This window comes from Paenibacillus sp. TAB_01, assembly GCF_043945595.1.
GTDB lineage: Bacteria > Bacillota > Bacilli > Paenibacillales > NBRC-103111 > Paenibacillus_S.
The window spans coordinates 2,109,387-2,224,729 of the sequence record NZ_JBIFNP010000001.1; the positions used below are offsets into that span (position 1 = coordinate 2,109,387).

The 115,343-nt window shown below is 53.3% G+C and carries 103 protein-coding genes, 1 tRNA gene, 14 pseudogenes and 1 other annotated feature (2 of these 119 cut by a window edge); of the genes and pseudogenes, 91 read left to right on the forward strand and 27 right to left on the reverse strand.

From position 1 onward, the window contains the following. The 3 genes from ACHHV8_RS10115 to ACHHV8_RS10125 all read left to right on the forward strand — a co-directional run. Positions 1–133, forward strand: partial view of a hypothetical protein gene (locus tag ACHHV8_RS10115; RefSeq protein ID WP_395158161.1) — the 3' portion only. It extends 62 nt beyond the left edge of the window; the window shows 133 of its 195 coding nt (coding positions 63–195); the start codon falls outside the window, past its left edge; the stop codon is at positions 131–133. 35 nt (positions 134–168) lie between these two features. Continuing rightward, positions 169–558: a phage holin family protein gene (locus tag ACHHV8_RS10120; RefSeq protein WP_395158162.1), complete on the forward strand. Its 390-nt coding sequence runs from the start codon at positions 169–171 to the stop codon at positions 556–558. Positions 559–925: 367 nt separating this feature from the next. Beyond that, the gene (locus tag ACHHV8_RS10125) at positions 926–1,717 is read left to right on the forward strand and encodes a DUF1906 domain-containing protein (RefSeq protein ID WP_395158163.1); all 792 of its coding nucleotides are present in this window, start codon (positions 926–928) and stop codon (positions 1,715–1,717) included. 42 nt (positions 1,718–1,759) lie between these two features. Here ACHHV8_RS10125 and ACHHV8_RS10130 read toward each other — a convergent pair whose 3' ends face one another. Together ACHHV8_RS10130 and ACHHV8_RS10135 are read right to left on the reverse strand one after the other, a co-directional pair. Beyond that, a complete protein-coding gene (locus tag ACHHV8_RS10130; protein WP_395158164.1) occupies positions 1,760–2,122 on the reverse strand; it encodes a type II toxin-antitoxin system HicB family antitoxin in 363 nt (120 codons plus the stop codon). Between the two features lie 41 nt (positions 2,123–2,163). Continuing rightward, positions 2,164–2,388, reverse strand: coding sequence for a type II toxin-antitoxin system HicA family toxin (locus tag ACHHV8_RS10135; RefSeq protein WP_395158165.1), 225 nt, complete (start codon positions 2,386–2,388; stop codon positions 2,164–2,166). 149 nt (positions 2,389–2,537) lie between these two features. Here ACHHV8_RS10135 and ACHHV8_RS10140 point away from each other — a divergent pair, with 149 nt between their 5' ends. Both ACHHV8_RS10140 and ACHHV8_RS10145 read left to right on the forward strand, forming a co-directional pair. Beyond that, the gene (locus ACHHV8_RS10140) at positions 2,538–2,732 is read left to right on the forward strand and encodes a hypothetical protein (protein ID WP_395158166.1); all 195 of its coding nucleotides are present in this window, start codon (positions 2,538–2,540) and stop codon (positions 2,730–2,732) included. Further along, positions 2,729–3,085, forward strand: a complete 357-nt coding sequence (locus ACHHV8_RS10145; protein ID WP_395158167.1) for a YolD-like family protein — start codon at positions 2,729–2,731, stop codon at positions 3,083–3,085. Before ACHHV8_RS10140 ends, ACHHV8_RS10145 begins: the two co-directional genes overlap by 4 nt. A 72-nt stretch (positions 3,086–3,157) precedes the next feature. Here ACHHV8_RS10145 and ACHHV8_RS10150 read toward each other — a convergent pair whose 3' ends face one another. Further along, positions 3,158–3,328, reverse strand: a complete 171-nt coding sequence (locus tag ACHHV8_RS10150; protein WP_395158168.1) for a hypothetical protein — start codon at positions 3,326–3,328, stop codon at positions 3,158–3,160. A 283-nt stretch (positions 3,329–3,611) separates the two neighbouring features. After that, positions 3,612–3,683, reverse strand: a tRNA-Val gene (locus ACHHV8_RS10155). A gap of 198 nt (positions 3,684–3,881) precedes the next feature. Between ACHHV8_RS10155 and ACHHV8_RS10160 the strand changes: the two genes are divergently transcribed. From ACHHV8_RS10160 to ACHHV8_RS10175, 4 genes are all read left to right on the forward strand, one after another. Next, positions 3,882–4,718 carry a hypothetical protein gene (locus ACHHV8_RS10160; RefSeq protein ID WP_395158169.1) on the forward strand — a complete coding sequence of 279 codons (837 nt, stop codon included), beginning with the start codon at positions 3,882–3,884 and terminating at the stop codon, positions 4,716–4,718. Positions 4,719–4,848: 130 nt separating this feature from the next. Beyond that, positions 4,849–5,868, forward strand: coding sequence for a phosphotransferase (locus ACHHV8_RS10165; RefSeq protein WP_395158170.1), 1,020 nt, complete (start codon positions 4,849–4,851; stop codon positions 5,866–5,868). Next, a complete protein-coding gene (locus tag ACHHV8_RS10170; protein ID WP_395158171.1) occupies positions 5,865–6,158 on the forward strand; it encodes a DUF1811 family protein in 294 nt (97 codons plus the stop codon). The genes ACHHV8_RS10165 and ACHHV8_RS10170 overlap by 4 nt, the downstream gene beginning before the upstream one ends. Before the next feature lie 114 nt (positions 6,159–6,272). Beyond that, positions 6,273–6,734: a divergent PAP2 family protein gene (locus ACHHV8_RS10175; RefSeq protein ID WP_395158172.1), complete on the forward strand. Its 462-nt coding sequence runs from the start codon at positions 6,273–6,275 to the stop codon at positions 6,732–6,734. Positions 6,735–6,824: 90 nt separating this feature from the next. Here ACHHV8_RS10175 and ACHHV8_RS10180 read toward each other — a convergent pair whose 3' ends face one another. Beyond that, the gene (locus ACHHV8_RS10180) at positions 6,825–8,465 is read right to left on the reverse strand and encodes an ATP-binding protein (protein ID WP_395158173.1); all 1,641 of its coding nucleotides are present in this window, start codon (positions 8,463–8,465) and stop codon (positions 6,825–6,827) included. A gap of 204 nt (positions 8,466–8,669) precedes the next feature. On the opposite strand from ACHHV8_RS10180, the gene ACHHV8_RS10185 reads away from it, so the two are divergent. Next, positions 8,670–8,894: a DUF3892 domain-containing protein gene (locus ACHHV8_RS10185; protein WP_395158174.1), complete on the forward strand. Its 225-nt coding sequence runs from the start codon at positions 8,670–8,672 to the stop codon at positions 8,892–8,894. A gap of 65 nt (positions 8,895–8,959) precedes the next feature. On the opposite strand, the gene ACHHV8_RS10190 is transcribed toward ACHHV8_RS10185, so the two are convergent. Next, a complete protein-coding gene (locus ACHHV8_RS10190; RefSeq protein ID WP_395158175.1) occupies positions 8,960–9,703 on the reverse strand; it encodes an MBL fold metallo-hydrolase in 744 nt (247 codons plus the stop codon). A 381-nt stretch (positions 9,704–10,084) separates the two neighbouring features. Here ACHHV8_RS10190 and ACHHV8_RS10195 point away from each other — a divergent pair, with 381 nt between their 5' ends. Continuing rightward, entirely contained in the window at positions 10,085–10,708 is a 624-nt protein-coding gene (locus tag ACHHV8_RS10195; protein WP_395158176.1) for a stalk domain-containing protein, read from the forward strand. 104 nt (positions 10,709–10,812) lie between these two features. After that, positions 10,813–11,112 carry a DUF1292 domain-containing protein gene (locus ACHHV8_RS10200; protein ID WP_395158177.1) on the forward strand — a complete coding sequence of 100 codons (300 nt, stop codon included), beginning with the start codon at positions 10,813–10,815 and terminating at the stop codon, positions 11,110–11,112. 77 nt (positions 11,113–11,189) lie between these two features. Here ACHHV8_RS10200 and ACHHV8_RS10205 read toward each other — a convergent pair whose 3' ends face one another. After that, entirely contained in the window at positions 11,190–11,606 is a 417-nt protein-coding gene (locus tag ACHHV8_RS10205) for a DUF1885 family protein (protein ID WP_395158178.1), read from the reverse strand. A gap of 156 nt (positions 11,607–11,762) precedes the next feature. Between ACHHV8_RS10205 and ACHHV8_RS10210 the strand changes: the two genes are divergently transcribed. Further along, complete coding sequence (locus tag ACHHV8_RS10210; protein WP_395158179.1) at positions 11,763–12,590, forward strand: HAD family hydrolase; 828 nt, start codon at positions 11,763–11,765, stop codon at positions 12,588–12,590. 102 nt (positions 12,591–12,692) lie between these two features. Here ACHHV8_RS10210 and ACHHV8_RS10215 read toward each other — a convergent pair whose 3' ends face one another. Beyond that, positions 12,693–14,162: an aminotransferase class I/II-fold pyridoxal phosphate-dependent enzyme gene (locus tag ACHHV8_RS10215; protein ID WP_483874877.1), complete on the reverse strand. Its 1,470-nt coding sequence runs from the start codon at positions 14,160–14,162 to the stop codon at positions 12,693–12,695. A 267-nt stretch (positions 14,163–14,429) separates the two neighbouring features. Here ACHHV8_RS10215 and ACHHV8_RS10220 point away from each other — a divergent pair. Then, positions 14,430–15,633, forward strand: a pseudogene (locus tag ACHHV8_RS10220) (MFS transporter). Between the two features lie 54 nt (positions 15,634–15,687). Here ACHHV8_RS10220 and ACHHV8_RS10225 read toward each other — a convergent pair. The 5 genes from ACHHV8_RS10225 to ACHHV8_RS10245 form a co-directional block, all read right to left on the reverse strand. Next, a complete protein-coding gene (locus ACHHV8_RS10225) occupies positions 15,688–17,256 on the reverse strand; it encodes an IS1182 family transposase (protein ID WP_395163466.1) in 1,569 nt (522 codons plus the stop codon). A 155-nt stretch (positions 17,257–17,411) separates the two neighbouring features. Further along, positions 17,412–18,110, reverse strand: coding sequence for an S-layer homology domain-containing protein (locus tag ACHHV8_RS10230; protein WP_395158181.1), 699 nt, complete (start codon positions 18,108–18,110; stop codon positions 17,412–17,414). A 164-nt stretch (positions 18,111–18,274) separates the two neighbouring features. Next, the gene (locus ACHHV8_RS10235; protein ID WP_395158182.1) at positions 18,275–19,036 is read right to left on the reverse strand and encodes a hypothetical protein; all 762 of its coding nucleotides are present in this window, start codon (positions 19,034–19,036) and stop codon (positions 18,275–18,277) included. Positions 19,037–19,148: 112 nt separating this feature from the next. Continuing rightward, entirely contained in the window at positions 19,149–19,397 is a 249-nt protein-coding gene (locus ACHHV8_RS10240) for a DUF1054 family protein (RefSeq protein ID WP_395158183.1), read from the reverse strand. Then, positions 19,336–19,794, reverse strand: coding sequence for a DUF1054 family protein (locus ACHHV8_RS10245; RefSeq protein WP_395163467.1), 459 nt, complete (start codon positions 19,792–19,794; stop codon positions 19,336–19,338). Before ACHHV8_RS10245 ends, ACHHV8_RS10240 begins: the two co-directional genes overlap by 62 nt. Before the next feature lie 272 nt (positions 19,795–20,066). Here ACHHV8_RS10245 and ACHHV8_RS10250 point away from each other — a divergent pair, with 272 nt between their 5' ends. The 19 genes and pseudogenes from ACHHV8_RS10250 (at position 20,067) to gndA (ending at position 43,247) form a co-directional block, all read left to right on the forward strand. Then, positions 20,067–21,023: an ABC transporter permease gene (locus tag ACHHV8_RS10250; RefSeq protein ID WP_395158184.1), complete on the forward strand. Its 957-nt coding sequence runs from the start codon at positions 20,067–20,069 to the stop codon at positions 21,021–21,023. A gap of 21 nt (positions 21,024–21,044) precedes the next feature. Next, positions 21,045–21,923, forward strand: coding sequence for a carbohydrate ABC transporter permease (locus tag ACHHV8_RS10255; RefSeq protein ID WP_395158185.1), 879 nt, complete (start codon positions 21,045–21,047; stop codon positions 21,921–21,923). Between the two features lie 149 nt (positions 21,924–22,072). Next, on the forward strand, positions 22,073–23,092 hold the full coding sequence (locus ACHHV8_RS10260) for an extracellular solute-binding protein (RefSeq protein WP_395158186.1): 1,020 nt from the start codon (positions 22,073–22,075) through the stop codon (positions 23,090–23,092). A gap of 28 nt (positions 23,093–23,120) precedes the next feature. Further along, complete coding sequence (locus ACHHV8_RS10265) at positions 23,121–23,636, forward strand: type 2 periplasmic-binding domain-containing protein (RefSeq protein WP_395158187.1); 516 nt, start codon at positions 23,121–23,123, stop codon at positions 23,634–23,636. Between the two features lie 203 nt (positions 23,637–23,839). After that, on the forward strand, positions 23,840–24,877 hold the full coding sequence (locus ACHHV8_RS10270) for a response regulator transcription factor (RefSeq protein WP_395158188.1): 1,038 nt from the start codon (positions 23,840–23,842) through the stop codon (positions 24,875–24,877). Next, on the forward strand, positions 24,878–25,420 hold the full coding sequence (locus ACHHV8_RS10275; protein ID WP_395158189.1) for a hypothetical protein: 543 nt from the start codon (positions 24,878–24,880) through the stop codon (positions 25,418–25,420). Next, positions 25,410–26,729, forward strand: coding sequence for a cache domain-containing sensor histidine kinase (locus ACHHV8_RS10280; protein WP_395158190.1), 1,320 nt, complete (start codon positions 25,410–25,412; stop codon positions 26,727–26,729). The genes ACHHV8_RS10275 and ACHHV8_RS10280 overlap by 11 nt, the downstream gene beginning before the upstream one ends. Positions 26,730–26,748: 19 nt before the next feature. Beyond that, positions 26,749–27,516: an SDR family NAD(P)-dependent oxidoreductase gene (locus ACHHV8_RS10285; RefSeq protein WP_395158191.1), complete on the forward strand. Its 768-nt coding sequence runs from the start codon at positions 26,749–26,751 to the stop codon at positions 27,514–27,516. Then, positions 27,513–29,318 carry a heparinase II/III domain-containing protein gene (locus tag ACHHV8_RS10290; protein ID WP_395158192.1) on the forward strand — a complete coding sequence of 602 codons (1,806 nt, stop codon included), beginning with the start codon at positions 27,513–27,515 and terminating at the stop codon, positions 29,316–29,318. Before ACHHV8_RS10285 ends, ACHHV8_RS10290 begins: the two co-directional genes overlap by 4 nt. Beyond that, positions 29,284–29,670, forward strand: coding sequence for a hypothetical protein (locus ACHHV8_RS10295; RefSeq protein ID WP_395158193.1), 387 nt, complete (start codon positions 29,284–29,286; stop codon positions 29,668–29,670). Before ACHHV8_RS10290 ends, ACHHV8_RS10295 begins: the two co-directional genes overlap by 35 nt. After that, positions 29,667–32,000, forward strand: a complete 2,334-nt coding sequence (locus ACHHV8_RS10300; protein ID WP_395158194.1) for a DUF4962 domain-containing protein — start codon at positions 29,667–29,669, stop codon at positions 31,998–32,000. The genes ACHHV8_RS10295 and ACHHV8_RS10300 overlap by 4 nt, the downstream gene beginning before the upstream one ends. 412 nt (positions 32,001–32,412) lie before the next feature. Next, positions 32,413–34,783 (forward strand): annotated as a pseudogene (gene helD / locus ACHHV8_RS10305) (RNA polymerase recycling motor HelD). Between the two features lie 358 nt (positions 34,784–35,141). Then, positions 35,142–36,056 carry a stalk domain-containing protein gene (locus ACHHV8_RS10310; protein WP_395158195.1) on the forward strand — a complete coding sequence of 305 codons (915 nt, stop codon included), beginning with the start codon at positions 35,142–35,144 and terminating at the stop codon, positions 36,054–36,056. Between the two features lie 308 nt (positions 36,057–36,364). Next, complete coding sequence (locus ACHHV8_RS10315) at positions 36,365–36,961, forward strand: hypothetical protein (protein WP_395158196.1); 597 nt, start codon at positions 36,365–36,367, stop codon at positions 36,959–36,961. Between the two features lie 133 nt (positions 36,962–37,094). Then, complete coding sequence (locus ACHHV8_RS10320) at positions 37,095–38,132, forward strand: LacI family DNA-binding transcriptional regulator (protein ID WP_395158197.1); 1,038 nt, start codon at positions 37,095–37,097, stop codon at positions 38,130–38,132. Further along, positions 38,132–39,403, forward strand: coding sequence for a nickel pincer cofactor-dependent isomerase, group 22 (locus ACHHV8_RS10325; protein ID WP_395158198.1), 1,272 nt, complete (start codon positions 38,132–38,134; stop codon positions 39,401–39,403). The genes ACHHV8_RS10320 and ACHHV8_RS10325 overlap by 1 nt, the downstream gene beginning before the upstream one ends. After that, entirely contained in the window at positions 39,400–40,953 is a 1,554-nt protein-coding gene (gntK, locus tag ACHHV8_RS10330; RefSeq protein ID WP_395158199.1) for a gluconokinase, read from the forward strand. Before ACHHV8_RS10325 ends, gntK begins: the two co-directional genes overlap by 4 nt. 61 nt (positions 40,954–41,014) lie before the next feature. Beyond that, positions 41,015–41,785 (forward strand): SDR family oxidoreductase, encoded by a 771-nt coding sequence (locus ACHHV8_RS10335; RefSeq protein WP_395158200.1) that lies wholly within the window; start codon positions 41,015–41,017, stop codon positions 41,783–41,785. Positions 41,786–41,834: 49 nt separating this feature from the next. Beyond that, positions 41,835–43,247, forward strand: coding sequence for an NADP-dependent phosphogluconate dehydrogenase (gene gndA, locus ACHHV8_RS10340; protein ID WP_395158201.1), 1,413 nt, complete (start codon positions 41,835–41,837; stop codon positions 43,245–43,247). Here the strand turns inward: gndA and ACHHV8_RS10345 are convergent. Then, the gene (locus ACHHV8_RS10345) at positions 43,244–43,582 is read right to left on the reverse strand and encodes a hypothetical protein (RefSeq protein ID WP_395158202.1); all 339 of its coding nucleotides are present in this window, start codon (positions 43,580–43,582) and stop codon (positions 43,244–43,246) included. The genes gndA and ACHHV8_RS10345 overlap by 4 nt on opposite strands. Before the next feature lie 200 nt (positions 43,583–43,782). Here ACHHV8_RS10345 and ACHHV8_RS10350 point away from each other — a divergent pair, with 200 nt between their 5' ends. Then, positions 43,783–44,289, forward strand: coding sequence for a shikimate kinase (locus tag ACHHV8_RS10350; protein ID WP_395158203.1), 507 nt, complete (start codon positions 43,783–43,785; stop codon positions 44,287–44,289). A 4-nt stretch (positions 44,290–44,293) separates the two neighbouring features. On the opposite strand, the gene ACHHV8_RS10355 is transcribed toward ACHHV8_RS10350, so the two are convergent. Beyond that, positions 44,294–44,587 (reverse strand): rhodanese-like domain-containing protein, encoded by a 294-nt coding sequence (locus tag ACHHV8_RS10355; protein ID WP_395158204.1) that lies wholly within the window; start codon positions 44,585–44,587, stop codon positions 44,294–44,296. 276 nt (positions 44,588–44,863) lie between these two features. On the opposite strand from ACHHV8_RS10355, the gene aroA reads away from it, so the two are divergent. The 13 genes and pseudogenes from aroA to ACHHV8_RS10420 all read left to right on the forward strand — a co-directional run bounded on the left by aroA (position 44,864) and on the right by ACHHV8_RS10420 (position 57,676). Beyond that, on the forward strand, positions 44,864–46,159 hold the full coding sequence (aroA, locus tag ACHHV8_RS10360; protein ID WP_395158205.1) for a 3-phosphoshikimate 1-carboxyvinyltransferase: 1,296 nt from the start codon (positions 44,864–44,866) through the stop codon (positions 46,157–46,159). A gap of 38 nt (positions 46,160–46,197) precedes the next feature. Beyond that, complete coding sequence (locus tag ACHHV8_RS10365) at positions 46,198–47,064, forward strand: C39 family peptidase (RefSeq protein ID WP_395158206.1); 867 nt, start codon at positions 46,198–46,200, stop codon at positions 47,062–47,064. A gap of 21 nt (positions 47,065–47,085) precedes the next feature. Further along, the gene (locus ACHHV8_RS10370; RefSeq protein ID WP_395158207.1) at positions 47,086–47,511 is read left to right on the forward strand and encodes a CoA-binding protein; all 426 of its coding nucleotides are present in this window, start codon (positions 47,086–47,088) and stop codon (positions 47,509–47,511) included. A 2-nt stretch (positions 47,512–47,513) separates the two neighbouring features. Next, positions 47,514–48,161 carry a thiamine phosphate synthase gene (gene thiE, locus ACHHV8_RS10375; RefSeq protein WP_395158208.1) on the forward strand — a complete coding sequence of 216 codons (648 nt, stop codon included), beginning with the start codon at positions 47,514–47,516 and terminating at the stop codon, positions 48,159–48,161. 133 nt (positions 48,162–48,294) lie between these two features. Further along, the gene (locus ACHHV8_RS10380) at positions 48,295–48,996 is read left to right on the forward strand and encodes a hypothetical protein (protein ID WP_395158209.1); all 702 of its coding nucleotides are present in this window, start codon (positions 48,295–48,297) and stop codon (positions 48,994–48,996) included. Between the two features lie 179 nt (positions 48,997–49,175). Next, the gene (locus ACHHV8_RS10385) at positions 49,176–51,071 is read left to right on the forward strand and encodes a glucose PTS transporter subunit IIA (RefSeq protein ID WP_395158210.1); all 1,896 of its coding nucleotides are present in this window, start codon (positions 49,176–49,178) and stop codon (positions 51,069–51,071) included. Further along, positions 51,064–52,797: a phosphoenolpyruvate--protein phosphotransferase gene (gene ptsP, locus ACHHV8_RS10390; RefSeq protein ID WP_395158211.1), complete on the forward strand. Its 1,734-nt coding sequence runs from the start codon at positions 51,064–51,066 to the stop codon at positions 52,795–52,797. The genes ACHHV8_RS10385 and ptsP overlap by 8 nt, the downstream gene beginning before the upstream one ends. A gap of 38 nt (positions 52,798–52,835) precedes the next feature. After that, positions 52,836–53,370 (forward strand): annotated as a pseudogene (locus ACHHV8_RS10395) (type 1 glutamine amidotransferase domain-containing protein). Between the two features lie 29 nt (positions 53,371–53,399). Next, entirely contained in the window at positions 53,400–53,813 is a 414-nt protein-coding gene (locus ACHHV8_RS10400) for a VanZ family protein (protein WP_395158212.1), read from the forward strand. Positions 53,814–54,034: 221 nt separating this feature from the next. Then, positions 54,035–54,331 carry a hypothetical protein gene (locus ACHHV8_RS10405; protein ID WP_395158213.1) on the forward strand — a complete coding sequence of 99 codons (297 nt, stop codon included), beginning with the start codon at positions 54,035–54,037 and terminating at the stop codon, positions 54,329–54,331. A 171-nt stretch (positions 54,332–54,502) separates the two neighbouring features. Continuing rightward, positions 54,503–55,522: a catabolite control protein A gene (gene ccpA, locus ACHHV8_RS10410; protein ID WP_395158214.1), complete on the forward strand. Its 1,020-nt coding sequence runs from the start codon at positions 54,503–54,505 to the stop codon at positions 55,520–55,522. Between the two features lie 49 nt (positions 55,523–55,571). Then, complete coding sequence (locus tag ACHHV8_RS10415) at positions 55,572–56,270, forward strand: 5'-methylthioadenosine/adenosylhomocysteine nucleosidase (RefSeq protein WP_395158215.1); 699 nt, start codon at positions 55,572–55,574, stop codon at positions 56,268–56,270. A gap of 23 nt (positions 56,271–56,293) precedes the next feature. Further along, positions 56,294–57,676, forward strand: coding sequence for a glycine--tRNA ligase (locus tag ACHHV8_RS10420; protein WP_395158216.1), 1,383 nt, complete (start codon positions 56,294–56,296; stop codon positions 57,674–57,676). A 179-nt stretch (positions 57,677–57,855) separates the two neighbouring features. Here ACHHV8_RS10420 and ACHHV8_RS10425 read toward each other — a convergent pair whose 3' ends face one another. Beyond that, a complete protein-coding gene (locus ACHHV8_RS10425; protein ID WP_395158217.1) occupies positions 57,856–59,034 on the reverse strand; it encodes an acetoin utilization protein AcuC in 1,179 nt (392 codons plus the stop codon). 34 nt (positions 59,035–59,068) lie between these two features. Continuing rightward, positions 59,069–59,704, reverse strand: coding sequence for a GNAT family N-acetyltransferase (locus ACHHV8_RS10430; protein WP_395158218.1), 636 nt, complete (start codon positions 59,702–59,704; stop codon positions 59,069–59,071). Positions 59,705–59,949: 245 nt separating this feature from the next. On the opposite strand from ACHHV8_RS10430, the pseudogene acsA reads away from it, so the two are divergent. After that, positions 59,950–61,675, forward strand: a pseudogene (gene acsA / locus ACHHV8_RS10435) (acetate--CoA ligase). 186 nt (positions 61,676–61,861) lie between these two features. Here the strand turns inward: acsA and ACHHV8_RS10440 are convergent. After that, positions 61,862–64,672, reverse strand: coding sequence for a transglycosylase domain-containing protein (locus tag ACHHV8_RS10440; RefSeq protein WP_395158219.1), 2,811 nt, complete (start codon positions 64,670–64,672; stop codon positions 61,862–61,864). After that, positions 64,647–64,982, reverse strand: a complete 336-nt coding sequence (locus tag ACHHV8_RS10445) for a hypothetical protein (RefSeq protein WP_395158220.1) — start codon at positions 64,980–64,982, stop codon at positions 64,647–64,649. Before ACHHV8_RS10445 ends, ACHHV8_RS10440 begins: the two co-directional genes overlap by 26 nt. A gap of 184 nt (positions 64,983–65,166) precedes the next feature. Further along, positions 65,167–65,442 (forward strand) — a binding site (T-box leader). Positions 65,443–65,489: 47 nt separating this feature from the next. Here ACHHV8_RS10445 and tyrS point away from each other — a divergent pair. Beyond that, the gene (gene tyrS / locus ACHHV8_RS10450) at positions 65,490–66,743 is read left to right on the forward strand and encodes a tyrosine--tRNA ligase (RefSeq protein WP_395158221.1); all 1,254 of its coding nucleotides are present in this window, start codon (positions 65,490–65,492) and stop codon (positions 66,741–66,743) included. Positions 66,744–66,885: 142 nt separating this feature from the next. Here the strand turns inward: tyrS and rpsD are convergent, their stop codons facing one another. After that, positions 66,886–67,485 (reverse strand): 30S ribosomal protein S4, encoded by a 600-nt coding sequence (gene rpsD, locus ACHHV8_RS10455; RefSeq protein WP_395158222.1) that lies wholly within the window; start codon positions 67,483–67,485, stop codon positions 66,886–66,888. Between the two features lie 344 nt (positions 67,486–67,829). On the opposite strand from rpsD, the gene ACHHV8_RS10460 reads away from it, so the two are divergent. The 4 genes from ACHHV8_RS10460 (at position 67,830) to ACHHV8_RS10475 (ending at position 70,478) form a co-directional block, all read left to right on the forward strand. Beyond that, entirely contained in the window at positions 67,830–68,411 is a 582-nt protein-coding gene (locus tag ACHHV8_RS10460; RefSeq protein ID WP_395158223.1) for a TVP38/TMEM64 family protein, read from the forward strand. Between the two features lie 119 nt (positions 68,412–68,530). Beyond that, positions 68,531–69,646 carry an aminopeptidase gene (locus ACHHV8_RS10465; protein WP_395158224.1) on the forward strand — a complete coding sequence of 372 codons (1,116 nt, stop codon included), beginning with the start codon at positions 68,531–68,533 and terminating at the stop codon, positions 69,644–69,646. 90 nt (positions 69,647–69,736) lie between these two features. Continuing rightward, on the forward strand, positions 69,737–69,985 hold the full coding sequence (locus tag ACHHV8_RS10470) for an HPr family phosphocarrier protein (protein WP_395158225.1): 249 nt from the start codon (positions 69,737–69,739) through the stop codon (positions 69,983–69,985). 205 nt (positions 69,986–70,190) lie between these two features. Beyond that, entirely contained in the window at positions 70,191–70,478 is a 288-nt protein-coding gene (locus ACHHV8_RS10475) for an Fpa/YlaN family protein (protein WP_395158226.1), read from the forward strand. 54 nt (positions 70,479–70,532) lie between these two features. Here the strand turns inward: ACHHV8_RS10475 and cax are convergent. After that, positions 70,533–71,566, reverse strand: a pseudogene (cax, locus tag ACHHV8_RS10480) (calcium/proton exchanger). Positions 71,567–71,681: 115 nt separating this feature from the next. On the opposite strand from cax, the gene ACHHV8_RS10485 reads away from it, so the two are divergent. From ACHHV8_RS10485 to ACHHV8_RS10495, 3 genes are all read left to right on the forward strand, one after another. Further along, entirely contained in the window at positions 71,682–71,966 is a 285-nt protein-coding gene (locus ACHHV8_RS10485; RefSeq protein WP_395158227.1) for an SDR family NAD(P)-dependent oxidoreductase, read from the forward strand. Further along, the gene (locus ACHHV8_RS10490) at positions 71,941–72,468 is read left to right on the forward strand and encodes an SDR family oxidoreductase (protein ID WP_395158228.1); all 528 of its coding nucleotides are present in this window, start codon (positions 71,941–71,943) and stop codon (positions 72,466–72,468) included. The genes ACHHV8_RS10485 and ACHHV8_RS10490 overlap by 26 nt, the downstream gene beginning before the upstream one ends. 107 nt (positions 72,469–72,575) lie before the next feature. Then, positions 72,576–72,965: an Asp23/Gls24 family envelope stress response protein gene (locus ACHHV8_RS10495; protein ID WP_395158229.1), complete on the forward strand. Its 390-nt coding sequence runs from the start codon at positions 72,576–72,578 to the stop codon at positions 72,963–72,965. A 61-nt stretch (positions 72,966–73,026) separates the two neighbouring features. Here the strand turns inward: ACHHV8_RS10495 and ftsW are convergent, their stop codons facing one another. Both ftsW and ACHHV8_RS10505 read right to left on the reverse strand, forming a co-directional pair. Next, on the reverse strand, positions 73,027–74,196 hold the full coding sequence (gene ftsW, locus ACHHV8_RS10500) for a putative lipid II flippase FtsW (RefSeq protein ID WP_395158230.1): 1,170 nt from the start codon (positions 74,194–74,196) through the stop codon (positions 73,027–73,029). Between the two features lie 13 nt (positions 74,197–74,209). Continuing rightward, on the reverse strand, positions 74,210–74,557 hold the full coding sequence (locus tag ACHHV8_RS10505; protein WP_395158231.1) for a YugN family protein: 348 nt from the start codon (positions 74,555–74,557) through the stop codon (positions 74,210–74,212). A gap of 226 nt (positions 74,558–74,783) precedes the next feature. Between ACHHV8_RS10505 and ACHHV8_RS10510 the strand changes: the two are divergent. The 3 genes and pseudogenes from ACHHV8_RS10510 to ACHHV8_RS10520 all read left to right on the forward strand — a co-directional run bounded on the left by ACHHV8_RS10510 (position 74,784) and on the right by ACHHV8_RS10520 (position 77,874). Continuing rightward, positions 74,784–75,948 (forward strand): annotated as a pseudogene (locus ACHHV8_RS10510) (amidohydrolase). A 137-nt stretch (positions 75,949–76,085) separates the two neighbouring features. Further along, a complete protein-coding gene (locus tag ACHHV8_RS10515) occupies positions 76,086–76,520 on the forward strand; it encodes a CBS domain-containing protein (RefSeq protein WP_395158232.1) in 435 nt (144 codons plus the stop codon). A gap of 187 nt (positions 76,521–76,707) precedes the next feature. Continuing rightward, positions 76,708–77,874 carry a Gfo/Idh/MocA family protein gene (locus tag ACHHV8_RS10520; protein ID WP_395158233.1) on the forward strand — a complete coding sequence of 389 codons (1,167 nt, stop codon included), beginning with the start codon at positions 76,708–76,710 and terminating at the stop codon, positions 77,872–77,874. An 84-nt stretch (positions 77,875–77,958) separates the two neighbouring features. Here ACHHV8_RS10520 and ACHHV8_RS10525 read toward each other — a convergent pair whose 3' ends face one another. Continuing rightward, a complete protein-coding gene (locus ACHHV8_RS10525) occupies positions 77,959–78,486 on the reverse strand; it encodes a thermonuclease family protein (protein WP_395158234.1) in 528 nt (175 codons plus the stop codon). A gap of 159 nt (positions 78,487–78,645) precedes the next feature. On the opposite strand from ACHHV8_RS10525, the pseudogene ACHHV8_RS10530 reads away from it, so the two are divergent. From ACHHV8_RS10530 to ACHHV8_RS10540, 3 genes and pseudogenes are all read left to right on the forward strand, one after another. Beyond that, positions 78,646–80,408: pseudogene (locus ACHHV8_RS10530) on the forward strand (DNA repair helicase XPB). Next, entirely contained in the window at positions 80,405–82,411 is a 2,007-nt protein-coding gene (locus tag ACHHV8_RS10535) for a helicase-associated domain-containing protein (RefSeq protein WP_395158235.1), read from the forward strand. The pseudogene ACHHV8_RS10530 and the gene ACHHV8_RS10535 overlap by 4 nt, the downstream one beginning before the upstream one ends. Positions 82,412–82,596: 185 nt before the next feature. Continuing rightward, positions 82,597–83,058, forward strand: a complete 462-nt coding sequence (locus ACHHV8_RS10540) for a YlbF/YmcA family competence regulator (protein WP_395158236.1) — start codon at positions 82,597–82,599, stop codon at positions 83,056–83,058. A gap of 52 nt (positions 83,059–83,110) precedes the next feature. On the opposite strand, the gene ACHHV8_RS10545 is transcribed toward ACHHV8_RS10540, so the two are convergent. Continuing rightward, positions 83,111–84,139 carry an asparaginase gene (locus ACHHV8_RS10545; RefSeq protein WP_395158237.1) on the reverse strand — a complete coding sequence of 343 codons (1,029 nt, stop codon included), beginning with the start codon at positions 84,137–84,139 and terminating at the stop codon, positions 83,111–83,113. Between the two features lie 74 nt (positions 84,140–84,213). Between ACHHV8_RS10545 and ACHHV8_RS10550 the strand changes: the two genes are divergently transcribed. The 7 genes and pseudogenes from ACHHV8_RS10550 to ACHHV8_RS10580 all read left to right on the forward strand — a co-directional run bounded on the left by ACHHV8_RS10550 (position 84,214) and on the right by ACHHV8_RS10580 (position 88,189). Continuing rightward, a complete protein-coding gene (locus ACHHV8_RS10550) occupies positions 84,214–84,480 on the forward strand; it encodes a YlbG family protein (protein ID WP_395158238.1) in 267 nt (88 codons plus the stop codon). Between the two features lie 203 nt (positions 84,481–84,683). Beyond that, a complete protein-coding gene (locus ACHHV8_RS10555; RefSeq protein ID WP_395158239.1) occupies positions 84,684–85,154 on the forward strand; it encodes a hypothetical protein in 471 nt (156 codons plus the stop codon). Positions 85,155–85,429: 275 nt separating this feature from the next. Continuing rightward, the gene (locus ACHHV8_RS10560; protein WP_395158240.1) at positions 85,430–86,341 is read left to right on the forward strand and encodes a selenium metabolism-associated LysR family transcriptional regulator; all 912 of its coding nucleotides are present in this window, start codon (positions 85,430–85,432) and stop codon (positions 86,339–86,341) included. A 127-nt stretch (positions 86,342–86,468) separates the two neighbouring features. After that, positions 86,469–87,317, forward strand: a complete 849-nt coding sequence (locus ACHHV8_RS10565) for a PHP domain-containing protein (RefSeq protein ID WP_395158241.1) — start codon at positions 86,469–86,471, stop codon at positions 87,315–87,317. 68 nt (positions 87,318–87,385) lie between these two features. Beyond that, a pseudogene (locus ACHHV8_RS10570) lies at positions 87,386–87,508 on the forward strand (UTP--glucose-1-phosphate uridylyltransferase); the annotation flags it as partial. Positions 87,509–87,575: 67 nt separating this feature from the next. Continuing rightward, a complete protein-coding gene (locus tag ACHHV8_RS10575) occupies positions 87,576–87,920 on the forward strand; it encodes a sugar phosphate nucleotidyltransferase (protein WP_395158242.1) in 345 nt (114 codons plus the stop codon). After that, a complete protein-coding gene (locus tag ACHHV8_RS10580; RefSeq protein WP_395158243.1) occupies positions 87,917–88,189 on the forward strand; it encodes a hypothetical protein in 273 nt (90 codons plus the stop codon). Before ACHHV8_RS10575 ends, ACHHV8_RS10580 begins: the two co-directional genes overlap by 4 nt. A gap of 365 nt (positions 88,190–88,554) precedes the next feature. Here the strand turns inward: ACHHV8_RS10580 and ACHHV8_RS10585 are convergent. Beyond that, positions 88,555–90,358, reverse strand: a pseudogene (locus tag ACHHV8_RS10585) (Rqc2 family fibronectin-binding protein). 353 nt (positions 90,359–90,711) lie between these two features. Between ACHHV8_RS10585 and ACHHV8_RS10590 the strand changes: the two are divergent. From ACHHV8_RS10590 to spoVM, 19 genes and pseudogenes are all read left to right on the forward strand, one after another. After that, positions 90,712–93,492 (forward strand): calcium-translocating P-type ATPase, SERCA-type, encoded by a 2,781-nt coding sequence (locus ACHHV8_RS10590; RefSeq protein ID WP_395158244.1) that lies wholly within the window; start codon positions 90,712–90,714, stop codon positions 93,490–93,492. Between the two features lie 177 nt (positions 93,493–93,669). Then, the gene (dapF, locus tag ACHHV8_RS10595) at positions 93,670–94,509 is read left to right on the forward strand and encodes a diaminopimelate epimerase (protein WP_395158245.1); all 840 of its coding nucleotides are present in this window, start codon (positions 93,670–93,672) and stop codon (positions 94,507–94,509) included. A 60-nt stretch (positions 94,510–94,569) separates the two neighbouring features. Next, entirely contained in the window at positions 94,570–96,492 is a 1,923-nt protein-coding gene (locus ACHHV8_RS10600) for a bifunctional homocysteine S-methyltransferase/methylenetetrahydrofolate reductase (protein ID WP_395158246.1), read from the forward strand. Positions 96,493–96,530: 38 nt separating this feature from the next. Next, positions 96,531–97,412 (forward strand): YicC/YloC family endoribonuclease, encoded by an 882-nt coding sequence (locus ACHHV8_RS10605; protein WP_395158247.1) that lies wholly within the window; start codon positions 96,531–96,533, stop codon positions 97,410–97,412. A 173-nt stretch (positions 97,413–97,585) separates the two neighbouring features. Continuing rightward, complete coding sequence (remA, locus tag ACHHV8_RS10610; RefSeq protein ID WP_009672664.1) at positions 97,586–97,846, forward strand: extracellular matrix/biofilm regulator RemA; 261 nt, start codon at positions 97,586–97,588, stop codon at positions 97,844–97,846. Further along, positions 97,830–98,456, forward strand: coding sequence for a guanylate kinase (gene gmk / locus ACHHV8_RS10615; RefSeq protein ID WP_395158248.1), 627 nt, complete (start codon positions 97,830–97,832; stop codon positions 98,454–98,456). The genes remA and gmk overlap by 17 nt, the downstream gene beginning before the upstream one ends. A gap of 1 nt (position 98,457) precedes the next feature. Continuing rightward, positions 98,458–98,673 carry a DNA-directed RNA polymerase subunit omega gene (gene rpoZ / locus ACHHV8_RS10620; RefSeq protein ID WP_094015012.1) on the forward strand — a complete coding sequence of 72 codons (216 nt, stop codon included), beginning with the start codon at positions 98,458–98,460 and terminating at the stop codon, positions 98,671–98,673. Between the two features lie 60 nt (positions 98,674–98,733). Then, a pseudogene (gene coaBC / locus ACHHV8_RS10625) lies at positions 98,734–99,944 on the forward strand (bifunctional phosphopantothenoylcysteine decarboxylase/phosphopantothenate--cysteine ligase CoaBC). Further along, positions 99,944–102,558, forward strand: a pseudogene (gene priA / locus ACHHV8_RS10630) (primosomal protein N'). Before coaBC ends, priA begins: the two co-directional pseudogenes overlap by 1 nt. Before the next feature lie 121 nt (positions 102,559–102,679). Beyond that, positions 102,680–103,162 (forward strand): peptide deformylase, encoded by a 483-nt coding sequence (gene def / locus ACHHV8_RS10635; RefSeq protein WP_395158249.1) that lies wholly within the window; start codon positions 102,680–102,682, stop codon positions 103,160–103,162. Further along, the gene (gene fmt, locus ACHHV8_RS10640) at positions 103,159–104,094 is read left to right on the forward strand and encodes a methionyl-tRNA formyltransferase (protein ID WP_395158250.1); all 936 of its coding nucleotides are present in this window, start codon (positions 103,159–103,161) and stop codon (positions 104,092–104,094) included. The genes def and fmt overlap by 4 nt, the downstream gene beginning before the upstream one ends. A gap of 34 nt (positions 104,095–104,128) precedes the next feature. Beyond that, positions 104,129–105,560 (forward strand): annotated as a pseudogene (rsmB, locus tag ACHHV8_RS10645) (16S rRNA (cytosine(967)-C(5))-methyltransferase RsmB). 64 nt (positions 105,561–105,624) lie between these two features. Continuing rightward, on the forward strand, positions 105,625–106,707 hold the full coding sequence (rlmN, locus tag ACHHV8_RS10650) for a dual-specificity RNA methyltransferase RlmN (RefSeq protein WP_395158251.1): 1,083 nt from the start codon (positions 105,625–105,627) through the stop codon (positions 106,705–106,707). 8 nt (positions 106,708–106,715) lie between these two features. Further along, the gene (locus tag ACHHV8_RS10655) at positions 106,716–107,495 is read left to right on the forward strand and encodes a Stp1/IreP family PP2C-type Ser/Thr phosphatase (RefSeq protein WP_395158252.1); all 780 of its coding nucleotides are present in this window, start codon (positions 106,716–106,718) and stop codon (positions 107,493–107,495) included. A 6-nt stretch (positions 107,496–107,501) separates the two neighbouring features. Then, positions 107,502–109,730, forward strand: a complete 2,229-nt coding sequence (gene pknB, locus ACHHV8_RS10660; protein ID WP_395158253.1) for a Stk1 family PASTA domain-containing Ser/Thr kinase — start codon at positions 107,502–107,504, stop codon at positions 109,728–109,730. Between the two features lie 18 nt (positions 109,731–109,748). Next, positions 109,749–110,731 (forward strand): annotated as a pseudogene (gene rsgA / locus ACHHV8_RS10665) (ribosome small subunit-dependent GTPase A). Position 110,732: 1 nt separating this feature from the next. Continuing rightward, positions 110,733–111,389: a ribulose-phosphate 3-epimerase gene (rpe, locus tag ACHHV8_RS10670; protein WP_395158254.1), complete on the forward strand. Its 657-nt coding sequence runs from the start codon at positions 110,733–110,735 to the stop codon at positions 111,387–111,389. A 5-nt stretch (positions 111,390–111,394) separates the two neighbouring features. Then, complete coding sequence (locus tag ACHHV8_RS10675; protein WP_395158255.1) at positions 111,395–111,652, forward strand: hypothetical protein; 258 nt, start codon at positions 111,395–111,397, stop codon at positions 111,650–111,652. A 245-nt stretch (positions 111,653–111,897) separates the two neighbouring features. After that, positions 111,898–111,978: a stage V sporulation protein SpoVM gene (gene spoVM, locus ACHHV8_RS10680; protein WP_395163468.1), complete on the forward strand. Its 81-nt coding sequence runs from the start codon at positions 111,898–111,900 to the stop codon at positions 111,976–111,978. Positions 111,979–112,159: 181 nt separating this feature from the next. Here the strand turns inward: spoVM and rpmB are convergent, their stop codons facing one another. Beyond that, positions 112,160–112,348, reverse strand: a complete 189-nt coding sequence (gene rpmB, locus ACHHV8_RS10685) for a 50S ribosomal protein L28 (protein ID WP_094015000.1) — start codon at positions 112,346–112,348, stop codon at positions 112,160–112,162. 238 nt (positions 112,349–112,586) lie between these two features. On the opposite strand from rpmB, the gene ACHHV8_RS10690 reads away from it, so the two are divergent. From ACHHV8_RS10690 to ACHHV8_RS10700, 3 genes and pseudogenes are all read left to right on the forward strand, one after another. Continuing rightward, positions 112,587–112,949: an Asp23/Gls24 family envelope stress response protein gene (locus ACHHV8_RS10690; protein ID WP_395158256.1), complete on the forward strand. Its 363-nt coding sequence runs from the start codon at positions 112,587–112,589 to the stop codon at positions 112,947–112,949. Between the two features lie 45 nt (positions 112,950–112,994). After that, a complete protein-coding gene (locus ACHHV8_RS10695) occupies positions 112,995–114,752 on the forward strand; it encodes a DAK2 domain-containing protein (RefSeq protein WP_395158257.1) in 1,758 nt (585 codons plus the stop codon). A 47-nt stretch (positions 114,753–114,799) separates the two neighbouring features. Next, a pseudogene (locus tag ACHHV8_RS10700) lies at positions 114,800–115,343 on the forward strand (DegV family protein) (it continues 312 nt past the right edge of the window).

A 115,343-nucleotide genomic window follows, 5' to 3' on the forward strand; every position in this document is an offset into this window, starting at 1 on the left:
TGCGGGTGAGGCGCCGACACTTTCCGGGGTGATCGCGAATAATTACGCTGTGTTAAATAATCCCGAGCGCGAGGAGGATCTTAACGCTATCGTCGCATTTATCGTCAGCGAAAGGCCGGACATTCCGCTCTAAATGAGGATCATATTATCTATTAATAGGGGGTTATTATGGAAAAAAGTATTATTTCAACTGTGTGTGTAGCTATATCGGCTTATGCCTTCGGCGGGTGGAGCAGCTTGCTCGGGCTTTTAGCCTTAGCGTGTGCCATCGACTACGGAACCGGTATTCTCGCTTCTATTAAGGAAGGAAAGAAGATCAGCAGCAGCGTAGGGTATTGGGGCTTCATGAAAAAAGCCCTCATGTTTACAGCTATTATGTTAGCTCACCGGTTGGACGTGTCCCAGGGTACCACGGTCATAATGCAAGGGGCTGTATATTCCTTCTTGGCTAATGAATTAGTATCGATCAGCGAGAACTATGCCCGGTTAGGCTGGCCGCTGCCCAAGCCGCTACAAGACGGCATATCTTTCGTTAAAAGCAAGCTAACCGGCAAGTAGGCAGAAATCGACCGGGATTGTAAAATTCCATAATTGGAAATTAGTGGTCATGTTTTCAGCGGACAGCGGAGGACAGCAAAAATTCTGCTGTCTGGACAGCGGACAGCAAAAAAAATCCGCTGTCCAGGTTTGCTGTCCATGAAAAAAGCCTTATGTACCAAGGGTTTGAGGCACCTGTGGACAGCAAGACAGCAGATTTCACTATATTTAGAAATAATAATAGTTAGCCCTATATTGGCCTATCAAAATAGGGGCTAAATGAAAATATAGCAGGAGAAGGAAAACCCGCTGTCCTGCTGTCTGCTGTCTTGGCCTATTTTGAGCTGGAAACTGGAAATTAACAAACCTTAAAAAGTGGGTGGGTATCGTGGCAAAAGGATTTGATTGTGCTACGCCTTTAAGCGCTAGCCTGGCAGCAAAATTTGCTTCCCAAGGGTTTACCTTCGTATGTCGGTACCTAGCACCGGTAGGATCACGGAAACGGCTAACAGTCGGAGAGGCTGCGGATATCAGCGCTGCGGGGCTTTACGTTGTATCTGTATTCGAGAGAGGGGCGGCTAACGCTCTCCAGGGCGCGGAGCAAGGCCGGGAGGATGGCGCGCTGGCGCTCCAGTATGCGCGGGAGGTAGGACAGCCGGAAGGATCGGTTATTTACGCGGCAGTAGATACGGACGTTAACGCAGCCAGCTACGACGCTATAGAGGCATATATGCGCGCGTTTGACGAGCAGATCCCAGGCTATGAGCTAGGGGCCTACGGTGAATATGAAGTGTGCAAGATGCTCCAGGACCGCGGCGCTATAAGCAAGGTATGGCAGACCTACGCCTGGAGCAGAGGTGCTAAGCTGGACGCGCCTAATCTCTATCAGTTTGAAAATGACGTACAGGTTAACGGTATTGGTATAGATCGGGATGAATCAGACGGAGACGCGGGAGGGTGGAAAGTAGGCATGGCTATTAAACAAAATGTGCTTGATGCAGATTTAGCAAACGAGGCAATTGCATTCATCGAGAAAGATTATGAAGCAAACAAGGAGCTGTATCTTGAGCATCTCGACAGCGGTAATATGGACGGTGCGCAGGCGTGCAGCCGGCAAATGGCCTATGATAATACGGTTGCTAATCGGCTGCGTGATGCGGCTGGGTTGCCAAGAGAATAAATGAGGAAAGCCCTCTGTCCTAGCGGATGGAGGGCTTTTTTGTTACCGGCTTAACTTATAAAGCAGATACTGATTTAATGAGATACCTTCTTGGTCGGCCTTAAATGCCAATTGCTGATGCAGCGATTTAGGAAGCCTAAGAAGGATCTTTCCGCTAAACTCCTCCTGCGGCTCGGGGATCGGGTCGCCGTGTTCTAACTTGATTTCGATGTGATCCTTTAATACCTCTTGAAGCTCCGAATAGGCTTCCTCCCATGTCTCCCCGGACGTATGGCACCCGTCTAATTCTTTTATATTGGCCCAAAAGTACGGCTTACCTTGATCCTCGACGTGACGGATTTGGAAGGTATACGGCAGCGATAAATAATATGCAGCATCTTTTTGATTTTTCATAAGTTTAGGCATAAGATAAAGGGAGAGGATAGGGGGAGGGGATTGCTCCCCTCTTAGTGTCCTAACCTTTTGAGCGCGTCTTTCACAGCCTCCGGGTTTACCGGGCTTTCGCGCTTCACTGTTGTGAGAAGTCCTTGAGCATTTCGGAAGTGATGATGTGAGCCGCGAACTCTTATCTCACTATATCCGGCATGTTCGAGGACTTTTTTCACTTCGTGGAAGGTTATCCCCTGATAACTCCTTCTCATCTTTTCGATGAGCTTCTCTATCTTTGCCATGTCTCAGCTCCTTTCATATTTATATGATATCATATATAGTATCACTTTGCAAGAAAAAGTTACCAAAGCAAATATCACTTCATACTTGAATATAGAACCTGTGTTCGCATATAATAGGAACAAATGTTCTGTATTGGAGGCGAACAGGTATGGAAAAGTACATCGGGAAAACAATTGAAATCATTTATCTTGGAGGCGACGGACGGATCACGCAGCGGCAGATCGAGGTCAAATCCGTAGTAAATGGCACTGTTAAAGCACGGTGTCTCCAGCGAAATGCGCCGCGAGTGTTCCGAATAGAAAATATTCTCGCGGCGCAGCAGGTAAGGAAGGAGGCATCATGAAGCCGAATAAGTTGACGCCAGGAGCTAACGTTTTTTGGGAATCGAGCCGGATAATCCTACCGCAGCACAAAGGGGCCGCGATCAGGCAGGCGGAAGAAGCACGGAAGCAGAGTAAGCCGGAGCTGATGGAAGAAGAAGAACAGGAAATGTTCGGCCGGTTAAGTGCGTCAAAGGCGAACACTCTGGAGGTTACGATTACAGTTTATGGAGAATACGAAAACCGGCAGATACGGGGCATCGTAACGGGTCTGGAGGCGCGGCATCGGCTCATCAAGCTTCAAGCCGGGTATGATTGGGAGCTGATAGAATTTAAAGACGTGATTCACGTTGACTTGGACGGCTTTATCGATTGAAGACGCGCCGCGGGCCGTCCGGAAGAATAAACAGCAAAAAGCCTCCCTTCACCGGGAGGCCCTTTTTGCTGTTTAGCCTTTAGCTTTTAACTTGGCTTCTTTCCGGGCCTGAGTTTTTGCTAAAGCGTCACGGCCTTTTTTGTCTAATATCTCATCTGCTACCTTGCTGTATTTAGCCGTTTTAATTATGAAGATTCCGAACAGCAAAATTAAACCCAAAACAATAGACGCCCCTAAAATCATATGTCCCGATCCTCCTAGTAAAAAGTCGATTGCAGGCAGATAGAACGCGAGCTATTTCGTAGTATCACCAGTTTAGTATATATTTCCATCTAGCTTGCTGTCTATACAGGAGGAAAAGTTTTTGGGGTAGTTGAATAGCTTCTGTTTAGGTTTTAGTCTTGCATGTTTAATACCATTGTTTATCGTTAGTGCGTTGGCAAATGGTTGGCAGCGGCAATAATTTGGAGATATCCCAAGTGGCAATAAAAGCAAAAAACCCTTATATATCAAGGGTTTTTCTGTATGACCTGTGCTGGGTTCGAACCAGCGACCCCTACCCTGTCAAGATAGTGCTCTCCCGCTGAGCTAACAAGTCTTATTGTTTTCGCCGCTCGTTCCCGGCGACATGTATTAATATATCAGGACGCTGAGAGATTGTCAACAAAATCTTAAAAAAAGTTTTTGGGCCTTGATGACTAGGCGGAACAGTCTTTTTTTGTAAACTTTGGGAGGCGGGCAAACGGGCCCTATGTTATAATACATGCATATCATTTTCATAGAAAGAGGGTTCATGATGAAAGAGTTTCAACGTTCTTTTCAACCGGTGCCCATGCACATGCAGCAGGATGAGAGCGAGGCACTTAACGTGGATTGGGGATCGAACGAATGGGGAACCCACCGCTTCCATATCCGTCAGCTGCTGGAACACAGCTTGGACCTGCTGCCTGTGAAGGAGAAGGCGGTTGTATTAGGTGCCGGTAATCACGGCGATGTCGATCTGCCGGCTCTGGCAGAGCATTTTACCCAACTGACCGTACTGGACACCGAGGAGAATGCGATTGAGGAGGCGTTGGGGCATCAAGGAACGGCTTCCGGCACAATTCAATCGCTGACCCGGATGGATTACACGGGACTGGATCAGATTCAATTCTATGAAACATGGGAAGAAATGCTGTTGAATCAAGCCCCTGCCGCGGAGATGGCGGCCTACATCCGGGACAGCGCCTTCCAGGCCAGACGAAGAGAGGCGCTTTCCGGATTGCGCGGGAGCTTTTCCCTGGTCGTATCTAGCGCGGTGCATACCCAGCTGTTCTATGTGCCTGCACTGACTCAATTCGCCGGCTATGCTGCCCAGTACGAGCAGAGCGAGGTGCGCCAAATTGTAGATGCGCTGACCTATCTTCGCAACAGTCTTGTAGCGGATTATAACCGGTTGCTTATCTCCCTGCTTAAGCCGGGCGGCCGTATCGTTATGTGGTCCGACATGATCCGGCTGGATGAGGCTAATCAATCTCTGCTTGAGGGCTTATATGCGCTGAAAACGGAGGGAGAGCGGATCAGCTACCTGTTCAAGGCGTTCGGTCAATACGGGATGGAAGCGGCCGTTCTGGGCCTGAAAGGGCCTGCATGACCGGCTGCTTCCGCAAAACCAGATGTTCAAATGCTGGGTATGGCTGCAAAGTCCGGAAAAGCAGTATGTTACAGCCGGATTTTCCGCAGCTCTGCGCAGTTGAGGCAGTAACGGGAGGAAACTTTGCACTGTGACGACAGATGAAAAGCAGCAGCAGCTGCACGAAGTGCTGCAGTTCTATTTTGATAATCAGGCATGGCGTTTAGAGAAAAAGGAGAGCGGGGTCAATAACACGACCTTGTTTGTGTACTATCAAGAGGACGGCTATGTGCTGCGGATATACGACAACCACGAGGACGAGAATAAAGTCAAATTCGAGCTGGCCGTTCTCGAACAGCTGCAGCGTTGCCGCTTATCCTTTCAGACTCCGCGGCCCGTCAAAACCCGCGCAGGGGACAGCTATGTCCGTCTGCGCTCAGGGAAGCTGGCCGTTCTTTTCCGCTTTATCGAAGGGGAGAGGGCCGAGTTAGATAATGCGGCTCACGTCTTTGAAATAGGCCGGGCTATGGGGGAGCTAGTGACAGCTCTCGCCCAGGTACAGGTAGTCCAGGAGGCGGCCTATGAGCCGTACTATGACCTGGAGCAAGTCCATTCTTTAGTGACGCGAGCGAATCGGGAAAACTGGCTCAGCAGCCTTCAGGGCGGCCCGCTGGCCAAGGAAGCCTCGCTGTTTCAGGCAGAAGTTCAGCGGCTGGAGGACAAGCTGCCCGAGCTGAAGCAGCTGCCGGTGCAGCTGGTGCATTCCGACATCGTCGGCGGCAATATTATCGCCAGGGGCGGCGAAGTATCGGGGATTTTGGATTTCGAATTCGTTACGCCTGACCTGCGGGCGATGGAGGCCGCGGTCTTTCTGAATGAGCTTATCCGCTGCCACGGCGGACGCTGGGAGCTGGTGGAAGCCTTCGCCGCGGGCTACGGCTCGACCGGAAGCTTGGAGATGAAAGAGGTGGAGGCGCTGCCTCAGCTTATTTTGCTCCGCAGTCTGGTGCTGTGTCTGCATTTCTTGGGACGGCAATGGGCGATTGGCGATCAGAAGAACAACCCGGAGACGTTCCTTGCCAGCTTCGGACAAGTTCATGCTTGGCTGGAGCGCAACCGGAGCCGGCTCGCGGAGCTGCTGCGGACCCATATAGGAGGTGAGCGGATATGAAAAAGCTGTACAGCCAAATGTCTCCGGAAGAGCTGGAGGCGGAGATGAACGAAATTATCGAAGCGCTGGAGCACGCTGAATTTCCGAGCCATAAGGAACAGCTGGAGCGTAAATATTATACGGCGAAGGCTTATACGCTGAATCCGGCGGACTTTCCCCCGGGACGTTATGCTGTAGAGGGCCATGAGGAGCCTCTGGAGCTTCAATACGTAAACGGCATGATGGGTTGGGGCGTTCAAGGCAAAGACCCGGAAGCGAGCTTTCCTTTGTCTATGCTGTCCAAGCTGTAAATTTCTGTGCGGATGCGAAAACAGGACAGTTGCTGTGTCTTGAAGGATTTGGACTTACCGTTCAGCATGCATAGAAACAACTTGGTTTATGAATGATATAACTGAGGTGATTGGATGAACCGAGGTTTTATCACCGCGCTGACCACCATAGGTCTCGCACAAGCCTTGAAGGTGCCTGTACACTATAGTCAGACAGGGAAATGGGACTGGTGTGAAATGATAAAAGCCGGAGGGATGCCAAGCTCCCATTCCGCCGGAGTCACCGCACTTGCCACTTATGTAGGGTTTAAAAAAGGGGTCTCTTCCATTCATTTTGCCATTGCCAGTATTCTGAGCGTAATTGTTATGTATGATGCCATGGGGATTCGAAGGCAGGCCGGCATTATCGCGACGGAAGTGAACGAGCTGGAGGAAGCGGTAGGCTTTCTCGCCGAGCAGCATCCGGAGCTGGTTCATGAGAAGCGCGGGAAGCAGCTGGAGGAAAAGCTTGGCCATCTGCCGGAAGAAGTTCTTGCAGGTGCTATGCTGGGGATCTGTACAGGCGCATTAAGCTACGCGATGGAAGTTAAAGCCTGAAAGCTAAAACAAGCTCTTACAAGCTCGAGAATCCGAGCCCTAAGAAGCTTGTTTTTCTTTTAGATGCGATCTAGATACGGCAATTCGTCACTAAACGGATACATGATGACCGGCTTCTTTTTCCTTGAGAATAATCCGTGATGGCGTATCCTCTTCCACGGTAGGCACGGTAATAATAAACTTAGTGCCTTTACCCGGCTCGCTCTCGACTTCCATCGTGCCTTCATGGTCCTGAACGATTTTATGGCAGATGGATAAGCCTAGGCCCGTTCCGGAATCTTTCGTTGTGTAGAAGGGAAGGAAGATTTGATCCAGCTCCGATTCGGGGATGCCGTTGCCCGTATCTTCAATTTCAATGACGCCGTGATCCTCGGAGGTCGTCAGCTTGATGCGGACAAAGCCTTGATCCGGCATCGCTTCAAAAGCGTTCTTGATCAGATTGAGCAGAAGCTGAAGCATTTTATCCTGATCCATCAGCATATATACGGGCTCCGCCGGCGTATCGAAATCAATCTGATGTCCCAGACGGGTGGATTCCGAATCCAGCAGCGAAATGACTCTTTGAATGCATTCTTGAATGGAATGTACCTTGAACTGAGTTACATGCGGCTTAGAGAATTGTAAAAATTCAGCTGTCAGCATACTCATTCGCTTGATCTCATCCATGATTAAATCGTACCAGGGCCGGATGTTGTAGTTATCGGCTTTGGAGAGCTGCAAGAATCCTTTGATCGTGGTCAAGGGATTGCGGATCTCATGAGCCATGCCGGACGCCAGCTCGCCGACAACACGCAGCTTCTCGGAACGAAGCATATGCTCTTCCCGCTTGAGCCACGATTCTCTTTTCATATCGTACAGATTGCGCTCCGCATTAAAGATAAGATCGTCCTTCGTTAAGCCGTCTTCAGGATAAAAGGCCAGCCCGTAGTTGATTTCGATGCCGGTCAGCTTGGGGAATTCGGAAGCCAGCAGTAAGGAGATGCTGCTCTTGGACTGCTCAATATCCGTTGCCTCGAGCACGATCGCGAACTCGTCGCCGCCGTAGCGGCAGATGACCAGCGCCTCGGGAAACATAATTCGCAGCAGCTGGGCCGCCTGTTTCAGAATCCGGTTCACTCCGTGGAAGCCGTTCGTCGTATTCAGCGACTTCAAATCTTTGCAGTCCATCAGGACTAGCAGAACAGGGCGCTGCATATGAACCAAATGCTCAAGCTGGCGATGGCACTCCTCGTAATTGTACAAGCCGGTCAGGGCATCGTGGGTGCTGAGATGCTTTTTCTCGTTATCCAGCAGCTGGGCCTGGCTGACCATCAGGTGAATATAGCGGTAAAAAAGGATCGCCAGCACAAAGCAGCCGAACGAGCTGAAAATCAAAGAGAACACGGTGTAGGATTCCATTTGGATGTAGGTGCAGGAGACCACGGCGTAAAGCAGCGTATATAGAAAGCTGATCGTTGTGGCCATGGATATCGTACGGATTCGATAAAATTGCTTGCCCATTTGGGCCAAATACAGCGGAAGACACCAATCCATGACGCTGATCCGATGGAAAACGACGAGAAGCACGATCTGCAGTAAAGTAAAAACGACATTTTTCCTTTCAAGAAAATGAGAGAGTATGTATAGAAGTCCGGCCGTGACGAGAAGATAGGGGGCCGCGGTTTTTTCGAAATAAATGGACGAAGCGCATATGACGGAAGTGTAGACGATTAATACCCAATTATAGCTCATGCTTTCATACTCCTTATCACAAAGTCAAAGTTAGGAATGAAAGAATAATAAATGAAATTCTCTACGTTCATAGCAAATCCTGCAACTCGGCCCGGAATTTGTTGGAAGCATGTATAAAATATTCTTTAGGTTCTAAATATAAGTTCGTCGGCTCCGCTGCAATTCAGTCAGCCGATGTCCAAAATCGTAAGGAGGAATGTCCCGATGCGTGAAAATTTTATAGCTGTGCAAAAAAATGGCGACGGCGATATCACAGCCTTCAAAACGTCAAGCGGCCGTGTACTCCAGTATGATCAGGCGCTTCAGGAAGTCCGGAGCGGAAACATTGAAGGCGTAAACGTTTTCAAAGGAAGAGACGGTGACTTCTATATTCGCGGAGACGCCGATGGAGATCCGACGAACAATCTGGATCAGCTTCCCGGTTTTTAAAAAAGCAGATGATCTCCGTGAACAGATACAGCAAAAACCTGATCTCAAGCCGAGATCAGGTTTTTTTATGGAAACTCATACAGGCGGTGCTGTTCGATGAACGTCATATGGCCTGTTTTGCCTGCATAGCTGTCTTTGGCATCGTCGTAATGCATAAGCAGAACCTGCTTCTGCACAGGCTCAGGCAATGTCAACAGCTCGTCGAGGCTGGCATGCACATGGCCCGGCGAGGCAAATTGGCAGTCGTGAAGAATATATTCGCATTGCCCGGTTTCATACAAATGAACCAGCAGCGAGTAATCGAATTGCGTATCCGCGCTGTAAAACACCTTGTCATTCAGCAGCATGGAGAAGCTGGGCTTGCCGGGAATATGCTTGGTCGGGATCAGCCGGACGCTGAGGCCGGGGAAAAGCTCCACAGCCGTCTCAGGGGCTAACGCAACGACATCGAAATAATCGTTAAGGTTATCTAATCCTTCCGCGGTATTCTCGAGCCCGCCTCTTAAGCAATGGTTCCACAATAGACTGAGCACCGGAACGGGAACGAACAGCTTGATCCGCTTCTGGTACGTATATTTCAGCCGGAAGGCAAACTCTTCCAACCCGCCCACATGATCTGCATGAATATGAGAGATCAGAATGCCGTCGATCCGATCCAATGAAACGTCCAGGGCGTGCAGAGCCCTGGGCGCCGTTGCCCCGCAATCCAATAATAAGGTAAAGCCGTTACTGTATATCAATGCGTTGTTATTAAAATATTTTTTTGAAAAGGCACTTCCTGTGCCGATCATTTGGATTTGCAGACTCACGCGCAATCCTCCGCTCTTCGTTCCAACGACGCTATAAATCAATTTAAATCTATCATGCTTTAGACATTTTTTTCAAGAACTTTTAGCGGCGGAGCCTAAAATGCCGTCTGTGCCTAGCGGAGCGGAAAGCCGCGCGAGAGAAGGCATTCTGTATATTCAGAGCCGGTCTTGCGGCGCGGATAGCGGTCGTGAGAATAGTAGCGGGCCCGTTAACGTCCAGCATATTTTGTATGAATTTGTTGAAAGGACAGCTTTTTTTACTAGATCTAGTTGAATTTTTTATTTTTTTTCCGTTTTAAAAGAAATCTGCGCAACTCTTGCCAACCATTGGAGTATAAGATTAAAGAAGACTCAGAACAAGACATGATGGAGGTTACAGAAATGAAAGTACCACGGCTTCGGGTGCTAACGCTGGTGCTCTCGCTTTCGCTGTTCGGAACGGCGGGAACGCTTGCCAGCTCTATGTGGGGCGATTATGAAGGATTCAGCAAAATCAAAATGGTTGTCAACGATGTGGAGAAACAAGTCGCCGAGGGCGATACGCCTGCATTTTTGATTAAAGGCAATACGGTGTTTCCTGTAAGAATGTTGTCCGAGTCGCTTCAATCGCTGGTTCGGTGGGATAATAATACGAAGACAGTCTCCATTTACAAGCCTAACGTACATATGTTTGTCGCAGAGAAGGTGAATGACGACTATTCCATTAAATCGCCGTTTGGACGCGTACCGAAGGGCAAGAAGATCGATTTTGCGGTGTTCGCTCAAGTGGACAGCATGAAGACGCCTTTCTATTCTTTCAAGATTGCTATCGAGACGCCGAGCGGAGAACAAGCTGTAGCTCCTCATGAGAAAATCGTCAACGGGCAGAAGGAAAACTTCTGGTATCCATGGCCGTTCAGCGTGGATTTCAGCGAAGCGGGCGAGTATGTCATCACTTTCTCGATCAAGCTTGATGAAGGCGGAGACTACACCGTCGTTTCCAAAAAGGTGATTGTATCCGAATAATTCGGGGCCGTCATGTGCCTAAAGCCCTACTTACGTTGACCCGAAAGCATGAAACGTGTTACGATACAGGGGAAAAACATTACATAATGAAATGAGGTTTTCCCATGAGCGATCACGTTCACGGACCCGATTGTGATCATGACCACGACCATGACGATGATATTTTCATTGTAACTGATAAAGATGGCGTAGAACACGAGATGGTTATGGTGTATACTTTCGAGGCGAATGACCAGCCTTATGCAGTACTGCTGGATCGTAACGATCCTGAGGCAGACGGCGTTATTTTCCGGATCGAAGAAGAAGACGAGGAAGCTTTTCTTGCGAGCATCGAAGACGAAGAAGAGTGGGACCGCGTCGTTCAAATCTACAATCAGATTGTGGAAGAACAAGAAAAAGAATAGTCCTGTAAGGAAAAACCCTTCTGTTGAGAAGGGTTTTTCGCTTGTGAGCCGGACCTGTGCCTGCGAAGGGGCTGGGGTTATTTTCTCGGGTTGAAGTACATAACGCGGCCGTTAAACAAATGAAGCTCGGCCTTCCACAGCTTGGCTAAATATTTGCAGAATTCATTGCCTTTGGCCTTGTCGCCGTGCGTGCAGTCATCGGGGAGCACAACCTGAACGAAGCTTCTGGCAGCTCCGTCCGGCTCGGTGCCGGTTCCCATAATAATATATTTATACAGCGGATTCGTGCCTTTGAGGTAAAACCATTGGTTCTCCGCTCCCGGCTTGCTCTCAATCGAGTACGGAAAGCCGGCCTCGTCGTAATCCCACCCGAGCTGCTTGCCGGTTAGCGTCAGCTGCTCCTTGTAGTGCAGCAGCTGCTGTTTGAGTTCTTCTAACGAAAGAGTAGGTAGGGTAGAGCCGTCGACAAACTTGATATATGCGCTTTGCGCCATAAGAGACACCTGCCTATAAATGGACTGGAAAGGTTTTCATAGGAAGAGATTGGATTCCATGACCATCATAGCACTTTTGCCGACGAATTGACAATACGAAGCCTTGATTCATACACGCCTCATGGGCTGGAGGACGGAGAGGGGAAGAAATTGTTTATGACAGAGAAGAAACTGGCCGGCTATATGCTGGTGACGGATATGGACGGCACGCTGCTGGACAGCGGCAAACAAATCAGCGGGGAGAATCGTGCCGCGATTGAGCGGTTCGTTGCTCAGGGGGGATTATTCACCCTGGCGACCGGACGCATCGCCTCATCGGTACAGCGTTATGCGGACACACTGCCGCTGTGCGCCCCGGCCATCGTGTATAATGGCGCGATCATCTATGATTTCGCGCAGGGGAAGCCGATTTGGCAGCGTACGCTAGATAAGGAGCAGGCGATTCCGGCGCTCAAGCGGCTGATGGAGCGTTTTCCCGAGCTGGGCGTGGAGGTATACAGCGGGGAAGAGCCGTATTTCCTGAAGGAAAACGGCATGACGGACCATCACCGGAGAATGGAGCACTTCACGAGGCCGCTGACCCCGAACATAGAGGAGCTGACGGAGCCCTGGTTTAAAGTGCTGACCGCCTGGGAGCCTGCGCGGCTCGATGAAGTCCAGAATTACGTGATGGAGTATGAGTCGCATTTGACTTGGGTTAGGTCTGACGACAAGTATTTGGAGATCCTGCCGGATGGCGCCACCAAGGGCCATGCTTTGGAGCATTTGATGGAGCTTACCGGAATCGAGAGGGACAAATGCATCGCTATGGGAGACCATCTGAACGACCTGGAGATGATTAAGCGGGCGGGAATCGGCATTGCGGTAGCGAATGCCCATGAGCTGCTGCTGGAGGCGTCCAACCGTACGTGCTGTCATCATAACGAGCATGCGCTGGCGGATGTTATCGGCTGGCTGGAGCGCGAGGCAGATCAAGGGAAGTAACGAATGGCGGATTAAGGCGTAAAAGCAAAGCCTCTTTCTTCAAACGAACCGTTTGAGGAAAGAGGCTTTATTTTATTTATGCACACATTCGGATAGAAAGGTCTAGAAAATCGCTTGGGTTTCCACGATGACCTTTACATTTTCTATGCTCCGGTCTTCCGGGCCTTTTACCGGCAGGCCGACGTCCACATGCTCGGTAATGTAATCGATCAAATCCTGCGAGATGACTTCACCCGGCAGCAGGATCGGGATCCCTGGAGGGTAGACATAGATGAATTCGGCAATGATCCGGTCGGCCGATTCCTTGAACGGAATTACCTCGGTATCGCCATAGAACGCATCGCGCGGCGTCAACGTAAGCTGCGGAATTTTCGGCACCTTGATCACCAGCTCCGTAGCGGGACGCACATTGTAGTTTTGGCTGGACAGCTCGCGCAGCGCGTTAAGCAGCGTATCGATGTTCTCCTTGGTGTCGCCTGGCGTAACGAGGCACAAAATATTGTACATGTCGCTAAGCTCGACTTCAATGTTGTAATGGTCGCGCAGCCAGTTTTCCGCATCGTAGCCGGTAATGCCCAGATGTCTGACGTGAATGTTCAATTTGGTCGGATCATGGTCGTAGGTCGCTTCCGTTCCGAGAATATCTTTGCCGAAGCAGCTGAGCCCCGGAATTTCATTGATCGCTTCGCGCGCATGCTGGGCCAGCTGGATTGCCTGCTCGGCCAGACGGGCGCCGTTCAGGGCGAGATGACGGCGGGCCGTGTCGAGGGAAGCGAGCAAAATATAGGAAGTAGAGGTCGTCGTCAGCATACTGATGACGGTTTTTACCCGGCGCGCATTGATCCGGCCTTCTTTTACGTTCAGCACGGAGCTCTGCGTCATGGAGCCGCCGAGCTTGTGCACACTGGTTGCCGCCATATCCGCGCCGGCTGCCATGGCCGACATCGGCAGCTTGTCGCTGAAATGAATCAGTACGCCGTGCGCCTCGTCTACGAGCACCGGCATATTGTAGCTGTGCACGAGATCGACAATCTCTTTGAGATTGGCACAGACGCCGTAATACGTAGGATTAATGACCAAGACGGCTTTGGCGTCAGGGTGACGCTCCAGCGCTCTTTTGACGGAACGGGTCGTGATGCCGTGGTCGATTCCCAAATTTTCATCGCGTACCGGAGAAATAAAGACAGGCTTCGCACCGGCGAAAATAATGGCAGCCATAACGGATTTATGTACGTTGCGGGGGACGATAATTTTGTCGCCTTCCGAGCACACGGTTAAAATCATAGTCATGATGGCGCCGCTCGTGCCTTGAACCGAGAAGAAGGTATAATCGGCGCCGAACGCGTCGGCAGCAAGGAGCTGAGCTTCCTCGATGACGCCGGTCGGTTGGTGAAGGTCATCCAGCGGTGCTATATTAATAAGGTCGATGGACAGTGCGTTGTCCCCGATAAAGGCGCGGAACTCCGGGTTAATCCCGACTCCTTTTTTGTGGCCTGGAATATGAAACTGAATGGGGTTGCGCTCTGCGTGGTGTTTCAAAGCAGAGAACAAGGGAGTGCGATGATGATCCACTGTCATCCCTACCTTTCTGTAGACTGAAATTAGTTTTAACCAAACTCTTTCTACTCTACCCATATTTCGACAAGGATGCAAGCGGTTTTTATAAACCTTTTGTTAAATTTATATATGTTTCTGAAGGGGAAGTCCCGCTTGACGGGGCGAAAGGAGAGACAGGGATGGTTTTGTCGATTTTGTTAATCTTCAGCCGATTATTTCCATGAAGAAAAAAGTTATGTTAGTATATCAGTATCTATATTATTGGGAGGCTTTGAACGTATTATGAAAAAACAGCTGGCCATCATTGCGGTACTGCTGATGACGATATTTGTCGGATTCGGTATTATTATTCCTGTCCTTCCCGATGCGATTACCGGGTCAGGAGCCAGCAGCTTTCATCTTGGCATGCTGCTCTCCGTTTATTCGCTGGCATCCTTCTTAATGTCACCTGTGTGGGGAAGTCTCTCGGACCGCATCGGCCGCAGACCGCTGATTATGATCGGAGCGCTGGGCTTCAGCCTCAGCTTTTTCTTGTTTGGCATTGCCGGCGATAACCTTGTATTAATGTATGTGTCCCGCATCCTGGGCGGGTTGTTCTCCGGAGCGGCTACGGCTTGCGCGGTGGCGTATGTGGCGGATATTACGACCGAGGAAAACCGGACCAAGGGAATGGGGCTCGTCGGTATGTCCATCGGACTCGGATTTATATTCGGGCCGGCCTTCGGGGGCATTTTGAGCCAATGGGGGTACCGGGTCCCGTTCTTCACTTCTTCGATTATCGCTTTGGGCACGTTTGCGTTCGCTTTCTTGATGCTGCCTGAATCGTTAAGCGAAGAAAAGCGCCGCAAGCCGCAGGAGGCCAAGCCTTCGCGCTGGTCGGCCTTCGTCGGATCGGTAAAATATTTGTATGTGCTTTCGTTCTTCGTCTCCTTTACCCTGGCAGGGCTTGAAGCGACGCTGCTGCTGTTCGAGAAGGACAAGATCGGAGCGACCTCGCTGCAGCTCGGCATCATGTTCGCCGTAAGCGGAGTGGTGGGAGCCTTGATTCAAGGAGGCGTCGTCCGGCGCTTCATTAAAAGAGGCGATGAGACGAGGGTCATCGGTCTCGGACTGGTCTTGTCGGCCGTCGGCTTCGTGCTCATTCTCTTCTCGTCGAGCATGGTAACCGCCTCGATCTACTTATCGGTATTCGCTGCAGGCAATGCGCTGATCCGGCCTTGCGTCACCTCGCTGATTACGCAAAAAACGAAGGTCGGACAAGGCGTCGCCTCCGGGCTCAGCTCGTCCATGGACAGCCTGGGGAGAATTAGCCGGTCCATTGCTCGGAGCGGGCATTTATCAGTACAGCCAGCAACTGCCATTCTATATCGGCGCGGTGCTGTCATTGGCTGCGCTGTATCTGCTGAACCGGTTTATCGCTGCGGACAAGGAGACACGGTCACTTAGCCAGCTAATTGCATTAAAAAAGAGGGTGTCCCAAAAGTAAATTTGGAGACACCCTCTGGAACAAAATAAGATGACATTCGAAAAAACCAAGGAGCTATGCGATCTGTTCTCGCTTAGCTCCTTGGTTTTTGGTATCTATTGCAGCTTTCTTAAGTAGATTGTGGGCAAGGGAAAGCCACCCGACCTCCAGACTTACTTTTGGTAAGCCACGAAGCAGAAATCTTCTAAATCCTCTGTTGTGTTTCATATCACCAAACACAGGCTCCGGCTCGATCATGCGCCTCACTGCCAGGGCATAACCCTCTTCACTGCGGAGCTTTTGCCTTGCTTGGCCCTTTAGCCGCAAATACTTCATGCTGACTTTGATCTCACGGTTACCTTGGGCCTTCGTACACTGTGGTTTCAGCGGGCATTCCTCACAGCTGGTGCTTCGGTAATGCCTGTGTTCGATTTCATACCCACTTTCTTTTTTTTCCTTACTTACCCTACGAAAATGGAGCGGTTGTCCGGCTGCGCATGTCCACGTGTCTTGCTCGCTGTTGTAGGTCCAGTTGTCGATCTTACTGATGTCCTTTTGCCATGCCTTGCTTTTTTCGCGATGGTACGTGCTGTACTTTACAATGGCTTCGACTTTGTTCTGCTCCAAATAGTCATAATTCTCCTCACCGCCATAGCCCGCATCAGCGATGACGGTGTGTGGCAGCTTGCCGAACTGTGATTTTATTTTCTCCAGATGAGGGATGAGGCAGCGCGTATCGGTCGGCCGCTGGTGAACGCTGTAGCCGAGAATGAATTGATTTTCAGTGCCAATCTGTACGTTGTAACCCGGCTTGAGCTGGCCATTTCGCATGTGGTCTTCTTTCATTCGCATAAATGTGGCGTCATGGTTCGTTTTGCTGTAGCTGTTTCGATTTCCTAAGATGATCTCATGTGTCTCATACTTTTGGAGCCGCGGAAGCAAGTCCTTGCGGAGCGCACGCACCGCCTTCTTTAGCGGTTTATCTTTAGGCTTCTCCTGCAGGCGCTCTTCCAACTGCTTGACGGCATGTGCCAGCTTTTCACTTGTGATGGCAGATGACTCTCCCAGCTCGTGAAGATCCCTGCCCTCATGTGCTCCTTCTTCTTGCCTCTCAGCTTCTTCAATGGCGGCGAACAAGGTCTGGACTTTCTCCTGGAGCTTGGCCTTGTGCTTCACGACAGCCTTTCCCCAAACAAACGTATAGCGGTTGGCATTGGCTTCGATCTTCGTGCCGTCCACAAAGTAATGCTCCAACTGCACATAGTTCTCCTCTGCGAGGAATTGAAGAACGGCCGTAAACACAGTCTCCAGTACAGTTTTCATTCGTTCCGAACGAAAGCGGTTGATGGTACGAAAGTCCGGGCGCTGCCTGCCTGCGATCCACATAAACATGATGTTTTCACGGACAGCCTTGGCAATCTGGCGAGAGGAGTAGATGCGTTGTGTGTAGGCATAAATGATGACTTTGGTTAACATCTTGGGGTGATAGCTATCTCGTCCGCCTCCGGGGTAAGCGGCGTCGAAGATAGCGGCGTCGAGACGATTGACGGCAGTGTTTACAACGCGAACGAGGTGGTTTGCTGGAATGTCCTCTTCTAAATCCATTGGCAGGCAAAGTTGATCCATGGTATATTGAATGTACAAAAGAAACCTCTCCTTTATGTGAATGGTGGGTGGTACTTCCATTTTACCAAAGGTAGGTTTCTTTTTGTTGTACAAAATGAGAGGGCGTCCCTCAGTCATTTAATGACTTATGGGACACCCTCTTTTTTGTGGAGATGTCCGCTGGCACGGGGACGCTACGAAACGGAGGCGTCGATCAGCCGGTAAATGACGGCTGCGGCTTCGCCGCGCGTCATTTTCTGATCGGGGCGGAAGCTGCCGTCCTCATAGCCGTCAAACAGCCCGGCTTGCTGGACGGCGAAGATGGCATCGCTTGCCCAGTAATCCTCGGGGATATCGGCGAACGAAGCATCCTCTGCGGGGGGAAGCATTTCGCTGCGAGACAGGATAGCCGCGATCTCAGCCCGGGTAATGGTCGAATCGGTCCGGAAGGTGTGGTCCGGATACCCGTTGATCAAGCCATATTCGACCGCGGTAATGATGTAGCCTCGATCCTCTTGGCTGCTATCGCCGAGGTCGGTAAATTCCGACTCGGTATTATTGGATAGAGGTAGCCCCTTGGATTTGACGAAATAGCGCACAAATTCGGCGCGTGTAATATTTTGATTCGGTTTGAAGGACAACGAGCCGTCCTGTGTATTCTTGTAGCCGTCAAGAAATTGTTTGTCGGACAATGCCTTGATTTCTTTCTCCGCCCAGTGGCCTTGAATATCATTAAAGGCTGCGGCGGCTCCGCTGTCTGCCGCATAGACGGCTGCGGCGGCCTGCACCGTGCCGAAGCCTTTCCCGTTATCATAGAACAGCTCGCCTCCGGCTGCGATGGCAAGTCCCAGGAGCAGGAGAGAGATACGGCGTAGCTTCAATTGGAGCTGCATAGGGCACCAGCTTTCCTTGGGGAATTACTCCAATTATAAACGATAATCATGACAGAAGTGTGAAAAAACTAACAAATTTTTTACTTTGTTCGACAAATAACCCAAAGAAAAAACCGCTCCTTCGTGAAAGAAGGAACGGCTTCTCTGGTTACATAGGCGGCGTCTTACGATTTAGGTTTGCTCTTGTCGGGAACGGAATCGTCTCCGCGTTTGTGATCGACTATTTTTTCGATCCGCGGCGTCAGCTCTTCTTTAATTTTGGCAATCAGCTGATCCCGGCTTATGCCTTGGGCCTGAGCGATCTCTGCCAGCGATTTGCCCGCTTTCAGCTGGGTTTTCAGCTGCTCCTCGGTGATATTCAAGAGGGAGGCCAGCTTATCCGGTGCAGGCAGTACGGCCTTCTTCATGCCATGGCCTTTGCCGTGGAAAAAGCCGAGTCCTTTATGGTTCACCATAAATTTAAGGTGCTTGGCCATGCCTTTTTTCATTTTCTCCGCCTGCTCGGCAGTCAGCTTGCCGGATTTGACGGCTGCGTCGATTTTCGCGGCGCGTTCCGTCTGCAGCTTGGCGATCAGGTCCGCTTCGCCGATGCCTTTTTCCTTGGCGATCTCTGCCAGCGACTTATCCTTCATGGCCGCAGCCAAGGCATCCTTATCCATGCCGAGAATCGCGGCGGCCTCTTCGGTCAGCGCCATTTTCGGGCCGAACCGTCTTTCGCCCTCCTTGCCTTCGAAAGGCTTCATCTGCCCTTCGTGCTTCCACTGCTTAGCGCCGTTCTTTTGCCCGTCTGCTGCCTGCTCCTGAGCCCCTAAGCTCTCGGTTGTTTCGGCTTGAGCCTTTTGCTGAGCCGCATACAATGTACCTCCGCCAAGCAAGAGGGTGAGCGCAAGGCTGGTGGCAACCATCTTTTTACTATAAAGCTTCATCGTGTCAATCCACCTCTTTCTTTCAGGCTTGGTATGTGGGATATGTAACCAACTATAGGATAGACAGGAATGCTTAAGGATATCTAAATTCAACCTGAAGCTTACATTAAAATTATTCGCCGACTCCGGCTGCGTCCATGGCGATTTGATACAGCGGCATTAAGGTGCGGACGGTTTGCTCCGCCAGCTCGAGGAACGCTTCGCCGTCCGATACCACCGGCTGGTCCGAGCCTAACTGCAGGCCGATCAGCAGCTCGGCTTTCTTAACGTCGCGGAACCGGGTCAGGGCGGCTTCCAGCTCATCCTCCGTCATCCCGCGAAGCGTTTCGGCATCCTTCTTCATATGATCGAACGAAAGCATATATGGCTCCGGCAGCAGGCTTCTCCATTCCGGCAGGCGGTTCGAAGAAACGCTGGGCAATGAGCTGCTTGTTCGGGAGCTCGTAGATGAGCGCGAGCCAGATGAAGACCCGGTCCTCAAACAAGCCGACCTGAAAATGAGGATACTGCTTGTAACCGCGTTTGTTGTGGCACACCGCCATCCAGGTGTCTACGGGAGCGTTGACGGTGCGGCGGGCATGCTTGGCGATATGCAGAAACATTTCTGTTCCTGAGAGCAGTGCGGCTTCGTGAACGAGCCTTTCGCCGATTGCTTTAAATTTAGGCTGAATCCGCGACTGAATGCCCTCCATGCGGGCTTCAAGGCCGGGAACGGTAAATACATCGAAATCAGTCTGTGTAAATCCTTCAAAGGTCATTGTGGTCACAGCAGGTCCTCCTGACAAATCTTCTTATTATATATGTGTATACGGGGGCCGCGATCATGCGGAATATCCTTGCTTGGATAATGCTACTATAGCATACGATGAGGGGAGAGGTGAACAAGCAGGGGGATTTTGTCGATCTATGGGACCTTACCTAAAAAAAACACAAGCGGGATGAAAGGGATTCCATTGTTGCGGCGGCCGATTCCGATTAGGATATAAATAGTCAAGAGGTACATTGCAGACGATAAAAAGGAGGGACCGGTATGGCAAGCAAAATTCAAGCAAGCGACCAAGTGGGCTATCGTGCGGTCACGAAAAAAAGCTTGTTAAGCTTTATGTGGAAATATAAAGCGCTTTATTTGATTTCGTTGCCGGGCATTATTTATTTCATCATTTTCAAATACGTTCCGCTGCTCGGTTCGGTTATTGCCTTTCAGGATTACAACATGTTCCAAGGATTTACCGGAAGCAAATGGGTAGGACTGGAGCATTTCAAGCGGATGTTCGCGCATTACGACTTCCTCAATATTTTGAAAAATACGCTGCTGCTGGGGCTTTACGATTTGATTATCGCGTTTCCCGCCCCGATCGTCCTGGCGCTGCTGCTAAACGAGCTAAGGCTGGTGCTGTATAAGCGGATTCTGCAAACCGTCGTATATATGCCGCACTTCTTGTCCTGGGTTATCGTCGCCGGGATCGGCGTAGGCGTATTGTCCCCGTCGACAGGGATCGTGAACCATTTTATCCAATGGCTCGGACATGAACCGATTTACTTCCTGGGCGAAGAATCTTACATCCGTTCCGTGCTGATCGGATCGGGGATTTGGCGGGATTCCGGATACGGGACGATCATTTACCTAGCGGCGCTGGCCGGCATTAATCCCGATCTGTACGAAGCGGCCGAGGTGGACGGCGCGAACCGTTGGAGACAGACCATATCCATTACGCTGCCTTCTCTGCTGCCGACCATTATGATTTTGTTCCTGCTGCATATCGGGAAGTTCTTGGATCTGGGCTTCGAGCGCGTGTATGTATTCTTGAATCCGTTGAACCAGAACAGCGGCGAAATTTTGGATACGTACATTTATAAGGCGGGCTTGCAGGGACAGCAGTACAGCTATACGACTGCCATCGGATTGTTTAAATCGCTGGTCGGCCTCGTATTGATTGTCATCGGTAACATTTTCAGCAAAAAAACGACGGGCGAGAGCCTGTATTAAGCGGCAGGGAGGTGAACGGTTGTGAGGAGAGTAAGTACAGGACAACAAACATTTAACGTGGTAAACTTGGTGTTCTTGACGGTGTTGGCTTTAATCATGTTCCTGCCGTTTCTGAACGTGCTGGCCCAGTCGTTTAGTTCGTCGGAAGCGGTTATTAACGGAAAGGTTTTCTTCATTCCGGTTGAATTTACATGGATTAATTATCAATATGTGTTTAGCGACGCCTCGATTTGGAGATCGTTCGGAGTAACGGTATACATTACGGTGGCGGGGACGCTGATTAACCTGATCGCGACGGCCTCGCTGGCGTACCCGGTATCCAGACAGGAATATGTCGGACGCAAATATGTCGTGATGCTCGTGCTCATTACTATGGTGTTCAGCGCGCCGCTCATTCCGAACTTCATTCTGATGAAAAACTTGCATTTGACCAATTCCTTATGGGCATTGCTGCTGCCCGGCGCGATCAGCGCATTTAACTTCTTCGTTATGAGAGCTTTCTTCATGCAGATCCCGCCGGAAATTATCGACTCGGGACGCATCGACGGCTGTTCCGAAATGCGAATGATTGCGAGCATCGTGCTGCCGTTGTCCAAACCGGTGATGGCATCTCTAGGGATTTTCTACGCGGTAGGCCACTGGAATACGTATATGGCTGCGCTGTACTATTTGAACAAACCGGCTTTGTGGCCTCTGCAGGTAAAGCTGAACCAGCTGATCGCGGCTGACGACATCAATATCGACCCGTCCGCATCCCAATTCAGCACGCTGGCCCATTCGAATCCGGAGGGCATTAAGATGGCTACCATCATTATCGCAACGATTCCGATTGTCTTGATTTATCCGTTCCTGCAAAGACATTTCGTCAAAGGGATGATGATCGGTTCGGTGAAATCGTAATCGGCGAATTCTAAAAAAATGACAACCGGAGCCAAAGTCATTCCATTGTCGACAAGGTCCAGTCCTTTTACAATGAAGCTACTATGAAAGCGCTGTAAATCATTTTCTAGAGCTTTTATACAAACTTACACAGAAGAGGGGAATTAGCAATGAAAAAATGGATGAAGGTTGGTATGGCTTCCGTGCTTGCGGCAACTGCGCTTTCCGCATGTGCGAAATCGCCGGAAACGCCTGCAGCCGACGGCGGCAAAGGCAACGAAAAAGCTAAATTTTCGATATCGATGCGTACGCTTGCCTTTAACTACGTAGAAAAATCGCCAAATATCAACGAAGATAAATGGGTCAAAAGGCTCGAGGAAAAAACGAATACGGACCTGGATATCGTTCTGGTGCCGCATAAAGAGTTCGAGCAAAAAATGGCGCAAATGTTTGCGACCAACGATATCCCGGATGTCGTACAAGGCAGCGGCGGCATCGCCGGTAAGGAAATGGCGGGCTCCGTACAGGCAGGCGTGTTTATGCCTCTGGACGATCTGCTGCAAAAATACGGCCAAAACCTGCTGAAAAAAATTCCGAAGGAAGCTTGGGCTTCGCAAACGTATCAAGGTAAAATTTACGCGATTCCGGAATTCCTATCGAACCCGTCCCGCCGCGCTACGGTTATCCGTAAAGATTTGCTGGACAAAGCCGGACTGCCGGTGCCTAAGACGGTTGACGAGTACTTAAACGTGCTTCGCAAGTTTAAAGAGATGGGCGTGGAGAATCCTTACCAAGGCCGTGAAAACTTCAAATACGCGGATACGTTCTTCGGTCCTTACGATGTGTACCCGTACTTGTCCATGATGATGCAGCAGGGCGATCAAGTCGTTCCGAAGTTCTTCAACAGCGAGAACATGATGAAAGCGCTGCAGACCTATAAAACGATGTTTGACGAAGGCTTGATCAACAAGGAATTTGCGACGATCAACCCGACCACGTACAAAAACTCGATCCTGGCCGGCAAATCCGGGATCTGGTCGATGAACGCGAACGAAGTGCTGCAATGGGAGCAGCAGCTGAAAGCGACCGTGCCTACGGCTAAGCTGGAAGTGATCCCGTCTCCTGTAGGTCCAGGACGGCAAAGGCGGCTCTTACCTGTACAACTCGGTTACCCGTGCTTACTTCATTAACAAAAATGTGAAAAATCCGGAAGCGATCGTGAAATTCTTCGACTGGATGCTCTCCGATGAAGCCGAGCAGTTCTTCACCTTCGGCGTCGAAGGCGAGAACTATACGATGGACAACGGCAAAATCAACTACAAAGCGCCTACAGATCCGCAGGCGGTCGATGAAGAGCGTTACCGTCAAGCATTCTTGTGGATGGTTCAAGACACGACTTATAACAAAGGCACGCTGAGCTTGTCCGAAGATGGTAAGAAGCTGATGAATATTTATGATACAATATTGGCAAAAGAAGGACGTGACGGTATCCAATTCGCTCCGCGCTTGGACGCTTACGTGAAGAACCCGGACATTTCGCCGGAATCCGACTTCGCCGCACCGGTGATCCTGCAGCATATGGTCAAAATGGTGTACGGCAAAGAGCCGATTTCCGACTGGCCGAAAGTTCTTGAGGAATGGAAATCCAAAGGCGGAAATGACGTTATTAAAGAAGCGACAGAGAAATTCAATAAAAAAGATCCGAATGTGACGATCAGCATGCCGCGCCGCTAAGTTGAAATGAACTCAAGCGCAGGTTAGCAGCATTCGCCCAAAAGCTCCTCACGCTTAAGCGGCGTGGGGAGTGCGTTTTTAACCGCACAAGCGGGGAAGAACGCGCTTTATTAGCGAAGCACCGCTGCATCCGCTTGTGCGGCCGCTCATGTTCAACTGCCTCATTCAGAGGCGGATCTTAATTACATCCAGGGGGCGTTTCTATGTACAGAATTTTGATTGCAGACGATGAACCGATGATCCGCAAAGGCTTGGAAAAGCTGGTCGGGCAGTCCGGGCAGCCATTGGCGAGCCTGCGGCTGGCCGATAACGGATTGGAGGCGCTGCGGCAAATTCGTGAGGAGCGTCCCGATTTTTTGTTCACCGATATTCGCATGCCGAAGATGGACGGTCTGGAGCTGTGCCGTCAAGTATCCGAGATGGATCCGGATATCCAGATTGTCGTCGTGTCCGGCTATAACGATTTTGAATATGCGCAGAAATGTCTTTCCTACGGCGTTAAGGAGTACCTGCTCAAGCCGGTCAGCAAAAAAGCGGTGGAAGGCGCGCTGTCCAAGCTGGTGAGCCTTCACGCGAAGCAAAAGTCGCAAGCCTTCGTTTCCGTGAAAAAGCTGGAGCAGTGGGCGGTTCAGGCCGAGGAAGCGATCTGGTCGCTTCAGCAGGAGGCGCTGCAGGCTGTCATGGCTGAGGCGAAGCAGGAGCTGTCCTCGTACCGGCTGAAGCTGAGCCACCTGGTGGATGTGCTGGGCGAGTTCTCGGCGCTGTTAAATCAGAAGCTGAACGTTCGCGATGTATTCACCTTTACCGAGCGGCTGCAGCTGCATGACGTAGCCGGCGAAGAAGAAGCGTGGATCCGGTTTGAGGCGAGCCTCGAGCTGCTGCTGCAGGATTTGAAAATCAAGCGGAAGGGCAAGCTGAAGGACCCCGTGGAGGAAGCGAAGCAGTATATCGAGGATCATCTTGCGGAGGACGTATCGCTGGAGGAGGTTGCCGAACGCATCGGGCTGAACGCTTCCTATTTCAGCCAGCTGTTCAAGCAGTCCACGCAGGAGACGTTCGTACAGTACCGGACCCGCCGGCGGATTGAGCTCGCCAAGAAGCTGCTGGCTCAGCCGCATTACCGGATTACGGATATATCGGGCGAAGTCGGCTATGCGGATCATCCGCATTTCACGAAGACGTTTAAGAAATATACCGGTTTTTTACCGTCCGAATACCGCCACAAGCTGGGGATCGAATAAATGAGAAAACGTTCGCTCTCCGCACAAATTTTCAATTATTTTTTAATTGTGATCGTGCTCTCCGTCGCCTCGCTGGGCGTTGTTTCCTACCTTCAGTCTTCCCGTGCGCTGGACCGTCAGGTTGAGCAGTATATGGAGCAGATGATCGAGGGGGCCGCCTATCAGACGGACATTTATTTGCAGACCTACGAGCTGCTGAGCAACTCGTTCTCATCGAACTCCGATGTCAGAGCCTTCTTCGAAATCGGGGCGAACGATTCCTATGAATACTATTATTATTCGGAGCAAATCAAGAGGTTTGCGCTGAGCTCCGTCCAGTCGATCGTGACGCTGTATAAGCAGCTCAACGCGATTTATATTGTCGGCCAGCAGGGGCGTTCGGTAATCTACGACAATCAGAATTTCTTGATTCAGGATACGAGTATGGTCAGCGATAAGTACAACCAGCTCACAAGCGAGACGCCGAGCAACGGCAAAATTGTGCTGCTCGACATGAGCCTTCGTCCGGAGGACCAGCGGGACGGTCGTGACCATGGCCCGTAAGGTGCGGGGAGCGGCTTACGACGAGTTCAAAGGCATCGTGGCCATCGAGTTCAAGCTTCAGGAGCTGGCGAAAATTTGGGACCGCGTCAACATCGGGAAAGAAGGCTACTTCTTCATTCTGGATGAGAGCGGGCACGCCATTTATTTGCCGCCGAATGTTAATCCCGGAGAGGAAGCACTTAAGGAGCTGTCCGACCGGTTGAGTACTAGCGACAACAAGGTGTTCACCTCCAAGTTCAATGGCGAGAACCGGATGTTTGTCGCGCGCCAGTCCGATTATTCCAAGTGGCAGCTCGTCGTGTCCATGCCGGTGCAGGAGCTTCGCAAGCCGATCTCGACGATTCGCACGACAACTATTGCGGTAGGGGGGATCGTGCTGGTGCTGGCTCTGTATCTTGCTTACCGGTTCGGACGCTCCATTCTGGCTCCGATTCGGGAACTGAAGGACAGCATGCGGGAGACGGAGAAAGGCAACTGGCAGCACATTGAGGAAATCGGCCGTACCGATGAAATCGGAGGCCTGATTCACAGCTACAATCTGATGGTCACCCGGCTGTCGCAAATGATCGACAAGGTGTATGCAGCCGAGCTCCAGCAGCAGAAGGATGCGCTGCAGATTCAGGAGGCGGAGCTGGAGCGGCACCGCGCCGAATTCCAGACGCTGCAGATGCAGATCAATCCGCACTTCTTATATAACACGCTCGAGACGATCAACTGCTACGCGATCGTGCAGGATTCGCACGAGATCACCGAAATGGTTGAGGCGATGGCCTTTATGCTGCGGTATTCGATTCAGACGAATCTGGAAGAAATTACGGTGGCGAACGAATTAAACCATGTCCGAAACTATATGATCATACTGCAGCATCGCATCGACCGCGAGTTCGAGATCGAGGTCATCATACCGCCGAGCCTGCTGCTGGAGAAAATGGTCCGGCTGACACTCCAGCCGGTTGTGGAAAATATTTTCCAGCATGCCTTCCCGAACGGCATCGAGCCGCATCATTATATCCAGATCGACGCCCGCAAAGGGGACGGACTCTTCCAGGTTATCGTGGAGGATAACGGGGCCGGGATGGCGCCGGAGCGGCTGCAGCAGCTGCAGGAGCGGCTGAAGCTGAACCGCTTGTCCGACGAGGAGTTCGGCAAAGGGAGCGGGCGGCGCGGTGGAATTGGTCTCATGAACGTCCATCGGCGCATCCAGATGGTCTTTGGAGAACAGTATGGTCTGCAGGTGGAGAGCGTTTGGGGACAAGGAAGCCGTATGATTTTAAATATGCCTGAGCTGTCAAATCAAATGAAAATATAATCATGGGAGGAATTTTACAATGAATACGCAATTAACGGGGAAAATCGCTTTGGTCACAGGCTCGAACGCAGGAATCGGGCGGGGCATCGCGCTGCTGCTGGCGGCTAATGGTGCTAAAGTCGGCGTGACTTACTTGAATAATAAGGAGCAGGGGGAAGAAACCGTCTCCTTGATCCGTCAAGCCGGCGGGCAGGCGGAGCTGTTTCACGCGGATGTTACGGACGTAGAGCAGATTGACCGTCTCGTAAACGATGTGGAAAAAGCGTTCGACGGCACCGTCGATATTCTGGTGAACAATGCTGGGCACATGGTCAAACGCGTGCCTACCGCGGAAATGACGGAAGAAATGTACGATAAAGTGCTGAACGTCAACTTCAAGAGCACGGTATTCATGTGCAAGCGCGTGCTGCCCGGGATGAAGGCGAAGGGCGCGGGCCGGATCGTTAACATGTCTTCGGTAGCGGCCCACAACGGCGGCGGTCCGGGCTCCGGCATTTATGCGGCAAGTAAAGCGGCGGTTTCCGCTTATTCGAAGAACCTGGCTAAAGAAGTGGCGGGCAGCGGGATTACCGTAAATATGGTTTCCCCCGGATTCATCGGCCAGACCGCATTCCATGCTACCTTCACGACGGATGAAGGCCGCAAAGCGACGGTCAACGGCATTCCGCTGCAGCGTGAGGGAACGCCGGACGACGTAGCCGGCGCGGTATTGTACCTCGTTTCGGATCTGGCCGCTTATTTGACCGGCGAAACGATCGAAATTAACGGCGGGATGTTTATGCGATGAGAATAGCGGAGAAGCTGTCGACGACGTCATGGGCGCAAGGTCTGCTGCTTCAGCTGAAGGAGGAGCTCGACGAGCTCTCCTCCCGCGGCAGCATCAACATTCCGGAGGAGCCCGGCGGCTGGTGGCACCAATACGTGTGCCCGACGCATCATACGGAGCTCCTGTTTGATCCGGCCGAACGCGATGCACACGCGTTCATTTGCCCGCACGGCTGCCGCATCGAAGGAGACGCGTACCGCGGCGCATGGCTGGTGTTCAAGCACCAGGCCATTGCGCGGTACGCTCTCCAGGCGGCAGCGGTCTATGCGGGAACGAAGGAGCCGGCGTACGCCGATCTTGCGAAGCGGATCGTCGTCAGCTATGCGGCGCAGTTCCCGCTGTACCCGGTGCATCCCGATGCGCAGCCGTGGATGCTGAAGGGCAGAGCGTTTCACCAGGCGCTGACAGAAGCGATCTGGGCGACGACGCTGCTGCGGGCGTATGTACTGCTGCGGGATGAAGGCGTTGCCTTCGATACCGAAGAGCAGGAGCAGGTGGATCTGTTCTTGTCCATGCTGGAATCCAGCATGACGCAGTACCGCCATATCCTGATCCATGAAAAGAAAAATGCCGAGAACAACTACACGGCTTGGCTGAACGCAGCGTTATCCTGCGTCTATGCCGCCCGCGGCGAGGTTGAGCCGTTGAAAGCGCTTATTGAAGGCGAGGGCGGATGGAGACATCATTTGTCCATCGGCGTGAAGCCGGATCAATTCGAATTTGAAGGCAGCACTTATTATCATATTTTTGTTCTGAGAGCGTACTTGATTTCCGCCGAAATGGCGGAACGATTCAGCATTGATTTGTATCATGAAAAAGGCAGCGACGGCCAATGCATGCAGGGCATGTTCGAGGTGCTGATCGGCATGGCCGACAACCAGGGCGCCCTCCCGGCACTGCATGACGGTCCGCTGGCCCGGCTGCCTTTTGCAAGAGAAATAGCGGAAATTATGGAAATCGGACTGGCGCAATACGGAATCGGCGCCGGACGGTCATCCGTTCCGTCTACGGTCATCCGGCCGGAAGACCGCGGCGCGGCCTATGCCGCCATCCTCGGGGAAGTATACGCCCAAATGTCCGGCGAGCGCCGCCGCAGCACGCTGGAAGCGCTGGTTTACGGGGAAGGCGAGCTTGAGCTCGGACAGAGCATGCCGTCGAGAAGCCCGCAGTTTCTTGAGCAGTCCGGGTTTGTGACGGGAAGGCTCGAAGGCAGCGAGCTGTCGTTTCTCTCCGATTTCGGAGCGCATGGCGGCTCGCACGGCCACTATGACAAGCTTCACCTGACTTTGCAGCATGCCGGTGCCGCCATTTCGCCGGATTTGGGCATGGTCCCTTACGGCTCCGCATTGCGGAAATCCTGGTTTGCGGAGACGGCAAGCCATAATACGGTTTCCGTCGGCGGCTCTTCCCAGGCGCCTCATGAAGGCCTGTGCAAGCATTATGCGGCGGACGGGGATACGGTTTCTGTCTGGCTCCGGTCGGAGCACGCCTATGAAGGCTGCCTGCTGGACAGACATTTGCACTTATCCCGGAACGGACTCGTCGATTGGTTTGAAGTGAAACTGGAGCAAGCGAACACCATCGATTGGTGGATGCATGCGCTGATGGCGCCGGAAGCCGTGAACGGCTGCTGGGTTACTACTGCCGAAGCGGGTGCATCGCAATTGGCGGTAAGCGCGGAAGGGGAAACGGCTTCAGCAGCAGGCGGATACGATAAGGTCCGGCATCGTGGCTGGCTATGCGGACGGGCAGGAGGAAGCTGACGCACCGGCGGACAGCATTACGCTGCGATACGGTCTCGGTGCTCAAGACGGAGCGCCTTACCTGTATCAGACGATCGCTGCCGTACCGGCAACGGAGCTGTACCGGATTGAAACGCCGGGCACGTCGATCGATCCGAGCGAACCGCTGCAGGGCCTGCTTCACCGCCAGCAGGGACAGCAGGGACGATTCGTCCAGGTGTATACGATGGGCGAACCTGCCGCAGTGCGGTGGGATGACGCCGCAGAGCCTGGCGCTGCCCCTGAATTGATCGTAACCACCGCCGGATCGGAGGAACGATTCACCCTCGACTCGGCGCAAGGATTGACAGTGACACGGAGGAACGGACTATGAGCGCAAATCCTAGCATGAGCAAACCTTTATATCAGCCGCAAAGCGGCGTGCTGACGTCCGAATACGAACCGAACGAAAACAGCAGGCTGTTCGAGAATCCGCCGCGGTTTACCTGGATTCCGGCCCAGCTGGAGAAGGACAGCTACGTCCTTCAATATTCATCGTCGGCTCGGTTTGAGCCGGAAACTACGGTGACCGCACAACCGATTCCGTACAATTTATATACGCCGGATCATGCGCTGGCTCCCGGGATTTACTACTGGAGATATGCGCTGCTGCTCTCGGATGAAGAGTCGGCCGAGGCGGGCGGCGCCGAGCATACGGAATGGAGCGCCGTGCGCAGCTTCACCGTGCCGGAAGGCTTGCCGGAGACGCCGCTTCCGGGACGGGGCAGCCGCTACGCCGGCGTGACCGCAGCGCACCCTCGGCTGTGGCTGCAGCCGGAGGAGCTCGCGGCCTTCCGCGCAGCCGTAAGGCAGGGCCCTGCCGCTTACGGCTGGGAGGCGTTCTTCGAACGCTCGGTGAAGCCGTGGATGCAGCGGGAGCTGATTGCTGAGCCGCTGCCTTACCCGAATCATAAACGTGTGGCCAGCCTCTGGCGCCAGATGTATATCGACTGCCAGGAGGCGCTGTACGCGATTTGTCATCTGAGCGTGGCCGGGGTTGTGCTGGAGGACGAGGCGCTGATTGGGCTGGCTAAAACGTGGCTGCTGCACGTGACGGCTTGGAATCCGGATGGGCCTACCTCCAGGGATTACAACGACGAGGCGGCCTTCCGGGTTGCCGGAGCACTCGCATGGGGGTACGACTGGTTATACAATTATTTGAACGAAGAGGAGCGGGAGCGGGCCCGCAGCATGCTGCTGCAGCGTACCCGTCAGGTCGCTTTTCATGTAATCGACCGCTCCAAGATACATCAGGTGCCTTTTGACAGTCATGCGGTACGCTCGCTTTCCTCCGTTCTGGTGCCTTGCTGTCTCGCCATGCTGGATGAGGAAGCAAATGCCCGCGAATGGCTGGACTATACGGTCGAATATTACGCAGGGCTGTACTCCCCTTGGGGAGGCATGGACGGCGGCTGGGCGGAAGGCCCGATGTACTGGACGACCGGGATGGCCTTTGTTACGGAAGCGATGAACCTGCTGAAGAAAACGACCGGCATCGATTTTTACAAACGGCCGTTTTTTCAGAAGACAGGGGACTTCCCGCTATACTGCTTCAGTCCGGATACGCTGCGCGCAAGCTTCGGAGACCAGTCTACGCTGGGAGATCCGGTCAGCCTGAAGACGGGCTTCAACATCCGCCAATTCGCGGGGGTGACCGGGAATTCGTCATACCAATGGTATTTCGAGCAAACCCGTCAGGTCGACACCGATTCGGAAATGAAATTTTACAATTACGGCTGGTGGGATTTCCGCTTTGACGAAATGATGTATCTGCACGATTATCCGTCCGTGGAGGCGAAGGCGCCCGCAGACATCGAGCCGGTCAAATGGTTCCGCGATATCGGCTGGGTAGCTTTCCATGCTAACATGGATCGGCCGGACCGCCACATTATGCTGCTGACCAAAAGCAGTCCTTACGGCTCCATCAGTCACAGCCATGGGGATCAGAACGGCTTTCTGCTGCATGCTTACGGCGAGCCTCTTGCAATTGAAAGCGGGCATTATGTCGCTTTCGGCAGCACGATGCATATGAACTGGCGCAGACAGACCCGCTCGACCAACTCGATTCTGATCGATGGGCTGGGACAGTTCGCCGGGACGGATAAAGTGCGGAACATGGCGGCTTCGGGCAAGGTGGAGCGCGTGGAGAAGCATAAGAACTATACGTATTCCCGCAGCGACGCTACGGCGGCTTATGCGGAGCACGTGCCTTATCTGCAGCGCTACGTCCGGGAGCTTTATTTTGTGGGAGAATCCTATATCGTCGTTGTAGACCATGTGGATCTGACCCAGCCGGGACGGGTAGATTGGCTGTTCCATACGCTGTACGAGATGAAGCTGGACGGACAATCGTTCAAGGTCAGAGGGCGGCAAGCCGATATGGAGGGGCGTTTCGTATACAGTCTGAGCGGGGATTTGGAACTGTCCCAGACGAACGAGTATGCCGACGTAGATCCTAAGGAGATCGAAGGGCTGAGCAAGCAGTGGCACCTGACTGCAACGACGAAGGCGGCGAGCCGCCACCGGATCGTAACTCTGCTCGTGCCGACACCGAAGAATGAGCCGAAGTATGTTTCCTTCTTTATGGACGACCAAGGTCACGGCGTGCATTTGTATTTTACCGATAACGGTGTGACTCAGAAAATAGATGTGCCTAAATTATAGCTAACGGCTTTTCAAAGTGCAGCTTCATGTGCCTTGCTCCAGCTTTCTTCTTTGGGAGCAGGCGCGAGGCCTGCGTTAAGTTGATAAACAAGAATGCCTCGTTTCTCCGGCGGAGAGCGAGGCTTTTTTCACTAGCGGGCAGAGTATCTATACGGCTGCTTTTTATGCTTTGCGCGGAAAAACAGCCGATCCTTGCCGATTGGAACGTTACCGTAAATTTGGCTGCAAATAAAATAAGCCGCCCTATTGATTTAGGGCAGCTGTCAGTGATACAATGAATGACGGTATTCACTAAAGTGCTATGGTAACGTGCATTAAAATCCTAATATGAGTATAGCACATGTAAAGCTGAAAAGTCAAATGGAATTTGACGCGGTTAGTACTGCCTATACTCTGGTGAAGGGGCGATTCTGTGAGCTTGACGGAAAAGGATTGGTCTGAGGAACAACAACGCATTAAAGAGGTAATAGCTAATATTGAAAAAACAATCGTGTCGCTGGAAGCGGAGACCGGCGACGTCAAGTCAGAGGTCGTCGATATCCGCAAGCATTTTTGGGATGAGGTTACCGTCAATTTAAGCACGTCGGAAGATATGGTAGAGACGCATTTCAGTCTGCGTCAGCAGGCCGAGGTGCTTTCAGACCGGGAAAGAAGATACCGCCAGGCTTCCGAGACGCTGAAGCGGCTTAGACGGCTTGTCCGTTCTCCATATTTCGGACGGATTGATTTCCGCGAGACAGGCAAAGTAGGAGAAGCGCCGGAGCAAATCTATCTCGGGATTGCCTCCTTTCGGGACGAAGCCGCCGACCGGTTTCTGGTCTATGACTGGCGCGCACCCGTCTCCAGTCTCTACTATGATTATCCTCCGGGGCCGGCCGTTTACGAGACGCCGGGAGGGGAGATCAGCGGGGAGCTGCTACTAAAGCGTCAATTCGTAATCCGGGACGGAGCCATTCACTGGATGTTCGATACCGGCATTACGATCGGAGACGAGCTGCTGCAGCAGGTGTTAAGCCGCAATTCCGACGCTCAGATGAAGAGCATCGTGGCCACGATTCAGAAGGAGCAGAATCAAATTATCCGCAACGACCGCAGCCGGCTGCTGATTGTGCAGGGGGCTGCGGGAAGCGGCAAGACGTCCGCTGCGCTGCAGCGCGTCGCTTATTTGCTTTATAAATACCGCGGCCACCTGAAGGCCGATCAAATGGTGCTGTTCTCTCCGAATCCGATGTTTAACAGCTATGTATCTACCGTTTTGCCGGAGCTTGGCGAGGAGAACATGCAGCAAACGACGTTCCAAGAATATTTGGAGCGCCGTCTCGGCAAAGATTTCAAGGTGGAGGATCCGTTCGGACAGATCGAATATGTGCTGACAGCTGCAGGCAAGCCGGGCTACGACAGCCGGATGCAGGGCATTCAATATAAATCGTCGAACGATTTCTTTCATGTTCTGTCAGCCTATAAGTCTTTATTGGAGCAGGAAGGCATGCTGTTTAAGCCGGTCAAATTCCGCGGCAAAGACATCGTGTCCTCCGCGCAAATGAAAGACCGCTTTTATTCCTACGATCCGTCCATTCGTCTGGCCAACCGAATAGCTCTGCTGCGGGACTGGCTGCTGAAGGAAGTGTCGCACTTTGAGCTGACGCAGCGCAAGGAGGGCTGGGTCGAGGAAGAGATGGATCTGCTTGAGCCGGAGGATTACCAGCGCGCCTATGCGAAAGTAAGAAAGATGCAGAAGGATCAGGACGAGGCATTCGACGATTACAAGAAGGAAAAAGAACTTCTGGCGCGGGTAATTGTCTACGAACGGTTGAAGCCTGTGCGCAAACGGCTGAAGCAGCTGCGCTTCGTGCACGTGCGGGCGCTGTACCGCCAGCTGTTTGCGGACCGCGAGCTGTTCACGAAATTATCCGCACAATCGGGAGGTGCGGTGCCGGAGCACTGGCAGGAAATCTGCGAGGCTACGCTGGAACGCCTGGAAGCCTCGGAGCTTGGATTCGAAGACGCGACGCCGTACCTGTTTCTTGTGGAGCTTGTGCAGGGCTTCCAAACGAACAACACCGTCCGCCATGTTATCGTGGACGAGGTACAGGATTACTCGCCGTTTCAGCTTGAGTTTATAAAGCGGCTGTTTCCGCGCAGCCGGGTGACGGCGCTGGGCGACTTGAATCAGGCCATCTACGCTCACGGCTCCGCGTTAGGGGAGCTGGAGCCGCTGATGGAGCTGTACGGTCCCGAGCAGACCGAGATAATCCGGCTGACACGGAGCTACCGCTCGACGCGGCAGATCGTAGAGTTCACCCGCGGCATGGTGCCCGGGGGCGAAGAGATCATCCCGTTCAACCGGGATGGCGAGAAGCCGCTGGTCCGGTGTGACCGGTAGAGAAGCGGACCTTCAAGAGGCGCTGGCGGCAACGATCGAGGCGCTGCAGGCCGAAGGATGCCAGTCCGTGGCCGTCATCTGCAAGACGGCGGAAGAAAGCGCCGCGGCGTTTCAGGCGCTCCAGCAGCGGATTGCGGGGCTGCGCCTGGTCACGAAGGATACGCAGGGCTTTGAGCAGGGCGCGGTTGTCATTCCGGCCTACTTGGCGAAGGGCGTAGAGTTCGACGCGGTCCTGATTCGCGACGCTTCCAAGCGGAGCTACAGCAGGGAAGCCGAGCGCAAGCTCTTTTATACCGCCTGCACCCGGGCGATGCACTTCTTGTATCTTTTCAGCCCGGAGCCGCAGCTCAGCCCGTTCATTACGGAACAGCAGCCGGATACCTATATCCTTCAGGATTAGGCGCCACTTTTTAATAGACCGGATGGACCCCCCATGAAAAAATCCCTTGTTCCTCTAAGAACAGATCTCATGCGAGATCTCGTTCCGTGAGGACAGGGGGATTTTTTATTTTTATCCGCCGATCTGCTTTGATTGACTTCTGACCTCTGACCTCTGACTTCGTCCAGCAGCACAAGCTGAAAAATTTGCTCCAATGAAGTTTTGTTAGTGTATATGCAATTATGCCGACTTGTTTGGTTGGAAATGAATCTATTGTCATTATACTCGTTCATAGAGGAATTTGTCGGTTTGTGGCGAAAATGATAAATAGCAGGATTTGACAAAGCATGCATATGTTAAGAGAAAGGTTGGAAGAAGAATGAAGCGATGGAAGCGAGTGCTGATATTGGGATCCCTCCTGACCGGGACGTTTACTGCAGGGGTTTACGCGGAGGATATCTTGCAGCGGGTGGAGGCCTACCTGCGCCCGGATTTTAAGATTGTGCTGGACGGGAAGCAGGTTCAATTGGAAGGGCCGCCGCTTGTGTATCAGGATAAAAGCTATCTTCCCTTGAAGGAGCTCGGCAACCTGCTCGGAGCCAACGTGCTGTGGAAGAACGATACGAAAACGATCTATATCAACAGCCGGATCAACAGCGAACAGAAGGAGCCGGACCAAAACGGCGTATATGAAGAGATCAAGCTGCGCAATCCTTACGCGCAGACGGTCAACTATTTGGGAGCCGATTATCCGCTGCTCAGTACATACGGCGATGTGAACAGCTCGGAGATGTACTACAGATTATCTGACATTAGAAGGATGGGAATTAATACAGACGGCTTGACGCTGGCCAAGGAAGTGTTTACGAACGTGCTGTACGTCAGCGAATCGGAAGTGAAGAAACGGTGGGGCCAAGGGCCGAGACCGAGCGGCACAGCTTCCAGAGACAGCGTTATGATCACAGGCGAGCTGAATACCGACAAAACCAAGGTGCTGCAGGATTACGTAAAAAATACGCTTTCTTATAAAGTGAAGGATACCCAATATTATACGAAGCCGATCATTATGGACAAAATCGACGGGGAAGACCGTTATCAATATTTGTACTACCAAACGATTTATCTAAAGGACATTACGGTGAATCATTACTATTCGTCCATTATCCGATTGGGAAAAGACGGCTGGGGGGATACGCTGACTTACACGATCAATGCCGACGAGAGAACGGATTTGGAAAGCAAGTATCAGGAAAACATCAACAAGCAGGCCAACGAGGCGGCAGCGCAGCCTTAAGGCCGTTTATGGGAAGGACAAGCAAGGACCGCCTCTTCTGCAGAGGCGGTCTTTTCGCTTCTATGGCGCCGGGAGAGCAGGTATTCCGGTCATCCGCAAATAAAAAATGGGTAAAATATAAAGAAAATAGTCAATAATCCAAGTTGCTAAATCATATGATTCATAATAAGATAGAATTAAGTAACTGAATTATCAGAAAATTCTATCAAAACCCGGTTGAGTCAGAGAAAGCGTTGACAGCGTGCAGTCAATTAACACAGGGACACAATTGGGTCGGGGGTAATGTACCATATCGGGAGGGGATTGCCGTGAGTAAAAGTCATGAAGTGGAATATTGCAACCTTGAGTTACGATTTGACCGTCGGCTAATCCGCAACTTCATTAAAGCCTTGATTCAGGAAGGATATTCTCTGTACTGGAATGAGAGCGAGCAGCAATTTATCGTATCGATTCGAACCGGAAGAAAGCTTGTGAAGCTGAAATTTCAACGCATCGGCGAACGATATAAAATTGTCGGCAACTACTCATTTAAGGACGAGAAGCTGGCTGAATTAATGGAGAAAATGATTGGGGATACCCGGGGTCACGCAGTTGTCAAACGCTTTAAGGATCGGCAGATTTTGATTGAGAATATTATGTTTGGCGAAATCATCCGCATGGTGGAAATTTCGGGCGTGGAGCATAAAGTCATTTTCCAAAAGGAGCCTGTTGTGACGGTGGAGGAAATGATGCAGGCGTTTCGATCCAAGCGTCCGGACGACCGGATTCCGGTGCTGCGGCTGGAGCTTGATTACGAGCTGGCGACACTTCATGACGCATTGAAGAGCGGGGACGCGGAAGCGGTGAAAATATGCAAGGAACGTCTGGTCGAGCTAAGGCATGAAATGCTCCAATTGGAAATGTGAATACGAGAGATGAACCCGGTCTGTGCCGACTTGCGCAGGCCGGTTTTATTTTGGGCTCGCAAGACCGATCCAGAGCAAATCAGGCACATCGACCGCAAAAAAAGTTCGTTGTTAACGTGTGCAGCATTATGGTATGATACGTGGTGAGGTGGTAGGATTGAGCGTGACAATTAAAGATATCGCGAAGCTCGCCAATGTATCTCACACAACAGTCTCCAGGGCGCTGAACGACAGTCCGCTCATCAATCAGGAGACGAAGGAACGAATCCGGCAGCTCGCGGAGACTCTGAATTACACTCCGAACTATAATGCGAAAAGCTTAGTCCTTGACCGATCATACAACTTGGGCTTGTTTTTTTCAACCCTTCACACGGGTACTTCTGCAGGATTTCTGTATGAGGCCATTAAAGGCGTCAACGATGTGATTAAGGATCAGTACAATCTGATCGTTCGCGGGATTGACGACTACAAAAGCTTCGAGAAGATTAACCGCAAAAGCTATGACGGCATTCTGGTCATGAGCCAGAGTTCAACCGACCAGTCTTTTATCGAGTATGTGTCGGAGCGGGAAATTCCGCTAGTCGTGTTGAACCGGCCGATCGACAATGTCAAGGTGATGAATTTGATCCCGGATGACCAGAGCGGCGCGTTCCGTTTAGTGGAGTATTTACTTCAGCAGGGACACCGGAATATCGCCATCATCGAAGGGAAAGAAAACTTCAAATCAACCCAGGCTCGGCGCGACGGCTACATCGATGCGCTGGTGCGGCACCAGGTGCCTTTAAGGGATGAGTACAGAGTTCAAGGGAACTATGATTTGGAGAGCGGACATGCCGCCATGGCCCGCCTGCTGAAGGTGGAGCCGAGGCCTACGGCTGTTTTTTGCTGTAATGACGACATGGCGCTCGGCGCGATCAAGGCCATTACGGAAAGCCGGCTGACGGTGCCGGGCGATATTTCCGTTGTCGGGTTCGATGACCACATGTTTTCAGGGTTCGTAACGCCGGCTTTAACGACGGTGCGCAGACCCATTGAAGATATCAGCAGAGAAGGAGCTTTAAAGCTGCTTACTTTTATAGAAACCAAGCAAATTGAAAAAGAAACGATTTTTGTCCGCACGGAGCTCGTGATTCGGGATTCCGTCAAAACGATTACAGGAGGCCACAATTAATGAGTATTTTAAGAACCGTTCTAGAAGAAGTTCCGATTCCGCAAATGGTGCGTATTCGTCAGAAGTTCGATGCGGCGAAGATTGACAACCTGGAGGAAGTGCTGCAGCAGGAGCTGCAGAAGCCGGGAGCGATCGAGCGGATCAAGCCGGGCCAGCAGGTAGCCGTTGCGGTAGGCAGCCGCGGTGTGGCGAATATCGCCTTGTTTACCAAAATTACGATTGACGCGATCAAGCAGGCAGGCGGACATCCGTTCATCGTCCCTTGCATGGGCAGCCACGGCGGCGCGACGGCGGAAGGCCAGAAGGAAGTGCTTCATCACCTGGGAGTGACGGAAGAAGCGATGGGCGCTCCGATCCGTTCCTCGATGGAAGTCGTCAAGCTTGACGAGCTGCCGAACGGCCTGCCGGTTTACGTGGACAAAATCGCTTCGACGGCGGACGCCATTGTCGTCATTAACCGCGTGAAGCCTCATACCGCCTTCCGGGGCAGAATCGAGAGCGGCATTATGAAAATGATCGCAATCGGTCTCGGCAAGCAAAAAGGCGCGGAGGCCTGCCACCAGCTCGGGTTTAAATATATGGCGGAGAACGTGCCGGCCATGGCTTCGATTATGATTCAAAAGCTGCCGATCGTGTTCGGCGTAGCGCTGGTGGAGAATGCTTACGACCAAACGTGCCGTATCGAAGTGCTGCCGTCCGAGCAGATTGAAGCCCGCGAGCCCGCATTGCTGGAAGAAGCCAAGGCGCGTCTGCCCAAAATTTTGTTCGAGCAGATCGATGTGCTCGTCATTGATTATATCGGTAAAAACATTAGCGGCGACGGCATGGATCCGAACATTACCGGCCGTTATCCGACGCCATACGCGCACGGCGGCCCTGACGTGTCCAAGATGGTCGTGCTGGATTTGACGCCGGAAACCAAAGGCAACGCCAACGGCGTCGGCACGGCTGACTTTACGACACAGCGTTTGGTCGATAAAATGGATAGAGCGGCTACGTTCGTCAATGGCTTAACCTCGACGGTGTGTGCGCCTACCAAAATCTCCACTACGCTGGACAACGATTTCTATGCGATTAAAGCCGGTGTGAAAACGTGCAATATTTTGGATTATACGAAATGTAAGCTGGTACGCATTCAGGATACGCTTCACCTCGGGGAGATTGAAATTTCCGTCAACCTGCTTGACGAAGCGAGAAACCATCCGGACATCGAGGTATTGACCGAGCCGTACGATTTACAATTCGACAGTGAAGGGAATTTGACGAAATGAGTTTGTCTTTGCAGAAGCCGTATATTATCGCGGCGGATTTGGGCACGACCAGCACCAAGACGCTGGTGATCGACAGAAACGGCCGGGTCCTGGCTTCCCATTCTATTGAATATCCTTTATACACGCCGAGACCGGATATGGCGGAGCAGGATCCTGATGAAATTTTCCAGGCGGTGCTGAATGCGATTCAGGCCGTCGTAGCCAAGGCGAAAATATTGCCGAGCCAGGTGCTGTGCGTTTCTTTCAGCTCGGCGATGCACAGCCTGATTGCGGTGGACCGCGATCTGAACCTGCTGACGCAGTGCATTACGTTCGCGGACAACCGCAGCGTCAACTATGTCAAGGTGCTGAAGGAACAGCTGAACGGCCATCAAATTTATTTGAATACAGGGACGCCGCTGCATCCGATGTCTCCGCTGCTGAAGCTGATGTGGTTCCGCGACAACCGTCCGGATATTTTTGAGCATGCGCACAAATTTATCGGCATCAAGGAATATGTGTTTGCGAAGCTGTTCGGACAGTTCGTCATCGACTATTCGCTGGCCAGCGCTACAGGGCTGTTTAACCTGCGTCAGCTGCAATGGGACAAGCTCGCCCTGGAAGCCTGCGGCGTCAGGGAAGAGCAGCTGTCGGAGCCGGTTTCGACCGTGCACCGCATGCAGGGCATGAAGGCGGAATACGCTGCAGCGATGGGGCTTGACACCGACACGCCGTTTGTCGTCGGCGCTTCCGACGGCGTGCTGGCGAACCTCGGCGTCGGCGCGTTCGAGCAAGGCGTGTACGCCGTAACGATCGGTACGAGCGGCGCCGTCCGCGGTGTGGTTCGCGAGCCGATCACCGACCCGAAGGGACGCCTGTTCTGCTATGCGCTCAAGGAAGATTTCTGGGTTGTCGGCGGAGCGATTAACAACGGCGGCATCATGTTCCGCTGGGTGCGCGACCAGCTGGCGACGCTGGAGGCGGAGGAAGGCCGCAGGCGGGGCATGGATCCTTACGATTACCTGACCTCCCTGGCACAGGAAGTGCCGGCCGGATCGGACGGTCTGATCTTCCTGCCTCTGCTTGCCGGAGAGCGCGCGCCTTACTGGAACGCGAACGCCCGCGGCGTATTTTTCGGTTTATCGCTGTACCACGAGAAGAAGCATATGATCCGCTCCGTTCTCGAAGGCGTCGTGTACCGTATCTACTCCGTGCTTAACGCGCTGGAGGAGCTGTCGGGGCCGACGAAGGAAATCCGCGCATCCGGCGGCTTTGCCCGCTCCAGCTTCTGGCTGCAGGCGATGGCCGACGTTACGGGCAGCTCCGTAGCCGTTCCGAACTCGATCGAGAGCTCGGGTCTTGGAGCCGCACAGCTCGGATTGCTTGCGATGGGAGAGATCAGCGATTTCTCGATGGTGCATGAATGGATGCAAATTACGCACAGCCATCAGACGAATGCCGAGAATTACGAGACGTACCAGCAGTTGACAAAAATTTATAATCGTGTGTACCATCAGTTGAAGGATGAATTTGATGCCATTGCCGCTTTTCAGCATACGCATACCCAATAATTCATAGTCAAGTGATAAGAATGGTGCAGACTACAGAACCCAAATCCTAAGGAGGATCACCATGAATTTATTTGATTTGACAGGTAAAACGGCGGTAATTATCGGCGGAAACAGCACGCTGGGCGGCTCGATGGCCGTAGCTCTGGGCGGTCACGGCGCAGATGTTGCGATCGTGGGACGGAACCAGGAGAAGGCGGAAGCCGTAAGACAACAGGTGGAGGCAGCCGGCGGCGGCAAAGCCAAGTGCTTTGCTGCGGACACGACAAGCCCTGAGGACCTGAAGCGCGTGCTGGAGGAAGTACTGGCATGGACAGGCCGCTGCGACGTGCTGATGAACTGCCCTGGTATGAACAGCCCTACGCCGTTCTTCGAGCTCACAATGGAAGAATGGGATGCGATCATGGAAGTGAATCTGAAGGGCGTCGTGCTAGCCTGCCAAATTTTTGGGAAGCATATGGTTGACAAAGGGGAAGGCGGAAGCATCATCAACATTTCTTCGGTTTCTTCCGAGCCGCCGCTGTCCAAAGTATTCACGTATTCGGCTTCCAAAGCAGCCGTGAACAACGTAACGAAATTTTTGGCACGTGAATTCGCTCCTGCCCGGGTACGTGTCAACGCCATTATTCCCGGCTTCTTCCCGGCAGAACAAAACCGCAAAATCTTGTCTCCGGAACGGACGGCATCGATTTTGGGACATACGCCGATGAACCGTTTCGGCGATGCCGAGGAGCTTCAAGGCGCGGCGGTCTATCTGGCAAGCGACAAAGCTTCCAGCTTCGTAACGGGCTCGCTGCTGCGTGTCGACGGCGGCTTCGGCGCCATGACGATTTAAGAATCGTCCGTCCTAATATCATACAAAAACAGAGAGGAAGAGAAACCAAATGTCGAAACAACAAGTTGGCGTGATCGGATTGGCGGTCATGGGCAAAAACCTGGCATTGAATATCGAAAGCAGAGGCTTTACCGTTTCTGTGTATAACCGTTCCCGCGAGAAAACAGACGCTCTGATTGCAGAAGCGCAAGGCAAAAACCTGGTAGGTACATATTCCGTTGAAGAATTCGTCGCTTCCCTGGAGAAGCCTCGTAAAATTCTGATCATGGTTCAGGCGGGAGCAGGAACCGACGCAACGATCAATTCCCTGATTCCTCACCTGGAAGAAGGCGACATCATCATCGACGGCGGTAATGCCTACTTCCCTGACACCCAACGCAGAAACAAGGAGCTTTCGGCTCACGGTCTGCGCTTCATCGGTACGGGCGTTTCCGGCGGTGAAGAAGGCGCTTTGAAAGGTCCTGCCATTATGCCGGGCGGTCAAAAAGACGCTTACGAGCTGGTTGAGCCGATCCTGACGGCTATTTCCGCAAAGGTTGGCAATGACCCTTGCTGCACTTACATTGGACCGGACGGTGCCGGCCATTACGTAAAAATGGTGCACAACGGTATCGAGTACGGGGACATGCAGTTGATTTGCGAAGCATACCAGCTGCTGAAGGACGTACTGAACGTGAGCACCGAAGAGCTTCATGAAATTTTTGCCGAGTGGAATAAAGGCGAGCTGGACAGCTACCTGATCGAAATCACAACCGACATCTTCACGAAAAAAGATCCGGAAACCGGCAAACCGATGGTAGACGTGATCCTGGATTCCGCAGGCCAAAAAGGTACGGGTAAATGGACAAGCCAAAGCTCCTTGGATCTTGGCGTGCCATTGTCCATTATCACGGAATCCGTCTTCTCCCGTTTCTTGTCCGCTATGAAGCAAGAGCGCGTGGCGGCAAGCAAATTGCTGAACGGACCGAAAACAGAGGCGTTTGCCGGAGATCGCAAGGAGTTTATCGAAGCGGTTCGCAAAGCGCTGTATGCAAGCAAAATCTGCTCCTACGCTCAAGGCTTCGCTCAAATGAGAGCTGCTTCCGAAGAGTATAACTGGGGCTTGGATTACGGCAGCATCGCTATGATTTTCCGCGGCGGCTGCATCATTCGCGCACGCTTCCTGCAAAACATCAAGGATGCTTACGACCGTAACCCTGAATTGAAAAACCTGCTGCTTGACGAGTATTTCCAAGGCATCGTCGACAACTATCAGGACGCATGGAGAACGGTAGTCGCTGAAGCGGTAAAACGCGGTGTGCCTGCACCTGCTTTTGCCTCCGCATTGGCTTACTATGACAGCTACCGCACAGAGCGTCTGCCTGCAAACCTGCTGCAAGCTCAACGCGATTACTTCGGGGCGCACACGTTTCAGCGTTTGGATAAAGAGGGTTCCTTCCACTTCAACTGGATGGAAAACTAAGCTTTACGCTTCCCATTCGGCTTGTGAGGCTGCAGCCCGAAAGAGGCTTCATACATCCAGTCTCTTAACCGGTCGGCCTCAAATTCGAAGCCGCTGCGGCGATGGATAAGCATCAATGAAATTTCCGCAAAATATCGAAAGTTCTGCATTAAGCGTGGCTGGGAAAGATCCGAAAGTCTGGGGTCTTCTTCAGCCACCTTTTTTTTAATAAACTCCAGAATCCAGACGACGTCTTCTTTGCACAACGGGTGAGCGGGATTGAGCAGCTGCTCGAGCTTCTGCTCGGCAGGATTGGGATAGGGGTTCTTGGAATGGGATAGAGCTGAATGCGTCAACGGATAATCTCTCCTCGTTTGATAGCTTTGATTATTACCATCATGGCGGAAAAAGCTGGAATCTATTCACATTCCAGCATATGATTTTGTCGACAATTCTATTCATACTAGACAACGTATGATATGATAAAAAAGTTTATTTACGTACAATCGTAAACGTGAAAAGCGAAATGATCGTTATTTTCTGGAGTGTGAAAACGATGGGTAAATCGAATATTGTGTTAATAGGTTTTATGGGAACGGGTAAGTCTACTGTAGGCAGGATGCTGTCCGAGCGTTTGGGTTGGACGTTTACGGATACGGATATCCTTATTGAGAGACAGCAAGGAACTACGATTAGCGAAATTTTCCGCCTTCATGGGGAAGCGGCTTTCCGGAAAATTGAAAGCGAAACGATTGAAGCGGTGCTGCAGGGCGAACGCCAGGTGGTGTCCACCGGAGGCGGAGCGGTTTTGGCTGAGCAAAACCGCCGGAACATGCTGGAGGGCGGGCTGGTCGTGGCACTCAGCGCCACGGCTGAAACGATCATCGAGCGCGTAAGCCAGGACCAGACCCGTCCGCTTGTGCAAGGCGATGTCTCGGAGCGGGTTCATACCTTGCTGGAGACACGCAAGCATGCCTATGATTTCGCCGAGCTGCGCATTGATACGAGCGAGCTTTCGGTAGAGCAGATCGTGCAGAAAATAGTGGATGCTTTGCAGAGCTAAGCTTCTAGAGAGCTTCCCATTCGAGCATGCCGCCGCTCATATTGATCAGCCGGTTGTAGCCCTGCGCGGTCAGGAAGTCATAGGCCCGGCCGCTTCGGTTGCCGCTGCGGCAGACCAGGATGGCTTCTGCGTCCTGGGGAATTTCCGACATGCGGTCGGGAATTTGCATGAGCGGAATATGCTTCGCTCCAGCGATCATGCCCTGCGCGACCTCTTCGTCCTCGCGTACGTCGATGATAATTAAAGTCTCGCCTTGCTCGAGTCGTTCTTTTAACTGCCGGGGTGTGATGGTTTGCATGAAATAACCTCCTGCCAGGGGCATCGTAATAGGAGCTGACCCGTATCCGGGATGACAGCTTATTTCTTGTCGTTGACCTTGAATACCAGACGTCTTAATCCGAGAACGCATATCGGAAGCCGCTTATTCAGGTACCTGTGATCATGATATCGACAAATGCCCGCAAGTGTCAAACTTGGCGGTTTCCATCCCTTGCCTCGTATGGTAAACTGGCTTTAACCTTGCTTCATTGTATATATTTGCGCTTTTTTAGCGGAACAGGAGAGATACATATTCATGAAAGCCATTGTAAAACCGACAAATCAATTAGAAGGTACAATTAACGCTCTTTCATCTAAAAACTATACGACCCGGTATTTATTGATCGGAGCCTTGGCGGAAGGAACCAGCACGATCTATTATCCCGCCCACAGCGAGGACAGCGATGCGATGCGGCGCTGCATCCGCGATCTCGGAGCTGTTGTGGAGGAAGACGAAGAGAAGATGACGATTCAAGGCTTCGGCAGCCATCCGAAGCACGTCAAGGAGCTGAACGTCGGCAATGCAGGCGCCGTATTGCGGTTTTTGATGTCGATCGCGGCGTTCTGCCCGGAGCTGACTTTTGTCAATACATACCCTGATTCCCTCGGCAAACGTCCGCATGACGATCTGATTGCGGCATTGAAGCAGATGGGCATCGAGGTGGAGCACCGCGAAGGCAAGCTGCCGATCACCATTCGCGGAGGGAAGCCGCGCGGCGGCAATATTCAGGTGTCCGGCAATGTCAGCTCGCAGTTCCTGAGCTCCCTGCTGTTTATGACGCCGCTGCTGGAGGAAGACAGCGAAATCGAAGTGCTGCACGACCTGAAGTCCAAGGTTATCGTCGGACAAACGCTGGAGGTTATTGCGCAAGCCGGCATCCAAATTGAAGCTTCCGAAGATTTGATGCATTACAAGGTGCCTGGCCGCCAAAAATACGAGCCGCAAAAATATGTCGTGCAAGGCGATTATCCTGGATCTGCCGCGATTTTGGCCGCAGCCGCGGTAACGAATTCCAACGTTAAAGTTCTGCGTCTTGAAGAGAACAGCAGACAGGGAGAGAAAGCGGTCGTGGACGTGCTTCGCGCGATGGGAGTTAATTTGACGCACGAGAACGGAGTCGTGCATGTCCTGGGCAACCAGCAGCTGAAGGCCGGCGAATTCGACGGAGACCATTTCACGGACGCGGTACTGGCTATGGTAGCCGCAGCGGTATTTGCCGATGGGACATCGAGATTTTACAATGTGGAAAACCTGCGGTATAAGGAATGCGACCGGATTACCGATTTCCTTGCAGAGCTTCGCAAAGCCGGGGCGGACGTGGAAGAACGTCAAAGCGAAATTATTATTCACGGTCGTCCGCAGGGCGTAGAGGGCGGCGTTGAAATCAACGCGCATTATGACCACCGGGTGATTATGGCATTGACGGTAGTCGGCTTGCGTTCGGCCCAAGGGCTCGTCATTAACGACGCCCACCATGTTGCGAAGTCGTACCCGCATTATTTTGAGCACCTGCTTTCGCTTGGCGCTCAGATTGAGCTGGTGGAAGAATAATATAGACATAAGGCCGCCGGTCGGCAGCCGGCCGCTTCATGTTTAAGCACATAACAACAACAAGCGAGTTGAGTCTGATGAAGGTATTGTGGAAAGGGATTCAGGTTACTTTCGGATTTTTTCTGATAGGCGGGCTTCTATTTGCCAGCGCGGTATTTTCCATTCTGTTATATGCCAAAATAACGGGACAAGCCTGGTTCGAGCCGTCTGCCTCTATCGTCTATGCCGAGACGCTGTCCGGCAAGGAACACCCGCCAGCGGTTCCGGCCGCCGGTCAAGCGCCAGCGGCTCCCTCGCCCTTGGCGAGCTCGGCAAGAATTGAAGCGCCGATCGTCAAGCAGAAGCCGGAGCTGCCGTCAGGCTGCGAGGTTACGGCGCTGACGATGCTGCTTCAATTCTACGGCCTGCCCAAGGATAAAATGGAGCTGGCAGCGGAGATGAAGCACGATACGACGCCGCTTAAGCGGAACGCTGACGGCTCGATTGCTTATTGGGGAAATCCGAACCTGGGCTTTGTCGGAGATGCAACGGGAGCGTCCAAGGGCTTCGGCATTTACCATTCCGCCTTATTCGATTTGCTTCACCGTTATGTCCCGACTGCGGTCGATTTAACGGCACAGTCCTGGGATAAGGTGGAGCAGCAGCTGCGCGAGGGTATACCTGCCGTCGTTTGGACGACGATCGATTATCAGGTCCCCGATCGATGGGTTGTATGGGATACCCCGATCGGACCGATCCAGACAACATTTATGGAGCATGCCGTGCTGCTGGTCGGCTTTGATGAGCAGCACGTTTATATCAACGATCCGCTGAGCGGAAAAGGCCAGGTGGAGCTGGATAAAGCGCAGTTTATTTCCACCTGGGAGGCTATGGGAAAGCAAGCCTTGTCTTACACCAAACCATAATGGAGAAGGAGCTGGTCATGAATGGCATTTGAAAACCCGTCCCGCGAACAAATCAAAGCACTGCTGCAAGCGTCCCAAACCGTTGCGGTTGTAGGCTTGTCCGATAAGCCGGACCGCGTGTCTTATATGGTTTCTGAGGCGATGCAGAAGAAAGGCTATCGCATTATCCCGGTCAATCCGAATGCGACCGAAATCCTGGGAGAAACCTGCTATCCTTCCCTCTCGGACATTCCGGAGCCTGTCGATATCGTCAATGTGTTCCGTAAAAGCGAGCTTGTGGTTCCCGTTGCCGAAGAGGCTGTGAAAATTAAAGCCAAAGCCTTCTGGCTGCAGCAGGGCATCTTCAATGAGGAAGCCGCGGACATTGCGAAAGCCGGCGGATTGGAAGTCATTATGGACCGTTGTATCAAAGTAGAAGATTCGATTCTTCTTCCGGGAGGCAAGTAAAGTTGTATCGTGAACAGATGGCCCGGCATTTGCCGGTATACTTAGTTTTGGGACTGGACGGAAACGGCGGAAGGACCGCTTTGGAAGTTGCGGCGGAAGCGATCGCAGGCGGGGTTACGCTTATTCAGCTTAGGGAGAAGAAAGCCCAGCTGAGACGCGTTTTGGAAGAGGGCGCTCGGCTAAGAGAGCTTTGCCGCAGCCACGGCGTTCCGTTCGTTGTGAACGATCGGATCGATCTCGCTATACTGCTCGATGCGGACGGCGTTCATGTCGGTCAGGATGACGTTCCCGGCCTTCAGGCGCGGCAGCTGCTTGGCGAAGATAAGATTGTGGGTATCTCGGCAGGAAATTGGGAGGAAGCCGAATGGGCTATGTCCCAGCGGCCGGATTATCTCGGTATCGGTCCTATTTATGCGACTGCTACCAAGCAGGATGCGGGAGAAGCCATCGGCACTTCCCTGATTGAAAAGGTGAAGGAGCGCTGGAGCATTCCTGTCGTTGGAATTGGCGGCATACAGTCCTCCAACGCAGCGGCTGTCATTCGCGCAGGGGCGGAAGGCGTCGCTGTAGTATCGGCGATTACAACTCACACAGATCCTCGAGCATCTGCCTCCAGACTCCTGGAGGTTGTGACTTCGAAAGGGATTTAAAAAGTCTTCTTAACCAGCAGCTTCCATAAATAAAATAAATCCTCCTTAGAGACAATAATAAAGGCTTCCGTAACAGAGCAGAATTAGCCAGCTCCGGAAGACTTTAACTTAACTCCTAAGGAGGACTTTTTACATGTATCAAGGCTACCAGCAAAACAATTTTCAAAATCAAATGGGTGCTAACGTGAACTCTCAATACCGCGGTCTGGATACTAAGTACCAACCGATCGGCTACGTTCAATCCCAATATAATCAATCGCTGAACCCAAGCTTCAGCAACCAGTTCCAAAACAGCAGCAACCAATACTCCAGCTTTCAGGCTCAAGCTCCGCAGTCCTATCACACGGCGAATTACCGCGGCGACCAGCCGGGCCATGACGCCTACTTGAGAAGCGATTCGACGCAACCGGCTCAAAGCCAGTATGCCACAGGCTTCAGCAGCCAAACGCCTGCTTACGGCAGCTACGCTTCTTCCTTCAGCAATCAGCAGCAATTTATTCAACAAAGCCCGCAGTCCTATCACACGGCTAACTACCGTGGAAATCAGCCGGGGCATGATGCTTACTTGAGAAGCGACTCTTCCCAGCCGGCTCAAAGCCAATTCGGCATGGGCGCGGCAGCTAACTATAACACATTCAGCACAGGGATGGGCATCGGCAGCTCCTATGGGGCTTCCCAGTCCCAACAATTTCAGCAAAACCCGCAAGCTTACCACACAGCAAGCTACCGGGGGAACCAACCGGGCCATGACGCCTACTTGAGAAGCGATTCTTCTCAGCCTGCCCAAAGCCAATTCGGCACTCAAAACATCGGCATGAACCGTTACCAGTTCTAACTTATAGCTTTACCGATGGCGAGCCTAACGGCTCGCTATCCTTCTTTTTAGCGGTAAAAATGGAATACACGAATGTATCTTCTATAAACCGGCTCTACTCAGTAATTTTTCTTATGGGCTTGTTTGACAAATTTCTATATTGGCTATACCATCGAATATGAAAGGAGGGAGCGGGTGGTTTGAACTGGATGGGGAATTTGCAGCAGTTAGGCCGGTCGTTAATGCTTCCGACCATTACGATCCCTGTTGCGGCTATACTGCTCAGACTGGCAGCACTGCCGTGGCAAGATCTACATATGTCCCATTTTGGGGAAATTCTGCTGTTTTGCGGTAACACGATCTTTACCTACCTGCCGATGATTTTTGCCGTTGGTGTGGCGCTTGGCTTGACTGAGAGCTCCAGCATTGCAGGGATGTCCGCTTTAATCGGGCATTTGATGTTTACTCAGGCAACCAAGCATTATTTAGGCAATGAATTTCATCTGGGGGTACCGGGTGGAATTCTGATTGGACTGATTGCCGCGATTCTGTATCACCGGGTCAAGCATGTCCAGCTGCCTGAATATATCCAATTTTTCGGTGGCCCACGGATGGTTCCGCTGCTCATGGGACTGTCCATTTTTATTCTCAGTGTGATTATCATTGAGATCGGACCGTATTTGGAAAAGTTCATGGAAACGCTCTCGATGGCAATCATCAGTCTGGGAGGATTCGGAACGTTCCTGTATGGAGTCATTCACCGGCTATTGGTTCCTTCCGGGCTTCACCATGTCTTCAACAATTTCTTCTGGTTCCAGCTCGGGGCCTATCAGAGGCCGAGCGGGGAAGTCGTATTCGGCGATCTGCCGCGTTTCTTCGCGGGGGACCCGACGGCAGGGGCGTATATGGCGGGATTGTACCCGATCATGATGTTTGCTCTGCCTGCCATCGCGTTGGCTATTATTCAGGAAGCGCGCGAAGACTTGAAGCCCAAAATCCGGGCGACCTTCCTGACGGCGGCGCTCGCGTCTTTTTTGACAGGGGTAACGGAACCGATCGAGTTCGCTTTCCTGTTTGTGGCACCTTATTTGTTTATCGTGCACGCGATTCTGTCCGGTCTTTCCATGTGGCTTGCTTATGTCCTGGACATTCATCACGGGTTTTCGTACTCGGCGGGAGCCATCGATTACATTATCAATTATCATTTGTCCCATAACGGGTGGATGCTGATTCCGATTGGACTGGCGTACGGCTTCGTGTATTACTTTCTGTTCAGCTGGGCGATCCGGCGATTCCGTATTCCGACACCGGGACGGGAGGAAGGCTCGCAGCTCGAGGAATGGGCGGGCGATATCCCCCACCGTTCTCCGCTTATTTTGCAGGCGCTTGGCGGTAAAGAAAACATCAAGAGCTTGGAGGCGTGTATTACCCGCCTTCGCTTAACCCTGCAGAATGACAAATTGATGGATGTATCGTCCCTTAAGCATTTGGGGGCGGCCGGCGTCATCAGTCTTGGCGGAGGGAACGTACAAGTGGTATTCGGTACGTATTCCGAGCTGATTCGCGAGGAAATCAAGAAAGTGATCATGAGGGACGTGCAGCAGGTATCGTTTCATTCCCCTATGCAGGGCCGGATGATTCCTCTGGAGGAAGTACCGGACAAAATTTTTGCCGGGAAACTCGTTGGCAACGGCGTTGCGTTCATGCCGGATAAAGGGGAACTGGTCGCGCCGGTCGCCGGAAAAATCATGATTCTGTATCCGACGCTGCATGCGGTAGGTATACAGACGGACGAGGGCCTGGAGGTGCTCCTGCACATCGGCATCGATACCGCCCAGCTGCAAGGAAAGTGGTTTACCGCGGCTGTCAAGGAGGGCGACTACGTCGAGGTGGGCCAACTGCTGGTTCGCTTTAATCTGCACAAAGTGAAGAGCAACTGCAAATCGCTGGCTACACCGATGATCATCACAAATGTAGATAAAGTGAAGTCGTGGAGCTTCGCGCCGTTCAAATCGGTGAAAAAAGGACAGGCATCCGTCATGTCCGTGGTCATGAAGAACGAGGCGGCCACAGGGGGAGGGAACGGTTTTGGTTGAAGGAATCGGAGCTTCATCAGGCATTGCCATGGGCAAGGCCTTCGTCATACCTACCTGGGAATGGGATTTTCCGGAGAAGCTGATCGACGTTACGGATTTGGCCTTTGAATTCGAAAGGCTGTATGACGGAATTCGCTCCTCCAAAAGCGAGATTGAGACGATCAAGCAGGAATTCGTCACGGTGCTGGGGGAAGAGCAGACGTCTATTTTTGACGCGCATCTGGCGATTTTGGAAGATCCGATCTTTATGAATGAAGTTCAGGGGATCATGCAGCGGCAGTACAAAGCGGCGGAGGTCGCCGTAAAGGAAGCCATAGAAAAATTCGTGAACATGTTCGACCTGCTGGACGACCAGTATATGAAAGAGCGGGCGCTGGACATCAAAGACGTCGGAAATCGGCTGCTAAAGCATCTGCTCGGAGCGCTGGAGGAAACGCTCCCTCCGAAGGATCAGCCGTACATTCTCGTAGCCAAGGAGCTGTCTCCTTCCCAAATGGTGCATCTGGACATTAACCAGGCACTGGGAATGATTACCATGCTCGGGGGCAAAACATCTCACGTGGCCATTATGGCCCGGGCGATGGGGGTCCCTTATGTGCTGGGATTGGAAGGAAAGCTGAACACGCCTATTCAGAACGGCGATTTCCTGATTATCGACGGCGATGAAGGACGCGTCTTCATTAACCCGCCGGACGATATTGTCGAGCAGTACAAGCTGCGCAAGGCCATCTGGCAAAAAATGCGCGACAAGCTGCAGACGCTGGCGCCTGTGCCGACGCAAACCCAGGATGGGGTTGTGTTTCAGCTGGCAGCCAATATCAGCTCTGTCAAAGAGCTGGACCAGGTCATCAAGAACGGGGCTTCGGGCGTAGGGCTTTTCCGTACCGAATTCATCTATATGGACCGCGACAGCCTGCCGCCGGAAGACGAGCAGTTTCATGTGTACCGGCAGGTTGCGGAGAAGCTCGGGGGCAAGCGGGTCGTGATCCGCACATTGGATATCGGGGGCGACAAAGCGCTCGATTACATCGCCTTGCCTGAGGAGGACAATCCATCGCTTGGCTATAGAGCCATCCGGATTTCGCTGGGCCGGACCGATTTATTCAAGACCCAGCTTCGCGCTATTCTGAGAGCGAGTCATTACGGCAATATTCAAATATTATATCCGATGATTTCCACCCTCGAAGAGCTGCAGAAGGCGAACGAAGTGCTGGAAGCGGCGAAGCAGGAGCTGCGGGCGGAGAAAATTCCGTTCAAGCCCAATATTGAAGTTGGCATTATGATCGAAGTGCCTGCAGCAGTTATGATCGCCGATCTTCTGGCCGCCAAAGTGGACTTTTTCAGCATTGGGACGAACGATCTGGTACAATACATTTTGGCGGTGGACCGGATGAATGAGACGGTGGCTCATCTGTACGATCCGTTCCATCCGGCGGTGCTGCGCATGCTGAAAACGACGGTGGAAGCAGCCAAAGCGAACAAGATTCACGTCAGCGTGTGCGGAGAACTGGCGGGAGATATCCGGGCGCTTCCCATCTGGCTGGGGCTTGGCATTACCGAGCTGAGTATGTCCGTTCAGTCGATTCTGCGTGTGAAGAACAGCCTGCTTCAGAGCCAATACAACACGAGCGGAGCCGTATGGGAAGAGCTGCTGCGATGTACGAGCGGCAAAGCCGTGCTGGACGTGCTGAACCACCATTTGCGCCAGGATGTGCTCACGAAATAACCAAATGACGAGATATAAGTAAGGATGGAGGGGTTTCCATGGAATTGAAAGGCTATAAAGTGCTGGCATTTGTCGATGAAGAGTTTGAGGATTTGGAAATGTGGTATCCCGTGCTGCGCTTGCGCGAGTCGGGAGCGGAGGTTCATTTGGCGGGTCCATAAGGCGAATACGGTATACTATGGTAAATACGGCGTGCCGCTGACGACGGATTACAGCATTGCGGAAGTCAAATCGGAGGATTACGTCGGCTTGTACGTTCCCGGCGGCTGGGCGCCTGACAAGCTGCGCCGCTATGCGGATGTCCTTCGTCTTACGAAAGAATTCCACGAGGCTCAGAAGCCTATTGCACATATATGTCATGCGGGATGGGTACTGGCCAGCGCCAAAATTTGCGCGGGCTATACAATGACATCCACACCGGGAATCAAGGATGACCTGGAAAATGCCGGAGCCATTTGGGTTGACGAAGAGGTTGTGGTTGACCGCAACATCGTTTCCGGGCGCAGACCTCCCGATCTGCCTGCCTTCACGAAAGAATTTGTTCGGGTACTGGCTGAATTTGCAGCCAAATAAACGGCCCTGCACAAGGGTAGGAGCGGTAAATGAGATTTCTTTATCATTGGCTGCCCGTCGCGATCTGGATGGGGGTTATCTACAAGCTGTCCTCGCGCACGGGTGAGGATATGGACGGCTGGTTAGCCATCATTCACCGCTGGATTCCGTCCATGCAGGGGTTTGATTGGGGACATTTTGTCGCTTATTATATTCTCGGGCTTGCCTTTGCCTGGGCGATTGCCGAAAGCAGGCTGACTTGGTCCCGAATGCTTATTGTCGTGCTGCTCTGCATCCTTTACGGGGTGACGGATGAGTATCACCAATCCTTCGTCCCCGGCCGTACGCCCGACCTGGCCGATATCCGCAACGACGGAATCGGCGCGGCTCTGGCGATGCTCACGCTTCGCGTTCCTGTTGTCCGCAGAACGATAGAACGGCTGCACGGTGTTAAATATTACTAGCCTCAGATCAGCAGGAGAATACGATCGAAAGTAGAATATTTGTACACTGTGGAGTTATGAGTAAGTGTGGGTTGTATGGAAAGAAGGAGTGGTTTCGGTTGCAGAAACATTGCAAGTGTGGCAGCTCGATGAGCATCAGACTGCGGACTGTCATTTATCAAAACAAAGTAGAGATAGAAAACGTGCCCGTGTTCTCTTGTGATTCTTGTCAGAGGAGCGAAGTGCTTGCAGAGGTAAAGCCGGAGCTTACGGGAATTATCGGAAAGCTCGGCCATTTGCCGGAGAAACAGCAGCTTGCCTTTAATGACATCAGTGAAATCGCTCACCTGATGAAAAGAGTGACAGAGAAGCATTACGCGGCCGCCCCCGTAGAAAAAATTGTCGAAGATCGGATTAACGAGCTGCTGGATCTGCTGCTTCTAGCCCAGTCTTTGCAGGACGAGCCGTGGATTGCGGATGTCCGCAAGCGTCTGGAGCAGGTAGCCAAGCATTCCGTATCTACGAACGATCTGGCCTGAACCGGCCTTATCTTTTGAAAGCCATCTGCCGTGCAGTTGGCTTTTTTTGCATTTTTTGATACTATACATGTAGGAACATGCCGAATTCATTGCGTAAAACCGCATTTTGTCGTATGATAATGCTTAATAGCTAATGATCGCAGCATTATACATTTTAATATATTGGAGAGAATGACCGTGACTGTAACCATTTATGATGTAGCCAGAGAAGCAGGCGTTTCCATGGCAACCGTTTCACGCGTTGTCAACAATAACCCGAATGTGAAACCCCAAACGCGCAAAAAAGTATTCGAAGCCATAGAACGTCTTGGTTACCGCCCTAATGCTGTTGCCAGAGGATTGGCCAGCAAAAAGACGACGACGGTAGGCGTGGTTATTCCGGATATATCCAACTCCATTTTCTCAGAAGTGGCACGCGGTATTGAAGACATCGCCAACATGTATCATTACAACATTATATTGTGTAACGCGGATAAGAAAAAAGAGAAAGAAATTCGCGTTATCAACACATTGCTTGAGAAACAGGTGGACGGGCTTTTATTTATGGGCGGAGCCGTGACCGAAGAGCATTTGCAAGCGTTCAAAACCTCTTCCGTGCCTATCGTGCTCTGTGCGACGACGGATGAGAACAACACCGTCGCTTCGGTCGATATCGATCATGAGAAAGCGGCTTTTGACGCCGTATCGTACTTGATTCAGAACGGACACCGCAATATTGCGATGATCTCCGGAACGCTGCAGGATCCGGCGAACGGATTTGCACGGTACCAGGGCTATAAGAAAGCAATGGAAGCGGCGGGGCTCCCGATAAACGAGGAGTACGTTCGAATCGGCAACTACAGATACGAGTCCGGCCTTGAAGTGACGAAGCATTTCCTGGAGCTGAGCGAACGCCCTACGGCTATTTTCGCCGCAACCGACGAAATGGCTATCGGAGCGATACATACGCTTCAAGATAACGGCTTGAAGGTGCCTGAGGATATTTCCGTCATCAGCGTGGACAATATTCGAATGGCTTCTATGGTAAGGCCTCAGCTGACGACCGTAGCTATGCCGATGTATGATATCGGAGCGGTGTCGATGAGACTTTTGACCAAGCTGATGAACAAGGAGACCAAGGACGCGTCGGAGCTGATGCAGGTCGTTTTACCGCATGAGGTCATTCATAGACAATCGGTGGCTCATCGTTAATGAGCCTCTTTCTTTTGTTAGTGGCAGTTTAAGCTTAGGGGGTATTCAGTTGTCCGGAAAAATCGGCGTCATTGGCGCGATGAGAGAAGAGATTGAACAATTTCTGCAGCATATGCAGGACGTACGGGTTACGGAAAAAGCGAAGATTCAGTTTACGGAAGGGCAGCTTCACGGCAAGTCGATCGTGCTCTGCAAATCGGGCGTCGGCAAAGTGAATGCGGCGGTGACTACGCAAATATTGATCGATACCTTCGGCGTGGAGGCGGTCATCTTTACAGGCGTGGCAGGCGCGGTGGATCCTGAATTAAATGTAGGAGACATCGTCGTGTCTTCCGAAAGCTTGCAGCACGATATGGACGTGACGGCGCTGGGCTTCCCTAGAGGCACGATTCCTTACGAGGAAACGTCGCTGTTCGTCTCGGACGAGAAGCTGCGCCTGCTGGCGGCGGACGCCAGCCGTGAACTGTTCGACGGGCGTGTGAAGATCGGCCGCGTGTTATCCGGCGATCAGTTCATCGCGAACCGCGATACCGTTGCAGTGCTGTATCAGGAGCTGCAGGGGGCCTGCACCGAAATGGAAGGGGCGGCCGTTGCGCAGGTCAGCGTCATGAACGGCGTTCCGCATGTGATCATTCGCTCCATGTCCGATAAGGCGGACGGGTCGGCGCATGTGAACTTTGCAGAATTTACGGTTCAAGCCGCAGAGAATTCATATCGTATCGTCGATCATATGCTGAAGCATTTGTAGAACGTAGAAGGAGAGAAAGTATAATGACAGTAACGATGGATCAGGTTGTAGCGTTAGCGAAGCACCGCGGCTTTATTTTCCCGGGCTCTGAAATTTACGGCGGTTTGGCCAATACATGGGACTACGGCCCATTGGGCGTCGAATTGAAGAACAATATCAAGCGCGCTTGGTGGAAAAAATTCATTCAACAATCCCCCTACAATGTAGGCTTGGATGCGGCGATTTTGATGAACCCTCAAGCTTGGGTGGCTTCCGGCCACGTAGGTAACTTTAACGACCCGATGGTCGACTGTAAGCAGTGCAAAGCGCGTCACCGCGCAGACAAAATTATTGAGAACGCGCTTGGCGAAAAAGGCATCGAGATCGTCGTGGACGGTATGACGTTCGATCAAATGATGGACCTGATGAAGGAGCATCACATCGTTTGCCCGGATTGCGGAGCGTTCGATTACACGGACATCCGTCAGTTCAACCTGATGTTCAAAACGTTCCAGGGGGTAACCGAATCCAGCGCGAACGTGGTGTACATGCGTCCGGAAACGGCGCAGGGGATCTTCGTCAACTTCAAAAATGTGCAGCGCACGATGAGAAAGAAGCTGCCTTTCGGGATCGGCCAAATCGGCAAAAGCTTCCGGAACGAAATTACGCCGGGGAACTTTACGTTCCGTACGCGCGAGTTCGAGCAAATGGAGCTTGAATTTTTCTGCAAGCCGGGTGAGGATCTGCAGTGGTTTGAATACTGGAGAAACTTCTGCTACCAATGGCTGCTGACACTCGGATTGAAGGACGAAAATATCCGCCTTCGCGACCATTCCGACGATGAGCTGTCTCACTACAGCAATGCGACGACGGACATTGAGTTCAAATTCCCGTTTGGCTGGGGCGAGCTGTGGGGCATTGCCGACCGTACGGATTATGACCTGAAGCAGCATATGGAGCATTCCGGCGAAGACTTCAATTACATCGAACAGGAAACGAATGAGCGCTACATCCCATACTGCATTGAGCCTTCCCTTGGGGCGAACCGCGTTACTCTGGCCTTCCTGATCGACGCTTACGAAGAGCAGCAGCTTGAAGGCGATGACAGCCGCACCGTGCTTCGTTTCCATCCGGCGCTGGCTCCGATCAAAGCGGCAATCTTCCCGCTGTCGAAGAAGCTGGCCGAAGGCGCACAAAGCATTTTCCAGGATTTGTCCCAATATTTCATGGTGGACTACGATGATGCCGGTTCGATCGGTAAAAGATATCGCCGCCACGATGAAATCGGTACGCCGTTCTGCATCACGTACGACTTTGAGTCCGAGCAGGATGGTCAGGTGACGGTGCGTCACCGCGATACGATGGAACAAACCCGCATGCCGATCAGTGAGCTGAAAGCTTATATTGAGCAGCATATTCAATTTTAAAGTATAGATGAAAAGCCTGAGTATTCGCGGTCTTGAAACGCGGTACTCAGGCTTTTTTCAACATGATAGAATTTATCACTTTTCGGGGTCCCCGCAAAGTACCAGAGTCCGCCTCGAAGCATAAGCCCCACTTTGTGGGGTTATTTTATATGCTAACTGTTATTAAATGGGATCGAATTTTACTTTACGTACAGTAGCGCTATGTCTTTGGTCTGCCGGTTTTTGAGGGTAATTTCTTCGCGCCGCGGCATCGGCGCCCATTCGCTCTTGCGGTCGAGCCAGGTGGCGGGCAGCTCGACTGGGCTCAGCGGCTGCCATTGCTCCAGCCACGCTGCTGGCAGCTCCAGTCCCGGCTCCCGCTCAAGACAGGCGATCAGCGGATGATCGCTCATCTCGAGCCAGAGCAGGCTCCAGGCGCGAGGCACGACGCGCCAGATGTCGTATCCGCCGCCGCCCAGCGCCGCCCAGCGCCCGCCGCAATGCTGGTGGGCGAGACGGTGGATCAAGCGCGGCATAGCCTTGTAGATGTCCATGCTGCAATGGACATGGGAGAGCGGGTCGTAGGCATGGGCATCGCACCCATGCTGCGACACGATCAGGTCCGGCCGGAACTCGGCCGCGACCCGGGTCAGCACCGCCTCGAGGCACTCCAGCCAAGAGTCGTCCTCGGTGTACGGCTCAACCGGCATATTAATCGTGGTGCCGAACGCGGTTCCCTCGCCGCGTTCGTTCACCGCGCCCGTTCCGGGAAATAAATATTTCCCGGTCTCGTGAATGGACAGCGTGCACACGTCGGGCTCGCTGTAGAAGCTCCATTGCACACCGTCTCCATGGTGGACATCGGTGTCGATATAGAGGACACGCGCCCCGTAGCGGTGTTTGGCATGCTGGATGGCTACGGAGGCGTCGTTGTAGATGCAGAAGCCGGAGCCTTTGTTGGCCATTGCATGGTGCAGCCCGCCTCCCAGGTGCAGTGCGTGGTCCGTACGGCCGCTCATGATCTCATCGACGGCCCGGATGGAGCCGCCGACTAGGAGGGAGGTGATCTCGTGCATCTGCGGAAAATATGGCGTATCTTCTGTATCCAGGCCGTAAGCGGCCGCTTTCGCGGCTGCGGTTTCCTCGGGCAGCCGCTCGCTCAGCGCCTTGACGGCGTTTACATATTCTGAGCTGTGCACGGTCAGCAGCTGCTCCTCGGCCGCCGGTTCCGGCGCGGCGATGCTGCCGTCGTCCAGCGCTCCCAGCTTGCGGAGCAGGTCTACCGTAAGCGTCAGCCGCTTTTGGTCAAAGGGATGCTCTTCATTGAACCGGTAATTCGTCTCCTGTTCATCGAATATAAAAACAGGTGGTTTCGTCATTCGTTCCGCCCCCAAAGCTCATTGCTTGACATGCTTAATACATAAACCGTTGCTGAAAGCGGATGCGGTCAAACTGCTCCACAGACGCAAGAGGAACGTTTTTGCCGATCCGAACCATCAAGCAGTTCGCCGGATGCGAGCAAATTTCCGGATCGTCGGTCGCAAACCAGACCATATCCACGCTTTTCATCAATTTTTCCATCATTTTCCGGTAGTCCCATACGGACAGCTTGCTTTTCTCCAAATCCCAATGCCAGTAATACTCGGTTGTAAACGTAATCACATTCTCCAGCTGTCCGTCCTCGAAGGCCAGCCGGATCATATGCTTGCCAAGGCCGAACGAACGGTAATCATCGGCGACTTCAATGGCGCCGAGCTCGATCAAATCCTCCATATGGCCCTGAGACCATCGTTCCATTTCGTCGGGATAATGAAAGGTGACGTAGCCGACAATCTCATCTTCATGCCGGGAGATGATAATACGCCCCTCGGGCAGCTCCGCTATTTCAATCAAGGCTTCGAACTGTTCCTTGGGCCGACGAAATGCATCCAGGTCAGGATGCATTCGCAGCTGCTTGAGCTGCTCGGGAGGGACGGGGCCTTCTACGACAAGGGCTGTCGAATTGCGGTAAGGTACAAGTCGGGAATGATATCGTTTCATATGCTCCATGGGCCTGGTGTCTCCCTTCCGCCGAATCAAGCGGATTCAGGACCGGTAGGCGGAACAATTCCCGACCTTGCCGGCTGAATCCGTACTTGTCTGATACTATAACAAAAAAAGGCGTGCAAGAAAAGAAATAGAGGATTAAAATAGTCTGTGGTATAATACTCGTTGTAGAAAGGCCATCTTTTTAAAGCATCGGTTGTAAGCGTTTCAAAAAAAGATGGAAATTGTTGAACATTGGAGGTAGCAGAATGGATCACGCAAATATTGAAAGTATTGAAGCCGTTTCCACGACATCGAACATGAAAAATTATGAAGAAGAGCGTGCTCAGTTCAGCTGGGAGGCTATCGAAAAGCAATTTACCTGGTCTACTACCGGTAAAGTAAATATGGCCTATGAGGCCATAGACCGGCATGCGGAATCCACTAAAGGCGATAAGGTCGCACTTTATTACAGCGATGATAAACGAGACGAACAGTATACTTATCAAGACTTGAAGCTGCAGTCCAACCGCTTCGGCAATGTGCTGCGCAAGCTCGGAATCGGCAAAGGGAACCGGGTATTTATTTTCATGCCGAGAACGCCGGAATTATATTTCTCTCTCCTCGGCACGATAAAAATCGGTGCGATCGTCGGTCCCTTGTTCGAAGCTTTCATGGAAACCGCGGTTCGCGACCGTCTGGAAGACAGCGGTGCCGTGGCGATTATTACAACGCCGTCGCAAGTATCCCGCGTACCGGTCGACCAGCTGCCTGCGCTGAAGCATGTGATTCTGGTCCGTGAAGATATTGAACTGCAGGAGGGGCAAGTCGATTTCCATAAAGAAATGAAAGCGGCTTCCGAAGAGCTGGATATCGAGTGGGTGGACCGCGAGGACGGCCTGCTCATTCACTACACCTCCGGATCCACAGGGAAGCCGAAGGGCGTATTCCATGTTCACAATGCTATGCTGCAGCATTACTATACAGGACGCGTCGTTCTTGATTTGCAGGACGAGGACGTATACTGGTGTACGGCCGACCCGGGCTGGGTGACAGGGACGTCATACGGCATTTTCGCGCCTTGGCTGAACGGGGCGACCAACGTGATCCGCGGCGGCCGCTTTAGCCCGCAGGACTGGTACGGCACGCTGGAACGATACGGCGTTACGGTCTGGTACAGCGCACCGACCGCATTCCGTATGCTGATGGGCGCAGGCGACGATGCGGTGAAAGCTTACGATCTGTCGAAGCTGCGTCATGTGCTGAGCGTAGGGGAGCCGTTGAACCCGGAGGTTGTGCGGTGGGGCTTGAAGGTCTACAACCAGCGTATTCACGATACCTGGTGGATGACGGAAACCGGCGGTCAGCTCATCTGTAACTATCCGTGTATGGATATTCGTCCGGGCTCGATGGGTAAGCCTCTGCCGGGCGTTGAAGCGGCGATCATCGATGATGCGGGCAATATTTTGCCGCCTTACCGCATGGGCAACCTGGCTATCAAAACCCCATGGCCTTCCATGATGCGTAAGGTTTGGAACAACCCGGCCAAGTACGAGGAGTACTTCCGCATTCCGGGCTGGTACATTTCGGGCGACTCCGCTTATTGTGACGAGGACGGTTATTTCTGGTTCCAGGGCCGCATCGACGATGTGATTAATACGGCCGGGGAACGCGTGGGTTCCGTTTGAGGTAGAGAGTAAGCTGGTTGAGCATCCGGCTGTTGCGGAAGCGGGCGTTATCGGCAAGCCGGATCCGATGCGCGGTGAGATCATTAAGGCGTTTATTGCGCTTCGCGAGGGCTATTCGCCGTCTGAAGAGCTGAAAGCCGATATTTCCAAATTCGTTAAGGTCGGTTTATCTGCGCATGCTGCGCCTAGAGAAATCGAGTTTAAGGATAAGCTGCCCAAAACCCGGAGCGGTAAAATTATGCGCCGCGTACTGAAAGCTTGGGAGTTGAATCTCCCTACAGGCGATTTGTCTACGATTGAGGATTAGAGTGAACCGAGGAGTTTCACCGGGAATCTAATTTATTTGAAAATAGAATTGCATACAAAAACACGCTGCAGCGGCTGCAGCGTGTTTTTGTATGCTTCTTTTACATATCAGAATCGGGGTCCCCGCAAAGTACCTGAATCCGCTTCGAAGCGTAAGCCCCACTTTGTGGGGGTATTTAGCTTCAAGCTACTTTTTAAACTTGATCGTGGCAGAGGACTTGGATTCACCCGCATCATTAACGGCTACGATGCGGTAGTAGCCTTCATAGTCCGATGCGTAATAACGGAACTCGGTTCCCTTTGTTACGCTGCCCAGTTTTTTGAAATCGCCTTTTTCTTTCTCGCTAAAGTAAATCACATATTGCTTCACTTTATCCTTGCTGTCGTTGGCTTTCCAGTTCACAACTACACCCGCTCCGCTGGCTTTGACCGTTACGCCGGAAGGAGCCGCAGGGGCCTCTTTGGCCGGCGAGCTGTCTTTATCCTTGGAACCGCCCTCGCTGCCGTCGTCTTTGCCTCCGGGGATAACGGCCGTCGTTCCGTTCTCATCCGGGGTCAAGAACAGCAGATCCACGCTGGTGCCGTCGGTATAGCCGGCCTTGCTCGGAACGGATTCCTTGCCGGCTACATCCACTGCGGTGATATAATAGCCGAGCGTGCCGCCGCCGCTGACCGCATCGCTGAATTTCGATTCCTGGCCTGCATAGACAACCTTGCCGTTCACTCTTTGGAATGAGCCCTTGTTGGTGGAACGGTACAGCCTGTAACCGACAATGTCCGCATTATCGCTCGGCTGGAAGGTAATGGTGCTTGTGCCGCTTGCATGCGTCGCTACGACCGTTGTAGGCGGTGTAGGAGCCTTTCCGTCATCTGCGCGCGGGTCCGTCTCGGAAGGGGCGTCCTGATCATAATCCCTTGGCAAATATTCGCTCAGAGGCATCCGCTTATCCGCCGGAACCTTCTGAAGCACATCCTGAATTTCTTTCATGATTTGCGCAATCGATTTTTCACGCTTAATGACGGTTTTCTCTGTCACGAAATCCGCCGGCGTCGTCGATTGGGCAATATAATTGATCCCGTTGTACGGCACGATAGGAAGCTTGGTCAGCACATCGTCTTCCTCGGTCGGAATATATTTTTTATTGAACAGATCCGTCACGAGCTTGCCTTCTTTGGTGATGGCTTCGCTCGGGAGCTTGCCTGAAAGACCGGAAACCGTCATTTTAACAATATTGTCCGGCCGAGTAAATTCTTTGGTCGGAAAATAATCCGGCTTCTTGTCAATGGCGGCGTCCATGGCCAGCGCCCAAATGTTTTTGGCGCGGCTCGTTCCGCCGGATGTTTTGCTGAGCTTATACACAGGCGAGTCATAGCCGGCCCATACCCCAAGGGTAATGTCGGGAGTATATCCCATATACCAGGCATCCGCGTCATCTTGCGTCGAGCCTGTTTTGCCCACGATCGGAATTTGGCCGTAATGCTTGAACTTGCTCATCAAGTCGCTCGCCGTACCGGCTGTCACGACGGTACGCATCATATCCGTCATCAGATAAGCCGTTTCTTCCGAGAACAGCGTCGTCGGCTTCAATTCGTGCTCATAAACGACTTTATCATTGGAATCCGTAATTTTACGGATCATGAACACATCGTTATGTACGCCTTTATTTCCGATGGTAGAGTAGGCTCCGGTAAGCTCTTTGACCGATACGCCGTTGCGCAGTCCGCCTATAACGCCGGTTTGAGCGGTATAATCTTCCTGGGCGATACTTGTAATGCCCATCTTCTTGGCGAGATCCCATGCCTCGCTGATGCCCACATCGTTCAGGAACAGCTTGATAGCCGGAATATTGTACGAATTGTTCAGCGCCTGCCGGGCCGTCATTAATCCGTGATACCGGTTGTCCCAGTTTTGCGGGATATGGTAGCCTTTGGAGCCGTCCTTCAAAATGATCGGAACGTCGTCAATGATGGAAGCGGGCTGAATGGCGCCCTTTTCCAAGGCTGGAACAAACGCCGCAATCGGCTTCATCGTTGAGCCGGGCTGGCGGTAAGCCTGGGTCGCGTGATTCAACTGCTCCGTGAAGAAGTCGCGTCCCTCAATCATGCCGAGCAGCGCTCCTGTCTTGCTCTCGATCATAGCGGCGCCGATCTGCTCTACACCCTTGGTTTTGTCGTCGGGGGTAAAGTTTTTCGGATCCTCTGCAATTTTGTGCATGGCATCGTAAATGTCTTTATCGATCGTCGTATAAATATGATAGCCGCTGCGGCTCATTTGCGCCTGCACATTTTTCAAAGCTTCATTGTAAGCGTCCGGATCGGCCTGCGGATCCAGCTCAGGCTGCTGAACGGAGAGCAGCGCTTTAGCCGCTTCCTTTTCCACCTCGATCATCAAATAAGGGTAGGTGGAATAAGCTTTCTTCGCCGGCTGGGCGAGCGAGCCTCTCAGATCGAAGCTTAGGGCGTCCTGATACTGCTGCTGATCGATTTTGTTCTCTTCGAGCATCCGCCGCAGGACAAGCTGCTGGCGGGTGACGGCACGCTTGAAGGCTGCTCCGTCGAACTGCCCTTTACTGGTAAAAGTAGAATAATTGCTCGGCTGCTGCGGAAGGCCTGCGAGATAAGCCGCCTGTGCGATATTCAGCTGACTCAGGTCGCTGATGTCGAAAATGCCTTTAGCCGCCGCCTTGATTCCGTACAGATTATAGCCGGTCGATCCGTTTCCGTAAGGAATTTTGTTCAAATAAGCTAGCAAAATTTCGTCCTTGGACATCAACCGCTCCATACGCAGCGCTAGAAAGATTTCTTTCGCCTTCCGGCTGTCCTCACGGTCGAGGGTTAGGAACACGCGGCGGGCGAGCTGCTGCGTAATCGTGCTGCCTCCGGTTTGCACGTCCTGCTTCAACAGCTTCTGGACTACGGCCCGGGCCAAGCCCTTGAAATCGATTCCGTTGTGCTCGTAGAAGTCGGTGTCCTCAATGGAAAATACCGCATCGAGCACCTGCTGGGGAATATCCTTCAGCTCGACCAGCCTTCGGTTCGTCCTCGGAGCGGAGCTGGCCGATCACGGTATCGTCGTTGAAATAAACAAAACCGGTAAGCGCATTCTCTTGAATCTGAGTGGTCATCGTTTCTTTGCTCCGGACAGGATCGTCCTTTACCAAGGCGGAGACATAGCCGTAAGCCGCTCCAGCCCCTATACAGCCGGCAATGATACCGACGATGAGCATCCATTTCAGAGTGATCAGCGTATATTTACCTATGCTCCACAACACTTTTTTTACATCGCGTTTCTTTGTCTCCATCTCCATACCGATAAAAATTCCTCCCGATTTTGGAAAACATACGTGAACATTATAGCATAAAGCCATTAGGGGTGGACACTTTCGTTCCTTAAGAATCCATGACATTTGGGTTTGACAATGAGAACGAAGTTGTGTTATATATTTTGTAATCGCATATGACAAATGCATTGAAGGACTGTCCCGGGAGGCTCACTCAGCATTCCAGGACGCAGTAGAATAGGGAACCAAGCTTGCAGAGAGCCGGTGGCAGGTGAGAACCGGTACTTGACCTTTTATTCGAATTACCGTCCTGAGCAGGGGAAGGGAACGCGCACGCGCGCCAGTAGCTTCCAGCCGGGTTTGTCCCGTTATCGGTTTCAAGTGAAAGCTCCTATCCCGAATCCTAAAGGTTCCCTTTAAGGATACGATTCGGTTAAGGCGCTTTAATTAGGGTGGTACCGCGAGCAACAGCCTTCTCGTCCCTTTGTGGATGAGAAGGCTTTTTTGTATTTTTACAGAGAGGAAGTAGAAGAAATGAACATTTTAGAGGAACTGCAGTACAGAGGATTAATTCAGCAATTGACGGACGAAGAAGGCCTTGCCAAAAAATTGAGCGAGGAGCCTGTCGTATTGTATGCAGGCTTCGATCCGACCGCGGACAGCCTTCATATCGGGCACCTGCTGCCCGTTCTGTGCCTCAAACGATTCCAAATGGCGGGTCATCTGCCAATTGCTCTGGTAGGCGGGGGCACGGGGCTGATCGGGGATCCGAGCGGGCGCTCCACCGAGCGTTCCTTGAACACACAGGATGTCGTGGAGGAATGGACGGAGAAGCTGAAAGGCCAGCTGTCCCGCTTTCTTGATTTCGAGTCCGGCGTCAATCCGGCGCGTATGGCCAACAACTACAACTGGCTGGGTGATTTGAACGTGATTACCTTCCTCCGGGATATCGGTAAAAATTTCTCGGTAAATTACATGCTCGCCAAGGACAGCGTTGATTCGCGTCTGAGCAACGGCATCTCGTTCACCGAGTTCAGCTACATGATTTTGCAGGCGTATGATTTTTACCGGATGAACACGGATATTAATTGCAGCCTTCAAGTGGGCGGAAGCGACCAATGGGGGAACATTACCGCCGGACTCGAGCTGATCGGCAAATCGACCGGCAACAAGGCGTTCGGGTTAACGATGCCGCTTGTGACCAAGAGCGACGGCTCCAAATTCGGCAAAACCGCCGGTGGCGCGGTATGGCTCGATCCGGACAAGACGTCTCCGTACCAGTTCTACCAGTTCTGGATCAATACCCACGACAACGATGTGGTGAAATTCCTGAAATATTTCACCTTCTTGTCCCGTGATGAAATTTCGCGCCTGGAAGCCCAAGTTAACGAGAGTCCGGAGAAGCGCGAAGCTCAGCGTGTTCTGGCGAAAGAAGTGACCGAGCTCGTACATGGCCAGGAAGCGGCCGAGAGTGCGATCAAAATTTCTGAGGTGTTGTTCAGCGGCAACGTCAGTATCTTAACCGGCAAAGAAATCGAGGATGCGTTCCAGGACGTGCCGTCCACAGAAGTGTCCGGCGAAATCAGCCTGATCGATCTGCTGCTGGCCGTGAAGGCGGCTCCGTCGAAGCGTCAGGCCAAGCAGGATATCGAGAGCGGCGCGGTGTCGCTGAACGGCACGAAGGTGACCGAGCTCGATAAATCGCTTCAGCAGAGCGACCTGCTGGAAGGCAAGTACATCGTTATCCGCCGCGGCAAGCGGAATTACTACCTGGCTAAGTTCGTTTAGCCTCTGCGGCGGCGCCGTTTCGAGAAAGAACAAGCAGTCCCTGAACGCTCCGGCAAGGAGCAGGCAGGGGCTGCTGTTTTTTTAGCGCAACAAAAAAGCCGCCTTCCCGTAAAGGAAGGACAGCTTTGTGGGAGACTACAGATTAACGGCTGTAGAACTCGACGATTTGTTTCTCGTCGATTTCTTGAGGCAGCTCAGAGCGCTCAGGAAGACGAGTGTATTTACCTTCGACGGAAGCGTCGTTGAATTCCAGGTAAGCCGGCAGGTAGTTACGGTTAGCCAAAGCTTCTTTAATGGAAGACAAACCGCGGCTTCTTTCACGAAGACCGATCACATCGCCAGTGCTTACTTGGTAAGAAGCGATGTTTACTTTTTTACCGTTAACGGTTACGTGTCCGTGGGAAACCAATTGACGTGCGCCTGCACGGGAGTTGGCAAGACCAAGACGGTAAACCAGGTTGTCCAAACGGCTTTCAAGCAGAATCATGAAGTTTTCACCCGCGATACCTTGCAGCTTGGAAGCTTTATCGAACAGGTTGCGGAATTGTTTTTCGTTAACTCCGTACATGTGACGAAGCTTTTGTTTTTCTTGCAGCTGAATGCCGTAGCCGCTCATTTTTCTGCGTTGTCCCGGACCGTGTTGTCCTGGAGGGAATGGACGCTTCAATTCTTTGCCAGTGCCGCTCAGGGAGATGCCCAGACGACGGCTGAGTTTAAATTTAGGACCTGTGTAACGTGACATGTAATGTTGTGCTCCTTTGAAATATAATGGTGGATGTGTTTGATTCCTCGGGTGAAGCGTGTGCTCGATTTTGTTTCAAAGTCATGGGTTGTCCCTTCGACATCTGCCAGGAAAGTTCAGCCGCTGTCCTGTCAGCAACAAAATCTATGAGGGTGACACAGGCTTCCACCATAAGCACAAATTCAAGAAGAATTGAGCTTATTCTCGACTTCTAATTCTATAAGACTCGACCTGCCTATGTCAAGTGCAGGGGGCGATTTTATGCTATCTTTTTGCCGGGAAACACGTTTTGTGAAAGAGGCGGTGAAAATGGTACAATAAAGGGTGTAGAGGAGGAGAGTTTTGTGGGTAAATGGAATGTCCACCACTTATCCGATATTTTGGATTCGTGGGGGTGGATGGGCCACCTGGCCGGAGCGCTTCTGGCTTACGTCCAGACGGTCTTTCCGTTCGTGCCGTTCGTCGTCGTTGCAGGCGCGAATGTGCTGCTGTTCGGTTTATGGCTTGGGTTTATCGTCAATTATGTGATGTCCGTTCTGGGGGCGTCGACCGCCTTCTGGTTCGCACGCAATTACGGAAGAAACTGGGTCGAGAAGAGGCTGGAGAAATATCCGCAGCTCAGCGCGTTTAACGAGAGGCTCCAGCGCAACGGCTTTTTGTACATAGCCATCGCCAGGGTCATTCCGGTGCTGCCTTCTTTTGCGATCAATTTGGGTGCTGCCGTGACGAAGGTGAGGGGAAGAGATTTTATTCTTGGAACTGTGGTGGGGAAGCTCCCGATGATTTTTTTGGAATCGCTGATCGGGCATGACCTGCTTTATTTCCATCATAATAAAGGAAGACTGCTGCTGCTTTTGGTGATATTCATCGCCCTGGTGCTCATCGGCAACCGCTACAAGCGCAAATGGTTCGGAAGCGGGAGCTGACGGATCGGCGGCGGGTAATAGAGGTAAGGGCGGCATCCGGTGGCGCTGGAAGTCAAGAAAAGCGGCGGTACGCAAAATGTATGAAACATAATTTTAGCTGAAAAGGAGCTGTTCATTCGATGAGAGACCCGCGTATACAGACATTGGCACATACCATTGTAACTTATTCTTTAGATGTGCAGCCCGGGGAAAAGGTGCTGGTCGAAATGATCGGCTCGGAACGGGAGCTGCTTAAAGCGATTGTGGAGGAGGTACACGCCCGCGGGGGCCATCCGTATGTAGAATTGACCGATCCCGGAGTGCAAAGCGCGATGCTTCAGTCGATAACGAAGGAGCAGGTGGAGCATTGGGCCGAAATGGACTTGAAGCGGATGAAGGACATGAACTGTTACGTCGGCATCCGGGCCGGCGAGAACGTCAGCGAAATGTCCGATGTGCCGGAGGAGCAGATGAAGCTGTATCAAACGTACTACAGCAAGCCGGTTCACCTGGAGCAGAGGGTGAAGAAGACGCGCTGGGTCGTTATGCGTTATCCGAACGCTTCGATGGCGCAGCTGGCTAATATGAGCACGGGGAAATTCGAGGACTTTTACTTTAACGTATGCAATCTGGATTACGCCAAAATGTCCGATGCCATGGACCCGCTGCAAGCGCTGATGGACCGGACGGACAAGGTCCGCATCGTGTCGCCGGGCACGGATATGTCGTTCTCCATTAAGAATATCGGCTCGGTCAAGTGCTGCGGCCGCCGCAACATTCCGGACGGGGAAGTCTATACGGCTCCGGTTCGCGACACGGTGAACGGCGTCATCAGCTACAACACGCCATCGGTCAAATCCGGCATTACTTTTGAAAATATCGTTTTCCGCTTTGAAAACGGCAAAATTGTCGAGGCGACGAGCAACGACACGAAGCGGCTGAACGACATTCTCGACGCGGATGAAGGCGCGCGCTATATCGGCGAGTTCAGTCTCGGCTTCAATCCGCATATTCTCACACCGATGAAGGATACGCTGTTCGATGAGAAAATCGACGGAAGCCTGCACTTCACGCCGGGCCAAGCGTATGAGCAGGCGGACAACGGCAACCGCTCTTCCGTGCACTGGGATCTGGTGCTGATTCAGCGTCCGGAATACGGCGGCGGAGAAATTTATTTTGACGATGTCCTGATCCGCAAAGACGGCCGCTTTGTTATTTCGGAACTCGAAGGATTGAACCCCGAGCATTTGAAATAGTTGTTGCGTGTTATAGATTTCCAATGTAAAATCTAAAAAGAAAGCGATTTACATATTCCAAAGTTACTGATCCGCATGGAGGGATTCCAAATGTCAAGTGCCAATAATGCAGCTATCGTAGAAATTTCCCAAACCGCAAACAAATTCAGATCTTCGATTGTTTTGCAGTATGATAACAAGTATATCGATGTAAAAAGCATTTTGGGTCTGTTCACTACGTTGCTGACAAGCAGTAACTATGATCTGCACGTCCATGGACCGGACGCTGAAGATGCGAAAAAAGCGATGGCTGAAGTGTTTGCCAAGCACAATTTGAAAATCAACAGCATTCAAGATTAAGGTTAAGACAGCGGCGCTTTTCACCGAAAGGGGAGGCGCCGTTTTCCATTTTTCGGGTGAATGACGGTTAAAACGTTGCAAAACAAGGGTGGAAAATAAGAGATTCGTCGGTTTCATAGAAGAAGGACATCGGGCTCTCTTGTGTATTGTGCCGTTTTCGTCTAATATTAAGCTATGAACTCGTACGTACAGGGGGGAAGGCTTGATGTCATCATCCGATTTGTTACTAAGCTTATCGCAGAAAGCACTCCATCTTATTCAAGAGGATGCGGATAAAATTGAAAAGCTCATCGAAGTACAGATGGAAAACTTGGCTACACGTAAATGTCCTCTGTATGAAGAGGTGTTAGATACACAAATGTACGGGTTGTCCAGAGAGATTGATTTCGCCATTCGCGCAGAGCTGATTACAGAGACGGCTGGCAAGCATATTATGGTGAAGCTGGAGCGGAATCTAGCTCAGCTTTATGAGGCGCTAAACAAAAAAGAGTAACCTTCTATTCAGAAGGTTACTCTTTTTTTTGAAAAGTATGTAGGGAACAAGGGGTTACACGAGATAGAAGGCAATTCCAAGGATGCAGTATACGATGAGCAGCAGCACGCCCTCGTACCAGTTGGTTCTGCCGTCCTGGGAGATGGATTTGGCGATGATGACGGATACGCCGATAGCCACAAGCTCAAACGTACTGAACACGATGTTCATTGTTTTGCCGAACAGAGCGGAGACTAATACGAGCACCGGTGCGACGAACAGAGCGATCTGCAGGGAGCTGCCGACGGCAATCTCGACGGCCGCTCCGATTTTATTTTTGCGCGCCAGCATAATGGCTGCACTGTGCTCGGCCGCATTGCCGATGATGGCAATCAGGAACGCGCCGACGAACAGCTCCGACAGCCCGAATTGATGGGTGATCGTCTCCAGCGTGCCGACAAGCCATTCGCTGACGAAAGCGACCATGGCGGTGGCGACGACCAGAAAGAGAACGGAGGTGCCTTTGGACCAGGCGCTTCCCCATGTTCCACGACCTCGTCGGCGAGCTCATTCTTGTGCGTCACCATGGAGAAATAAAGCCACAGCAGGTAGGCGATAATCAGGATGACGGCTACCAGGATGCTCAGGTTCATCGTCTCGCTGGTCGTCAGACTCTTCGTGAAGGCTGCCGGGATAAACAGGGCAATGACGGCAAGCAGCATCAAGGAGCCGTTATGGCTCGCCAGGTTGACGTTGAACTTTTGCTCCTTGAACTTTAAGCCCCCCAGCAGCAGGCTGGCCCCGAGAACGAGCAGCAGGTTTCCGATGATCGAACCGGTGATACTGGCTTTGACGATATCGAACAAGCCGTCCTTTACCAGGAAAATGGCAATGATCAGCTCAGCCGCGTTCCCGAAGGTGGCATTGAGGAACCCGCCCAACCGTTCCCCTGCGTAATGCGCGACGCTTTCGGTCGCTTTGCCCAGAAAGCCGGCCACGAACACGATGGCGATACAGGAAATAATAAATTGCACCGTAGCGGAAAATAAACCGGAGTAATGAGCGAAGGCGCTCAATACGAAGCTTGCGATAAGCCCGATGCTGAACATGCGTTTCAAAACGATCACCTCTTATGGTAAAGTATACCTTATCTCTATAAAACCTATTCTACTATACCCATATTTTGGGTTGGTGTAAACTCTAATCAGCAGGAGCGTGATCCCTATGGATTTATATTTAACCGGAAAAACCATCGTCGTAACGGCGTCCAGCAAAGGGCTCGGCAGAGCGGTCGCAGAACAGCTGGCCGCCGAGGGCGCACACCTGCTCTTATGCAGCCGGAATGAAGATTCAGTCAAGGAAACGGCAGAGGACATCCGCCGAAAGTTCAAGGTGAAGGTCGAGGCGATGGCGGTCGATTTGAGCGAGCCTGCCGACATCGATAGGCTGGTCACTTATGCAGACGACCATTTCGGGCGTGTAGATGCGTTGGTATGCAATTCGGGATGAGCCGCCGAGCGGCAGTTTTCTCTCCTTCGACGATGCGGCTTGGGAGAAAGCTTTTACAGGCAACCTGATGAGCGTGGTACGGCTGATTCGCGGCTTCCATCCGAAGCTGAAGGAGCATGGCGGGCGTATCGTAACGATCGCATCCACCTCGGTGAAGACGCCGATTCCCGGACTCGTGCTGTCCAACACGTTCCGCACCGGTGTCCTTGGACTGATGAAGACTTTGTCCCAAGAGCTTGCAGCCGACCAAATTCTGCTCAATACCGTATGCCCCGGCCGCATTATGACGGATCGAATCGTCGAACTGGATTCGGCGAAGGCGGAGAGGGAGCAAATCACCATGGAGGAAGTGCAGGAAACTATGGTGCGGGATATTCCGCTGGGACGCTATGGGGAGCCGCATGAGCTCGCTTCGATTGCCGCTTATTTGCTCTCGCCGAGAAACAGCTATATGACCGGTTCCGTCTTTTATGTGGATGGCGGCGCAGTGAAGTCGTTGTAATTTCGACATCAATTGTCGAACGTATGAAGCATATGACGGCGGGTCAAGTTGCTTTCCTATAGGGAAGTCATTACAATGTAGGTATAACCCTCTAAGGAGTGATCCGTATGTCCGAAGAAATTCAATCCGGTCTTATTCGCATTTCAGATGATGTCGTTTCGACAATCGCAGGCTTGGCTGCGTTGGAAACTCCTGGGATTGCCGCCATGTCGGGAGGGATTTCCGAAGGTTTAGCCAAACGGCTGAGCGGTAAAAATGTACAAAGAGGCGTCTCGGTCGAGGTCGGACAAGTAGAAGCCGCTATCGATTTACGTGTCATTGTCAACTATGGCTCTAGCATTCCCGAGGTCTGCCGCGATTTGCAGCAAAACGTACAAGAAGCGGTAGAGAACATGACCGGCTTGACCGTAGTTGAGGTGAACGTCAAGGTTGAGGGAGTCGCTTTCCGCGAGGAAGAACCAACGACTGCTGTGGATGATCCGCAACGGGTGAGATAACGCATGCGCGGTCCGCATTGTACATACGCATACACATGAAAAAAGAGAGCTGACACATTGTTCAGGCTCTCTTTTTTATTTCTTTTTCCTTCTCGGGCTTGTTGTACGTTCTTGAAATACCGAGCAGGATGCCGATGCTTGTAAGCGTGACCAGCATAGAAGATCCCCCGTAGCTGATCAGAGGCAGGGTAACCCCGGTCAACGGAATGCTGCCGGTGACGCCGCCCAAATTAATCAGCGCTTGAATCGCAATCATTCCGACAATGCCAACGCTCATTAAAGTACCGAACGAATCTTTGCAGCGGATGGCGACGTACAAGCCACGCCATAGAAAGGCCAGGTAGACGAGAATAAAAAAAGTGCTTCCTATAAAACCGAGCTCTTCGCCGATAATGGAAAAAATAAAGTCATTGTGCGCTTCCGGAAGATAGTGCAGCTTCTGAATGCCTTGTCCGAACCCTGCGCCTGTAAAGCCGCCGTGGCCGAACGCATACAGCGATTGAATGATCTGATAGCCGCTTCCTAACGGATCTGCCCATGGATTCAAAAAGGTCGTGAACCTTTCGATACGGTAGCTGTTTCCATTGGTCTTAATCAAATAAGCCGTGACCAGAAGAGACAGCATGCCTGCGCCGGCGGCTCCCAAATAAAAAATATGCTTCAGGTTGGCCCCGCCGGCCACAATCACAATGGCTGTAATCATCGTAAGAATCATTAACGAGCCGGTATCCCCCTGCAGGAGAATGAGGAAGAACATCACGCCGTAGATAGCTATAGCAGGCAGCAGACCCGTCTTGAAGTCGCGAAACTTCTCCTCTTTCTTGCTGATCAAGGCGGCCAAATAAATAATGATGGCCAGCTTGGCGAATTCGGACGGTTGAATGCCGAAGCCCCCGATATAAAACCAGCTCCGTGCGCCGTTCACCTCTTTACCGACCATGGACACCATCAGCAGCAAAATGACGACAATGACAAAGCCGGGGCGGATCCATTTGCGCAAAATCCGGTAATCGATATTCATAAAAAAAAACATGGCTACCGTACCCAAAGCAATAAAGACACCCTGACGCGTTACGAGATACCACGGATCGTTCACCATGGTTTTGGTGAGGGGGTCCAGGCGTGTATACGCCATGCTTGCGCTGAATACCATAGCCAAACCGAAACATACCAATGCAAAAGTTAAAAAAAGCAGCAGGAAATCCGGCGTGCCTCGTCGTGGGGAAGTCATGATGACCTCCTTTCTAGTGGGACAATTCGGTTTTCAGCTGAGACAGCTTGGACGTAGCAATTTTCATAACTTGATCCGGAATCGGCGACTGATAGTCCAGGCCGTGAGGGAAAGTAGCTTTGCCGATATAAACGTCTTCTATGTAAAGAATTGCGTATGGCGATTCCAGCTTGCCGGTTTCTACCCTTGTATTGATGCGAAGGAAGTAGTCGCCTCCCGTAGCCTTGTCTTCGATTTTCAAATCGTATGTAGCGCGGTAATATTCCCATTGCCAGCGAACAAAGCCAAGCTTAGCGCTAACTTCATCCAGATGGGCCAAATCGCTTTTGAGCCCTTTGACGCCGTTGTTTTCAATAATCACTTTGAAGCCCTCCTAATAAAAGTCAAGTCCATTAAAAAAGCTTCCTACTTATAGAAGCTTTTCTTTTTCATGATAGTATGTTTCCCAAAGTTGTGCAACCCTATTGCAAAATGTACAGGGGGAAGATGAAGCAAAGTATGAAATTCCTGTGACACCGCGGTGACAGATAGATGAAAGTCGGAGGCAGATTTGATAAAATGAAAATAAAGAAGCGGAGGGAAGAGCCATGGAACAATTATTAGCAGCGGTGGACCGGCTGTATCCGGACATGGTGGGATGGCGCCGGCATTTGCATCAGCACCCGGAGCTGTCCTATTACGAAGAGGAAACGGCGTCCTTCGTGGCTCACAAGCTTCGCGAGTGGGGACTTGAGGTACGGAACCGGCGTCGGCGGACACGGGGTAGTGGCCCGGTTAAAAGGCAGCGGCAGCGGACCTGCGGTCGCGCTGCGTGCGGATATGGATGCACTGCCGATCCAGGACGAGAAGAGCACGGAGTATGCGTCCAGAACGAAAGGCGTCATGCATGCCTGCGGGCACGATGCTCATACCTCGACATTGCTCGGCGTGGCCAAGGCGATGTCGGAGCATAAGGAGCTGCTGCGGGGGGACGTTGTTTTCCTGTTCCAGCACGCCGAGGAATTAAGTCCGGGGGGCGCTCACAGCATGATTGAAGCGGGAGCGCTTGAGGGCGTCGATTACGTGTACGGAATTCATTTGTGGACGCCGTTTCCCGTCGGCACGGCCTGCAGCAGAGCCGGAGCCTTAATGGCCGCCGCGGACGAATTTGAAATCACGGTCAAGGGCAAGGGCGGCCACGGAGGATTGCCCCATGAAACGGTCGACAGCATCGTTGCCGCATCGCAGCTGGTCGTCAACCTGCAGACGATCGTCAGCCGCAACGTCAATCCGACGGAGCCTTGCGTCGTATCGGTCGGCTCCTTTCACAGCGGCACGAGCTTTAACGTCATCGCCGAGACGGCTAAGCTGTCGGGCACCGTTCGAACCTTTGATCCCAGGCTGCGTATGGAAGTCAAGCAGCGGGTGGAGGACATTGTCGAGCTTACGGCGCGGCTTGCCGGGGCGGAGGCGGTCGTCGATTATAAATTGGGCTATCCGCCGGTCATTAACGATCAGGGCGAGGCGGAGCGCTTTTTCCGGGCGGGAGCCAGGGTGATGCCCTGTGAACCGTCGCCGCTCATTATGGCGGGGGAAGATTTTGCCTACTATCTGCACCATCGTAAGGGCTGTTTTATGTTTGTCGGCGCAGGGAACCGGGAGAAAGGAATAATCCATCCGCACCATCACCCGCGCTTTGACATCGACGAGGAAGCGATGCGCCATGCGGCGAGATTGTTTATCAGCATGGTGACGGACTGCCAGCAGCCTTAGCTGCCGATATGTGTTAATACGCTCCGGCGCATGAGCGAATCCCTTTCGGGAGAATCTATGTCTGCGACGAAAGAAAAGCGGGTTTTCGTAAATCCGTTGTTTCAATCGCCAGCCAATTCTTCTGGGAGGGATTTTCTTTGAGCCGAACATTAAAGGAAATCATGACGACGGATTGCTCTACAGTGACATTGCTGGATAACGTGTACGAGGTTGCTGTCAAAATGAAGCAGGAGGATACGGGCTTTATTCCTGTTGTTGACGGGAAAAAGCTGATCGGCGTCATCACGGACCGCGACTTGGTTATCCGCGGCTTCGCGGCCAAGAAGGAAGGCTCGACCGCGGTGAAAGAAGTGATGAGCAGCAATCAGATCACGACGGCTACGCCGGAAACGACGGTCGATGAAGCAGCCAAATTAATGGCTAAGCAGCAAATCCGCCGTCTGCCGGTCGTTGAGAACGGCAACCTGGTCGGCATCGTATCGATCGGTGACCTTGCGGTCCGCGATAAGTTCGAGGATGAAGCCGGCGAGGCGCTCAGTCAAATTTCGGAAAAAGATAAAGTCACGGTCTAATCTGTCTTTTCCCATGCTTCGATTTGCTGTTTTGGAAGGAGCTCGTTCCCCTGTCCGTCATGGAGGGGGAACGATTTTTTTTAGATTGCTTATTGCTATGTTCACGTGTGCATTATATAATGGGATTGAGCTTGAAATTGCTTACATAGCTCTGATTAATGAAACGAGAGGCAGGGGAACCGAGGAAATGGATAAAGTGCGCATTGGTATAATCGGGATGGGCAACATGGGTAAAGGCCATACCGAATATTTTTCGAAAAATGCTGTACAGGGCGCTGAATTGACGGCAGTTGTGGACATTGATCCAACCCGGCTGGAATGGGTAAAAAACAACCATGGAAATATGAACATTCAATTATTCGATAATTTGGATGCGTTCTTCGCTTCCAAGGCGTTTGACGCCGTATTGGTAGCTACGCCGCATTACGATCATCCGACTTCGGCCATTCAGGCGTTCAATCATGGTTATCATGTGCTGGTCGAGAAGCCTGCAGGAGTATATACGAAGCAAGTACGCGAAATGAACGAGGCGGCAGCCAAATCGGGCAAAGTGTTCGGTATTATGTACAACCAGCGAACCAACCCGTTGTATCAGAAGCTCCGCGATCTGATTACTTCCGGCGAGCTTGGCGAAGTGCGCCGTACGAACTGGATCATTACGAACTGGTACCGTTCCCAGAGCTATTATGACAGCGGCGGCTGGCGCGCTACCTGGGCCGGAGAAGGCGGCGGCGTTCTGATCAACCAAGATCCGCATCAGCTGGATTTGTGGCAGTGGACCGTGGATATGATGCCGAAGCGGGTACGCGCTTTTTGCGGCTTTGGCAAATACCGCAACATTGAAGTGGAAGACGACGTTACAGCTTATGTTGAATATGAGAACGGCGCGACAGGCCTGTTCGTAACGACAACCGGCGAAGCGCCGGGAACGAACCGCTTCGAGGTTTCGGGCGACCGCGGTAAAATCGTCATTGAGGACGACAAGCTGACCTTCTGGCGTCTGCGCGTGTCCGAAACCGAGTTCAACCGTACTTATACAGGCGGATTCGGTTCGCCGGAATGCTGGAAATGCGACGTGCCGGTCATTGGTGCTCCAGGACCTCAGCATAAAGGCATTATGCAAAACTTCGTCGACCACATCCTGAAAGGGACGCCGCTGCTGGCGCCGGGCGAAGAAGGAATCAAAGGCTTGACACTGTCCAATGCAATGCACTTGTCTTCCTGGACGGACAATTGGGTTGATCTGCCGATCAACGAGGATCTGTACTACGAGAAGCTGCAGGAGCGCATCAATAACTCCACCTATCAAAAGGAAACCCGCGAGCTTCAAATGGACGTTAAAGGAACTCATTAATATAAACAAAAAGACGACGAAGGAGCGGTGCTCCCCCGTCGTCTTTTTTTGTTGGCTGACGTTACTGTTGTAAAAAGAATGCAGTTATTTTTTCTTCTCGAACGCTTTATCGTAGTTGGTCCACAAGCCTTTCTTGGCGCTGCGGGCCTGTTCCTGGTCTTTCTTGAACTGGTCGACATATTTCACATTAGGAGGAAACGTAGCGATACGGGCATAGCCTTCGCGGACCAGCGTGCGATTCAGCATTTCGTCTCCGATCCAGACATAGGCCAGGAAGCGTCCGTATTGATCCTTCCGCTCCACGTCCCATTCCAGCTCAACCGTATTGCCTTCCAGCCGCTTTGCCGTATAGTCGGAGGCTTCTTTGCCGTAAAACATAACGGGCGTCTCCGGCTTCTTCGTCTCCGGCGTATCGATTCCGATCATCCGTACCTTTTCTTTCTTGCCGTCCTTCTTGATCTCAAACGTATCTCCGTCGACAACCCGCTCCACCTTGACCGGTTCCCGACCCGGCTGTACGGCGGCGGGACGATCGTTGCAGCCGCTGAACACTGCAGCGAGACCGGCCAGAAACAGCATTGTCATGACGCATAATAACAAGCGCTTTCTCAACTTTTCACCGACACCTCTTCCGTTCCATGCTTCGTTAGGTAGATTACCCCAAATGCACCGGGTTGTAAAGGGAGGACATGTTTAAATCCCGGCCATTCCCCTCATACTAGAAAGGATGGAAATGAAAAGGAGCATCAGGATCAACCGAAAAAACCGCTTATCGTGCAAAACGATTTCACCATTTTACTGGAAGCCCGCCACCCTGACTTCGACACGGTTCGCCATGGATTGGCGCGCTTCGCAGAGCTTGTCAAAACGCCTGAGCATATGCACACTTACCGCATGTCGGCTTTATCGTTATGGAATGCGGCGGCGGCCGGGATGAAGACCGACGAGATTACATCATTTCTGGAGAACCATGCCAAGTTCGGTGTTCCGCTCGCGGTAAAGCAGGATATTCGCAGATTTGTCGAGCGTTACGGGAGAATCAGGATGGAAAGCCTTGGCGAGGATTTGCTGCTTATTTCCGACGATATTGAGGCGATCAAGGAAATGGTCTCTTACAAATCCCTGCGTTCCTATGGGCTTTGTCAAGTGAATGCCAACACGCTCCGGTTCTCCTCTTCGTTCCGCGGGGCATTGAAGCAGGAGCTGCTGAAGCTCGGCTACCCTGTCGAGGATTTGGCCGGGTATACCCGCGGCGAGGAGCTGCCGATCCGGCTGAAGCAGCAGAGCGGCAGCGCCAAGGGCTTCCGGCTGCGCGATTACCAGACCTCGGCCGTCGACTCCTTTTACCGGAACGGCAGTCTGCAGGGCGGCAGCGGGGTGCTGGTTCTGCCCTGCGGCGCAGGAAAAACGGTCATAGGCATAGCGGCTATGGGCAAGCTGAATTGCGCTACGCTCATTTTGACGACCAACAGCACGTCCGTCCGCCAATGGAAGCGTGAAATTTTGGAGAAAACGGATGTCACCGAAGATATGGTGGGAGAGTACACAGGTACGAAAAAGGACGTCCGTCCCATCACGATCGCCACGTATCAAATTTTGACCTATCGCAAGTCGAAGGACGACTTGTTCGTACATATGGATCTGTTTAACAAAAGGGACTGGGGGCTCATCGTATACGATGAGGTTGCCATTTACTGCCGGCTCCGGTATTCCGGGTCACAGCGGATATCCAGGCGACGCGCAGGCTCGGGCTGACCGCTACCCTGGTGCGCGAGGACGGGCGGGAGGAGGACGTATTCTCGCTGGTCGGGCCCAAGCGCTTCGAAATGCCGTGGAAGGAGCTGGAAAGCAAGGGCTGGATTGCTTCCGTAACCTGCACCGAAATCCGGATTCCGCTCCCTGACACCCAGCTGGAGCAGTACCGCGGCGCTGAAGCGAGGCATCAGATGCGGATTGCAAGCGAAAATCCGGAGAAGCTTGAGGTGGTGCGGGAGCTGCTGGAGAAGCATGCCGGCGAGCAGATTATTGTGATCGGGCAGTATCTGGATCAGCTGAAGCAAGTGGCCCGGGCGATCGATGCGCCCCTGATTACAGGAGAGATGCCGCACGAGCAGCGGGAGCAGCTGTACGGGCAGTTCCGGCGGGGCGAGCTGCACACCATCGTCGTATCCAAGGTAGCGAATTTCGCCGTGGATTTGCCCGATGCGTCGGTAGCGATTCAAATTTCCGGCAGCTATGGCTCCAGACAGGAGGAGGCGCAGCGGCTCGGTCGAATTCTTCGTCCCAAAGCGGAGGCGAATGAGGCGAGCTTCTATTCCGTCATTACTGCGGATTCGAAGGAGCAGGATTTTGCCTTGAACCGCCAGCTGTTCCTGGTGGAGCAGGGCTACCGCTACCTGATCGACCAGCGGGGAGACAGGCAGCGGGAATCCACGTATGCAGCGGAGCAGGGACATATGGGGGGCGCGAATCCGAATCTGAACCTGAACCGGGTCAGTGAATGGATCGAGCCGGAGGAGGTGAACGCGCCGTGAATCATACGTATTATTTAGCCAAAATGCCTGCGGAGCTTCGCGCCCGCATCGAGTCCGAAACGGTGTACTACCCTTGGCTGAAACAGGGAGAAACGCTGGAGGGCATCTGGCGTCAGCCCGCTATCATGGAAACGATCTATAATCAGCTGTCCGCAAGAGAGCGGACGCTGCTGGGCTGGATCGTTCAGGCGATCGGCTGCGAGCCGTTTGACGGCGGGAGGCTGGAGAAGCTGGCCTCCGCCGGCATGTCGGGAGCTGACGCGAGGGTCGGACTGCTGCAGCTGCTCAAGAAGGGATTGGTGTATCCGTTCCGCAAAAGCTGGGGGGAGCAGGTCTATGTGATGGCCCAGGACGCGCTGGAGGTGTGGCAGCAGGTGCTATTCCCTCTCGCCGGAGGCGGTGCGGAACGATTCGCAGATATGGATGAAGCATCCCACGGGATTGGCCTGTCCGATACGAACGGTCCTGGGCTTGCCTATGACCTGTTTCATATGCTGGTTTATATAGCGGGTCAGGAGGTCAAGCTGACCAAAAACGGAACCCTGCACAAAAAACAGCTGCAGAAGCTTGGCGTGCTGCTGACGCTGCCGGATGCTTGGCTCAAGGGAGTTGGGATCAAGTATGCATACGCCGATGTGTACCCGCCCAAAATAGCGGTCATGCTTGAGTTTCTGACCCGGCTTCAGCTCATCGAACCGCAGGATGATATGCTTCTGCTGCAAAAGCAGCCGGCCCGGCAATGGCTGGCCTTATCCGAGCCGAGCCAAAACAGAGTGCTGTACACGCTGTGGAAGCAAGCGGCGTTTCCCGGCGCGGTATGGCTGCAGCATGCCGCCGTGCTGCTGGAGAGGCAGGAGGAGGGACGCTGGCTCCACGGTCCCGGCCTGCTGCGCTGGCTGCTTGGCCGCGGTTTGCTGCCATGGGGCAGCGGCAGAGAAGCGGGGGTTGCTGCGCCGTCCGCCGAGCTGGAGGCGGAAGCGCTGCGCCAGCTGGAGCAGCAGTGGCTTCTGCCGTTAATCGCCTTCGGCTGGATGGAAAAAGGCAGCGACCGCGAGGGGCAGCCGGTTTACCGCTGGCTGAAGCATCCGCTCGGCCGGGGGCAGGGCTCCGATGCTCAGCCGGATATCGGATCGCAGGAGGCCGAGGCGGATCAGGAGGAGAGTCAACGCTTTTATGTGCAGCCGGATTTTGAGCTGCTGGTTCCGCCCGGCGTCGGCTTCGCGGTTCGCTGGGAGCTGTCCGTCATAGCGGATCTGCATAAATCGGATCAGCTGTCTGTCTACCGTCTCACGAAGGAGAGCCTGCAGCGGGCGATGGAAAACGGGCGCAAACCGGAGGAAATCGTCCGTTTTTTGGAACGGTTTTCGATCTATGGAGTCCCGGATAACGTAAAGCTAACCTTGGAGCAGTGGGCCAAGCCGTTCGGTAAAGTAGGACTCGCGCAGGTTATGCTGCTGCGCTGCGAGGATGAGACCGTTGCCGAGGCGATCCGCAGGCTTCCCGGAAACGGCGAATGGCTGGGCGAGCCTCTCGGGGACAGGGCATGGATCATTAGCCCCGATCAGGTGAAGCGAGTGACGGAGGTGCTGACCAAGGCGGGGTGGATGCCCGGTAAGGTAGCCCGGCTGGATGGGACGGCCGGCAGGCCTGCCGAAGGCAGCGGCGCCGAAGAAAGGTGGCTGAAGCCGGACCTGAACTCGCCGGCTCTGCCGTCGGTTGAACCGGGAAGCCCATGGCCCGTGAGCGGGCAGGGCTTTATTTATGCCCGTCACGGCATCGGGTATTTCGATATGGAGCAGCGGCTGCCGGACATTCGGGACTTTTATCCCGATTTAAACGGCATCCCTGCCAGCTGGACGAAGGATTACAGGGCATATCATGTCTCCACGCGGCGCGAAATGGTGGAGAAGGCATTGGAATGGCGCGCCGCTCTTCAAGTGCGCTGCAATGGCCGGGATCATTATATCGCCCCGCGGAAGCTTCAGGAAACCCGGGGCACCTGACCCTGATCGGCCTCGAATCCGCGCAGCAGCAGGAGATTTGCTTGTTCCCGGAGGAATGGCAGGAGATGAAGATGATTTTACCTGGCATTAATGATAAATATTGATGCAACAAAACGGCCTCAGGTGTGGTATGATAGATTTGTCTAAAGTAGATGATAAAACTATCTGTAAGGCAGGTGCTGGTCATGGCAGTAATTGAGGCCCAATCGTTAGATATGTCTGCCATACTGATGCAGGCATATGATTTAGGCGATATGATTAACGTTTCCGCGGAGACGGCGGATTACTTATATTGGAAGCGTCGGAAAGACGAAGATCCCGAGGTTCACGAGCTGGTCAAACAGTTTAACAAAAAGAAAGAGCTGTTCGAGGAATGCCAGCGCTTCGGTCACTTCCATCCCGATTACCATGCTGCTTTGGAGCAGGTTCAGGCGATTCAGAGCCGCCTGGACGGCCTGGAATCGGCCCGCGGCTTTAAAGCGGCGGAGCAGCGGCTCGACGAGCTGCTGTATGTGATATCCGAAACGATCGCCCGAAGCGTATCCGATACTATCAAGGTTCCGAGCAACGACCCGCTTGCCAAGGGAGGCGGCTGTTCTTCCGGCGGCTGTTCCAGCGGCGGGAGCTGCTCCGGCAGCTGCGGTTAAACACTTCAAAGCCTTCCTTACATGTAAGGAAGGCTTTGGTGGAATCAGCAGGCTACTCCGTACGACGAAGCCGAAGCACCGGCAGCAGCTGTCCGACGACCGCTTGCTGGCAGTTGACGATGAAAGGCTTGTGGAACTCGCTCAACGCTTCGGCCTCCGAAGCGTTGAGAAGCCCAAGCTGGGCGAGCGTTTCCGTCACAGCCGGATATAAGGCTCTCATCGCGCCGTCTTCGATTTTGACGGCTATCCCCAGTCCTTGAGCGGGAATCGTCAAGGCGAACACGCCTTCCGCTCCCATTTTACCGAGAATGCGTCCTTGCGTCACCTCGATCAAACGCGTGTCGAAGCGGCCGGTTCCGGCTACATAGAAAGGCTCTTTGCGAATGCTCTCCACAATCTGCCTGCAGGCCTCGGCTCGAGGCTGAGGAAGATCTTCAGGGTTGCCCAGCCGGGCGTAAGCGTAAGCCAGCGCACGGAGCGGGAGGGCGAACACAGGAACCCCGCAGCCGTCGGTTCCCAGTGTAATTTCACCCGCGGAAAGACCCGCGAGCTCGGAGATGACCTGCAGCATACGCTGCTGAACCGGGTGTGACGGTTCCGCGTATCGGCCGGCAGGCACATCTAACAGCCGGGCAAGGGCCAGCATGCCCGAATGCTTTCCCGAGCAGTTGTTGCGAAGCGGTGTCGGGGACGATCCTTGAGCCCTGAGCCGGTCTGCGGTCGGCTGATGGTACGGATCGTGCACCCCGCAGGTAAGAGCGGTTTCATCGAGCCCAAGTGCTTGCAGGATCGCACCGGCCTCGGCCGCGTGTTCATCTTCGCCGTTATGGGAGGAACAGAGCAGAGCAATCTGCTTGTCGGTCAGATGGTACCGGCTGACACCGCCCGACTCGACCAGCGGAATCGCTTGCAGCGGCTTGGCTGCGGAGCGGGCAAAGGTAACATAATCCGGATTCCCGGCGGAAGCCACGGTTTCGCGGCGGAGATTGACCGCTGCGATGTGCCCCCGGTGCACGCTTTCGGTTAAGGGGCCGCGCTGGGCGGTAACAACGATTGGAGATTCCTGGACATGGGGAAGCATAGGATATACCACCTTTTGGGATCAGCGTTTCATTATTCATGCTTATATTTTATCATAGAGAGAAGGGTTGACTTATGTTTACCGATCGCAGCGGAATCATTGTCTGGGTAAGCGACAGTAAAGCGGCGGCAAAGCACCTGGAGCGCTATGGCAGCGTTCATTTTATATCCAAGAGAATGCATTACGCAGCGATGTATGTTCACTCCAGCAAGCTGGAGGAAACGATGAAGCAGCTGCAGAAGCTCCCTTTCGTCAAAAAAGTGGAGCGGTCATACCGCAACGAAATTAAGACGGAATACAGTAGTAATATGCCGGATAAAACAAGATTTTACACATTATAAGCCGGGCGGCGCCAGTCAGCCTGCTGTCTATATATTATGCACGAAGCAAGCTTCCGGTTTACCGGAGGCTTTTTTTATTCGGCTGGATGAAATCTAAAGATTTTTTTATTTGGAATCTATTAGCAAATCAAGTAAAATATATATGACTACTATCTTGTACATAGGTTTAAAGGACTATTTTACTAGGCTGGGGGTTGTGGTTAATGAGGGATAAAACGGTACAGCGTTCCATCAACTGCGAGCCGTCTTCTGTTGCTTTAGGAGACAAGAATATAGCGGATATCGTCATTACGAATCATGCCAAAATCCGGTGGGCGGACCGGGTTGAAAGCCAGAAAACCGGGTTTGTGGACATATGCGATTTTTTATGGAACCGGCTGCGTGAAGGACAAGTCAAATCCTATTACAAGAACGGCGAAGACGTTTACGTGGTAGAAGATGACCTGGTTTTTGTAGCGGAGTTTGCCGATTATCACCCGTCGCCCGAATTTGAAATGACTGCGCTTCACCATAGTGCCCCCTCTGCGAGCCAACCGCTGCATCGAATGATTATCGTTACGTTTCTCGGCCGGATGTCCGAAACGATAGAGCTTCGAGACTTGAAATCGTATTATTCCTGGCTGCGTCACTCCCGGCGGATGACCTTGATCAAAAACAGCAGGAAACGCAGGTAGAGGCCGCCAACAACGGCTCAAGCCAAGACGCAGGCGAGCCGTCCCAACAGCTTCATAAGCCAAACCCAGAGCATTCCGTGCTTGCGCGAATTGCTCTTTTTTATTATGTTTGAATCGGTAAGAAAGCCAGTATTTCTGCTTCGCTTCGGAAATGATGACGTCAGGGCGGCTGGAGCGGCAGCTTTCGCGGGTTGCGGGCGGACGGACTTACTTTCGGGGGAAATGGTCTTTTGCTATAATAGGTCTACCAAGGCAAGTTGGAGGTAAGAAAGGCTATGGCACTTAATTTTCATCAGCTTCATATTTTTCATACCGTTGCGGAGAAAGGAAGCTTCTCTAACGCTGCGCAGGCGCTTCATATGACGCAGCCCGCAGTCACGATGCAGGTTCAATCCCTGGAGGACTATTTCGGTACGAAGCTGTTTAACCGTTCCACCAAAAGGATCGAGCTGTCTGAGGCTGGCAGAACGCTGCTTCCCTATGCCAAGCGGAGCATAGAGCTGATGAAGGAAACGGATATCAGCATGTCGAGGTTTACGCATATGCTGGAGGGAAGGCTGCATTTGGGCGCAAGCATGACGGTAGGGGAGTATATTTTACCTCGTCTGCTGGGACCTTTCGGCAAAGAATATCCCAATATTTCAATCAGCTTAAAGGTGATTAATACACGGCAAATTATGGACGAAATTTTGAATCATCAGCTCAATTTCGGTATCGTGGAGGCGGAAGTGCACCATCCCGATGTATATACGGAGGCGGTGCTGAATGACGAGCTGGTGCTGATTGTGCCGCACGATCATCCGCTGGCCCAGGCCGATAAGGTGACGATGGAGGAAGTGCTCAGATACCCGTTCGTACTGCGCGAGCAGGGCTCCGGTACCCGGAGGGTGATGGAGGAACAGCTGGAGCAGGCGGGATACGATCCTTCGGCGATGAAGATAGTAATGGAGCTGGGCAGCACAGGAGCTGTAAAATCCGCGGTCGAGGCGGGTCTCGGCATCTCGATACTGTCGCAATCATCCGTAAAGCATGAGGCCGCATTGGGTGTCCTTCAAGTCAAAATGATTGAAGGCGTCCGTTTCTCGCGCAGCTTTTACGCGATTTATTTGAACTCTACGATCTTGCCTATCTCGGCGGTGACCTTCGTTTCTTTCTTGCGGGAACGGGATTTGAGTCAATGGCTGTAGGCTTTTCAAGACGTTTGGTGGTTGATCTTCATTTGAACTTATCCATCCGAACTTAAATATCCGTTGCACCTGCGGTGACGGTGATCTTTCTTTATGGCACATACGAACAGGGGAGTGAGCGGAACTTATGCTATACGCTGATTTACATACACATACGTTAGCCTCGGACGGAACGCAGGCTCCTGCGGAAAATGTCCGCCTGGCGGCGGCTGCAGGTCTCGGCGCTGTCGCCATTACCGATCATGATACCGTGGCAGGAATCGAAGAGGCGCTTGAAGCGGCCGACAGATACGGAATCACGGTAGTTCCCGGCGTAGAAATCAGCACGGTTGCCGGCGGGACCGATATTCATGTGCTTGGTTATTACATTGATTATACAAGCCGGCAGCTGCTGGACCGGCTGGCCGAGCTGCGCAGCGTGCGGGATAAGCGCAATGACATGATGCTGGAGCGTTTGAACGGCCTCGGCTTGGAAGTGACGATGGCCGGTGTGCTTGCTTCGCTGCAAGCCTCCAAAAAAGCCGACGAATCGATAGGCAGACCGCACATTGCCGATGCGCTGGTACGCAAAGGGTACGTCGCTTCAATGGCGGAAGCGTTCGACCGTTATTTGGGCAAGGACGGAGCGGCATATGTCAACCCTCCGCGGATCGGGCCGCAAACGGCGCTGCAGTGGATTGTGGAGGCTGGCGGTGTACCGGTGCTGGCGCATCCCGGCTTATATGGCCAGGACGAGCTGATTGGCGAGCTGGCCGGTCTGGGCTTAGCGGGCCTGGAGGTATACCACTCCGACCATTCGCCGGAGCAGGAAGCCCATTATTTGGCTCTGGCCGAGCGGCATCGTCTTATTGTAACCGCAGGCTCCGACTTTCATGGAGAGCGCAACGGGGTCGTCTTTCATGCGCCGGTCGGTGCGCGTAAAACGGACATCCGCGTTCTGGAGCAGCTTAAGCAAGTAAAGGAGAGCCGCAAATGACCATTCGCAAAGCGATTATTCCGGCCGCGGGCCTAGGCACCCGGTTTTTGCCGGCCACCAAAGCGCAGCCGAAGGAAATGCTGCCGATCGTCGATAAACCGGCGATTCAATATATTGTTGAGGAAGCGATAGCCTCCGGTATCGAGGATATTATGATCGTAACTGGACGCAATAAGAGAGCGATCGAGTGACCATTTCGACAAATCCGTCGAACTGGAATGGATGCTTGAGGAGAAAGGCAACCAAGAGCTTCTGCACATGGTTCAGACGATATCGAATCTCGCGGATGTCCATTATATTCGGCAAAAACAGCCGCTTGGCCTTGGACATGCGGTGCTGTGCGCGCGTAAGTTTATCGGCAACGAGCCGTTCGCGGTGCTGCTGGGGGACGATATTATCCAGTCGGAGCCGCCCTGTTTAAAGCAAATGATCGATTTGTACGATCAGACGAATACGTCCGTCATCGCCGCGCAAGAGGTGCCTTGGGACGATGTTGATAAATACGGCATTATTTCGCCCTCGCAAAATAACGATTCGCACCTCTATATCAGCGACCTGATCGAGAAGCCGGGCCGCTCCAGGCGCCGTCGAATCTGGCGGTGATCGGGCGCTATATTTTGACGCCTGAAATTTTTGGGATTCTGGAGAAGTGCGAGCCGGGGCGCGGCGGAGAAATTCAGCTGACAGACGGGCTCCGCATCCTGAACAAGGAAAGGCAGATGGTCGCGTACCCGATTCAAGGGAAACGCTACGACGTAGGGGACAAGCTCGGATATATCGAAGCGACCATCGAGATTGCGCTGCAGCGGACGGATCTTCAGGACGAGCTGAAGTCTTATCTGCGTAAATTGACCGATCCGTGGAAGGCGTGACGGTAGCCGGCAGCTGCTCCGCAGCAGGAGCTGCAGGCACAGCATGGCCGGCCCGCGCGTAGCGCTTCCGCAAACTCGGGATGCGGCTTGGCGGCAGGAGCTGCAGGGCCTGGTATGGCTACGGGAGTGCCGACCTTGCTGTGCTGGGAGCGGGCGGTTCTTGCCTTGCTTGTCCCAGAACGAAGGCTCAGCTTCTATTCTATGTCCTATGCGCGCCGCTTGTCAGAGCGGACTCGGCATAACGAAAAAACTTGCAGACCGGAAGGAAAAATTCCTTCGGTGCTGCAAGTTTTTTTGTTTGCTTCGGCTATGCCGTTCCGTCGCCGGAGCTGATTGTGCAATGACGCTTCATTAATAAAATGCAGCTATTTTACGCTCACCGGCATTCGTTTCATCGCTTCGGCGTCCGGCGTGACGAACAGCGTTTTCTGATGGTCGTAAATGACGAAGCCGGGCTTCGCTCCGCTCGGCTTGCGGACATGCTTGATCAGTGTGAAGTCGACCGGTACCTGGCTCGACTCCTTCGCTTGACTGTAAAATGCTGCCAGCTGAGCCGCCTCGTGCAGTGTAGCTTCGCCGTATTGCGGACTGCGGATCACGACGTGCGAGCCCGGAATATCCTTGGTATGCAGCCACGTATCGGCGGCCTGGGCAAGCCGGTTGGTCAAGTACTCGTTCTGCGTATTGTTCTTGCCGACGTAGATAGGGATTCCCTCGCTGGAGGTAAAGCAGGAAAGAAGCGGCTTGGCGTTCGCCTTCTTTTTCCGCGTCTTTTTGCTGCTGGTCCCGGATGTAGCCCTGCTCGACCAGCTCTTCGCGGATTTCCTCGATATCTCCAAGCGAGGCGATGTGAAGCTGCTGCAGCAGGCTGTCGAGATAAGCGATTTCCTTATGCGTTTGCTCCAGCTGTTCGCGGACGGCGATCAGGCTGTTTTTGCTTTTCGTATATTTTTTAAAATATTTTTGCGCATTTTCGGACGGCGTCAGCAGCGGGTCCAGCGGGATGCTCACCGTCCGCTGCTCCACATCGTAATAGTTGACGACTTCAATCGTCGTCTCGCCCTTTTGAAGCTGGTGCATGGAGGCCGTGAGCAGCTCCCCGAGGATCCGAAACTTGTCGGCGTCCTTCGCGTCTTCCAGCGTTTCCTGCAGCTTCTCCAGCTTTTTCACGTTTTTGGCCCGTTCATTCTGGAGAAAACGAAGCAGATCGGATACCCGCTGCTTGACCGTGTCGCGCTCTGCCTTATCTCCATAGAAGGCTTCCAGGCACTCGCTGACCGTCGAAAAACGTGTTATCGAGCCTTGAATATGCGTCAGCTCAAGGATTGAAAAATAAGCTTTGCCGTTCGGCTGCCGCTCGCAAATCTGCGGCTCGCTTTGCCCCTGCTTCATACGCTCGATTAGCTCGCGGAAAGGCTCCCACAGCAGCGCGGCGTTCGCTTCGTCGGTATTCGCGACGGTCAGCGCAGGGCTTGTGCGGTAGACCAGCTCTTTGGCCACCAGCGGGCTGAACCCGCTGATGCGGTTTACAATGCGCTGCTCCCAGGTTTCCTGCCCCGGCCCGGCTGCCGGCGGTCTGCTGTCTTCCGTTTCTTCCGCTTCGGGAAGCGGGGAGGTGAGCAGCTGGACGAATGCATCCTTGGTTAATTCGAAGGGATGCGTCTTGTGCTGCTCCGGCGGTGCGGTATAGCGGCTGCCCGGCATGACGATGCGGTAGCTGCTGATAGCAGGCGTGACGTGGTGAATTCCGTCGACGATCGTGCCTGTGGCAGGATCGATCAGAATAATGTTGCTGTGACGCCCCATAATTTCGATAATGAGCGTCTTGATGCTCACATCGCCCAGCTCATCTCTTTGGCGGATTTGCATATGAATGACCCGTTCCATGCCGGGCTGCGTTACGCTCTCGATAATCCCGCTCTCGCAGTGCTTGCGCAGCAGCATGCAGAACATGGGAGCTTCCATCGGATTGATGAAATTTTGCTCGGTAAAATGTACTCTCGGATATGTCGGATTGGCCGAGAGCAGCAGCTTGCGGTTGCTGCCCTGCGCTCTGAGCTGAAGCACGATATCATGAGCCGAGGGCATGTGTACTTTATTGATCCGTCCGCCTGTGCAGGCTTGAAGCTCCTGCACAAGGGAGTGGACGACGAGTCCGTCTAACGACATAACTGTGACAACTCCATTTCGCGTACTGCTATAATGTATGAACGTTTTGCCTGTAATGTGGAGGAACGAGGAGGGCCCCGAGGCGATAACTTTAAGCGCCCAAGCTTTCTCGAGCTCCAAGAGACCTGGAGTCCCTTTAAAGGTCGAATCCTGCGTCTTCCACTCTCTATCATGCCATAATTTGAACAAAAACTTAAGTCCGTTTTCTTTTGACAGCTATTTGTTCCTATCCTGGGGTGCTAAACTGCGGCTTGTCTGAATAAACATGATGGTAGAGGCTGTCCTAGCGGAAGCCGTATTCGGGACAGTATCAGTACAACCTTTTCTAGTGCCTTTTGGGAGGGAATAAGCAGATGGCTCACAAACAGTGGTATCAAATGACGGCGGAAGAAATTTTGCAGACGCAGCAAATCGAACCGTCCAAAGGACTGTCAACCGAAGAAGCCGGGAAGCGGCTGGAGGAGCATGGCCGAAACGAATTGTCCGAGGGGGCCAAGGTCTCTCCGGTCGCATTGTTTTTGAACCAATTCAAGGATTTCATGGTTCTCGTGCTGATGGGGGCGACACTCATTTCCGGGCTGCTCGGGGAGTACCTGGATGCGATCACGATTATCGCCATTATTATCATGAACGGAATTCTGGGCTTCGTCCAGGAATTCCGGGCAGAGCGTTCGCTCCGCGCATTGAAGGAGCTGTCGGCTCCGAATGCCAAGGTGCTCCGCAACGGATCGCTGGAGCTTCTGCCTGCCAAGGATCTGGTTCCTGGAGATATCGTGCTGCTGGAAAGCGGGGACCGGATTCCCGCGGATCTGCGGTTTCTGGAAGCCAACAGCCTGTACGTAGAGGAATCCGCGCTGACCGGGGAGTCGGTTCCCGTCAGCAAGCATACGGACATGCTCGCCAATGATGAAGTGCCGCTTGGGGATCAGCGCAATCTCGGCTTCATGGGAACGATGATTACCCGGGGAACGGCCAGAGGGATCGTTGTCCGCACGGGGATGGCTACCGAGATGGGGAAAATCGCGGACTTGATTCAAAGCACGGAATCGATGGAAACGCCGCTCCAGCACCGCCTCGAGCAGCTGGGGAAACTCCTTATTATCGTTGCGCTTGCGCTGACCGTCGTGGTCGTGATCGCAGGCATTGTGCACGGTCAGGAGCCTTACGGCATGTTCCTCGCCGGCGTCAGCCTGGCTGTCGCGGCCATTCCCGAGGGGCTTCCGGCCATCGTCACCATTGCGCTGGCGCTTCGGGTCCAGCGCATGATTCAACGCAAAGCGATCGTACGCAAGCTTCCTTCCGTGGAAACGCTCGGCTGCGCCTCGGTTATCTGCTCGGACAAAACGGGCACGCTGACGCAAAACAAAATGACCGTCACGCATCTATGGGTGGGCGGCGAGATTCTGGAAGTCACCGGAGACGGCTACGATCCCAGGGGAGATATTCTGCAGAACGGAAAGTCGGCGGATATCCGCAACAATCAGATGCTGAGAAGGCTGCTGCAGGTATCCGTACTGTGCAATAACGCTTCTTTATTTGAGGAGAAAGCGGAGCACAAGCGGAAAAAGGGAGCCGACGAGGAGCCCGCGGGCACCTGGAATATTAAAGGCGACCCGACCGAGGGCGCGCTGGTGGTGCTGGGGGCAAAGGCGGGTTTGACGCATCAATCGGTAGACGGGCTGTACCGCCGGATCGGCGAGTTTCCGTTCGATTCGGAACGCAAGCGCATGTCGGTGCTCGTCGAGCATCAAGGCGGACGGATGGTCTGCACCAAGGGAGCGCCGGACGTGCTGCTGCAGCAGTGCAGCTATGTGCTGTGGGAAAACCGCGTCATTCCTTTCACGCAGACGCTGAAGCAAAAGGTGCTGGCCGCAAATGAAGGCATGGCCAAAAACGCGCTTCGCGTGCTCGGGCTGGCTTTCCGCGAGGTCAAGCCGACCGAGCGGTGCGAGGAGGAGTACGAGGTCGAGAACGGGCTCGTCTTTATCGGACTGACCGGCATGATCGATCCGCCGCGCAAAGAGGTCCGCGACGCTATCGCCAAGTGCCGCAAGGCGGGCATTAAAACGGTTATGATTACGGGCGACCACCAATCGACGGCGGAGGCGATCGCGAAGCAGCTCGGCATCATGCCTTCAAACGGCGGTCTCGCCTTGAACGGACAGCAGCTGAGCCAAATGGACGACGACGAGCTGGACGGCCGCGTCGAGGATACGTATGTGTATGCGCGGGTTTCACCCGAGCATAAGCTTCGCATCGTCAAGGCGCTGCAGCGTAAAGGGCATGTCGTAGCGATGACCGGCGACGGGGTGAACGATGCGCCGGCGATCAAAGCGGCGGATATCGGGATTGCCATGGGCATCAGCGGCACCGACGTTTCCAAAGAGGCGTCCGCACTGGTGCTGAGCGACGACAATTTTGCTACGATCGTCGCCGCGATTGAGGAAGGACGCGGGATTTACGAGAACATCCGCAAGTTTATCCGCTATCTGCTGGCCTCCAACGTCGGCGAAATCATGACGATGTTCCTGGCGATGATGGCGGGGCTGCCGCTGCCGCTCGTGCCGATTCAGATTTTGTGGGTCAATCTGGTGACGGATGGACTGCCTGCGATGGCGCTTGGCGTGAACCAAGCGGAAAAAGATTTAATGCAGCAGAAGCCGCGCGGCGCGCGGGAAAATATTTTTGCCCGCCGGTTAGGATGGAAGATCATCAGCCGCGGTATCCTGATCGGGCTGTGCACGTTGGCGGCCTTCTGGATCGTGCTGAAGCAGGGAGAAGGCGACGACGCGCTGGTGAAGGCTCAAACCGTAGCGTTCGCAACGCTCGTTATGGCGCAGCTGATCCATGTATTCGACTGCCGCAGCTCCCGGTCGATCTTCCACCGCAATCCGCTGCAAAATATGTATTTGGTGCTGGCCGTGCTGTCCTCGCTCGTTTTGATGCTGGCTGTGCTGTATATTCCACAGCTTCAGCCGATTTTCAAGACGGTTCCTCTTCACTGGATGGATTGGATCATCGTGCTGATCTTCGCAGGAATTCCAACCTTCCTGATGGGAATTGGCAGCGTGATGAGCAAGCCGGCCAAAAAGAAAACGCTCCGGTATGGCGGCGCCAAGCCCGTAGCGAGATAAGAGGCTTCAAGAAAAACCGGTTTACGGGCAGAACGGCCCGCAAGCCGGTTTCTTGCTTTTTCCGGCGAAATAGCGTAAAATTTGGCGGAAAAACTATGCACGGCCCTTCATTTGCGTTATGATAATGGCTAAACCGGATTTGAGCATGAGATGCAAGGAAAGCAGGGGAGACATACGATGAATTTTACCAAAATGCATGGACTGGGCAATGATTTCATCGTCGTTGCGGGCGAACAGCAGCTGCCGCCGGACGCAAGCGAGCTTGCGGTCCGGTTGTGCAGCCGTTTTTTCGGTATCGGAGCGGACGGTTTGGTATATATACTGCCTTCGGATAAGGCGGATTATAAAATGCGGATCATTAATTCGGACGGCTCGGAATCCGAGCAGTGCGGCAATGCGGTCCGCTGCGTCGCGAAATATGTTTACGAGCACGGCATGGTCGACGCGTCGGCGCACGAGCTGACGATTGAAACAATTGGCGCAGGGGCGCAAAAGGTGCAGCTGGCGGTCGAGAACGGCATTGTAACAGCTGTACGCGTCGATATGGGGGCGCCGATTTTACGCGGAACGGAAGTGCCGACGGCGGTGGATCAAGAGGTTGTGTTGAATTATCCGCTTGAGGTGGACGGCGTCGAGTTCCGCTTTACTGCGGTATCGATGGGGAACCCGCACTGCGTCATTTATGTCGACGACGCGGTACAGTTCGACTTGAACACATGGGGGCCGAAGCTGGAGGTGCACCCGATGTTTCCGCGCCGCGTGAACGTCGAGTTTGCAACCGTCAAAGCGAAGAATTACATGGATATGCGCGTTTGGGAGCGCGGAGCCGGCCCTACGCTTGCCTGCGGTACCGGAGCCTGCGCGACGCTCGTTTCTTCCGTTCTGAACGGTCTGTCCGACCGGACGGCGACGGTTTCTCTGAAGGGCGGCGATTTGTTCATTGAATGGAACGAAGAGGATAATCATGTCTATATGACAGGCCCCGCCGAACAGGTTTACGAAGGAACGGTGTCGTGAGAACCGGCTGCTTTACCGTTTTCATTCATTATGTCTAGGGGAAAGGCGGGACCGAAGAAGATGAAGCTTGATTTAAGAGAAACGCTCCGCCGGCACATATTGGTTGGCGACGGGGCGATGGGGACGTACTTGTATCAGATGGGCTTTCCGGTGGGCATTTCTTATGAGGAGCTTAATTTGCTCAAGCCGGATGTTATAGCGGACGTGCACCGCCGTTATTATGAAGCGGGGGCGCGGCTTATCGAAACCAACACCTTCTCGGCTACGCGCGAGAAGCTGTCCAAATACGGGCTCGAAGAAGAGGTCGAGGCGATCAACCGTGCGGGCGTCGCCTTGGCGCGCAACGCAGTGGGAGCCGATGCTTACGTGGTTGGGGCAATCGGCTCGATTCGCGGCGGTAAGCGCAAAAATGTCCGCACTTCCAAGGTGAAGGACGATTTCCGCCAGCAGGTGGAAGTGCTTGCGGACAGCGGAGTCGACGGCTTTTTGCTTGAAACGTTCTATGATCTCGAGGAGCTGCTGCTCGTGCTCAAGACGATCCGCAAAATAAGCGACCAGCCGGTGATCTGCCAGTTTGCTACGGAAGGCACCGGCACGACGCATGACGGCGTGTCGCTTCCCGATGCGTTTGCGAAGCTGGCGCACAGCGGAGCCGACGTAGTCGGCTTTAACTGCCGCAGCGGTCCGAACGGCCTGCTTCGCTCCCTGGAAAGGGTGGCAGGTTTGCAGGATGGGCTACCGTTCTCCGTCTTCCCGAATGCGGGCATCCCGGATTATGTGGACGGACGCTTTACTTATGCGGCGACTCCGCAATATTTTGCCGAAACCGCGCTGAAGTTTGCGGACTTGGGCGCGCGGATTATCGGCGGGTGCTGCGGTACGACCCCTGAGCATATTGCCGCGATGGCTCAAGCTCTGAACGGGTACACGCCTCAGCCGGTGGAGCAGCTTTCGGCAGAGCCGGCGAATACAGAGGCGAGCGGTTCTGCAGCATCCGGCGCGGCGGCTCCGTTAACGGTCATTAGCGGCACGGCCGCTTCCGATGGCGCGGCGCCAGTACCGCCGGAGGAGCCGAACATCGTCGATCTGGTCAAGCAGCGCCATACGGTCATCGTAGAGCTGGATCCTCCGCGCGACCTGGATATAGACAAGTTTATGAAGGGCGCGCAGGCCTTGAAGGAAGCGCACGTCGATGCGCTGACGATGGCGGATAACTCGCTTGCGGTAACCCGGATGAGCAATCTTGCTTTGGGCTATCTGGTCAAGGAACAGACAGGCCTTCGGCCCCTTATTCATATCGCCTGCCGGGACCGCAACATGATCGGAACCCAGTCGCATATGATGGGACTCCATGCTCTTGGGATCGATCACGTGCTCGCGGTAACCGGCGATCCGGCGCGGTTCGGCGATTTGCCCGGCTCCAGCTCCGTTTATGACTTGACTTCTTTTGAAATTATCCGCATGATTAAGCAGTTGAACGAGGGCGTAGCCTTTTCCGGCAAAGCGCTGAAGAAGAAGGCGAACTTTATCGTCGGGGCAGCGTTTAATCCCAATGTCAAATATTTGGAGAAAGCGGTCCAGCGGCTGGAACGGAAAATCGAGGCGGGCGCGGACTATATTATGACCCAGCCGGTTTATAACGCCGAGCTGATCGAGAAAATCTACGAAGCGACCAAGCATTTGAACGTGCCGATTTTTATCGGCATCATGCCGCTGGCGAGCGGCGGGAACGCCGTGTATCTTCATAATGAGGTGCCCGGCATCCAACTGTCCGACGAAGTACGCCAGCGGATGGGAGACCTCAAGGGCGAGGAAGGCCGTGCGATGGGGGTTCAAATCGCCAAGGAGCTGCTCGATACGGCGATGAAGTATTTTAACGGCATTTATTTGATGACGCCGTTCCTTTCCTACGATATGACGGTGCAGCTGACGAACTACGTTTGGGAGCAGACCGGACGGTTAGTTTCCACTTGTACCCATTAGGAAAATGAATTAATATAGAATAACGGATGTGAATGCCCATGGCTATCAGTATGACCGGCTTCGGACAAGCAAGCCGTTCTTTTGCCGGGTATACGGTGCAGATCGACGTGAAATCGGTCAACCACCGCTATTGCGAGATTATGGTCCGGATGCCGAGAGAATGGCTGAAATACGAGGACCTGCTTAAACAAACCGTGCAGCGAAAAGTCAAGCGCGGACGTGTGGATGTGTTCGTCACTATCGAAAGGGACGCTTCCGCTTCCAGGTCTATCGAGCTGAATTGGCCTTTGGCTGAAGCCTATCATACGGCTGCAGAGCAGCTGAAGGAACGCTTCGGCTTAACGGACTCGCTGACGGCTCGCGATTTATTGCACATCCCTGAGCTTGTTTCCTTTCAACAAGGCGAGGCTGCGGCGGAAGACGAAATCGAACGGGAGCTGTCGGATTGCGCCGAGGAAGTGACGGAGCAGCTGGTTCGCATGCGCGCCGCCGAAGGCAAGCATCTTGCCGCAGATACGGAACAGCGCCTGCACATTCTGGAAGGGCTGGTCGAACAGGCAAGGCAGCTGGCGCCGCAGATCGTTACGCAGTATGCCGAGAAGCTGCGTGCGCGCATCCAGGACTTCATGCAGCAGCCGGTCGTGGATGAGACCCGTCTTGCCACCGAGGTGGCGCTGCTTGCGAACCGCGCGAACGTAGACGAGGAAATGACCCGTCTGCAGAGCCATTTTCAACAGTGCCGGGAACTGCTTCAATCGGCGGAGCCGATCGGCCGAAAGCTCGATTTCCTTGTGCAGGAAATGAACAGGGAAGTGAACACCATCGGCTCCAAGGCGAACCATGCCGGATTGACCGCGCTGGTCGTGGAAATGAAGGCCGAGCTGGAGAAAATGAGGGAACAAATCCAAAATATGGAGTAAGCTGGTATAGCTTTCGGGCTTCAGGCTTACAATGAATTTAAGATGACTTGCGATGCGGCTTCCGTTCGGGAGCTATAGCTTACGCTATAATGCTGCTTTCTTGCTGAGAAATTCAGCAGATGCATAGACGCTTACGATGTAGCTTCCTTTCGGGGGCTTTTGGGAGGAAAAAGATGGCTATCAAACTTATTAATATCGGTTTCGGCAATATTGTATCCGCAAATCGAATCATTTCCATCGTGAGTCCGGAATCCGCTCCGATCAAACGGATTATCCAAGAAGCGCGCGACCGTCACATGCTGATTGACGCGACCTATGGCCGTCGCACGCGTGCGGTGATTATTACGGACAGCGATCATGTCATCTTATCTGCGGTGCAGCCTGAAACGGTGGCCCATCGACTTTCCAATAAGGACGATGATCATGACGAGTAGGGAAAAAGGAATTTTGATTGTATTATCAGGACCGTCCGGCGTAGGAAAGGGTACGGTATGCAAAGCGCTGCGCGAATGCACACCGGAGCTTATTTACTCCGTATCCGCAACGACACGCGAACCGCGCGAGGGCGAAGTGGAGGGCGTGAACTATTTTTTCAAGACGAAAGAGCAGTTTCAGCAGCTGATCCGCGACGATCAAGTGCTGGAATGGGCGGAATATGTCGGTAATTATTACGGCACTCCAAGAAGATTCGTTGAGGATACTTTGAATGCCGGTAAAGATATTATTTTGGAAATTGAAGTTCAGGGCGCTTTGAAGGTCAAACAGAAGTTTCCGCAAGGCGTGTTTATATTCCTGCTGCCTCCTTCGATGGATGAGCTGGAGAACCGCATCGTAGGCCGCGGCACGGAATCCGAAGAATCGATCCGCAGCCGGATGTCGGTAGCTATGGATGAAATCCGTTTAATGGAGCATTATGATTATGCGATTGTGAACGACCGTGTCGAGCACGCCTGTGCTCGCATTAACGCGATTATCGAAGCGGAGCATTGCCGTAAAGATAGAGTAGTCAATAAAATCAAACAATGGATGGCAGAGGTGAAATAGCATGTTATATCCTTCAATTGACAAGCTGTTAGATAAAGTGGACAGCAAATATTCATTGGTCGTAGCGGCGGCTAAGCGTGCAAGATTGCTGCGTGACGGTTCCAAAACCGAGGTTCGCAACAAACGTTCCCACAAATTCGTAGGTCTGGCGTTGGAAGAGATTTATGAAGATCATATCTCTTACGAGAAGCTGCCGAGTAAAGAATTAATAAAGTAACACCACTCCAACAACCCTCCGTGGTTGTTATTTTTTTCTCGAAGCGAGGAGGCAGGACGGATGTTGAAGGGAAAAACGATACTGCTGGGCGTCAGCGGGGGCATTGCGGCCTACAAAGGCGCAGCTCTCTGCAGCAAGCTGGCTCAGGCCGGGGCGGACGTCAGAGTGATTATGACAGAGTCGGCGACCAAATTTATTGCGCCGCTGACGTTCCAAACGTTGTCCCGGCATGATGTAATTGTCGATACGTTCGATGAAAAGGACGCTTCGGTCGTGTCGCATATCGATTTGGCGGACCGGGCGGACCTGGTCATTGTGGCGCCCGCAACGGCCAATACGATTGCCAAAATGGCTCTAGGGCTCGGAGACGATATGCTGAGCACGACCCTGCTCGCAACCACCGCGCCCATTTTGGTGGCGCCGGCAATGAATGTGCATATGTACGCGCATCCGGCCGTTCAAGCGAATATGAACACGCTGGCGGAACGCGGAGTGCTGTTCGTAGAGCCGGGAACCGGACAGCTGGCCTGCGGCTATGTTGGAAAAGGGCGGCTGGAGGAGCCGGAGCAAATCGTGGAGGCGGTCCGCCGTTTTTTTGCGGATAAAGAGCTGCTGAGAGGTAAGAAAGTGCTGGTGACGGCAGGCGGCACGGTGGAGAGAATCGACCCTGTCCGTTATTTGACGAATGATTCTTCCGGCAAAATGGGGTTTGCCATCGCCGAAGCGGCTCTTCTCATGGGCGCCGAGGTGACGCTGGTTAGCGGGAAGACGACGGCCGTTCCGCCGCAAGGGTCCGGATCGTTCAGGTGGAGTCCGCTGTACAGATGCTTGACGCTGTCGTGGCGCGAATGCCGGAGGCGGATATTGTAATCAAGGCGGCGGCTGTTGCGGACTATCGTCCGGCCGAGCAGGCGGATCAGAAGATCAAGAAGAAGGAAGACGAAATGACGCTGAAGCTGGTCAAAAATCCGGATATTTTGCAGACGATCGGACAGCTGAAAACGAATCAGTTCATCGTCGGCTTTGCTGCGGAGACGCAAAATATCGATGAGCACGCGATGGACAAGCTGAGCCGGAAGCGGTGTGATCTGCTGGTCGCCAATGACGTGACGCAGGAAGGCGCGGGCTTCGGCACCGATACGAATGTCGTTCGGATTTATGATGCCGGCGGACTTGTTGAGGCGCTGCCTGTGATGACGAAGCGGGAGGTAGCTCGGCAGCTGCTGATGCATGTGGCTGAACGGATGCCGAAAGGAGATCGGGCGAACTGATGTACGCAAAGGTCATTGTGGATGTACCGGCGAAGCAGACCAACCGTCCTTTCGATTACTCGGTGCCGGCCTCGCTCCGGGATTGGGTTGCAGTAGGCAGCCGGGTCAGCGTTCCGTTCGGTCCGAGAAAGCTGCAGGGGTTTGTCGTTCAGCTGGATGAACAAACGGACCTGGACCCGGCGAAAGTAAAGCCGATTGCGGATATCCTCGATTTGTCCCCGCCTTTGACGCCCGATTTGGTTCAGCTCGCCCGCTGGATCAGCAGAACCTATTTATGCCATGAGATTACGGCGCTGCAGGCGATGATTCCCGGCGCGCTGAAAGCGAAATACGAACGGCACGTCCGTGTAAGAGAAGAGGTGGAAACGGCCGGCGGCCAGGCTCAGCACAGCTTTTTGCTGCCTGCCCAGCAGGAGATCATCCGGTATGTCGCCAGCAAGGGCTCGGTAGAAATGGGGGCGCTGCTGCACAAATTCGGCTCGGAGAGCAAGCTGATTCAAGAGCTGATGGCCGAAGGGCACCTCCAGGAGGTGCAGATGATCAAGGACCGCATGAACACGAAAAAAGTGCTGACCGTGTTTCCTCCCGAGGATGGCAGCCAGCTGCGGGAATGGGCGGAGCAGCTGCCCGCCAGATCGGCCAAGCAAAAGGAAGTTCTGCTGTATTTGGCCGAACGGCCGGTACCGGTGAAGCTGACGGAGCTGCTGAACGAGCTTGGCATCAGCGCCGGTACGGTGAAAAGTCTGGCGGATAAAGGCTGGCTTGCGCTACGCGAGGTGGAGGTATTTCGCGATCCATACTCCAGCCGTTCGTTTCAACGAACGGCGCCGCTGTCTTTGATGCCGGAGCAGCAGCAGGTATTCGAACGGATTGCCCGTCCGGTTGCCGAGCGGGAGCATCGCGTATTTCTGCTGCATGGGGTGACGGGGAGCGGGAAAACCGAGGTATATCTGCAGTCGATTCAGACCTGCTTAGACCAAGGCCGCGAAGCGATTGTGCTCGTGCCCGAGATTTCGCTGACGCCTCAGATGGTGGAACGGTTTAAAGGGAGATTCGGCGATCTGGTCGCCGTGATGCACAGCCGATTGTCTCACGGAGAGCGGTATGATGAATGGCGTAAAATTATGCAAAAGCAGGTGCGCGTCGTGATAGGAGCGCGGTCGCGATTTTCGCTCCGTTTACGCAAATCGGCCTTATTATTATAGATGAAGAGCATGAATCCTCTTACAAGCAGGAAGAAAGCCCGAAATACCATGCGCGTGATGTAGCTGTAGCCCGCGCTTCGCAGCATGAAGCGGTCGTCGTGCTGGGCTCGGCGACGCCGTCGCTCGAGAGCATGTACGGCACCCTGCAGGAATCTGCGGCCGTCAAAAGCGCGTCGCAGCCGGCGCAGAGCTATTCCAATAGAGCTATGGTCCGCGCCGGACAAATGGATGTTTTCGCCCTGACCGAGGATCCTCCAGCATTGGGGAGCGAGCCGGCTGCCGATCCGACGGAGCGGCGGGTCCGCTTTGAGCTGCTTACGATGCATAAGCGGGTGGAAGGCCGTCCGCTGCCCCGCGTGAACATAGTGGATATGAGGGAGGAACTGCGTGAGGGAAATCGTTCGATGTTCAGCCGGGCCTTGTATAAAGCGATTGAAGAACGGTTACACAAGAAAGAACAGACCGTTTTGCTGCTGAACCGGCGGGGCTATTCGACGTTCGTCATGTGCCGCACGTGCGGCTATGTGGCGGAATGCCCGCACTGCGACATCTCGCTGACCTATCATCAAAGCTCGCGGGCGATCCGCTGCCATTACTGCGGCTATGCCGAACGGGAGCTTGCTCTGTGCCCGAGCTGCGGCAGCGAGCATATCCGGCACTTCGGCACGGGAACGCAGCGGGTCGAGGAGGAGCTGACGAAGCTGTTCCCGGGCATCCGCGTCATCCGCATGGATGTAGACACGACGACGGAGAAGGGCTCGCATGAGAAATGGCTGACAATGTTCCGCAACCGCCAGGCGGATCTTCTGCTTGGCACCCAGATGGTAGCCAAAGGGCTCGATTTCCCGCATGTGACGCTGGTTGGGGCTCTGGCTGCGGATACGGTGCTGAACCTGCCGGATTTCCGGGCGGCGGAGCGAGCCTTTCAGCTGCTGACGCAGGTGGCGGGCCGCGCGGGACGCCATCAGCTGCCTGGCGAAGTTTTCGTGCAGACGTATGCGCCCGAGCATTACAGTATCCTGAGCGCCAGCCGGCACGACTATGAAAGCTTTATGGAAAAGGAAATGACGCTGCGCAAATTTCATGAATATCCGCCGTTTCACCGGCTGATTTTGATTACTTTGTCGCATGAACAAATACCGCTGCTGATGCGGACGGCTGAATCGCTGGCTTCCCGATTGAAGGAGCTTGCGAAGGAGCTTCACCCGATGCCTATTGAGGTTTTGGGCCCTGTGGCTTCGCCGATCTCCCGAATCAAAGATAGATATCGGTTTCAATGCATGATAAAATATCGGGGGGAAGCGTCGATATCCGGGCTTGTGCAGCAGGCGGTCGCCGGCTTTGAGGAGCTGGAGCGGCAGCAGAAGCTGACGATCAGCGTCGATGTGGATCCTCAAGTATTAATGTAGGTTTATTTGTCGTTTTACGAAACAAGACGAGGATCTTTAACTTAAGGAATATTCATATACTTAATATAAATCAAGCGTTGAACAGAGGTCATACGCTCATAGACGAAAGGTGTGCTCATTTATGGCTATTAAAATGATTGTAAAAGATCCGGATCCGGTGCTGCGCGAGGTATGCAAGCCGGTAACGAAAATTACGCCGAACATCCACAAGCTGTTGAACGATATGGTGGATACGATGTATGACGCCGAGGGTGTGGGCCTGGCAGCGCCGCAAATCGGTATTTTGAAGCGTGTCATCGTTATGGACTGCGGCGAAGAGCACGGCGGGCTGATCGAGCTGATTAATCCGGAAGTGTTCGAGACCGAAGGGGAGCAGTTCGGTCCTGAAGGCTGCCTGAGCATTCCGAACCGGACGGGTGACGTGAGACGCGCTCAACGCGTGAAGGTCAGAGGCTTGAACCGCGAAGGCAAAGAAATCGTTGTGGAAGGAACGGATTTGCTTGCGCGCTGCATTCTGCACGAGGTCGATCATTTGAACGGCGTGCTGTACACCGATTTGGCCGAAACAATGTACCGCAACGAGCCTCAGGGCGGTGAAGCATGAGAATCGTGTTTATGGGGACGCCGGATTTCGCCGTCCCGTCTTTACAAGCGCTGCTGGAGAGCGGCAGAGAAGTTGTCGGCGTTGTGACCCAACCGGATCGTCCGGTTGGGCGCAAGCGTATTTTGACGCCTACGCCCGTGAAGGTGGAAGCGGAGAAGCACGGCCTTCCCGTCCTGCAGCCGGAGCGGCTTCGCCGTCCCGAAGCCGTCGCGGAGCTGAAGGCGCTGCAGCCGGATTTGATCGTTACGGCGGCTTACGGGCAGATTTTGCCGAAATCGGTGCTGGAGCTTCCGAAGCACGGCTGCATTAACATCCATGCTTCGCTGCTGCCGAAATACCGCGGAGGAGCGCCGATCCATCATGCGGTCATGAACGGCGATCCGGTCACGGGTGTGACGATTATGTACATGGCGGAGGGGCTCGATACGGGAGATATGATCAGCCGGATCGAAGTGCCGATTACCGACGAGGATACGACTGGAACGATGTTCGACAAGCTGAGCCTTGCGGGCGCGCAACTGTTGAAGGAGACGCTGCCGGATCTGCTGGAAGGGCGGATTCAAGCCGTGCCGCAGCAGGATGCGGATGCGGTCTATTCGCCTAACATTACTCGGGAGCAGGAGCAGATCGACTGGAGTCTGCCGGCCTTAAACATATGGAATCAGGTTCGGGGCTTGCATCCCCGCCCGGGCGCGTACACGTTATGGAACGGCGACGTGCTCAAAATTTGGAGCTGCGCTAAACCGGACGAGTCCGTGCAAACCGCAGAGAAACCGGGGACGGTTCTGCATGTCTCCGAGCAGGGGATTCAGATTGCTGCCGGTGCAGGGTGCCTTACGGTGACCGGGCTGCAGCCGGCAGGGAAAAAGGCGATGGATGCCGCGCAGTTCGCCCGCGGCGGTCAGCTTGCGGCAGGCACGGTGCTTGGATGAGCGGAACCGCGGACGCGATAGGAGGCAGACATCTATGAACAAAAGCACGGACAACACGAGACGTCCGGCGGGTAGACCGCCAGGAGGAGCCGGGGGACACGGCGCAAAGGGCCGTTACGGTTCCCCGAACGGGAGCAAGGCGCAGCCCAAAGCCAAAGGGACGGCTAGGGAAGCGGCGCTGGAAGTCTTGGTGCGGACGGAGCAGGACCCGCTCCTACAGCAACCTGCTTCTGCATCAGACGCTGCAGAAATTCGGCCTGGACAAACAGGATGCCGGGCTGACGACCGAGATCGTCTACGGTACGATTCAGCGGCTCAACACGCTGGACTACTTCTTGGAGCGCTTTGTCGCCAAGGGGCTGGCCAAGCTGCAGCCCTGGTCCGCAGTCTGCTGCGGCTCAGCTTGTATCAAATGCTTTACTTGGATCGCATTCCGGAGCATGCCGTCGTCAACGAGGCGGTGAACCTGGCGAAGAAGAAAGGCCACCAGGGCATTTCGGGGATGGTTAACGGGGTGCTGCGCAATGTTATCCGACAAAAGGAATCGCTTAAGATTCCGGATCATCTTCCGGCGGAGGAGCGCATCGCGCTTCAGCATTCGCACCCGCAGTGGATGGTGCGGCGCTGGACTCGCCAGCTTGGCGAGGCGCGGACTGAGCGGATCTGCGAAGCGAATAACGTGCCGCCGCGGGTCAGCATCCGGGTCAATACGATGAAGCTCAGCCGCGACGAGCTGATCGGCCGGCTTACGGAAGCGGGACTGGACGCGGAAGCTTCCGAGCTTGCTCCGGCGGGGGTGATCGTCAAAGGCGGCGGGAATATGGCGCTGACGCCCTGGTTCGCCGAAGGCCTGTTTTCGATCCAGGACGAGAGCTCGATGCTGGTCGCGGAAGCGGTCGACCCGCAGCCGGGGGAGAAGGTGCTGGACTGCTGCGCCGCTCCGGGCGGCAAGTCGATGCACATGGCGGAGAAGATGAAGGACCCGCGGCGAGCTGTGGTCCTGCGATATTCACGAGCATAAGGAGAAGCTGATCCGCGAGCAGGCGGAGCGACTCGGTTTGACGTCGGTGCGTACGCTCGTATCGGATGCGCGCAGGCTGCCGGAACGGTTTGCCGAGGGCACCTTTGACCGTATTTTGCTGGACGCTCCCTGCTCCGGACTTGGCGTTATCCGGCGCAAGCCTGACATGAAGTGGAGCAAGACGGAGCAGGAGCTGGACGATATCTGCGTGATCCAGGCGGAGCTGTTGAACCAGGTGCACAAGCTGCTGCGTCCGGGCGGCGTACTCGTTTACAGCACCTGCACGATCGAGCATAAGGAGAATGGCGGGAGGATCGAAGCCTTTTTACGGGAGCATCCCGAATTCGAGATGGATCCTTCCCAGCCGGAGCCGCTGCAAATTTACCCGTACGAGCATCAATCGGACGGCTTCTTTATCGCCAAGCTCCGCAAGCGAGCGCAATGAAGCGATTTGTGATAAAATAGGTTCAATCTACACAATTAAATGACAAACAGGTTGTGATAAATATATGGAATTGAAAGCACCGAAAGTATTGGAAGCCTCAAAGCCCTACGCATACGACTACACGCTCGAGGATTGGCAGGAGTGGATCAAAGCCAACGGCGAAGCGGGCTTTCGCGCGGGGCAAATCTTTGACTGGCTGTATGTGAAAAGAGTATCAAGCTTCGAGGACATGACGAACCTACCGAAGCCGCTTCGCGAAAAGCTGGCCGATCAGTTCGATTTTGTGACGCTGACCGAGGTGGCGAAGTATGAATCGAAGGACGGCACGGTGAAGTTCCTGTTCGAGCTCGCCGACAAAAATGCGATCGAGACCGTCATCATGAAACATAGCTACGGCAACAGCGTTTGCGTGACGACGCAGGTCGGCTGCCGCATCGGCTGTACGTTCTGCGCTTCCACACTGACCGGGCTGAAGCGGAATCTGACGTCCGGCGAAATTATCGCCCAGATCGTCAAAGCGCAGCAGCTGCTGGACGCATCGAATGAACGCGTCAGCAGCATCGTCATTATGGGCATCGGGGAGCCGTTCGAGAACTACGATGCGATGATGAAATTTTTGAAGGTGATGATTCATCCGAAAGGATTGAACATCGGCCAGCGCCATATTACCGTATCCACCAGCGGGATCGTGCCGAACATTTACCGTTTTGCCGAGGAAAATACGCAAATCAATCTGGCGATTTCGATTCATGCGCCGAACGATACGCTGCGCTCCAAGCTGATGCCGGTAAACCGCCGCTATCCGTTTGCCGAGCTGCTTGAGGCCTGTCAATACTATGTGGCCAAAACCGGCCGCCGGATTACGTTCGAATACGCCCTGATGGGGGGCGTCAACGACCGTCCGGAGCATGCGGAGGAGCTGGCCCAAGTATTGAAAACATTCCCGATGGCCCACGTGAACCTGATTCCGGTGAACTACGTATCGGAACGGGATTATGTGCGGACGCCTCGGGACGATATCTTTACGTTCCAGCGCATTTTGGAGCGCAACAAGGTGAATGCAACGATTCGCAGGGAGCAGGGGAGCGATATTGCGGCGGCTTGCGGCCAGCTGCGGGCGAAGCATATGGAGTCGGGTGCGAGGTGAGGAGAACGATGTTGAAAACAGCGAGTCTTACGGATGTCGGCCGTGTTCGGACGGTCAATGAGGATCGGATGCTTGTACAGGAAAGTCTGAACGGTTTTGTTCTGGCGATTGTCGCCGATGGGATGGGCGGACACCAGGCAGGGGATGTCGCGAGCCAAATGGCCGTCGATCTTATTCGCAGCGAGCTGCAGACGATCCCTCAGGGGGCATCCGTAACGGAACGCAAAAGCCGCCTCCAGGCCGCCATTGAAATGGCGAACGAGACGATCTTCCAGTTCGCCTCCGAGCGTGAAAATTATCACGGGATGGGGACGACGGTCGTCGCCGTACTGGCGGATGAACAATCGGTTGTTATCGGTCATATCGGGGACAGCCGTGCCTATAAAGTGGATGCCGCCGGCATGGGGCAGCTGACCGAAGACCATTCGCTCGTTAACGAGCTGGTCAAAAACGGGCAAATCACCCGCGAGGAAGCCGGCCATCACCCCCGGCGCAATGTGCTGACCCGGGCGCTGGGCACGGAAGCGACGATCGAGGTCGATACCGCGGATTGGGTCTGGACGAGCGGAGAAGTGCTGCTGCTGTGCAGCGACGGTCTGAGCGGCCTGGTGAGCAGCGATCAGATGCTTGCGCTGATCAACACCGGAGATGCGCTGGACGAAAAGGCCAAGCTGCTGGTAGATGCCGCTCTGGACGCGGGAGGCGACGACAACATTACGGTAATACTGGTTAGCAATATAGTGGAACCCGACCTAGCTGACGATCATGCTGACGGTGAAAAGAGGTGATGATGAATGATAGGTAAGCAGTTGGGAGGCCGCTATGAGATCCTTGAGCGTGTGGGCGGCGGCGGCATGGCGATCGTGTATAAGGGACTCGATATTTTATTGCACCGCCATGTAGCCGTTAAAGTGCTGCGTCAGCAGTATGTCCACGATGAGGAGTTTATTCAGCGTTTTCGCAGAGAAGCGCAGGCCGCGGCGTCTTTATCCCATTCGAACGTAGTCAGCATTTATGATGTTGGCCAGGAAGAGGACGTTCATTATATTGTGATGGAGTACATTGAGGGTACGACTTTGAACGAGCTGATTAAGGAAAAAGCACCGCTGCAGGTGGAGGAAGCCGTACGTATCGCCAGTCAAATCTGCGATGCACTCGATCACGCGCATCACAATCAAATCATTCATCGCGATATTAAGCCTCATAACATTCTGATCGGCAAGAACGGCAGGGTCAAAGTGACCGATTTCGGGATTGCCCGCGCTGTCACCTCCTCTACGATTACGCAAACCGGTTCGGTTGTCGGTTCCGTTCATTATTTCTCCCCGGAGCATGCCAAAGGGACGTTCACTGGCGAGCAATCGGATTTATATTCTCTTGGTATCGTCATGTATCAAATGCTGACGGGCCGCCTGCCCTTTCTGGGCGAAAGCCCGATCAGCGTTGCCCTGAAGCATCTTCAGGAGGAAGTCGAAGACCCGCGCAAGGTGAACCCGCTGATTCCGCAGAGCGTTGAGAATATCATCCTGAAGGCGATGCGCAAAAATCCGGCGGAACGGTACCGTTCCGCCAAGCAAATGCTGGAGGATCTCGACAGCTGCTTGCAGCCGCACCGGCGCAATGAAGCGAAGCTGAATTTTTTGGATGAGGACGAGCTGGATGAGGAGAAAACGCGTATTATCCCGGCGATCCGTCCGGGGCAATATATGCCTTCTCCCGCCGATGATGAAGAGGAGCCGCCCGAGAAACAAGCGGAAGGACCCGGCGACGGAAAAAAGAAGAATCGCTGGGTGAAGCCGCTGATCTGGATTGTGGCTCTGCTCATTCTGCTCGGCGGCATGTGGTATGCGGTCGGCTACCTCAGAACGACGCTGAAGGTGCAGGATGTGGACGTGCCTACCGTCGTCAACATGCCTCTGGCTGACGCTCAGAAGAAAATTAGAGACGCAAAGCTGGATTACGATGTCGTACAGGAAACGTCCAAGGATGTGCCTAAGGATGTGGTCATCCGGCAAAATCCGATGGATATGAAGCTGAAGCCCAACAGCAAGGTGACGCTCTATGTAAGCAAAGGCGTGGAGCTGCAAAAAATGCTCAGCCTGACCGGCACGCAGCTGGCCGATGCTAAGTCGAAGCTGATGAATATGGGGATCAAGGAAGAACGAATCGCGGTGGAGCAGCAGTTCGTGGATGAAGCTGCGGGAACCGTCATTCAGCAGGCTCCAACGGCGAATGAAGATATCGATCCTGCGACCGTCAGCGTCAAGCTGACCGTAAGCAAAGGCAGAGAAACGTTCAAGATGCCTGATTTGGTCGGATTGAGCGAAGCGGAAGCGAGAAGCCGGATTGCGGTCAGCAATCTGAAGCTGGCGAAGGACGGCATCAGCGTGGAGCCGAGCTATAAGCAGCCGAAGGGCAAGGTAATCAAGCAGTTCCCTTATGAATATAACGACGAAGTGTCGCGCGGAGAGGAAATCGGCCTGATTATCAGCTCGGGACTTCCGTCCGACGCCGGACCGATGACCATTCAAGTGCCGATCAAGCCTTTGAAGGAAGGCACACCTTCTACGGTCAAAATTCTTTTGAGCGATGCGACGAACGACAACACGCCGGTTGAGTATAAAACGATCCCTAACGTGACCAAAGCCACGACGACGGAAGTGAAGCTGGTGCTTGCTCCGGACAAAACGGCGACAATTCAAATCAAGGCCGATAATTCGCTGACCGATCTGCTGACGGTTACGTATCAGGATTATCTGGCGCAGAAAAACGGCAAGCCGTTCAATCCGGTTCCTTCCAACTCCGGTGAAGGAGGTACCACCCAGCCGTCTGGAACAACGCAGACTCCAGGCACGAATACGGCGCCGCCGGCCGGAAGCAGCGGGGCGACGACCAACGGGACCGGAGGAACCAACGGAACCGGCGGCGCCGGCACTCCAGGCACGCAGGGAAGCAATCCCGCCTCCGGCAGCGGGGGCGGAGCGGCTACGCCGGCCAGCACGACGACTAACAAACCCAAATAGCACAGGAGGCCGAATGGAATGCCAGCCGGTTTAATCGTAAAGGCGCTTAGCGGTTATTATTACGTACTCTCGGAAGAGGAACAGACGATGTCCTCGATTTCGATTCAATGCCGCGCCAGAGGGATTTTTAAAAAGAGAGGCATCTCCCCTCTGGTAGGGGATCGGGTGATGTTCGAATTGACGGAAAACGGCGAGGGGATGGTGGATGAAGTTTTACCCCGTACTTCCGAAGCTGGTCCGGTCCGCCGGTCGCCAATGTAGAGCTCGCCGTGCTTGTTTTTGCCGTGCAGGAGCCGGCGCTGAACCTGCAGCTGCTGGACAAATTTCTGGTGCATACGGAAAGCGCCGGCCTGGAGACGATCATCTGCTTAACCAAGCAGGACCTGGTTGGCGGCGAAGAGGAGTTCGGGCTTGAAATGACCGCCGGCTCCGAGGGAACGGAGCTTACCCAGGATACGGTGAAGGATGCGATGAATATAGTCACGATGAACGATGTGGTTCGTCTGTACGAATCCATCGGGTATCAGGTCGTGGTTACAAGCGCCAAATTCGGCATCGGGATTGAACCGGTGCTGCAGCGGCTGGCAGGAACCATCAGCGTATTTGCCGGCCAGTCCGGTGTAGGCAAATCCTCGCTGTTGAACGCGATGGTGCCGGGGCTGCAGCTGGAAACGAATCAGATCAGCTCCAAGCTGGGCCGCGGCAAGCATACGACTCGGCATGTCGAGCTGATCCGTCTGCAGAACGGCGGACTGGTTGCCGATACACCGGGCTTCAGCTCGCTGGACTTTTTGCAGGTGGAAGAAGCGGAGCATCTCAGTGATTCGTTCAAGGAGTTCCGTCCTTATGCTGCGGAATGCAAGTTCCGCGGCTGCCTTCACCAGCATGAGCCCGGCTGCAAGGTTATTGAAGCGAAGGAGCAGGGAAAAATCGCCCCTACCCGGTATGAACACTACTTATATTTCTTGGGGGAAATTAAAGAGAGAAAAAGGAGATACTGATATGCTGCATATTGCACCGTCTATTTTATCAGCTGATTTTGCAAAGCTTGGCGCTGAAATCGCCGACGTGGAGCGGGGAGGAGCGGATTGGATCCATGTGGACGTGATGGACGGGAATTTCGTGCCTAACATCACTATCGGCCCTTTGGTGGTTGAAGCGATCCGCCCTCATACGGCGCTGCCGCTTGACGTTCATCTGATGATCGAACAGCCCGATGCTTATATTCCAGCCTTTGCCAAGGCGGGGGCGGACTTGATTTCCGTTCACGTGGAGGCGTGCAGACATCTGCACCGTACGCTCCATTTCATTAAGGAGCAAGGGGTTAAGGCCGGCGTTGTACTGAATCCGGCAACGCCTCTGTCCACGATCGAGCATGTGCTGACCGATTCTTTGGATCTGGTATTGTTGATGACGGTCAATCCCGGCTTTGGCGGACAGCAGTTCATTCCCGAGGTGCTGCCCAAAATCGCGAAGCTGCGCGAGATGCTGAACGAAAGAGGCCTCTCGCATGTACATATTGAGGTAGATGGAGGCATTAATGCCCAGACGGCACGCCAGGTTACGGCCGCCGGCGCGGATGTGCTTGTAGCAGGCAGTGCGGTATTTAATACGGCCGACCGGGCGCAGGCGATTCGTGATATTCGAGGCGGGGAGTGACGTAATTGAGATTTCTTACGGTCTTAGGGTACAGCCTGCTTTGTGCCGGCTTGCTGAGCTTGTTTTCCAATATTCAAGACATGCTGAAATATTTGTTTTCTTTGGGCGCTTTATATGTAGGCATTCAATTTTTTAGAAGACACGAGAGTCGCGGCATGCGGATTGCTTTTGTCGTAACGACGGTCGTGCTGTATTTTATTATGGCTGTCATCTATGCCGTCTATCTTACCTTGAAGACAGGTCAACTGCCGGCACCGGCTTAAGAGGGCACCGTCCTTATTCCAGAATGATATCCAAGTCATAAAACGGCTGTCCGCCGCATAACATGGTTACAAAAGTTTCAGGCTTTTGTAGCCTTTTTTGTTTTTTAGGTCAAGGTGAAGTGGGATAGGCACGTTTTCGAAAACGCGGAATATAATGGAGTATCAAGGAACATTGTGCTTGTAACGCTAGAAGAGCGCGGACTGGTGAAAGCAGGGTTTCCCACGATACTTGAGGAGGGGTAGAAATGAAATTTTATACGATCAAGTTACCGAGAATTATAGGCGGTTTTGTGAAGGCGGTACTTAGTACATTCAGTAAAAACTGACCGTATCGGAAATGCATACTTAGGGCGGTCTATAAATCGACGCAGGCTTTTACGCAGCAGAGGGAGCCTGCGAATCGAAGAGGATCTGAAGGATCTGCCGTTTTAGTTATACGGCGCTATCCATAACTAAAAAAAGCACCTGTGGCCAGGTGCTTTTTGTCTATCAGCGGATGGAGAAAAATTACACGCGGGTAACTTTTCCGGATTTCAAAGCTTTTGTGCTTACATAAACGCGCTTCGGTTTACCGTCCACCAAAATACGAACCTTTTGAACGTTAACACCCCAAGTACGCTTCGCTTTGTTGTTAGCGTGAGATACGTGGTTGCCAGTGCTTGGTCCTTTACCAGTAATGAAACATTTGCGGGACATTGTGTTACACCTCCTTAAAAGCCTCGACGACTTTCATATTGCTTGTCTTCGAAATGCGAACTCTCCGTGAGCAATTCCTAGAAAACACACTCAAATATCATATCATAGCTGAAACAAAGCCGTCAATGTCACAAGCTTGAAATTATGCTCGTTTAGCCAAATTTTATTTATTTCTTGCGTTTGATATAGTAGAATGAAACATAGTCCATCCTAATCTATATCAAAGGAGCTGCGAAACATGGCTATTGAAATGACTTCGGAATATGGCAAGGTCTATATAGCGGATGAGGTTATTGCCGTGTTGGCGGGCTCGGCGGCTTTGGATTGTTATGGACTGGTCGGCATGTCTTCGCGCAATCAATTGAAGGACGGCATTGCGGAGCTGCTCCGCCAAGATAATTTGAGCCGAGGCGTCGAGGTTCGCCGGGACGGGCAGGGAATGCTTTCTATTGATTTATATATCGTGGTCAGTTACGGAACGAAAATATCGGTTGTAGCCCGCAATGTGCAGACGAAGGTGAAGTATGTATTAAACGAGGTTACGGGGCTTCAAGTGGAGGCTGTGAACATCATCGTTCAGGGTGTACGTGTCGCTCAGTAACGCGAACAGGCGGCCTGGCCGTTCTAAGCAGGAAGGGGAATATTTTTGAGTAAGCGCTTAAACATAATTAATGGGAATGACTTTATCCGTATGGTGGAAAAAGGAGCCCGGCAGCTTAGAGATCACGTCGACAATGTCAATGCGCTCAATGTGTTTCCGGTACCTGACGGGGATACGGGAACGAATATGAATTTAACCTTGACCTCCGGCGTGGAGGAGCTGCGCCGGCGTCCTTCTGAGCATATCGGCAAAGCGGCCGAAGCTTTGGCCAAAGGACTCCTGATGGGAGCCCGCGGCAATTCGGGCGTTATTTTGTCCCAGCTGTTCCGCGGCTTTGCCAAATCGGTAGCGGATCGCGCCTCGATCGATACGGTTCAATTCGCGGCTGCGCTGCAGCATGGTGTGGACCTGGCCTACAAGGCGGTAGTTAAACCGGTCGAAGGCACGATTCTTACGGTTTCTAAGGAAGTGGCCAAGCATGCTGTCCAGCAGGCGAAGCGGACGACCGATCTGGCGGAGCTGATGGGCGCTGTCCGGAAACAGGGGCAGGAGGCGCTCTCCCGGACGCCGGACCTGCTGCCCGTTCTCAAGCAGGTGGGGGTCGTCGATGCGGGCGGTCAAGGGTTGCTGTACATTTATGAAGGCTTTTGGGAGGCACTGCTGGACGGCGGAGAAGAGCCGCTTTATTCTGATCCGGCTGCCGGCGGACAGACGAATCCGCTGCAGATGCCTTCTGGGGTCCATGCGCATTCCAGCGCGCACACATCGGCCGAGCCGTCGCGTGCTCAGGCTAAGCTGGCTACGGAGGATATCGAATTCGGTTACTGCACTGAATTTATGGTGGTTTTTAACGATCAAGGGCGCAAAGCGTTCGATGAGGGCGACTTCCGCCGGGAGCTGTCCCGTTTCGGCGATTCGCTGCTTGTGGTAGCCGACGAAGATTTGGTTAAAGTGCACATTCATGCCGAATATCCCGGCAGCGTTATGAACCATGCGATGCAGTACGGTGCCTTAAGCCGGATCAAAATCGAGAATATGCGAGAGCAGCATTCCCACATCTTGTTGGAGGAAGCGGCCGAGCTTCAAGGGCAAGGACAGAAGGAGGGAGCATCTTCTGTCTCAACGTCTGCGGCCCAGGGGCTAAAGCCGTACGGGTTTGTGGCGGTATCGGCAGGAGCAGGCATTTCCAAAATCATGACAAGCCTTGGTGTGGATCAAGTACTCCATGGCGGGCAGACAATGAATCCGAGTACCGAAGATATTGTAAATGCGGTCGCTCGTGTGCAGGCCAGGACGGTGTTCGTGCTGCCGAATAACTCCAATATTATTTTGGCCGCGCAGCAGGCGGTAGATCTCGTCGATGGCAAGAAACTGATCGTCATTCCGACAAAGTCGATTCCTCAAGGGATCGCTGCCGTAATCGCCTACCGGGAGGGCGCCTCAGCGGACGTAAACGCCGAAGCGATGGAGCAGGCGATCGGTCAGGTCCAATCGGGGCTGGTGACCTATGCGGTCCGAGATACGCAGATGGAAGGCATCGATATCAGACAGGGCGACTATCTCGCTCTTCATAACGGCAGTATGGCTGCCGCAGCACCGGATTTGCTTACGGTATCGCAGCGGCTGATTGACCGTCTCGTGGAAGACGGAGCCGAAATCGTTACGGTGTACACCGGGGAAGAGGCGGCGGAGGAGCAGACGCATCTGCTTGTCCGGTACATCGAAGAGACGTACAAGGAAATCGAAGTGGAAGTGCATTCCGGCGGTCAGCCGCTGTATTATTATATTATTTCTGCCGAGTAAGCTTCGCTTGCGGGCAGATATTCAAGCATAGATGAGGTGGATGGATTTTGGGTCAGGTTCGAGTGATAACGGACAGCACTGCCGATATTCCGGCGGAGCTGCGTGAACGCTTAAACATAGAGGTGGTTCCTCTAAAGGTACATTTCGGAACGGAGACCTATAAGGACGGGGTGGATTTGAGTCCGGAGGCTTTCTTTGACAAGCTGGCCTCGTTCCCTTCGCTGCCCACGACTTCACAGCCTTCGCCGCAGGAATTTGTCGAGGTCTATAAGCGTTTGGCTGCTGCAACGGATGCGGGAATCGTTTCGATCCACCTGTCCTCCGCGCTGAGCGGGACGTACCAGTCCGCCGTATTATCCGCCTCCCTTCTGGAGGAGCAGGCGGAACCTGGCGGTCGTCGATTCGCGCTCCGCTTCATACGGTATCGGTACGCTGGCCGTTGCGGCGGCCGAAGCGGCGCAGGCAGGGAAGAGCATGGAAGACATCGTTGCGCTGGTCGAAAAGCTGCGGCGCGAGATGCGGTTATATTTTCTGGTGGATACGCTGGAATATTTGCAAAAGGGCGGACGTATCGGCAAAGCCGCCGCTCTG

Bases quoted from the DNA above. Each gene is read 5' to 3' on its own strand.
- ACHHV8_RS10590 (WP_395158244.1), top strand. From the start codon at position 90,712: ATGGCTCACAAACAGTGGTATCAAATGACGGCGGAAGAAATTTTGCAG.
- def (WP_395158249.1), top strand. From the start codon at position 102,680: ATGGCTATTAAAATGATTGTAAAAGATCCGGATCCGGTGCTGCGCGAG.
- ACHHV8_RS10270 (WP_395158188.1), top strand. From the start codon at position 23,840: ATGTACAGAATTTTGATTGCAGACGATGAACCGATGATCCGCAAAGGC.
- ACHHV8_RS10380 (WP_395158209.1), top strand. From the start codon at position 48,295: ATGTATCAAGGCTACCAGCAAAACAATTTTCAAAATCAAATGGGTGCT.
- ACHHV8_RS10690 (WP_395158256.1), top strand. From the start codon at position 112,587: ATGGCTATTGAAATGACTTCGGAATATGGCAAGGTCTATATAGCGGAT.
- ACHHV8_RS10290 (WP_395158192.1), top strand. From the start codon at position 27,513: ATGAGAATAGCGGAGAAGCTGTCGACGACGTCATGGGCGCAAGGTCTG.
- ACHHV8_RS10335 (WP_395158200.1), top strand. From the start codon at position 41,015: ATGAATTTATTTGATTTGACAGGTAAAACGGCGGTAATTATCGGCGGA.
- ACHHV8_RS10235 (WP_395158182.1), bottom strand. From the start codon at position 19,036: ATGAAGCTTTATAGTAAAAAGATGGTTGCCACCAGCCTTGCGCTCACC.
- ACHHV8_RS10655 (WP_395158252.1), top strand. From the start codon at position 106,716: ATGTTGAAAACAGCGAGTCTTACGGATGTCGGCCGTGTTCGGACGGTC.
- ACHHV8_RS10605 (WP_395158247.1), top strand. From the start codon at position 96,531: ATGGCTATCAGTATGACCGGCTTCGGACAAGCAAGCCGTTCTTTTGCC.
- ACHHV8_RS10565 (WP_395158241.1), top strand. From the start codon at position 86,469: ATGCTATACGCTGATTTACATACACATACGTTAGCCTCGGACGGAACG.
- ACHHV8_RS10425 (WP_395158217.1), bottom strand. From the start codon at position 59,034: ATGACGAAACCACCTGTTTTTATATTCGATGAACAGGAGACGAATTAC.
- ACHHV8_RS10430 (WP_395158218.1), bottom strand. From the start codon at position 59,704: ATGGAGCATATGAAACGATATCATTCCCGACTTGTACCTTACCGCAAT.
- ACHHV8_RS10365 (WP_395158206.1), top strand. From the start codon at position 46,198: ATGTTTAAGCACATAACAACAACAAGCGAGTTGAGTCTGATGAAGGTA.
- ACHHV8_RS10260 (WP_395158186.1), top strand. From the start codon at position 22,073: ATGAAAAAATGGATGAAGGTTGGTATGGCTTCCGTGCTTGCGGCAACT.
- ACHHV8_RS10545 (WP_395158237.1), bottom strand. From the start codon at position 84,139: ATGCTTCCCCATGTCCAGGAATCTCCAATCGTTGTTACCGCCCAGCGC.
- rpsD (WP_395158222.1), bottom strand. From the start codon at position 67,485: ATGTCACGTTACACAGGTCCTAAATTTAAACTCAGCCGTCGTCTGGGC.
- rpe (WP_395158254.1), top strand. From the start codon at position 110,733: ATGCTGCATATTGCACCGTCTATTTTATCAGCTGATTTTGCAAAGCTT.
- ACHHV8_RS10120 (WP_395158162.1), top strand. From the start codon at position 169: ATGGAAAAAAGTATTATTTCAACTGTGTGTGTAGCTATATCGGCTTAT.
- ACHHV8_RS10150 (WP_395158168.1), bottom strand. From the start codon at position 3,328: ATGATTTTAGGGGCGTCTATTGTTTTGGGTTTAATTTTGCTGTTCGGA.
- ACHHV8_RS10540 (WP_395158236.1), top strand. From the start codon at position 82,597: ATGGCAGTAATTGAGGCCCAATCGTTAGATATGTCTGCCATACTGATG.
- ACHHV8_RS10230 (WP_395158181.1), bottom strand. From the start codon at position 18,110: ATGCAGCTCCAATTGAAGCTACGCCGTATCTCTCTCCTGCTCCTGGGA.
- rlmN (WP_395158251.1), top strand. From the start codon at position 105,625: ATGGAATTGAAAGCACCGAAAGTATTGGAAGCCTCAAAGCCCTACGCA.
- ACHHV8_RS10300 (WP_395158194.1), top strand. From the start codon at position 29,667: ATGAGCGCAAATCCTAGCATGAGCAAACCTTTATATCAGCCGCAAAGC.
- ACHHV8_RS10600 (WP_395158246.1), top strand. From the start codon at position 94,570: ATGAAGCTTGATTTAAGAGAAACGCTCCGCCGGCACATATTGGTTGGC.
- ACHHV8_RS10170 (WP_395158171.1), top strand. From the start codon at position 5,865: ATGAAAAAGCTGTACAGCCAAATGTCTCCGGAAGAGCTGGAGGCGGAG.
- ACHHV8_RS10210 (WP_395158179.1), top strand. From the start codon at position 11,763: ATGACAGAGAAGAAACTGGCCGGCTATATGCTGGTGACGGATATGGAC.
- ACHHV8_RS10240 (WP_395158183.1), bottom strand. From the start codon at position 19,397: ATGCTTTCGTTCGATCATATGAAGAAGGATGCCGAAACGCTTCGCGGG.
- pknB (WP_395158253.1), top strand. From the start codon at position 107,502: ATGATAGGTAAGCAGTTGGGAGGCCGCTATGAGATCCTTGAGCGTGTG.
- ACHHV8_RS10160 (WP_395158169.1), top strand. From the start codon at position 3,882: ATGAAAGAGTTTCAACGTTCTTTTCAACCGGTGCCCATGCACATGCAG.
- ccpA (WP_395158214.1), top strand. From the start codon at position 54,503: ATGACCGTGACTGTAACCATTTATGATGTAGCCAGAGAAGCAGGCGTT.
- ACHHV8_RS10310 (WP_395158195.1), top strand. From the start codon at position 35,142: ATGAAGCGATGGAAGCGAGTGCTGATATTGGGATCCCTCCTGACCGGG.
- fmt (WP_395158250.1), top strand. From the start codon at position 103,159: ATGAGAATCGTGTTTATGGGGACGCCGGATTTCGCCGTCCCGTCTTTA.
- ACHHV8_RS10320 (WP_395158197.1), top strand. From the start codon at position 37,095: ATGATACGTGGTGAGGTGGTAGGATTGAGCGTGACAATTAAAGATATC.
- ACHHV8_RS10145 (WP_395158167.1), top strand. From the start codon at position 2,729: ATGAAGCCGAATAAGTTGACGCCAGGAGCTAACGTTTTTTGGGAATCG.
- ACHHV8_RS10350 (WP_395158203.1), top strand. From the start codon at position 43,783: ATGGGTAAATCGAATATTGTGTTAATAGGTTTTATGGGAACGGGTAAG.
- gndA (WP_395158201.1), top strand. From the start codon at position 41,835: ATGTCGAAACAACAAGTTGGCGTGATCGGATTGGCGGTCATGGGCAAA.
- ACHHV8_RS10140 (WP_395158166.1), top strand. From the start codon at position 2,538: ATGGAAAAGTACATCGGGAAAACAATTGAAATCATTTATCTTGGAGGC.
- ACHHV8_RS10195 (WP_395158176.1), top strand. From the start codon at position 10,085: ATGAAAGTACCACGGCTTCGGGTGCTAACGCTGGTGCTCTCGCTTTCG.
- ACHHV8_RS10185 (WP_395158174.1), top strand. From the start codon at position 8,670: ATGCGTGAAAATTTTATAGCTGTGCAAAAAAATGGCGACGGCGATATC.
- rpmB (WP_094015000.1), bottom strand. From the start codon at position 112,348: ATGTCCCGCAAATGTTTCATTACTGGTAAAGGACCAAGCACTGGCAAC.
- ACHHV8_RS10180 (WP_395158173.1), bottom strand. From the start codon at position 8,465: ATGAGCTATAATTGGGTATTAATCGTCTACACTTCCGTCATATGCGCT.
- ACHHV8_RS10280 (WP_395158190.1), top strand. From the start codon at position 25,410: ATGGCCCGTAAGGTGCGGGGAGCGGCTTACGACGAGTTCAAAGGCATC.
- ACHHV8_RS10560 (WP_395158240.1), top strand. From the start codon at position 85,430: ATGGCACTTAATTTTCATCAGCTTCATATTTTTCATACCGTTGCGGAG.
- ACHHV8_RS10485 (WP_395158227.1), top strand. From the start codon at position 71,682: ATGGATTTATATTTAACCGGAAAAACCATCGTCGTAACGGCGTCCAGC.
- ACHHV8_RS10575 (WP_395158242.1), top strand. From the start codon at position 87,576: ATGGTTCAGACGATATCGAATCTCGCGGATGTCCATTATATTCGGCAA.
- remA (WP_009672664.1), top strand. From the start codon at position 97,586: ATGGCTATCAAACTTATTAATATCGGTTTCGGCAATATTGTATCCGCA.
- spoVM (WP_395163468.1), top strand. From the start codon at position 111,898: ATGAAATTTTATACGATCAAGTTACCGAGAATTATAGGCGGTTTTGTG.
- ACHHV8_RS10355 (WP_395158204.1), bottom strand. From the start codon at position 44,587: ATGCAAACCATCACACCCCGGCAGTTAAAAGAACGACTCGAGCAAGGC.
- ACHHV8_RS10175 (WP_395158172.1), top strand. From the start codon at position 6,273: ATGAACCGAGGTTTTATCACCGCGCTGACCACCATAGGTCTCGCACAA.
- gntK (WP_395158199.1), top strand. From the start codon at position 39,400: ATGAGTTTGTCTTTGCAGAAGCCGTATATTATCGCGGCGGATTTGGGC.
- tyrS (WP_395158221.1), top strand. From the start codon at position 65,490: ATGAACATTTTAGAGGAACTGCAGTACAGAGGATTAATTCAGCAATTG.
- ACHHV8_RS10135 (WP_395158165.1), bottom strand. From the start codon at position 2,388: ATGGCAAAGATAGAGAAGCTCATCGAAAAGATGAGAAGGAGTTATCAG.
- ACHHV8_RS10325 (WP_395158198.1), top strand. From the start codon at position 38,132: ATGAGTATTTTAAGAACCGTTCTAGAAGAAGTTCCGATTCCGCAAATG.
- ACHHV8_RS10400 (WP_395158212.1), top strand. From the start codon at position 53,400: ATGAGATTTCTTTATCATTGGCTGCCCGTCGCGATCTGGATGGGGGTT.
- ACHHV8_RS10250 (WP_395158184.1), top strand. From the start codon at position 20,067: ATGGCAAGCAAAATTCAAGCAAGCGACCAAGTGGGCTATCGTGCGGTC.
- ACHHV8_RS10550 (WP_395158238.1), top strand. From the start codon at position 84,214: ATGTTTACCGATCGCAGCGGAATCATTGTCTGGGTAAGCGACAGTAAA.
- rpoZ (WP_094015012.1), top strand. From the start codon at position 98,458: ATGTTATATCCTTCAATTGACAAGCTGTTAGATAAAGTGGACAGCAAA.
- dapF (WP_395158245.1), top strand. From the start codon at position 93,670: ATGAATTTTACCAAAATGCATGGACTGGGCAATGATTTCATCGTCGTT.
- ACHHV8_RS10520 (WP_395158233.1), top strand. From the start codon at position 76,708: ATGGATAAAGTGCGCATTGGTATAATCGGGATGGGCAACATGGGTAAA.
- ACHHV8_RS10465 (WP_395158224.1), top strand. From the start codon at position 68,531: ATGAGAGACCCGCGTATACAGACATTGGCACATACCATTGTAACTTAT.
- ACHHV8_RS10370 (WP_395158207.1), top strand. From the start codon at position 47,086: ATGGCATTTGAAAACCCGTCCCGCGAACAAATCAAAGCACTGCTGCAA.
- ACHHV8_RS10495 (WP_395158229.1), top strand. From the start codon at position 72,576: ATGTCCGAAGAAATTCAATCCGGTCTTATTCGCATTTCAGATGATGTC.
- ftsW (WP_395158230.1), bottom strand. From the start codon at position 74,196: ATGACTTCCCCACGACGAGGCACGCCGGATTTCCTGCTGCTTTTTTTA.
- ACHHV8_RS10205 (WP_395158178.1), bottom strand. From the start codon at position 11,606: ATGGCGCAAAGCGCATATATCAAGTTTGTCGACGGCTCTACCCTACCT.
- ACHHV8_RS10475 (WP_395158226.1), top strand. From the start codon at position 70,191: ATGTCATCATCCGATTTGTTACTAAGCTTATCGCAGAAAGCACTCCAT.
- ACHHV8_RS10200 (WP_395158177.1), top strand. From the start codon at position 10,813: ATGAGCGATCACGTTCACGGACCCGATTGTGATCATGACCACGACCAT.
- ACHHV8_RS10285 (WP_395158191.1), top strand. From the start codon at position 26,749: ATGAATACGCAATTAACGGGGAAAATCGCTTTGGTCACAGGCTCGAAC.
- ACHHV8_RS10445 (WP_395158220.1), bottom strand. From the start codon at position 64,982: ATGGAGATGGAGACAAAGAAACGCGATGTAAAAAAAGTGTTGTGGAGC.
- ACHHV8_RS10245 (WP_395163467.1), bottom strand. From the start codon at position 19,794: ATGACCTTTGAAGGATTTACACAGACTGATTTCGATGTATTTACCGTT.
- ACHHV8_RS10275 (WP_395158189.1), top strand. From the start codon at position 24,878: ATGAGAAAACGTTCGCTCTCCGCACAAATTTTCAATTATTTTTTAATT.
- ACHHV8_RS10490 (WP_395158228.1), top strand. From the start codon at position 71,941: ATGCGTTGGTATGCAATTCGGGATGAGCCGCCGAGCGGCAGTTTTCTC.
- ACHHV8_RS10470 (WP_395158225.1), top strand. From the start codon at position 69,737: ATGTCAAGTGCCAATAATGCAGCTATCGTAGAAATTTCCCAAACCGCA.
- ACHHV8_RS10130 (WP_395158164.1), bottom strand. From the start codon at position 2,122: ATGCCTAAACTTATGAAAAATCAAAAAGATGCTGCATATTATTTATCG.
- gmk (WP_395158248.1), top strand. From the start codon at position 97,830: ATGATCATGACGAGTAGGGAAAAAGGAATTTTGATTGTATTATCAGGA.
- ACHHV8_RS10420 (WP_395158216.1), top strand. From the start codon at position 56,294: ATGACAGTAACGATGGATCAGGTTGTAGCGTTAGCGAAGCACCGCGGC.
- ACHHV8_RS10555 (WP_395158239.1), top strand. From the start codon at position 84,684: ATGAGGGATAAAACGGTACAGCGTTCCATCAACTGCGAGCCGTCTTCT.
- aroA (WP_395158205.1), top strand. From the start codon at position 44,864: ATGAAAGCCATTGTAAAACCGACAAATCAATTAGAAGGTACAATTAAC.